Source organism: Rhodobacter sp. SGA-6-6 (assembly GCF_011043545.1).
Classification (GTDB): Bacteria; Pseudomonadota; Alphaproteobacteria; order Rhodobacterales; family Rhodobacteraceae; genus Pseudogemmobacter.
This window is the reverse complement of sequence record NZ_JAAKGP010000002.1, coordinates 1-111,858: the sequence shown is the minus strand read 5'-3', so window position 1 is coordinate 111,858 and position 111,858 is coordinate 1. Positions and strand designations below refer to the sequence as shown.

Here is a 111,858-nt window from a genome sequence, read left to right as displayed (position 1 = left end):
GCCGCCGTTCTTCTTCCAGAAGAACCCCGATTCCGTCCTGCTTCCGGGCCGGGACCTGCCTTACCCGCCCGGCACCGCGAGCCTGCACCATGAGGTCGAACTGGTGGTCGCCTTGGCGTCGGGCGGCCGCGACATTCCCGAGGCCGGGGCGTTGGAGCGTGTGTTCGGATATGCGGTCGGGCTGGACATGACGCGCCGCGATCTGCAAGCCGAGGCGAAGAAGGCGGCCCGCCCCTGGGAGATCGGCAAGAGCTTCGAGCATTCCGCGCCGGTCGGGGAAATCGTGCCGGCGGCGGTGTCGGGCCATCCGATGCGCGGCGGCATCCGGGCGCTGGTGAACGGCAGCCAAAGGCAGGAAGGCGATCTGGCCCAGATGATCTGGAAGGTGCCCGAAATCATCGCCCATCTGTCGCGCTATTTCGAGCTGGCGGCGGGGGACCTGATCTTCGCGGGCACCCCGGCCGGGGTGGGCGATGTCCGGCGCGGCGACCGCATCCGGGCCGAGGTGGACGGCCTGCCCGCGCTTGAGGTCACTGTGGTCTGACCGGCCCGCCGACAGGCAGGGCAGCCTTTCCGCGCGCCGGTAGATCTGCGCGCGGTCCGCATTTCTGTCACGGCGATCCGGCTGCGCGCCGATTCGCGGCGAGGGGCGCGCTCCCGGCCCGCATCGCGCAGCAGGGCCGATGGCGACGGCCGAATACCTGAGCTTCGGATGGATAATTTGCGATTTCACCAGTGACCCGACGCCGCCGGAGACTTGGGGCTTGACAGGTTTCCGTTCTGGTATACCGTTGGGATGTGTTCGGTGGTCCAATGATGTATCTTACTCGGAGCGGCGTGCCGATCACGCATCGCCTGTAGCCGGAAGCCGGAATTCCGCCGCGGCGACAGCTGCGGAAAGACGGGCGCAGCGTGAACTTCTTCTTTGACGGAAAGGAAAAATCATGGCGGAACTGGTCCTCGCTATCGCCACGTCCCACAGCCCCACGCTCCTGATGGAGCCGGGCGCGTGGCTGGCCCGTGGCAAGAGCGACGATGTCAGTGTGCACGCGCTTTACGATTTCGACGGCAAGCGGGTCACCTACGACGAGCTGCTGGCGAAGACCCCCGCCAGCATGGCCGACGAGATCAGCGCGGACGTCCTGGCCGAGCGCCATGCCCGCAACCAGGCCGGCATCGCCGAGACCAAGCGCCTGCTGCAGGAGGCCAGGCCCGATCTGGTCGTCATGATCGCCGACGATCACTGGGAAGTGTTCAAGGACGACAACATGCCCATGATCTCGGTCCACTGGGGCGAGAAGCTGCCCTATGTCCCCGAGGGGATCATGGTCTGGAAATATGACGAGACCCTGCGTCAGGCCGACTGGTATCCGCAGGAGGAAAAGGAATATCCGGTCGATTCCGCGCGGGCCAAGCGTCTGCTCGGCGACCTGATCGCCCGCAAGTTCGACGTGTCGCACACCAAGTATTATCGGGAAGGGCAGGGCATGACCCATGCCTTCGCCTATGTCTACACGCGGGTGATGGACGATGTGGTCTATCCGGTCATTCCGGTTTCCATCAACACCTACTTCCCGCCGAACCAGATTCCTGCCCGCCGGGCCTTCGAACTGGGCGCCGCCATCCGCGAGGCGATCGAAAGCTGGGACGAGCCGCTGCGCGTCGCCGTCATCGCCACCGGCGGGCTGAGCCATTTCGTGGTGGACGAGAAATTCGACCGCGAATTCCTCGACCTGATGGAAAAGGACGATGTGGAACTGCACGCCGCCCTGCCGGAAGCCAAGCTGCAATCCGGCAATTCCGAATTCCGCTGCTGGTCTGCACTGGCCGGGGTGGTCTCGGGGATGAAGATGAACCTCATCGACTACATCCCCTGCTATCGCAGCCCGGCCGGAACCGGCTGCGGCATGGCCTTCGCCACCTGGGAAAAGAAATAACAACCCGCCCGGGTCCCAACAAACCACCGATGAACAGGGAGTTCACGATGTCCTACCAGACCCTCAGCTGGGGGCGGCTCGCCGCCTGCGCCATGCTGGCGCTCGGCGGCGCCCCCGGCGCCGTCCTCGCCCAGGACCTGACCGCCGTCACGCTGCAGCTCGATGCCGGCTATTCCGGCGCCAATGCCGGCTTCATCGTCGCCAAGGAAAAGGGCTTCTTCGAGGAAGCCGGCCTGGACGTGTCGATCACCCAGGGCAAGGGATCGGGATCGACGGCCCAGATCGTCGGCGCCAAGCAGGCCGACTTCGGCTTCTCCGACGGGTTCGTCGTGGCGAATTCGGTCTCGCAGGGGGTCGACATCCGCATGGTGGGGGCGATCTACCGCCGCAACCCGACCGCGATCATCACCATCGAAGGCTCGGGCATCGAAAGCCCCAAGGATCTTGAAGGCCGCACCCTGGCGCTGCCGACCGGCGTCGCGGCCTACCAGCAGTTCCCGGCCTATACCCGCAACTGCGGCATCGACGCCGAAAAGGTGCGCAACGTCAACGTCGACCAGGTCTCGGAAGAGGCGGCGCTGCTGGCCGGACAGGTGGATTCCATCGCGGCCTTTGCCCAGTCCTCGCTGCCGGCGCTGGAGCTGAACACCGACAAGAAGCTGGTCACCCTGTGGTTCGCCGATTGCGGCATATCGACCGTGGGGGCGGGCATCATCGTCCACAACGACACCATCGCCGAAAGGGCCGACCTGATTGCCCCCTTCGTCGAGGCCGCGGTGAAGGGCTTCGTCTACGCCCGGGCCAATCCCGACGAGACCGTCGACATCGTGATGAAGCACCAGCCCGCGACCGACCCGGCCATCGTCCGGCGCGAGCAGGAACTGTCTTGGATCAGCTGGGGGACCGAGGCCTCGATGGGCTTGCCGCTCGGCCGGATGGACGAGGGCGACTGGAAGATCACCGTCGACATCGTGAACGAGAACACGACCGGCGAGCAGATCGAGACCGCACAGGTCTACACCAACGACTTCGCGCCCACTGCGGAAGACTACATCCCGCAGAAGCCCGAATGACCTGATCCGACACCAAGAACCGCTTTCCGAGGGTAGACCGCAAATGTCCGAAACGAACACGACCCCCTATTTCGAAGTGCGGGATCTGACAAAGATCTATGCCAGCGCGGACGGCCCGGTGCGTGCGCTCGACCGCGTCTCCTTCGCCCAGAACAAGGGAGAGTTCGTCTCGCTGGTCGGGCCCTCGGGATGCGGCAAGAGCACGATGATGATGATCGCCGCGGGGCTGCTGGAGCATTCCAACGGCCAGGTCGAGGTGGAGGGGCGGCCCGTCACCTCGGCCCGCAGCGACATCGGCATCGTCTTCCAGAGCCATGTCCTTCTGGACTGGCGCACGGTGCTGGGCAATGTCCTGCTGCAGGCGGAAGCCCGCGGCATGGACATGGCCCAGGCCGAGCGCCGCGCCCGGGCGCTGCTGAAATCCGTCGGGCTGGAGGGTTTCGAGAAGAAATATCCCGGTCAGCTGTCCGGCGGGATGCGCCAGCGGGTGTCGATCTGCCGGGCGCTGCTGCACGAGCCGCCGCATCTGCTGATGGACGAACCCTTCGGGGCGCTGGATGCCCTGACGCGCGACCAGCTGACGCTGGACCTGCAGCGCATGGTCGCCGAGCGGGACATGACCGTGACCTTCATCACCCATTCCATCCCCGAGGCGGTGTTCCTGTCCGACCGCGTGGTGGTGATGACCCCGCGTCCCGGCAAGATCGACAAGGTGATCGACATCGACATCCCGCGCCCGCGCCGGCTTGCAGCGCGCGGAACCGCGGAATTCGCAGAATACTGCCGCCAGATTCTCGAGGTCTTCCTGGAAAGCGGCGTGATCCGCGAGGAAGACCAGCGACTGGCAAGCTGAGGGAGACAGAAGAGACAATGACAAGCATGCCCATACCCTCGCATTCGCGCGCGCCCTCGCTGGAGGAGGTGGAGGCCCGCGTCCAAGCCGAGAACCGCGCCCGGAAGAGCAGCCAGAAACGCAACCAGATTCTGGCGCCGATCCTGCTTCTGGTCGCCATCCTGGTGATCTGGGAGGCGGCGGCGGCGATCCTCTCGATTCCGCGCTACCTGCTTCCCGCCCCGACCGAGATCGCCCGCACCATGGTGAACCGGATCGAACTGATCCTGCAGCAGAGCTGGGTCACCTCCATCGAGGTGATGCTGGGCTTCGGCATGAGCGTGGTGGTCGGCGTGCCGCTGGCCATGGGGATCGTGCGCTGGAAGGCCTTCTCGACGGCGGTCTATCCGCTGCTCGTCTCGGCCCAGACCATTCCCAAGGTCGCGGTCGCCCCGCTGTTCATCGTCTGGTTCGGCTTCGGCCTTGCCCCCAAGGTGCTGATCGCCTTCCTGATCGCCTTCTTCCCCATCGTCATCAACACGGTGATGGGCCTGCGCGCCATCGAGAAGGAAAAGATCTACCTGGCCCGCTCGCTCGGCCTCTCGGGGGTCGAGACCTTCCGGCTGATCCGCATCCCCGATGCCTTGCCCTCGATCTTCGCCGGCATGAAGATCTCGGTCACGCTGGCCGTGGTCGGCGCGGTGGTCGGCGAATTCGTCGGCGGCGATGCCGGGCTCGGCTACATGCTGCTGATCGCCAATGGCGCGCTCGATACCCCGCTGCTGTTCTGCGGCATCATCGCGCTGACCTGTCTCGGCTTCATCTTCTACTACCTGATCGAGCTTATCGAGCGCCTGGCCCTGCCGCATCTCTATTCCAAGGGCGGCGACAGTTCGGGCCACTGACCCGGCCGTATCCCGCGGCACGACTCCGGAGGTGGCGCGTCCTGCGCCATCTTCCTGCGAAATCCGGAAGAATGACATGAAGATAGAATGGAATGACCTGCCCGGCGCCGGCGGCCTGCGTGCAGGCCAGACCCGCAAGGGAATCTGCGGCGGCCTGATCTCGGCGGTGCGGATGACGGCCGCCCCCGACGTGCAGTTCGACGGCAAGACCCACTGGCACGAACAGGAGCAGATCGTCGTGGTGACCGAAGGCAATATGCGCTTCGTCATCGACGGCAGGGAATGCAGCGCAGGGCCGGGGGAGATGGTGTTCTTCCCGGCGCGCTCGCGCCATGCAGCCGTCGGCACCGGCCCGGAGGGTGCGGTCTACTACGAGATCTTCGCCCCGGCCCGCCCGGATCTCCTGCCGGGCTGGACAGGCCCCTCGCCGCTGCACTTCGACTGAGAGGGATGGCGAAGGACCTTGGCGGCGGCGGGTCGCGGGCGGCGCAGATGCCCCAGGCCAGCTTCGGCTACGCGCTGACCCGCACCGTGCCGATATGGTCCCGCATCAGCTGAACCGCGCGGTCTTCGTCGCGGTCGAGAACGGCGTCCATCAGGCGGGTGTGATGCTCGATGGCGGATGCCGCATGAAGAGTTGCCAGCAGCGCCGCATCGGTTCGCGGGTCGGAGAGCGCCGCCCGGCCCAGAACGATCAGGCGCTGGTGGCGGCGGACCTGCGCATAGAGCTGGTCGAGGAACCGGGCCAGCCAGAGACTGTTGCCGCCGCCGACAAGGGCCAGGTGGAACGCCTGATGCGCGGCCTCGAAGGTCTCGTAGTCGGCCTCGGACATGCCGGTGTGCAGGGCCGGCGCGCGCGACAGGGTGCGGTGGGCCAGAAGCACGCGCTTTTGCCAGTCGTCATCCCCCAGCCGGATCGAATCCCGCAGAAGCTGGGTCTCGATCGCCAGCCGCGTGTGCTGGATGTCCAGCAGTTCGGCATAGCTGGCACCGACCACCCGATAGCCGCGGTTGCGCGCCAGCGTGACCAGGTTCTCGCCTTCGAGCCGTGACAGCGAATCGCGCAGCGGCGTCCAGCCGAAGCCATATCGCGCGGTCAGGGTGGCGACGGTCAGCGGCTCGTCCGGGGCCAGCGCCCCCGACAGGATGTCCCGCTTCAACGTCTCATAGGCTTGATCTGTCTTGGACATTTGTCCGTGCTTTCCTGAACGGCCGCCAGTCTGGCGCGTCCTCACCAGCCGGTCAACGTGGAGCCTTCCGGATTATATAAAATATAATCTTGACGAATATCCAATGTTTATATTTTATCTATCACGCCGGGGAGACATTCGGCCGCCGACGCCCGTCGGCAGGAGCACCTGAACCCAACAGCGAGACCTCATGATGAAACACACCCTTGGACCGCTTCTTCTGGGAACGTCTCTTCTGGCTCTGCCGGCCTCGGCCGAAGAGCTGAAGATCGGCATCCTTTTCGGCTTCACCGGCCCGATCGAATCCCTGACCCCGCCGATGGCGGATGGGGCGGAGTTGGCGATGAAGGAGGTTTCGGACAGCGGATTGCTGCTGGACGGGGCGACGGTATCCTCCGTCCGGGGCGACAGCACCTGCGTGGACGCTTCGGCAGCCACCGCAGCGGCCGAGCGGCTGGTGACGGTGGACAGGATCGTGGCGCTGATCGGGGCGGATTGCTCGGGCGTGGCGACGGCGGTGCTGAACAACGTGGCGGTGCCGAACAACATCCTGATGATCTCGCCCTCGGCCACCACCCCGGCGCTGTCGTCGGACAGCGACAAGGGCCTGTTCTTCCGCACCGCGCCCTCGGATGCGCGGCAGGGCGAGCTTCTGGCCAGGGTGCTGATCGACCGCGGCATCAAGGCGGTGGCGGTGACTTATACCAACAACGATTACGGCAAGGGCTTCGCCGACAGCTTCGATGCGGCCTACAAGGCGGCGGGCGGCACGGTGACGCTGGTCGCGCCGCATGACGACGGCAAGGCGGATTACTCGGCTGAGGTCTCCGCCCTGTCGGTGGCGGGCGGCGAGGCGCTGGTGGTTCTGGGCTATTCGGACCAGGGCGGCAACGGCATCATCCGGGCCTCGCTGGACAGCGGTTCCTTCGACCGTTTCGCCGTGGGCGACGGGATGCATTCCGAGAAGCTGATGTCGGATTTCGGGCCAGACCTGCAGATCTTCGGCACCGTGCCCTGGACGGTGGGCGACGGGTCCGAGAAGTTCACGGCCTATGCCGCGGCGGCCGGAAAGAATGCCGACAGTTCCTTCGTGCGGGAATCCTATGATGCGGCGGCGCTGATCCTGCTGGCGATCCAGCAGGCGGGCGATCCGGGCAAGGCCCATGAGCATGTGATGGAGGTCGCCAACGCGCCGGGCGAGAAGATCTATCCGGGCGAGTTGGCCAAGGGCCTGCAGATCCTGAAGGACGGCGGCGATGTCGATTATGTCGGCGGCTCCGATGTCGAGATGATCGGCAACGGCGAAAGCGCGGGCAGCTACCGCGAGTTCGAGAACAAGGGCGGCAAGTTCGAGACCGTCCGGATGCTCGGCGCCGAGTGAGCAAAGCGCCGGGCCGCCCCGTGCGGCCCGGCCTTTCCCGGAGATTTCGCCATGACCCAAGTTCCGAAGCCACCGGACCTGCTGGTGGTGCAGAACCTCTGCATCTCGTTCGGCGGGCTCAAGGCTGTCGACGACATGTCGCTGACCATCCGCCGCGGCGGCATTGCCGGGCTGATCGGCCCGAACGGGGCGGGGAAATCCACGCTGTTCAACCTGATCGCCGGCTACCACCGGCCCACCTCGGGCAGGGTGTTGCTGGACGGCGAGGACATCACCGGCGAGGCGCCGCATATCCTCTTCGGCAAGGGATTGCTGCGCACCTTCCAGATCGCCCGCGAATTCTCGAAGCTGACGGTGCGCGAGAACCTGATGATGGTGCCCGCCCGGCAGACGGGCGAGACCTACATCGGCGCGCTTCTGCGCCCCGGCCGCGTGCGGGCCGAGGAGCGGGCCCTGCGCGAAAAGGCCGATGAGATTCTGGAGTTCCTGGAAATCACTCATGTCGCAGACCTGCCCGCGGGCAGCCTGTCGGGCGGGCAGAAGAAGCTCCTGGAACTGGGCCGCACGATGATGGCGGAGCCGAAGATCGTCTTCCTCGACGAGGTCGGCGCGGGGGTGAACCGCACCCTTCTCTACACCATCGCCGACGCCATCCGCCGCCTGAACCGCGAGCGCGGCTACACCTTCTGTCTGGTCGAGCATGACATGCAGTTCATTGCCGAGCTTTGCGACGACGTGACCTGCATGGCCGAGGGCCGGTTGCTGGCGCGGGGCAGCGTCGAGGACATCCTCTCGGACGAGGCGGTGATCGCCGCCTATCTGGGCAAGGGCCGGGCGGCCAAGGGCACGGGCTTGGCCGGCACCGAGGTGGAGGCGGTCACATGAGCTTCCTCCGCGCCGAAAACCTGACCGGCGGTTACGGCGGGCCGCCGATCCTGAACGGCTGCACCATCGAGGTGGACCGCGGCCGGATCGCCGTCATCGTCGGGCCGAACGGCGCGGGCAAGTCCACCGCGATGAAGGCGGTGCTGGGGATGCTGCGGCTGACTTCGGGCCGCGTGATGCTGGACGGGCGCGACATCACGGCGCTGCCCCCGCAGGCGCGGATCAGGGCGGGCATGGGCTTCGTGCCCCAGACCGAGAACGTCTTTCCCACCCTGACCGTGTTCGAGAACCTTCAGATGGGCGCCCTTCTGCGCAAGGACGCCATCGGCGACACCCTGGACGAGATCTTCGCGCTGTTCCCGATCCTGGCCGACAAGCGCCACCAGCCGGCGGGGCAGCTGTCCGGCGGGCAGCGCCAGCAGCTTGCGGTGGGACGGGCGCTGATGACCAGACCCTCGGTCCTGCTTCTGGACGAGCCTACGGCCGGCGTCAGCCCCAATGTGATGGATGAGCTGTTCGACAAGATCACCCGCATCGCCGCGCAGGGCCTTGCCGTGCTGATGGTCGAGCAGAACGCCGCCGGGGCGCTGGAGATCGCCGATACCGGCTTCGTGCTGGTGCAAGGGGCGAACCGCTTCACCGGCACCGGGAGAGAGCTTCTGGCCGATCCCGATACCCGCCGCAGTTTCCTCGGGGGGCGCGCATGACCGATATCCTGAACGGGCTGGTCCACCTGACCAGTATGCTGATCCTCCCCGGCCTCGCCTATGGCAGCCAGCTGGCGCTTGGGGCTCTTGGCGTCACGCTGATCTTCGGTGTCCTGCGCTTTTCCAGCTTTGCCCATGCCGAGGGCCTGTCGCTGGGCACCGCGCTGACCATCCTCATCACGCTCTGGCTGCAGGGCATGGGCGTCTCGCTGGGGGTCCTGCCGACCGCGCTTTTGGGAATGCTGCTCGCCATGCCGCTGCTGGCGCTGGTGTTCATCGGAACGGACCGCGCGCTTTACCGCCACTTCCGCCGCATCAATGCCCGGCCCGAGGTCTTCATGATCGTCTCGGCGGGTGTCATGCTGATCATGAACGGGGTGATCCGGCTGGTGATCGGCACGGATGGCCGGGATTTCGAGGATGGCGAGCGGTTCATCGTCACCGCCCGGGGCTTCCGCGACTGGTCGGGGCTGGCCGAGCCGCTGGTGCTGAAGACCTCGCAGATGCTGACCATCGGTCTGGCGGTGCTGGCGATGGCCTGCCTCTTCCGGTTCCTGAACCGCACCCGGGCGGGCCGGTCGATGCGCGCCTATGCCGACAACCGCAATCTGGCGCTCTTGTCCGGCGTGGACCCCGACCGGATCGTGCGGCTGACCTGGGTGCTGGTCGCGGTGCTGTCGGTGCTGGCGGGGGTGCTGTTCGGTCTCGACAAGGGCTATCGCCCCTTCGTCTACCAGCAGCTCCTGCTGCCGATGTTCGCCGCCGCCGTGGTGGGGGGCCTGGGCAGCCCGGTCGGGGCGGTCGTCGGCTCGATGATCGTGGCCTTTTCCGAACTGGCGCTGACCTTCGCCTGGAAGAAGGCCCTGACTTATCTGCTGCCGGCCGGGCTGGCTCCGGATGGAATGATGCAGCTCCTGTCCACCGAATACAAATTCGCGGTGTCCTTCCTGATCCTCGTCATCGTCCTGCTGGTGCGCCCGGCGGGCCTTTACGGAAAGGCCGCAAGATGAACCGCACCGCCCTGCTCTATGCCGCGATGGCGGCGGTTCTGCTGGCCGTCGGGCTGTTGCAAAGCTGGCAACTGGCGCTGACGATCTTCAACCTCTGCGTGATTTCCGCGGTGATGTCCCTGGGCGTCAACGTGCAGTGGGGCGTCGCCGGCATGTTCAATGTCGGCACGATGGGGTCGGCTGCGGTGGGAGGTCTTGCCGTCGTTCTGGTCTCGGCCCCGCCGGTCGGCGCTGCGTGGGAGGCGGGCGGCACAGGATTGCTCGCCGCCGGCGCGGTTCTTCTGGGAACGGCGGTAGCCGTGTCGGTGCTGTGGCGCAGGCTGTCGGGCCTGCCGGTCACCCGCGGCCTTGCCGTCACGGTGACGGCGATCGCCGGCATCCTTGTGGCGCAAGGCTGGTTCCTGCCCGCCACCGCCGCGATCGAGGCGGTGGATGCCGCCAGCGCGGGCTATCTCGGCGGCCTCGGCCTGCCGGTGGCGCTGTCCTGGGGCGTGGGCGGCCTGCTGGCCGCACTTGTGGCCTGGCCCATCGGGCGGCTGACGGCGGGCTTGCGCTCGGACTATCTGGCGGTGGCGACCTTCGGGATTTCCGAGATCATCCTCGCGGTCCTGCGCAACGAGGAATGGCTGGCCCGGGGGGTGAAGAACGTCACCGGCCTGCCGCGCCCGGTGCCCTATGAGGCCGATCTGCAATCCGCACCCTGGGCGCAGCAGATCGCCGACTGGCTGGGCTGGCCCCTGCGCGACACCGCCTCGGTTCTGGTCAAGCTGGCCTATGCCGCCTGGTTCCTCGCCGTGCTTCTGGCGATCTGGTGGGCGCTGGAGCGGCTGGCCCGCGCGCCCTGGGGCCGGATGATGCGCGCCATCCGCGACAACGAGGAAGCCGCCCGCGCCATGGGCAAGGACGTGGCGCGCCGCCATCTGCAGGCTTTCGTGCTGGGTTCGGCCATCGTCGGCATCGGTGGCGCGATGCTGGTGACGCTGGACGGCCAGTTCACCGCCGGCAGCTATCAGCCGCTGCGCTTCACTTTCCTGATCTGGGTGATGGTCATCATCGGCGGGTCGGGCAACCACAGGGGCGCCATCTTCGGCGGCTTCCTGATCTGGTTCGTCTGGGTGCAGGCCGAGACCGCGGGCCTGTGGCTGGCCGCGACCGGCGCCGCGCTGCTTTCCCCCGAGAACCCCCTCCGGCTGGCGCTGGAACAGGGCCCCGCCCAGCTGCGCTATGTGGTGATGGGGCTGATCCTTGTCCTTGTCATGCGGTTTGCCCCCCGGGGGCTGATCCCCGAAGCAACCCCCGAGGCCCCGAAATGAGCGCCGATCTGCTTGCCCCTCTCGATCTGACCGGCCGCGTGGCCCTTGTGACCGGCGGCACCGGCGGTATCGGCCGCGCAACGGTGGAGCGGCTGGCCGCCTATGGGGCCACCATGGCGCTGACCTGCGTCGAAGGCGTCGAAGACCCCGCCACCGTGGCGGCGGGTTTCGGCGGGCTGGCCGTCACGGTGCACCCCCTGGACCTGCGCGATCCGGTCTCGATCCGGCGCTGCATGGCATCGGTAACGGCGGCGCATGGCCGGATCGACATTCTGGTGAACAACGCCGCCGTCGGTTCGGCAACGGTCGCGGCTTTCTCCGACGACCCGGACATCCAGGACAGCTTGATGCTGGCGATCAACGCCGACGGCACCCTGAAGATGTGCCAGCAGTTCATGGCGCTGCCCGGCGGTCCCGGACGAAAGCTGATCAACATCAGCTCGGTCGGCGGCGGGATCACCGCCTTTCCCGGGTTCCGTCTGTCGGATGGCATGAGCAAGGCCGCCGTCGCCTTTCTGACCCGGCAACTCGCGGCCGAGGCGGTGCATGGCGAGGTCGATGTCTTCGCCATCTGCCCGGGCGCGACCAACACCCCGATGTTCCAGGCCAGCACCCTGTCGAAGCTCACGCCCGAAGCCTTGGCCGCCTTTCTCGCCCGCCTGCCGAAGGGCCGGCTGATCGAGCCGTCCGAGATCGCGGCGCTGGTGCATTTCCTGTCCGGCCCCGCCTCGCGCGCGCTGCATGGGGCGGTGCTGGACGCCTCGATGGGCCTGGGCTCGCGTCCGGGCCTGATGTCGGAATACGCCTGAGGGACGCCGCCATGACCACGGATTTCGAAGCCACCCGCCGCGCCTTCGATCTGCCCGAAGGCATCGTCTATCTGGATGGAAATTCCCTCGGTCCGCTGCCGCGCGGCGTCGCCGAAAGGCTGGGCCGGGCGGTCACCGACGAATGGGGCCGGATGCTGATCACCGGCTGGAACAAGGCAGACTGGATCAACCTGCCCCGCCGTGTCGGCGGCCGCATCGGAAAACTGGTGGGGGCGGAGCCCGGGTCCATCGTCGTCGGCGACACCCTGTCGATCAAGGTCTATCAGGCGCTGGCCTCGGCCCTGGAGATGAACCCGGGCCGCCGGGTCATCCTGTCGGACACGGGGAATTTCCCCTCCGATCTCTATATCGCCGAAGGACTGGCCCGCACGGTCGGCCGCGACGTCCGGCTGAAACTGGTTGCCCCCGAGGATCTGGCCGAAGCGCTGGACGAAACCGTCGCGGTGCTGCTGGTGACCGAGGTCGACTACCGCACCGGCCGCCGCCACGACATGCAGGCGATGATCGCGAAAGCCCAGTCGCTTGGCATCCTGACGGTCTGGGACCTGGCCCATTCCGCCGGGGCCTTCCCGGTGCATCTGGCCGCCTGCAACGCCGACTTTGCCGTGGGTTGCACCTACAAATACCTGAACTCCGGGCCCGGCGGCCCCGCCTTCATCTATGTCGCCCCCCGTCATCAGGACCGCGCGGTCCCCGCCCTGTCGGGGTGGATGGGGCATGAAGCGCCCTTTGCCTTCGATCTCGACTATCGCCCGGCACATGGCGTGGAGCGTATGCGCGTCGGCACGCCGCCGATCCTGCATCTGACCGCGCTGGATGCGGCGCTCGATGTCTGGGACAGCGTCGATCTCGACGACCTGCGCGCCCGGTCGCTGGACCTGGGCGACCTGTTCGTCGAACGGGTCGAGACGGAGTGCCCCGAGCTTGTCCTGGCGACGCCGCGCGCCCCCGGCCAGCGGGGCAGCCAGATCTCGTTCCGCCACCCCGAGGGTTACGCCATCATGCAGGCCCTGATCGCCGAGGGCGTGATCGGCGACTTCCGCGCGCCCGACATCCTCCGCTTCGGCTTCACCCCGCTCTATACAGGCCTGGAAGACGTGCGGAGGGCCGCCGATGTCCTCTGCAAGGTCATGGCGGAAAGGCTCTGGGACAGGCCGGAGTTCCGAAAACCGCAGGGCAGGATCGTGACCTGAACCGTTTCCAAGGGCATCGCGCAGCCGGATTCCATGGGTGACGAACCGTGGGGCCTGCCCGCCGCGCCTCACCCCACCCTCTCCACCGTCGTGGCCAGGCGGTAGCCGTCGCCCCATTCCGTCACGATCAGCTTCTCCGACCTCTCGCCGTCGCCGATCTTGCGGCGGAGGCGGCTGACGAGGTTGTCGGCGGCGCGGTCGTAGGCCCGCGGCTCGCGACCGCGCACGAGGTCGAGCAGGCGGGCGCGGGACAGCACCTCCCCCGGATGGCCGAGCAGCGCGGTCAGCAGGCGGTTCTCGCCGGTGGTCAGCGGCAGATCGCGCCCGTCGGCCAGGGTCAGGCGCTGCCGGTCGGCGTCGTGCACCATGCCGGCGAAGCGGCGGGCGCCGGTGGTGGCGGGGGCGGCCGGCGGGGCGCGGCGCAGCACCGCGCGGATGCGCGCCAGCAGTTCCCGCGGGCTGAAGGGCTTCGCCAGATAGTCGTCGGCGCCGCTGTCCAGCCCGGCGATCCGGTCCTCCTCATCGGTGCGGGCGGAAAGCAGGATCACCGGCATCCGCCGCCGCACCAGCGCCCGGAAGAGGGCGGGGCCCTCCTCTCCGGGCAGGGCGGGGTCCAGGAGGACGAGATGGACCGCCGTCCGGGCCGGCGCCCGCTGCGCCTCGGCGGCGGTGGCGGCCAGCCGGACGCGCAGCCCCTGCCGGCGCAGGAACAGCCCCAGCGGCTCGCGGATGTCGCGGGCGCCGTCGACGACAAGGATCTGCGGGAAGGGCGGGGGCATCGGCCGGACAACGGATCGGGAGCCGGCACATGCCGGTCCGGGGTGGCGGTTCTGCCTGGCGGTCCGTCGCTCGGTCCTGTCGCCCGCGGGCAACAGGGCGATGCTAAATCATCGCCGGCAGGGACGGAACACCGCTTCGCGACAAATTGCGACAAAAAACCTAAGGCATCCGCATTGCAATCCGTGCCGGATCGCAGTTGACCGCCCGAGACGCCAGCCCTGCGCCCGCCGAAGTCCCATCGCTTCAGCAGGAGTATCCCGGATGCTGCGCCCCGCCTCTCGCCTTGCCTCGGGCACGGCCCTGTCGTTCCTGATGTCCTTCGGCCTTCTGTCCGTGCCGGCCCTGGCGCAGACCGCCGAGGAGGAGGACGGAACCTTCCTCGGCACCATCGTCATTTCCGCCGAGGAGCAGATCAAGCAGGCGCTGGGCGTGTCGCAGATCAGCGAAGAGGACATGAAGAAGACCCCGGTGGTCAACGACGTGGCCGAGATCATCCGCAAGATGCCGGGCGTCAACCTGACCGGCACCACCTCGACCGGCCAGCGCGGCAACAACCGCCAGATCGACATCCGCGGCATGGGGCCGGAGAACACGCTGATCCTGATCGACGGCAAGCCGGTGGCCTCGCGCAACTCGGTCAAGATGGGCCGGGGCGGCGAGCGCGACACCCGCGGCGATTCCAACTGGGTCCCGGCCGAGATGATCGAGCGGATCGAGGTCATCCGCGGGCCGGCGGCGGCGCGCTACGGCTCGGGTGCGGCGGGCGGCGTGGTCAACATCATCACCAAGCGGCCCGAGACGATGACGGGCCAGGTCGGCCTGTCGTGGAACATTCCCGACGGCGACGACGAGGGCGGCACCAAGCGGGCGAACTTCATGTTCGCCACGCCGCTGACCGAAAGGCTCAGCTTCCGCATCTACGGCAACTACAACAAGTCCGAGCCCGACGCGCTGGACATCAACGACGAGGCCGAGGCCGGGACGGGCGGCACCACCCCGCTGGCCGGGCGCGAGGGGGTGGAGAACAAGGACATCAATGCGCTCCTGTCGTGGCGGATCGCCGAGAATCACGAGCTGGACTTCGAGCTGGGCTTCTCGCGGCAGGGCAACATCTACGCCGGCGACACCCAGCTGGGCGGCATCGGCACGATCCCGGCCTCGCTCTGGGGCGAGGAAACCAACCGGCTGTATCGCCGCACCTTCGCGCTGACCCACCGCGGCGAATACGGCTTCGGCGAATCCTACAGCTACCTGCAGTTCGAGCAGACCGACAACACCAGGCTGTGCGAGGGCGCCGCCGGCGGCGGCGAGGGCGCGATCACCAACTGCGTCGACACCGACGGCGACGGCACCAACGATGCGCCGGGGTTCAAGACCATCGAGCTGCTGAACGTCAGCGCCAAGACCGAATGGATCCTGCCGCTGATGCTGGGCGGCAAGAACTCGGCCCTGACGCTGGGCGCCGAATACCGCGGCGAGTTCATGGACGACCCGGTGTCGATCGGCACCACGGTTCCCCCGGTGATCTCCGACCCCGACATCGTCAACGATCCCAGCCTGCGCGATCCGAAGACCGACCAGCAGATGCTGGGCCTCTATGCCGAGGCGAACATCGAATGGTCCGAGGCGCTGACCCTGACCCCGGGGCTGCGCTACGACTACAGCGACGACTTCGGCTCCAACCTGTCGCCCAGCCTGAACGCGGAATACGTCTTCAACGAGAACTGGACGATGAAGGCCGGGGTGGCGCGGGCCTTCAAGGCGCCGAACCTGTTCCAGCTGAACCCGGGCTACGTCTACACCACCCGGGGCAACGGCTGCCCCGTGGTGGACGGCGTGCGGCTTTCCGGGCCCTGCTTCGTGATCGGCAACCCCGACCTCGACGCCGAGATCAGCGTCAACACCGAGATCGGCATCGCCTATCGTGACGACGAGGACCTGAACGTCTCGTTCACCTGGTTCCACAACGACTACAAGAACAAGATCCAGTCGGGCCAGATCCAGGAGAACCCCGGCGCCACCGCCAACCGCCTGTTCCGCTGGGAGAACACCGGCCCCGCGGTGATCGAGGGGATCGAGGGCAACTTCAGCCGGCCCCTGGGCGAGCAGTTCGCGCTGAACGCCAACTTCACCTACATGCTGGAGTCCGAGATCAAGGCCACCCGCCAGCCGCTCAGCCTGGTGCCGGACTACACCATCAACGCCTCGCTGGACTGGCAGGCGCGCGACGACCTGCTGTTCACCCTGTCGGCCACCCATTACGGCCCGATCCCGGTGAACATGGTCAGCAGCATCACCAACGACGACCTGACCGACGGCGGCACCGTCACGCTGAACGAGCGCGGCTCCTACACGCTGTTCAACGTCAACATGAAATGGGACGTGAACGACAGCGTCTATGTCACCGCGGGGGTCAGCAACCTGTTCGACAAGCAGCTGTTCCGCACCGACACCAGCGGCGGCGGCAACACCTACAACGAACCGGGCCGGGCCATCTATGTCGGCGTGAACACGACGTTCTGACCGGGCCGCCTGCCCGCCGCCGCCCGTGTCCCCCTCGGACCGGGCGGCGTCCTTCCTTCACGCGGGACAGACCCCCGCCCAGGATGCACCGATGACACCGATACACCGCCGCACCCTGCTTTCCGCCCTGCCGGCCTTCTGCCTGACCCCTGCCTTCGCGCAGGAGACCTCGCGCCGGCGCGGCGGCAAGGTGCCGGACTACCGCATCTTCGAGGCGCCGCCGGCGACCCATGCGCTTTCCCGCCACGACATCGCGGTCGAGGGGCAGGGCTACCGCCTGTTCCTCGCCGTCCCGACCGCCGATCCGCCGGCCGGGGGCTGGCCGTCGCTGTGGATGCTGGACGGCAACGCGGCCTTCGACCGGCTTGCCGCCGGGGATCTGGCCGCGCACAGCGGGCTTGCCGTCATCGGCATCGGCTATCCGGTGGAGCAGTCCTTCGACACCACCGCCCGGGCGCTGGACTATACCCCGACCAGCCTGACGCCCGACCCCGAGGGGGGCAGGGGCCGCAAGACCGGCGGCGCCGACGCCTTCCGCGCCCGGCTGACCGGCCCCCTGCGCGAGGCGGTGGCCGGGCGGGTCCGGCTCGACCCGGCGCGGCGGGTGCTCTGGGGCCATTCCTACGGCGGGCTGTTCACCCTGCACTGCCTGCTGTCCGACCCCGGGGCCTTCGCCGGCTGGGTGGCCGCCAGTCCCTCCAGCGGCTTCGGCGGCGGCGCCCTGCGCAACATGCTGGCCGGGGCGCCGCAGCTGCCGCCGGGCCGCATCGCCCCGCTGCGGATCCTGCTGGGCGACAGCGAGCACCGCCGGGGAACCGAAGCGCCGAAGGCGCCGCGGCCCTCGCCGGAAACCCTTGCGCTGGCGGACCTGCTCGGCCAGCGCGCGGACCTGGATGTCCGGGTGACGGTGCTGGAAGGACTGGGCCACGGCCAGACCTTCACCGCCTCCTTCGCGCAGGCCCTGGACCTGGCCGCCGGGCTCCGGGCCTGACGCCCGCCGGCGCTTTGCCGCCGCTGCGGCGCCTGCGTCTTGTGCCGGGCGGTGCAGGCGCATACCTCGGGGCCGCGACCTGACGGCAGCAAGAACAAGACCAAAGGCAGGCCATGCGTTATCTTCTGATCTTCTACGCCGAACATATCGGGCAATGGCGGTTCCTCGACACCGCGCAGCTGGGCCGCGCCCGCCTGCATTGCCCGGAGGACCTGCCGGAGGTGCTCAACCAGACGCCGGAGGTGACGCTGGGCTGGATGCTGGGGCAGCGCGACTTCGGCGGGTTCCAGCGGCAGGCCGGCACGGAAGGGGCGGAATGGGTCCGGGTTTATCGGCTCGGGGCCGACCGGACGGTTCTCGGCCAGGACCGGGACTACCAAGGCGCCTGGTTGGAGATGTTCATGCAGGAAAACGCGCCCATCGGCTGGATTCCGGCGCGCCGATCCGCCCAAGCCGCCGGAAGCGCCGCGCAGGACCTGCTGCGGTCGCGCGCCGAGGATCCGCTGCGCGCCGAGGCCGAGGCCTGCCGGCAGACCATGGGCCAGATGCGCGCGCGCCAGCAGGCGCAACGCGGCCCGCGCCGGCAGGACCCGCCGATGGCGCGGCCGCGCGAGAAGGCGTGACGCCCGGTTGCGGGCAGTCCGCCCGCCTCACATCTTCCGCAGATAGGCGCTGGAGACATATCCCTTCAGCGCCCGCGCCTGCTTCAGCGACACCTTGCACCAGCTGGTGCTGCCCGCGCGTTCGCAGCTCTGGACCCAGAGGACGGTGCCGTTCGGCAGGCCGACGATGACGCGGTAGCCGACGCCGGGGCCGGCGCGCATCTTCAGCATGTCGTCAGCCTCGACGCCGCTCACCTCGTAATAGCCCCGGGGCTCGGCCTGCGCGGGGGACACCGCCGAAAGCGGGCCGAGCGCCAGGGCGGCGCATGTGGAGAAGATGGTCTTGCGCATCGGTTCATCCGCTTTTCTGCTTTCGCCTCGGCCGGCAATTTAGGCCGGTCGGGGCGCCGCAAGCAACCTCAACCCCGCGTCCCCTCCAGCCGGACCTTCAGCACCAGCACCACCAGCGCGATCAGCGTCAGGGTGCTGGCGGCGGCGAAGGCGCCGGTGACGTTCAGGTCGTGGAACAGCAGCTCGATCTGCAGGGGCAGGGTGTTGGTCTGGCCGCGGATGTTGCCCGAGACCACGGTGACCCCGCCGAATTCGCCGATGGCGCGGGCGCCGCAGAGGACGGCGCCGTAAAGCAGCGCCCAGCGGATGTTGGGCAGCGTCACCCGGCGGAACACCTGCCAGCCGCTGGCCCCCAGCGTCAGCGCGGCCTGCTCCTGCTCGGACCCCTGCGCCTGCATCAGCGGCAACACCTCGCGCATCACGAAGGGAGAGGTCACGAACATGGTGACCAGCACGATGCCGGGCAGCGCGAACAGGATCTTGATGTCATGCGCGATCAGCCAGGGTCCCAGCAGGCCCTGCCTTCCGTAGAGCAGCAGGTAGCAGATGCCGGCGATGATCGGAGAGATCGAGAAGGGAATCTCGATCAGCACCAGCAGCGCCTTGCGGCCGGGGAAGCTGAAGCGCGCGATCAGCCAGGCGGCAGCGATGCCGAAGGCGATGTTGACCGGCACCACGATCACCGCCACCACCGCGGTCAGCCAGACCGCGTGCAGGGTGTCCGGCTGCAGGATGTTGGCGGCATAGAGCCGCCAGCCCTCGGCCAGGGCGCGGTGGAAGATGTAGATCATCGGCACCACGATGAAGACCGCGGTCAGCGCCAGCGCCGCGCCGATCAGCAGCCGCGGCACCAGCCGGCTTTCCTTGGGGGCCAGCGCGCCCGGGGTCTGGTCCGGGGTCATGGCGCCCGCCCCCGGTGCCGCGTCGCCAGCGCCTGCAGCAGGCCCGACACCGCCAAGAGCGCCAGCGCGATCAGCAGAAGCACCAGTGCGATCACCGCGGCGCCGTTGTAGTCGTATTCCTCCAGCCGGATCACCGCCAGTAGCGAGGCGATCTCGGTCTTCATCGGCAGGTTGCCGGCGATGAAGACGATGGCGCCGAACTCGCCCAGGCAGCGGGCCAGCGACAGGGTGGTGCCCACCACCAGCGCCGGCAGGATCGCCGGCAGCACCACGCGGACGAAGCAGGTGAAGGGCCCGGCGCCCAGCGTGCGGGCCGCCTGCTCGTATTGCGGGTCCAGGTCCTCCAGCACCGGCTGCACGGTGCGGATCACGAAGGGGATCGAGGTGAAGGACATGGCGATGGCCACGCCCCAGATGGTGAAGACCACCGGCAGGCCCATCGGCTCCAGCACCGCGCCATACCAGCCGTTGGCCGAGAACAGCGCCGAAAGCGTCAGCCCCGCCACCGCGGTCGGCAGGGCGAAGGGGATGTCGACCAGCGCGTCCAGGAGCCGCCGGCCGGGAAAGTCGTAGCGCACCAGCACCCAGGCCATCAGCAGGCCGTAAAGCGCGTTGAAGATGGTCGCCATCGTGGCGGCCAGCAGGGTCAGCTTCAGCGCCGCGAAGGTGCGGGGCGCGGTGGCGATGGCCCAGAACCGGGCCGGGCCGATCTCGGCCCCCTTCAGCACCAACGCCACGGTCGGCAGCAGCACGACGATGCCGAGGAAGGCCAGCGTCACGCCCATGGTCAGGCCGAAGCCGGGCAGGACCCGCTTCGGGCGGACACCCCAAGCGGGAAGGGGCAGGGTGGTCATTGGTTGACGAAGACGGTGTCGAGGATGCCGCCCTCGGCGAAATGCTCGGCCTTGATCTTGTCCCAGCCGCCGAACACCTCGTCGACGTTCACCAGCTTCACCTCGGGGAAATTGGCGGCGAACTCGGCCTGCGCGGCCTCGTCATGCACCCGGTAGAAATGCGCGGCCAGGATCTTCTGGCCCTCGGGCGCGTAGAGGAAGTCGAGATAGGCCTTCGACACTTCCTCGGTGCCCTTCTGCGCGGCATTGCCGGTGACGATGGCCACCGGGAATTCCGAGTAGAGCGACAGCGAGGGCGTCACCCGCACGAAGCCCTTGTCGGCATATTCCCTGGCGATGCCGCCGGTTTCCGCCTCGAAGGTGATCAGCACGTCGCCGATCTCCTTCTCGGCGAAGGTGACGGTGGCGGCGCGGCCGCCCTGGTCGAAGACCGGGACGTTGGCGAAGAGCTTGCGCACGAAGTCCTGCGCCGCGGCCTGGTCGCCGCCGTTCTGGTCCAGCGCATAGGCATAGGCGGCCAGATAAGTGTAGCGCGCATTGCCGCTGGTCTTCGGATTCGGGAAGATGACCTGCACGCCTTCCTTCACCAGATCGTCCCAGTCCTCGATCCCCTTCGGGTTGTCCTTGCGGACCAGGAAGGCGGGCAGCGAGTAATAGGGCGAGGCGGCGTTGGGGAAGGCGTCGCGCCAGTCGGCATCGACCAGCCCGCCTTCGGCCAGCACGTCGATGTCGGTCACCTGGTTGAAGGTCACCACATCGGCGGGCAGCCCTTCCAGGATGGCGCGGGCCTGTTTCGACGATCCGCCATGCGACTGGTCGATGGTCACGTCTCGGCCGGTCTCGACCTTCCACTTCTCGGCGAAGACCGGGTTGATGGCCTCGAACAGCTCGCGCGCCACGTCGTAGGAGACGTTGAGGATGCTGTCCTGCGCCAATGCTGGGGTGGTCAGGCCGAAGGCCAGCGCGACGGCGGCCAGGAGATTGCGTTTCACGGGGTCGACTCCTTGAATCTGGGATTGTCGGCGGCTGCGGGAAGGGTTTGTGCCCCCGGGCCGCCGGGGAAGATCTGCCCCGCTTCGGGGCGCAGGCGAAGGGTCTGGCCGACCGTCAGCGCAGCGGCGCTGCGGCGGGCGACCTCGGCCTCGGGCCGACAGTCGGCGGGGCCTTCCATCACCAGCCGGTGGGTGGCGCCGGTGGTGGTCAGCGCGGTCAGCCGGAAGGGGCTGGCCGGGTCGGGGATCGGGGTGATGTCGGCGGGGCGCAGGAACAGCGTCGCCGGCCCGTCCGCCATCGCCCGCCGGGGCAGGGCACTGGTGTCCAGCCCCGGCGCCTCGGCCCGGCCCTGGCGCAGGGTGACGGGGATCTCCACCGTCAGGCCCAGGAAGCGCGCCACGAAGGGGGTGGCGGGGTGGTCGTAGATCTCGTCCGGCCGCCCGGTCTGCTCGATCCGGCCGGCGCCCATGACGACCACGCGGTCGGCCAGCTCGAAGGCCTCTTCCTGGTCGTGGGTGACGAAGATCGTCGTGGTGCCGGTGGCGTCGTGCACCCCGCGCAGCCAGCGCCGCAGATCGCGCCGCACCTGCGCGTCCAGCGCGCCGAAGGGTTCGTCCAAGAGCAGCACCGGCGGCGAGATCGCCAGCGCCCGGCCGAGCGCCACCCGCTGCCGCTGGCCGCCGGACAACTCGGCCGGGTAGCGGTCGGCCAGCGCCGGGATCTGCAGGAAATGCAGCAGTTCCTCCACCCGCGCGGCGATCTGCGCCTTGCCGGGCCGCTGCGCGCGGGGCATCACCGTCAGGCCGAAGGCGATGTTGTCGCGCACCTTCAGATGCGGGAACAGCGCGTAATGCTGGAAGACGAAGCCGGTCCGCCGCTCCTGCGCGGTCTTCGGCAGCCAGTCCTCGCCCTGCACCGACAGGCCGCCGGCATCGGGCCAGTCCAGCCCGGCGATGATCTTTAGCAGCGTGGTCTTGCCGCTGCCCGAGGGGCCGAGAAGGGCGATCAGCTCTCCCTCGCCGATGGTCAGGTCGATGCCCCGCAGGACGTCGACGGGGCCGAAGCGGCGGGTCATGTTCGAGATCTGGAGTGTCATGCCGTCCCCTTCCGCGCCGGGGGACCCTATCGGCAGCGCTCCTCCGGCCGCAAGGAAAGGGGATGGGCGTTTTTCGGGCGAACGGGAGAATAATATTCTCCTGTCGGGCCGGAATTTCGCGGCGTTCTGCTATGTGCAGGCCGCGCCGCGCCGAAGGGCTGCCGGGCCGGAGCGAATCCGGCCCATGCGACGGTGGCCTTAGAAGCTGTCTCGACGCCTTGTCTGGGCCGTCACTCCCCGGCGATCTGCCTGGCCTTTTCCACCAGCACCTCGGCCTGGCGGATCGAGGCGTAGTCGATCAGCCGCCCGTCCAGCGACACCGCGCCCTTGCCCTGCGCGGCGGCCTCGGCCATCGCCTCCAGGATGCGCTTCGCGCGGGTGACTTCCTTCTCGGACGGGCTCATCACCTCGTTGGCCAGCGCGATCTGGCTGGGGTGGATCGCCCATTTGCCCTCGCAGCCCAGAACCGCGGCGCGGCGGGCGGCGGCGCGGTAGCCGTCGGCATCCTGGAAGTCGCCGAAGGGGCCGTCGACCGGGCGCAGCCCGTTCGCCCGCGCCGCCACCACCATCCGCGCCAGCGCGTAATGCCACATGTCGCCCCAATGCACCGCGCGCGAGCCGTCTTCCAGCGGATCGGTCAGCACGGCGTAATCCGGATTCACCCCGCCGATGATCGTGGTGCGGGCGCGGGTGGAGGCGGCATAATCCGCCACGCCGAAATGCAGGCTTTCGTTCCGTTTCGACGCCGCGGCAATGTCCGAGACATTCTGCATTCCAAGCGCAGTTTCGATGATATGCTCGAATCCGATGCGCTTCTTATATCCTTTCGCATCCTCGATCTGGGTCACCATCATATCCACCGCATAGACATCCGCGGCGGTGCCGACTTTCGGAATCATGATCAGGTCCAGCCGTTCGCCGGCCTGTTCGACCACGTCCACCACGTCGCGATACATGTAGTGGGTGTCCAGCCCGTTGATCCGCACCGACATGGTCTTCTTGCCCCAGTCGATCTCGTTCAGCGCCTTGATGATGTTCTTGCGCGCCTGCGCCTTGTCGTCCGGGGCGACGGCATCCTCCAGGTCGAGGAAGATCACGTCCGCTTCGGATTTCGCTGCTTTTTCAAACATCTGGACCGATGTTCCCGGAACGGCAAGTTCCGAGCGGTTCAGACGGGCGGGGGCCTGTTCGACGGTGTGGAAGCTCATGGGGCGAATCCTTCGCGGCTGGGGTGCATCGACGGGCAGCAGAGAAGGACGATCCGGCGGGGGTCTGTCAAGTAATAAAATTTCACCGTCAGGGGCTGTCGCGGAAGATCGTTAGGCGCCCCTCAGCCCTTGGGCTGCGCCTCCAGCGCCAGCCGCGAGGAGAAATAGAAGGAAATCGCCTGGGCGCGATTCCGGACCCCGAGTTTCTCGTAGAGATTGGACAGGTGGAACTTCACCGTATTGTCGGAGATTTCGAAATCCCGCGCCAGTTCCTTGTTGGAATGCCCCTTGGACAATGCCTCCAGCAAGGCCCGCTCCCGCCGGGTCAATTGCGAGATCGGATCGGATTGCAAATCCCGCAGGTCGAGAAACGGGAATACCATCTGCCCCCCCGCCACGGCGAGACAGGTTTCCAGCAATTGCTCGGTCGGCGTGGTGCGGGCGACGAAGCCCGCCGCCCCGGCCAGCATCGCCAGCCGCGCCACCTCGCCGCCCGCATCGTCGCCGTAGACCACGATCCGCGGCGCGCCGGGCTGGTCGCGCAGCACCTCGATCAGCTTCTGCCCGCCGAGCAGCGGCAGCCGCCAGTCGATCACCGCCACCTTGACCGGCACCCGGATCACCGCGCCCAGGAACCCCTCGGCGGTGGAGGAGGTGGCAACCAGAGAGAATCGGGGATCGCGGTCGAACAGTTCGGACAGGGCCTGCAAGACCAGCGGATTGCTGTCTGCCAGCGACAGGTCGATGGGGCGGTTCGGCTGCGCAAGTTTTTGATCCGACATGATTTTCTCCAAAAACCTACCCATTCGGGTTGGGTATCCCGGTGTATACCACCGTATCCCAACCTGATTGGGTAGGAAAATACCCATACTTATGGAAACCCGAAAGCAGGAGTAACGCAGGTTGTGCCCTCGGAGCAATCGGATTTTCCTGCGATGAAACCAAAGCGCAGGCGAACCGATGACCAAGATTTTCCCGGCCCTCTCCATCCCCGAAACCTTGGCCGCCGGCCCCGGCCCCGGCAATACCGACGCAAGGGTGCTGGCCGCCTTCGCCCGTGCCGGCACCGCCGACCACATGCAGGCCGACGTGCTGCGCGGGATGATCGAATGCAAGGAGATGCTGCGGACGCTGTTCGGCACCGCCAACATCCACACCTTCGGCGTCGGCGGCACCGGCTTTTCCGGTCTCGATTGCATGTTGAGTGCGATCCTCCCGGGCGACAAGGTGGTGGTCTTCGTCAACGGCACCTTCTCGGGGATCGACGGGCTGACCGTGCGGATGAAGGCGGCGACCCGCGAGGAACTGGCGGCCAACCCGCTGGACCCGCAGGCGGCCTCGGCCACCATCGTCGCCGTGCCGCATGGCCAGTCGGTCACCGAGGCGGTGGTCGAGCAGGCGCTGGCGCAGCACAAGCCGAAATGGGCGCTGATGGCGCATTGGGAAACCGGCTCGGGCCGGGTGAACGACCTGCAGGGCTTCTCCGATGCCTGCCGGCGCCATGGCGTGCTTGGGCTGGTGGATGCGGTCTCCTCGCTGGGGATCGCCGATTTCTCCATCGACGATTACCCGGGCGTCCACGGCTGGGCCTCCTGCCCGCAGAAGGGCGTGCTCTGCCTGCCGCTGACCTATGCGCCGGTGTCCTTCTCGGACCGCTACATCGCCGAAGTGCGGGCCAACGGCGCCGCGACCTACGTCCACCATCCGGTGCTGGAGGCCCGCCACTGGGGCGTGATCGACGGCAAGGACGTGCCGACGCCGGCCTATCACCGCACCCATTCCGGCTATGCCGTCGCCGCCTTCCACGAGGCGCTGCGGCTGACGCTGGAACATGGCCGGGCGCAGAAGGCCCGCGACTATGCCTTCCATGAATCCGCCCTCCGCTGGGCGGTGGAGGAGATGGGCTGCACCGTCACCTCGAACATGACCTCGCTGGTGGTGCTGAACCTGCCCCCCGCCCTTGCGGGCCGCGAGAAGGAACTGGTGCAGAAGTGCCGCGCCGACGGCTTCGGCATCTGGCCGACGCTGTCGGAGCCGGTGCAGGTGCGGATCGGCATCCTGAACCAGCTGGGCGAGGCACAGATCACCGATATCGTCACCCGCTTCGCCGACGCGCTGATCGCCTTGGGAGGGGCGGTCGACAAGGGCGCGGTGCTGGACGGGCTGGCGCGGCGCTACCGCACGGCGCTGGCGGCGGAATAGGCGGAACAGGACAGAGGGAGGCGAGGATGGACATCCACGAATATCAGGCCAAGGAAATATTGAAGAGCTTCGGCGTCGGCATCCCCGATGGCGCGCTGGCCTACAGCCCCGAACAGGCCGCCTACCGGGCCCGCGAACTGGGCGGCGAACGCTGGGTGGTCAAGGCGCAGGTCCATGCTGGCGGCCGCGGCAAGGCGGGCGGCGTCAGGATGTGCGCCTCGGACAGCGAGATCCAGGATGCCGCAGCCGACATGTTCGGCATGAAGCTGGTCACCCACCAGACCGGCCCGGCCGGCAAGGGCGTCTACCGCGTCTATGTCGAGGCGGCGACGCCCTTCACCCGGGAAATCTACCTCGGCTTCGTGCTGGACCGCACCTCGCAACGGGTGATGATCGTCGCCTCCGCCGAGGGCGGGATGGAGATCGAGGACATCTCGGCCCAGAAGCCCGAGTCCATCGTGCGCTCCACCGTCGAGCCCGCCGTCGGCCTGCGCGACTTCCAGGCCCGCGAGATCGCCTTCGCGCTCGGCATCCCGCCGACGCTGACCCAGCAGATGGTGCGCACGCTGCAGGGCTGCTACCGCGCCTTCACCGAGCTGGACGCGACCATGGTCGAGATCAACCCGCTGGTGATCACCGCCGACAACCGCATCCTGGCGCTGGACGCCAAGATGACCTTCGATGGCAACGCGCTGTTCCGCCATCCGCATATCGCGGAACTGCGCGACAAAAGCCAGGAAGACCCGCGCGAAAGCCGGGCCGCCGACCGGGGCCTGTCCTACATCGGCCTGACCGGCAGCATCGGCTGTATCGTCAACGGCGCCGGTCTGGCGATGGCGACGATGGACACGATCAAGCTGGCCGGGGGCGAGCCCGCCAACTTCCTGGACATCGGCGGCGGCGCCACGCCGGAACGGGTGGCCAAGGCCTTCCGGCTGGTGACCTCGGACAAGAACGTGCAGGCGGTGCTGGTCAACATCTTCGCCGGCATCAACCGCTGCGACTGGGTGGCCGAGGGCGTGGTGCAGGCGCTGAAGGCGGAACCCGTGGAGGTGCCGGTGATCGTCCGCCTGGCCGGCACCAATGTCGAGGAGGGGCTGAAGATCCTGGCCAAGTCCGGCCTGCCGATCATCCGCGCCACCACGCTGATGGAGGCCGCGCAGCGCGCCGTCATGGCCTGGCAGAACGACAAGACGCAGAACACCAAGGTGAGGGCCGTGCAATGACCATCTTCATCGACCGCGATACCCGCGTCATCGTCCAGGGCATCTCGGGCCGCATCGCCCAGTTCCACACCCAGGAGATGCTGGACTACGGCACCAATGTCGTCGGCGGCGTCGTCCCCGGCCGCGGCGGCGAGACGGTCCACGGCGTCCCCGTCTTCAACACGGTGAAGGAGGCCGTCGCGGCCACCGGCGCCGATGCCTCCATCGTCTTCGTGCCGCCGCCCTTCGCGGCCGACAGCATCATGGAGGCCGCGGACGGCGGCATCCGCTACTGCGTCTGCGTCACCGACGGCATCCCGGCGCAGGACATGATCCGGGTGAAGCGCTACATGATGCGCTACCCGCGCGAGAAGCGCATGGTGCTGACCGGGCCGAACTGCGCCGGCACCATCTCGCCCGGCAAGTCGCTTCTGGGGATCATGCCGGGCCACATCTACCTGCAGGGCAGCGTCGGCATCGTCGGTCGCTCCGGCACGCTGGGGTATGAGGCCGCGCAGCAGCTGAAGGACCTCGGCATCGGCGTCTCGACCTCGGTCGGCATCGGCGGCGACCCGATCAACGGCTCCAGTTTCCGCGACATCCTGGAGGCGTTCGAGGCCGACCCGGAAACCGAAGTGGTCTGCATGATCGGCGAGATCGGCGGCCCGCAGGAGGCCGAGGCGGCGGAATACATCCAGAACCACATGACCAAGCCGGTGGTCGCCTATATCGCCGGCCTGACCGCGCCCAAGGGCCGCACCATGGGCCATGCCGGGGCGATCATCTCGGCCTTCGGCGAAAGCGCGTCGGAAAAGGTGGAGATCCTCTCCGCCGCCGGCGTGACCGTGGCCGAGAACCCTTCGGTCATCGGCGAGACCGTGGCGCGCGTCCTGCGCCGCCGCGCCGCCTGATGCCCTCCGGCCCGGCCGTGAGCCGCCGGGCCGGAGCCCTTCATCCGGGATCACCACGATGACCAAACCCAAGGTCCTGCTGACACGGCGCTGGCCCGATGCGGTGGAACGCGCGATGGCCGAACGCTTCGACCTGACGCCGAACGCCTCGGACCGTCCGCTGGGCGTGTCGGACTTCCGCGACGCCTTCGCCCGCTTCGATGCGGTTTGCCCGACGGTGTCGGACAAGCTCGGGCCGGAGGTCTTCGACCTGGCCGACACCCGCACCCGCATCCTGGGGAACTACGGCGTCGGGGTCAGCCATATCGATCTCGACCGCGCCCGGGCGCTGCGGATGACGGTCTCCAACACCCCCGACGTGCTGTCGGAATGCACCGCCGACCTGGCGATGACGCTGCTGCTGATGGCCGCCCGAAGGGTGGGCGAGGGCGAACGGCAGCTGCGGGCGGGCGGCTGGAAGGGCTGGCACCCGACCCACATGATCGGCACCAAGGTCTCCGGCGCCACCCTGGGCATCATCGGCTTCGGCCGCATCGGCCAGGCGATGGCGCAGCGGGCGCATTTCGGCTTCGGCATGAAGATCCTGGTCCAGAACCGCTCTCCGGTCGCGCCCGAGGTGCTGGTCCGCTACAAGGCGGAACAGGTCGCCAGCGTGGACGAGTTGCTGCCGCAGTGCGATTTCGTCTCGCTGCATTGTCCCGGGGGCCGCGCCAATGCCCGGCTGATCGACGGCCGCCGGCTGGACCTGATGCGGCCGGGCGCCTTCCTGATCAACACCGCCCGCGGCGAGTTGATCGACGAACAGGCGCTGGCGCAGGCGCTGTGGTTCGGCACCATCGCCGGCGCGGGCCTCGATGTCTACGAACGCGAGCCGGCGATCCCCGGGGAACTGCTGGGCGCCGACAATCTGGTGATGCTGCCGCATCTGGGGTCGGCGACGGACCGGACGCGCGAGGCGATGGGCTTCAAGGTGATGGAGAACCTGACCGCCTTCTTCGACGGCAAGGCGCTGCCGGACCGCGTGGTCTGACGGCAAGGCAACCGTCCGGCGGGTCTGGGCCAAACTTCCGACGGACGGGAAAGGCGCCGCGCAAGCTCCGGCGCCTTTCGCCTTTGGTGGGGGAGGCCGTTGGCTTGGCGAAGGCGCGTGCCTTCGCCACAGCGCAACGGTTCAACCGGGACCGGCCGGGCCTCAAAGTCCCGGCCAGCGCCCGCCCCGCCCTCGGCGGGCGCTTCTCGCCCGCCGGGTCGGGCGCTGGCCTCTCGTGGTTTAGCGCTGCCACCGTCTCCGGGTGATATATCACGCACGGGCGGGGGCGAGGCAGTGCCTCGCCTGCTCCCGCCCGAGGAAAGCGGGGCGGGGAGGTGCCTAACCGCCTCTACGCCTGTTCCTCGTCGATGCTCCGCGTCTCGCCGGTCGCGGCGCTGGTCCGGGTCGCATCCGGCCGCGCGTAGGTCCAGAGGATGCGCATCTCCTCGCTCTCCGAGGCGTTGAGGAACCGATGCGGCACTCCGGCCGGGACCCAGGTGGTGTCGCCCGGCTGCATCTCGTGCTTTGCGCCGTCGATCTCCACCGTTGCCCGCCCTTCCAGCACCATCACGCTTTCCTCGCAATTGTGCCAGTGCAGGGCGATCGACCCGCCCGGCGGGAAGATGGTGATGCCGTTGATCAACCCGGTGGAGCCGCAGGCGCGGGTCACCAGCGGGATGGTCGTCACCCCGCCGCCGCGCTGCACCACCGGCCGCTCGGAAGGGCGCAGGATCACCGGGGGGAAGCTCCGGCCCATCGTCAATACCCCAAGGCCCGGTCGACCAGATGCAGCAGCGGCTCCCCGGCCTCGCCGCGCCGCACGTTCTCGGCGATGACGCGGGAGGAGGAAGAGGGCCGTGTATCGGCGGCGACATGGGGGGTCACGGTCACGCGGGGATGCGCCCAGAAGGGATGGTCCTGCGGCAGCGGCTCCTGCCGGAACACGTCCAGCGTGGCATGGCCGACCTGGCCCGCGTCCAGCGCCGCCAGCAGGGCCTCGTCGTCGATCAGCGGCCCGCGGCCGGGGTTCAGCACCGCCGCCCCCGGGGCCAGCAGCGCCAGGGTGCGGGCGTTCAGGATGTTCTCGGTCTCCGCCGTCTTCGGCAGCAGCGTCACCACGATCTCCGCCCCCGCCAGCGCCCGGTCCAGCCCCTCCGGCCCGTGCTCGGCGGGCAGGCCGTCGATCTCTTTCGGCGTCCGGCTCCAGCCCGTCACCGGGAAGTTCAGCGCCTGCAGGGCCCGCGCGCAGGCCAGCCCGAGCGCCCCCAGACCCAGCATCGCCACCTTGCGTTCCCGCGCCAGCGGCGGGCAGGTCTGATCCCAGATCCGGTCCGGGTTCAGGATATGCCGGTCCATCCCCAGATGGTGGCGCAGCACATGGCCCGTCACCCATTCCACCATGCCCTCGGTCAGCCCGGGGTCGACCATCCGGCACAGCGGCTGGGTCAGCGTCGGGTTGCCGACGATCCGCTCCACCCCCGCCCAGAGGTTCAGCACCGCCTTGGTGCGGGTGAAGGGGGTGAAGTCCTGCAGCGGGGAGGTGGGCGCATATACTATATAGTCCACCGCCGCGGGGTTCTTCGCCTCGGTCACCACCTCGGCCGCGAGCCCCGCCTCGGCCAGGGCGGCGGAAAGGGGATCGCGGTAATCTTCCCAGAGCGAGGGCGTGGCGAAGAGGATCAGCGGCATGGGCAGGCCTTTCTTGCGATGGCCCCAGTCCTAGGACGGATCGCCGGGCCCTGCAACCGGAGGGCAGGGGGGTATTCCGCCGCGCCCGCCCCGGCAGAAGGGACCCGGCACGCGGCGGCAAAGCGGGAGCGCCCGATCACACCACCGTGCCCTGCTTCCGCGTGACAATCCCCCTCTCCGCCCCCATATTTCCCTCAAGCAAAGGAGCCGTGCGATGTTCTTCCTCGACCGCAAGAAGATGGAAATGGTCCGCCCCGAAGATGCCCTTCCCGGCCGCCCCGATCCGATCCCCACCGCCGAGACGCATTTCATCTTCCACCGCCCGCTGAAATCCCCGGTCCCGCCCGGCATGGAAGAGGCGATGTTCGGCATGGGCTGCTTCTGGGGCGTCGAGCGCAAGTTCTGGCAGCTGCCCGGGGTCTGGCTGACCATGGTCGGCTACGCCGGCGGCTATACGCCGAACCCGACCTACCGGGAGACCTGCACCCAGATGACCGGCCACAACGAGGTGGTGCGGGTGATCTACGATCCGGCGAAGGTCTCCTACCAGCAACTGCTGAAACTGTTCTGGGAAAACCACGACCCGACGCAGGGGATGCGGCAGGGCAACGACATCGGATCGACCTACCGCAGCGGCATCTATACCTATAGCCCGGAGCAGGAAGCGGCGGCGAGGGCCTCGCTGCAGGTCTACCAGCAGGCGCTGGCCGCGGCGGGCCGGGGCCGGATCACCACCGAGATCCTGCCCGCGCCGACGTTCTATTATGCCGAGGATTATCACCAGCAGTATCTGGAGAAGAACCCCGACGGCTATTGCGGCGTCGGCGGCACCGGCGTGACCTGCCCGATCGGCACCGGCGTCGCGGCGGGCTGACCGCGCTGTTTCGCGGGCCCTTCGCCGGGCACAACCGGCGAGGACGGCACGAAGAGCATGGACGATCCCGCCCGCAGCGCGTAAGCCGGCCCGAAAAAAGGAGCCCGCCGATGCCCAGCTGGACCGCCCTGACCACCCTCGACGGCGAGGATGCCGCCCGCGCCCTCGGCGAGGCGCTGGAGCGCATGGTTCCCGAACCCTATGGCGTCGGCATCTTCGACATCGAGGACGGCTCCGGCCGCTGGGAAGTCGGCGGCTATTTCCACGAGGAGCCCGACGGGGTGATCCTGGAAATCCTTGCCGCCGCCTTCGGCGCCAACAGCTTCGCGGTGTCGGAAGTGCCCGAGGCCGACTGGGTGGCCCATGTCCAGCGCGAGCTGCATCCGGTGGAGGCTGGCCGCTTCTTCGTCTACGGCAGCCACGACCGCGACCGGGTGCCGGAAGGCCGCGTCGCGCTGGAGATCGAGGCGGCGATGGCCTTCGGCACCGGCCACCACAACACCACCCTGGGCTGCTTGCTGGCCTTCGACCGCCTGTTCGGCGAAGGCTTCCGTCCCGGCAACATCGCCGACATCGGCGCCGGCACCGCGGTGCTGGCGATGGCCGCCGCCAAGGTCCTGCCCGAGGCGCGGGTGCTGGCCTCCGACATCGACCCGGTGGCGGTGGAGGTGGCGCGGGCGAACCTTGCCGTCAACGGCCTGACCTCCCGCATCGCCTGCGTCGAGGCCGCGGGTTTCGACCATGTGACCATCCGCAAGGCCGCGCCCTTCGATCTGGTCTTCGCCAATATCCTGAAGGGCCCGCTGATCGAGCTGGCCCCCGAGATGGCCCGCCACACCGCCCCCGGCGGTCTGGTGATTCTGTCCGGCCTGCTGATGGTGCAGGCCGAGGCGGTGATCGCCCGTTACGTGGCGTCACAGTTCCGTCTCCGATCCCGCGACGATCTGGGGGAATGGAGCGCATTGGTGCTGGAGCGGCTGTAAATCACTGGCATAAAAGGATAAAATAGGAAAAGCATTTGCCTTCCCGGGCCGATTGCCCAAATCTCGCCACATTTCGACCGCATCAAAACCTCAAGGCGGGGGCCTGGCTGATGGTGAAGCAAATGTGGGCTGACCCGAATCTGAACGAGTTCTACGGCCGCGTCGCCCGGATCGAGAAGGCCCATGCCAAGGGCTACGGCTTCGAGGCGGCGGGCACGCTCGGCCGGTCTTCCACCTGGAAACGCGACAAATCCGGCTGGCGCTTCCTGAAGCCGCTGGTCGTGGTGCTGGCGATGGGTCTCGGCCTGAAGGGCGTGATCCATTATTACGTTGGCGCCGAGCTGTATCAGGAGCGGGTCGCCGGTCTGCAGGCGGGCGAGGGCTTCGACCGTGTCGGCGGGATGCTGATGCAGGCCGATGCGGCGACGCTGGCGATCTCTGCCACGCTGGCCGAGGTCTTCCTGAAGTAATCGCGCTGCCAAGGAACGACGAAAGGGCCCCTCGGGGCCCTTCTTGCATTCCGGCATGTGTTGCCCCCGGAAAGGGAAAAGCCGCCCCCGAGGATCTCGGAGGGCGGCTAACCTCTGTCCGGCGACCTTCTGCTTGCGCAGCCGGTCATCACTGGCGTTCGAGCGGGCTCAGCGGCCCATCATCTCGATGTCGCCCCGGCACAGGCCGATGTCGTCCAACTCGCGATCCGAGAGCTTGGACAGGGCCTTGCGGGTGACGCGGGCGTCATTCCAGGCCCCGAGCATGGCGAAGATGCTGGTCAGGGCGGTGACGGCGCGATACGTCGTGATGGCGCCGAACGGTGCCGGGCGGCTCGTTTCGATGGCGGCCATGGTGCGTTCCTTTTCATTCTGCTCAAAACCGAAGCTCCGTGCTTCGATGACAGCCAGATAAACTTGCTGCAGGTGCAAAGCAAGCTGGGTCCAAGCAAGGCGGCCTTGCAGCGCCTGCATGACTGGAGTCACAAATCCGCCACGATTTTTAGGGGGATTTCAACGGTTCTTCGGGTCGGCAGCCCCCGTTGGTCGCTTTCGCATCGCGCCCCGTCGCTTTTCTGCACCTGCATAGCCGCCGGGCCTTAGGCCTGCAACCGCAAACTTGCCATTGGCGGATGTTCCCTTTTCGTGCTAACCCCCACAGCATCTGTGCTTTTGCACAGCAGAGTTGCTTTTAAAGGGGGCAGGATGCGGGTGATCGGGATCGACCCTGGCTTGCGCAACCTCGGCTGGGGGGTGATCGACGTGGCGGGCGCCCGGATCGCCCATGTCGCCAATGGCATCTGCCATTCCGACGGCGCCACCGACGACCTGGCCCGCCGGTTGTGCAGCCTCCATGCCCAACTGACCGAGGTCTTCCGCCAGCACTCCCCGGAAACGGCGGCGGTGGAGCATACTTTCGTCAACAAGGATGCCGTGGCGACGCTGAAGCTGGGGCAGGCCCGCGGCATCGCGCTGCTGGTGCCGGCGCAGTTCGGGCTGGAGGTCGGGGAATATGCGCCGAACGCGGTGAAGAAGACCGTGGTCGGCGTCGGCCATGCCGCCAAGCAGCAGGTCGACCATATGGTGCGGCTGCATCTGCCGGGGGTCAGCATCGCCGGGCCGGATGCCGCCGATGCGCTGGCCATCGCCATCTGCCACGCCCATCACAGCCAGTCCGCCGGCCGGTTGCAGGCCGCGCTGCAAAGGGCCGCGGGATGATCGGGAAGATTGCCGGACGGCTGGACTGGAAGGGCCTGGGCGAGGTGCTGATCGACTGCCGCGGCGTCGGCTACATCGTCCATGTCAGCGACCGCACCCTTGCCGCCCTGCCGCCCGAGGGCGAGTTCTGCGCCCTCTACACCGACCTGCTGGTGCGCGAGGACCTGCTGCAGCTGTTCGGCTTCCCGACCATGATCGAGAAGGAATGGCACAAGTTGCTGATGACGGTGCAGGGGGTCGGGGCCAAGGCCTCGATGGCGATCCTCGGCACCCTGGGGGCCGAGGGGGTGGCGCGGGCGATCAGCCTGGGCGACGCCCGCGCGGTGCAATCCGCCCCCGGGGTGGGGCCGAAGCTGGCGCAAAGGGTGATTCTGGAGCTGAAGGCCAAGGCTCCCGGGCTGATGGCCGCCGGCGCCCGGCTTTCGGCCAAGGCCGGGGCCGACGACATGGTGATCGAGCCCGCCGCCTCGGCCCCGGCGCCCAAGCGCGCTGCGAAGGACGACGGTGCCGTGCGCCGCGCGACCTTTACCGCCGATGCGCTGTCGGCACTGGTCAACCTCGGCTATTCGCAGGGCGATGCCGCGCAGGCCGTCGCCACCGCCGCCGGAGAGGCGCCGGAGGCCGACACCGCCGCCCTGATCCGCGCCGGGCTGAAGCTGCTGCAGCCGAGGTAAGCGATGACATCCGATCCCGCCCTCCGCCCCGAGAAGCTGCCCGAGGACAGCGACCGCGCCCTGCGGCCGCAAGCCCTGGAGGAGTTCATCGGCCAGCACGAGGCCCGCGCCAACCTGCGGGTGTTCATCGATTCCGCCCGGATGCGCGGCGAGGCGATGGACCACACCCTGTTCCACGGTCCCCCCGGCCTGGGCAAGACCACGCTGGCGCAGATCATGGCGCGCGAGCTTGGCGTCGGCTTCCGCATGACCTCCGGCCCGGTGCTGGCGCGGCCGGGCGACCTGGCGGCGATCCTGACCAATCTGGAGCCGCGCGATGTCCTCTTCATCGACGAGATCCACCGGCTGTCCCCGGTGGTGGAAGAGGTGCTCTACCCGGCGATGGAAGATTTCGCGCTGGACCTGGTGATCGGCGAGGGGCCGGCGGCGCGGACGGTGCGGATCGACCTGCAACCCTTCACTCTGGTGGGGGCGACCACGCGCCTGGGCCTTCTGACGACGCCCTTGCGCGACCGCTTCGGCATTCCGACAAGGCTGCAATTCTACACCGAGGACGAGTTGAACGAAATCGTCACCCGCGGCGCCCGCCTGCTGGGGGTGGAAGCCGATGCCGAGGGCTGCCGCGAGATCGCCCGCCGCGCCCGCGGCACCCCGCGCATCGCCGGGCGGCTGCTGCGCCGGGTGGTGGATTTCGCATTGGTCGAGGCCGGGGGGCGGATTTCCCGCGCGCTGGCCGACCGGGCGCTGACCCGGCTGGGGGTGGACAACCTCGGCCTCGACGGGGCGGACCGGCGCTATCTGGTGCTGCTGGCCGAGAATTACGGCGGCGGCCCGGTGGGGGTGGAGACCATCGCCGCGGCCTTGTCCGAGCCGCGCGACGCCATCGAGGAGGTGATCGAACCCTACCTGTTGCAGCAGGGCCTGATCCAGCGCACCCCGCGCGGGCGGATGCTGGGGATGAAGGCCTGGCGGCATCTGGGGCTGGAAGCGCCGAGGCCGCCGGGGCAGGGCGATTTCTTCGACGCTTAGGCCCAGTGGATAACGCCGGGGGCCAGCCCCCGGACCCCCGGAGTATTTGGGCCAAGATGAAGGGCAGGGAAGGGACTTGACCCTCCGCTCGCAAGGCGGGAAGAGGCGCCCGTGGCAAGCAGGACCCGCCGATGACGCCGACCGAGATCGAAGCCCTTTTCACCCGCGCCGACGGCTCCTTCCTCTGCGCCCGCTGGGGCCGGCCCATCGTGCCGGTGGTCTTCGGGGTGGAGGAGGCGACGCTGGCCACGGTCAAGGGCGCCATCGAGGCGGTGGTGGCCCATGCCGGCCACCGCATGGCCGAGACCGACCCGGAACTGGGCGCCAACCTGATGGTCTTCTTCTTCCGCGACTGGTCGGAACTGCCGCAGGTGCCGAACCTCGACCGGATGATCCCCGGCCTCGGGCCGCTCTGCGAGAGGCTGAAGGCGGCGGGGGCCAACCAGTATCGCGCCTTCCGCTACGACCCGGCCGGCGCCATCCGTGCCGCCTTCGTCTTCCTGCGGATGGATGCGCATCTGTCGGCCCTGCCCGCCGCCGACCTGGCGCTGGCGCAGGCGGCGCAGGCGATGCTCAGTTGGGGCGAGGGCGCCTTCGCCGCAGCCTCTCCGCTGGCGCGGGACGGCGACCGGGTGCTGCTGCGGCCGGAAATCGCCGCGCTGATCCGCGCCGCCTACGACCCGGTGCTGCCGCCGGTCTCGCAGGACCCGTCCCACGCGCTGCGGCTGGCGGCGCGGATGGGCTGATCTTCAGGATTCGTTCACGGGTCCGCAGCTAGGCTCTCCCCGCGGACAGGAGGGAGGCGCGGATGCTGGACCGGACGGAACGGGAGGCGGTCGAGGAGGCGATGCACAGCATCATCGGGCGGATGGAGGGCTTCCTCTACCGCTGCCGCAACGACCGCGACTACAGCATGATCTTCATGGCCGGCGACGTGGCCCGGCTGACCGGCCACCCGGCGCAGGCCTTCACCGGGGCGGAACACCGCTCCTATTCGGCGCAGACCCACCCGGAGGACCTCGAACGGGTCTATGCCGCGGTGGATGCGGCGCTGGCGGCGCAGGGGAACTGGAACGTCGACTACCGGATCCTGCGGCCGGACGGCAGCGACGTATGGGTGCGCGAGATCGGCGGCGGGGTGTTCCGGGGCGACGAATTGCTCTACCTTGAGGGTGTCGTGGTCGACAGCGACCTGAGCCGCCGGGCCGAACTGCGCAATGTCGAGATGCTGGAGGCGATTTCCGAGAAGTCGCGGCTGTTGCTGAAAAGCACGGTGCCCATCGTCAACGTGCTGCGGACATTGCGGATTCTGGCGATCAACGCGCGGCTGGAGGCCGGGCGGGCGGGGCCGATGGGGGCAAGCTTCGGCTTCGTCGCCAACGAGGTCTCGCGCCTGGCCGAGGAGACGGCGACGCTGGCCGAGGCCATCGCGACGATCACCGGACAGCTGAACCGGCTGGTCGAAAGCGGATGAGGGTTTCGGCCTTGGCAGCGCGCGCGGCGGCACATAGGCTGCGGCCATGTCCAGCCTGTCGCACAGCCTGCCCGTCCGGGTCTATTACGAGGACACCGATCTCGCGGGCATCGTCTATTACGCCAACTATCTGAAATTCATCGAGCGCGGGCGCAGCGAGTGGATCGCCGCGCTGGGGATCGACCAGATGGAGCTGCGCGCCCGGCAAGGCGTGGTCTTCGCCGTCCGCCGGGTCGAGGCGGATTACCTGCGGCCGGCCCGTTTCGGCGAGGACCTCGTGGTGGAGACCCGGCTCTCCGCCATCGGCGGGGCGCGGATCGTGCTGGAGCAGGCGGTGCTGCGCGGGGGCGAGCGGATATTCCAGGCCGAGGTGACGCTGGTCTGCCTGTCCGAGGACGGCCACGCCCATCGGCTGCCGGCCGAGGTGCGGGCGCGGCTGTCGGGGCAGTTGCATTAGGGGCAGCGGCTCCGGAGGGCTTCTGCCTGCTGGGCGCATGGCTTGAATGCCGATACCGGCGTTGCGCCAGGCATCGGCTCCGAAGGGTGTTTCCCTCCTTCCACCGTCTCGGGCGGGGGCGAGGCACTGCCTCGCCCCCGCCCGTGTGGATGGGTTCCCCCGGCAACGGCAGTCGCTCCAAACCCCGAGAGGCCAGCGCCCGACCCGGCGGGCGAGAAGCGCCCGCCGGGGGCGGGGCGGGCGCTGGCCGGGCCTTTGGGGCCCGGCCGGTCCCGGTTGACATGGTGCGCCGTGGCGAGGGCACCTGCCTTCGCCATGGCAAGCGGGAGGAGCGGCGGGGTGAACCCCGCCCTACGGTTTCTGCCGGGCGGATGGGTCGATCCGGCGGTCGTCCCACCCTCCTGTCCTCCCCGCGCAAGCGGGGACCCAAGGGCGGTAATGGCGCGGGCGGCGTGCCGAGCCAGTCTTCCCCGCAAAGGCGGGGATGACAGACAACATTGGCGGGGGCGCCGCCGCACGGGGCCTTCCCGTCCCGCCCGCGCGGCCTCCCGCTTGGTTTCCTTTCCGCGGACGGAAAAACCCGCCATCCGCACCGAAAACCCTCGGCGACGCCCCGCCGCTCGCCAACATGTGTTGGCTTTCCCCCTGTAACCTTGCTAGAATCACCGCTAACGGAGCCACCAAGGCCCGACCCAAAACGAGCAGGCGTAATGGAAACGGAAACCCTCGCACTGGCGCAGGAGATCGACTTCTCCTTGCTTGCGCTTTTCGCACGCGCAACCTTCACGGTGAAGATCGTCATGCTGATGCTGATGGTCATGTCCTTCTGGTCATGGGCGATCATCATCCAGAAACACATCATGTTCCGCGCCGCGCGGAAGGAGGCGGCGATCTTCGACCGCGCCTTCTGGTCGGGCGAGCCCTTGGACGAGCTTTACGAGAAGATCGGGCCGGAGCCGCAGGGCGCGTCGGAGAAGGTGTTCTCTGCCGGGATGCTGGAATGGCGGCGCAGCCACAAGCAGGACGGCGCGCTGATCGCCGGCGCCCAGGCCCGGATCGACCGGGCGATGGATGTCGCCATCGCGCGGGAATCCGAACGGTTGAACAAGGGGCTCTCGTTCCTGGCGACCACCGGATCGACCGCGCCCTTCATCGGCCTTTTCGGCACGGTCTGGGGCATCAAGCACAGCTTCGAGCAGATCGCCATCAGCCAGAACACCAACCTCGCCGTCGTCGCCCCCGGCATCGCCGAGGCGCTGCTGGCGACCGCGGTCGGCCTGGTCGCGGCCATCCCGGCGGTGGTGTTCTACAACAAGCTGAACTCGGATTCCGAGCATATCCAGGGCAATTACGAAAGCTTCGCCGACGAATTCGCGACGATCCTGTCGCGCCAGCTGGATTCCTGAGCCATGGGCGCGGGCGTCGTCAAGAAAGGCGCGGGCGGGCATCGTCGCCGCCGCCGCGGCACCGCCGCGGCGATGAGCGAGATCAACGTCACCCCCTTCGTGGACGTGATGCTGGTGCTCTTGATCATCTTCATGGTGGCGGCGCCGATGCTGCAGGTCGGCGTGCCGGTGAAGCTGCCGGAGACGGCGGCCAATGCCATGCCGACCGAGCAGGAAGAGCCGCTGACCATCACCATCACCGCCGAGGGCGATCTGATGATCATGACCACCGCGGTGGCGGATGGCGAACTGATCCCGCGGCTGCAGGCCATCGCCTCGGAGCGGACCTCGAAGAAGGTCTTCCTGCGGGCCGACGGGCGCATCCCCTACGAGCGGGTGGCCCAGGTGATGGGGGCGCTGAACGCGGGCGGCTTCAACGAGATCGGGCTGGTGACGGATGGCCAGGGCCCGTCGATGAACGAGGGCTGAGGCGCGGTGACGGACTGGGGCCAGGATACGGGCCTTTCCAAGGGCACGATCTACTCGGGGGCGGGCCATATCGGCCTGATCCTCTGGGTGGTCGTGGGCGACTGGCTGTTCCCGCATTCCGAGCCCGAGACGATCGAGGTCGCCACCGTCTCGATGATGACCGAGGCCGAGTTCCAGGCAATGCAATCCTCGGCCCCGGCGCCGTCGGAGACGCCGGCGCCCGAACAGGCGGCCACGGCCGAGCCGGAGGAAGCGCCCGCCGCGCCGGCGGCGGAGCCGGAGGTGCAGCCGGAGCCGCAACCCGCGCCGCAGCCCGAACCCGAGCCGGTGGCCGAGACCCCGCCCGAGCCCGAGGCGGTGCCACAGCCGCCGGAACCCGTCCCCGATCCGGTCCCCGCCGAGCCGGTGGCGGAGCCGGCGCCGGATGACGTTGTGCTGGCGCCGGAGGAACAGCCGATCCCCACCATGTCCTCCAGCATGAGGCCGAAGCCCAAGCCCGCCCCCATCGTGGCGCCGGACCCGGTGTCGGTGCCCGAGGACACGGTGACCGCCGAGACCCCGACCGAGGCCACCAGCGAGGAGCCGGCCGAGACACCGCCCGAGGTGGTCGAGGAGCCGCAGCCCGAGGCCGTGCCGGAGGAGACCGGCGACATCGTCGAGACCGAGGCGACCGAGGAGCAGGAAGAGTCGCTCGGCATGGCCAGCTCGCCGCGGCCGAAGGGCAAGCCCAGCCGTCCGGCGCCGACCGAGACCCCGGCGACGGAGACCCCGACCAATACCGGCACCGCGACCGAGGACAGCTCGGACGCCGCGGCCGAGGCCGCGATTGCCGCCGCCCTGGCCGAAGCCGCCGCCGAGGAGGAGACCGCCCCCGCCGGCGGATCGGCCGCCCCCGCGCCCAGCGGGCCGCCGCTCAACGCCGGCGAGATCGGCGACGTGCAGGCGGCCATCGGCTCGAAATGGAGCCTCGGCGCGGTGTCGACCGACACGATGCGCACCACCATCGTGGTGCGGGTCAGCTTCGACCCGACCGGCAAGCCGACCGACATCCAGCTGATCGAAAGCGACGGCCCCAGTCAGGCGGCGACCGATACCGCCTACATGGCGGCCAAGAGTGCCATCGTCCGCGCCGCGCGGGAGGGTGGCATCCCCTTCCCGCCCGACAAATACGAGACCTGGAAGGTGGTGGATTTCGTCTTCGACCCGAACGGGATGCGATTCAGATGAGGCGCATTCTTTCGGCAAGGGGCCGCTCGGCGGCCGGATTTCCCCGCAACTCCGCGGCCCGATGGGCTAGGATCGGGCGGGATAAGGCATCAAGAAACGGAGCACGAGGCAGATGAAACCGTCCTTCCGCATCCTTCCCGCGCTGCTGGCGCTGGCGCTTGGCAGCGTGACCGCCCTGCCCGCCGCGGCGCAGGAGCCGTTGCGCATCAACATCACCCAGGGGGTGATCGACCCGATGCCCTTCGCGGTGCCGACCTTCATCGACGAGGGCGGAGCCGGGGAACTGGCGCGCAACCTCAGCCGCGTCGTCGCCTCCGATCTCGGCGGCACCGGCCTGTTCCGGGAAATCCCGGAGGATGCCCATATCAGCCGGATCGGCAGCTTCGACGGCGGCGTCGCCTTCGAGGACTGGCGCGCGGTCAATGCCCGGGTGCTGATCACCGGCGCGGTCTCGGCCTCGGGCGGGCGGGTGACGGTGAAGTTCCGCGCCTATGACGTGGTGAACGGCTCGGTCATCGAGGGCGCCGCGCTGCAATTCGCCGGCACTACCGATGGCTGGCGGCGGATGGCGCACAAGGTGGCCGACGTGGTCTATTCCAAGATCACCGGCGAGGGCGGCTATTTCGACAGCCGCGTGGTCTTCGTCAGCGAGTCCGGGCCGAAGAACGCCCGCGCCAAGCGGCTGGCGGTGATGGATTACGACGGCGCCAATGTCCAGTATCTGACCGACAGCAGCGCCATTGTGCTGGCGCCGCGCTTCTCGCCGGCCGGGGACCGCATCCTGTATACCAGCTACGAGACCGGCTTCCCGCGCATCACCCTGATGGACGTGGGCAGCCTCAGCCGGCAGACCCTGGGCGAACAGCCCGGCACGATGACCTTCGCGCCGCGCTTCTCGCCCGATGGCGGCACGGTGGTGTTCAGCCTGGAACGCGGCGGCAATACCGACATCTATTCGATGGACCTGCGCGGCGGCTCGGTGAAACAGCTGACCAACGCGCCCTCGATCGAGACCGCGCCCTCGTTCAGCCCGGACGGCAGCCAGATCGTGTTCGAGAGCGACCGCTCCGGCGCGCCGCAGATCTATGTCATGCCGGCCTCGGGCGGCGAGGGGCGGCGGATTTCCGGCGGCGAGGGGCGCTACGGCACCCCGGTCTGGTCGCCCCGCGGCGACCTGATCGCCTTCACCAAGCAGAACAAGGGCCGCTTCCACATCGGCGTCATGCGCACCGACGGCAGCGAGGAGCGGTTGCTCACGGCCTCGTTCCTTGACGAGGGCCCGACCTGGGCGCCGAATGGCCGCGTGATCATGTTCACCCGCGAAACCAGCGGAGGCGGCGGGCAGGCCGGGCTGTGGTCGGTCGACATCTCGGGCCGCAACCTGAAGCAGATCCCCAGCGAGGGCCCGGCCAGCGATCCGGCCTGGTCGCCGCTGCTGCCGTAATCCTGCGCAGGGGCCGAGGGGGCCGATTCCCAAAGCCGCGCGAACCTGATAGAAACGGGGAAATGCCCGTTCGAGCCAACGAGAAGGACAGAACAAGATGACGCTTTTCCCCAAGGCCCTGCTGCTCCTGGCCGTGCTGACGCTGGCCGCCTGCCAGAACCCCAACCGCTATGGCGCGGGCGGAGCCGGGGGGGCAGGCGCGGGTGCCGGCGGCTATGTCGACACCACCGGCCTGGGCGACCCGAACGACCCGCGCTCCATCGCCTATTTCAACCAGACGGTGGGCGACCGGGTGCTGTTCGCGGTGGACCAGTCGACGCTGTCGCCCGAGGCGCGGACGGTGCTGACCGGCCAGGCCAACTGGCTGAACCAGAACCCGGCCTATGCCATCATCATCGAGGGCCATGCCGACGAACAGGGCACCCGGGAATACAACCTCGCCCTCGGCGCCCGCCGCGCAGCGGCGGTGCAGCAGTTCCTGATCAGCCAGGGCGTCGGGGCCGGGCGGATGAAGACCATCTCCTACGGCAAGGAGCGGCCCATCGAGGTCTGCTCGGACGAATCCTGCTATTCCCGCAACCGCCGCGCCGTGACGGTGCTGTCGGCCGGCATGGGGGTGTAAGGATGATGCGGCGGCTGCGCCTTCTGCTGCCCTTGCTGGCGCTGCCCCTGGCGGCGCCGGCGGGGGCCGAGACCCTGGCCGACATCCGGGTCGAACTGGGCCAGCTGGCCGCCGATTTCAACACGCTGAAGGCCGAGTTGACCACCACGGGCAGCATGGCCTCGGTCGGCGGCGGCGATGCGCTGCAGCGGATGGACGCCATCGAGGCGGAACTCGCCCGGCTGACCGCCCGGGCCGAGGAGATCGAGCTGCGGCTGAACCGGGTGGTGACCGACGGCACCAACCGCATCGGCGACATCGAGTTCCGGCTCTGCGAGGCGACGCCGGGCTGCGATCCGCTGAACATGCCCGCCACCGTGCCGCTGGGGGGCGCCGCCCCGGCAGCGACCCCGGCGCCTGCGGCGACCGACACCCCTTCCGCCTCCTCCGGCGGGCCCGAGCTTGCGATGGGCGAACAGGCGGATTTCGACCGGGCCAAGGAGGTGCTCGGTCAGGGTGACTTTCGCGGTGCTGCAACGCTCTTTGCGACCTTTACCGAATCCTATCCTGGCGGGCCGCTGACGCAGGAGGCCCACTACCTGCGCGGCGAGGCGCTGTCGCAGCTGGGCGAGACGGCGAATGCCGCGCGCGCCTATCTGGAGGCCTATTCCGGCGACCCGCAGGGCGGCTTCGCCGCCGATGCGCTGCTGAAGCTGGGCCAGGCGCTGGGCACCCTGGGCCAGACGCCCGAGGCCTGCGTGACGCTGGCCGAGGTGACTGCGCAATACCCCGGCACCATGGCGGCGACCCAGGCGCCGATCGCCATGCAGGGGCTGGGGTGTCCGTAAGCCTGACGGATCGGCTGGTTCTGCCGGCTGAGAAGAGAATCGGGGTGGCCTTGTCGGGCGGCGGAGATTCCGTCGCCCTTCTGCATCTGCTGCGGCAGGCGGGGCATGAGGTGCTGGCCGTCACCGTGGACCACGGCCTGCGCCCCGAAAGTGCCGTGGAGGCGCAGCTTGTGGCGGGCCGGTGCCGGGGCTGGGGTATTTCCCATCACGTCCTGCGGTGGGAGCGGAGCGACATCCGCGGCAACCTGATGGATGCGGCGCGGCGGGCGCGGGCCGGGCTGATCGCGGACTGGGCGGCGGGGCAGGGGCTGTCCGCCGTGGCGCTGGGCCATACCGCCGACGACCAGGCCGAGACGCTGCTGATGGGCCTCTCGCGTGCCGCCGGGATCGACGGGCTCTGCGGGCTGCGGCCGGAGTGGCGGCAGGGTGGAGTGACATGGCTGCGGCCGATGCTGCGGATCGGCCGGGCGGAGCTGCGCGGCTGGCTGGCGGCGCAGGGCCTGCCCTGGGTGGAGGACCCCACCAATGCCGACGACCGCTACCTGCGCGCCCGCACCCGCAAGGCACTGGCCGCGCTGGCGCCCTTGGGGCTGACGGCAGAGCGGCTTGCCGAAAGTGCGGCGCATCTGGCGCAGGCCCGGGCGGCGCTGGATGCCGCGGTGGCCGAAGCCGTGCCGGGCGTGATGACGGAGTCTGCCGGTGCCCTGCGCGTCGATGCCGCCCGCTTCGCCGCCCTGCCGGCCGAGATCGCCCGGCGGCTGGCGCAGGCGGCGGTGCTCTGGCTCTCCGGCGCCGATTACCCGCCGCGCGCCGCCGATCTGGCGCGGTTCGTCGCCGCCATTGCCGGGGGAAAGGCCGCCACCCTGGCCGGTTGCCGGCTCAAGGACGGCTGGCTGGCTGCGGAACCCCGCGCCGTAGACATGCGCCGCTGGCGGGTGGAGGGGCAGGGGCAGGTCGCGCCGCTGGGGCCGGAGGGCCCGCGCCAGTGCCCGGACTGGCGCGCCACGGGCCTGCCGCGGCATGTGCTGGAGGTCACGCCGGGCCTGTGGCAGGGCGAGACCCTGATCGCCGCCCCCTGCGCGGGTTTCGGCGCGGCGACGGCGATCTGCGTGCCTTCCTTCGCCCAGGCTCTGTTATCGCATTGAACCCCGGCCGCAGATGACTATCTTGGGATCAAAGCCGCGCCGCACCCGGCGGGCCGTGGCCGTTACGGGAGTCTCTTCGTGAACAACGCACGAAACATCGCCTTCTGGGCCGTCCTGCTTCTTCTCATCGTGATGCTGTTCCAGCTGTTCTCGGGCGGGCAGTCGACCATGTCCTCGCGCAACCTCAGCTATTCGGACTTCATCGCCATGGCCGAGGGCGACAAGATCCAGTCCGTCACCCTGGACGGCGAGCGGGTGGAGATCCGGGGCAAGGACGGCACCTCCTATGTGGCGATCAAGCCGGATGGCGAGGAGATCACCGACCGGCTGATCGCCAAGGGCATCGAGGTCAAGGCGGTGCCGCAGGAAGAATCGGGCTTCATGTCGATGCTGTCCTTGTGGCTGCCCTTCCTGGTGCTGATCGGCATCTGGATCTTCTTCATGAACCGGATGCAGGGCGGCGGCCGCGGCGGCGCGATGGGCTTCGGCAAGTCGCGCGCCAAGCTGCTGACGGAAAAGCAGGGCCGGGTGACCTTCGACGACGTGGCCGGGATCGACGAGGCCAAGGAAGAGCTGGAAGAGATCGTCGAATTCCTGCGCAACCCGCAGAAATTCTCCCGTCTCGGCGGGAAAATTCCCAAGGGCGCGCTGCTGGTCGGCCCCCCGGGCACGGGTAAGACCCTCTTGGCTCGGGCCATCGCCGGTGAGGCCGGGGTGCCGTTCTTCACCATCTCCGGCTCCGACTTCGTGGAGATGTTCGTGGGCGTCGGCGCCAGCCGCGTGCGCGACATGTTCGAGCAGGCGAAGAAGAACGCGCCCTGCATCGTCTTCATCGACGAGATCGACGCGGTGGGCCGCGCCCGCGGCGTCGGCATCGGCGGCGGCAACGACGAGCGCGAGCAGACGCTGAACCAGCTTCTGGTGGAAATGGATGGGTTCGAGGCCAACGAGGGCGTGATCATCATCGCCGCCACCAACCGCAAGGACGTGCTGGACCCGGCGCTCTTGCGCCCCGGCCGGTTCGACCGCCAGATCCATGTCCCGAACCCCGACATCAAGGGGCGCGAGAAGATCCTGTCGGTCCACGCCCGCAAGGTGCCGCTTGGTCCCGATGTCGATCTGCGCACCATCGCGCGCGGCTCTCCGGGCTTCTCGGGTGCCGATCTGATGAACCTTGTCAACGAGGCGGCGCTGATGGCCGCCCGGGCGGGGCGCCGCTTCGTCACCATGGTGGATTTCGAGAACGCCAAGGACAAGGTGATGATGGGGGCCGAGCGCCGGTCGATGGTGCTGACGCCCGAGCAGAAGGAGATGACCGCCTATCACGAGGCCGGCCACGCCATCGTCGGCATGTCGCTGCCGAAATGCGATCCGGTCTACAAGGCGACGATCATCCCGCGCGGCGGCGCGCTCGGCATGGTGATGAGCCTGCCGGAGATGGACCGGCTGAACTGGCACAAGGACCAGTGCGAGCAGCGCATCGCCATGACCATGGCCGGCAAGGCCGCCGAGATTCTGAAATACGGCGACGAGGCGGTGTCGAACGGACCTTCGGGCGATATCCAGCAGGCCTCGGCGCTGGCCCGCGCCATGGTGCTGCGCTGGGGCATGTCCGAGGTGGTCGGCAACATCGACTATGCCGAGGCGCATGAAGGTTATTCCGGCAACGCCGGCGGCTTCTCGGTCTCGGCCGAGACCAAGCGGCTGATCGAGCAGGAGGTGAAGCGCCTGATCGACGAGGGCTACGAGACCGCCCGCCGCATCCTGACCGAGCGGCAAGAGGATTGGGAACGGTTAGCCAAGGGTCTCCTGGAATACGAGACGCTGACCGGCGACGAGATCCGCAAGGTGATCGCCGGCGAGAAACTGGGCGACGATGCCGATGCCGGCACCCCGCCGGCGCCTTCGGGCGGCGGCACGGCCTCGGTGGTGTCGATCCCGAAGACCCGCAAACCGCGGGCGGCGAAGCCGAAGCCCGACCCGGAACCCTCGCCGCTGTGACGGTGGAGAAGGCCCCGCGAGAGCGGGGCCTTCTGGTTTTGGGGGAGACGCAGGCGGCCAAGGGCTTCCTTGGCGAAGGCGCGTGCCTTCGCCATCGCGCAACGGGTCCCCTTGTCCCGGCCGGGCCTCAAAGGCCCGGCCAGCGCCCGCCCGCCCCTTGGCGGGCGCTTCTCGCCCGCCCGGGCGGACGCTGGCCTCTCGGGGTCTCGTGCCACAGCCGTTTCCGGTTGCAGCCGCCGCGCACGGGCGGGGCGAGGCAGTGCCTCGCCTTCTCCCGCCCGGGCCGGTCGGGGATGGTGGGGCGGAGCCCCACCCTACCTCAGGCCCGGCGGGTTCCCCGCGCGTCCCGCCGCCCCCCGTTGCCCGGCCCCCCCGATCCGGCCTAGGTTGGCGGCGAAGCCGCGGGCGGGGGTGGGATGATCACGGTCTATCGGGAAGCCGGAGGGCGGCTGGCGGCCTCGGGCGCGGCGCTGGAGCCGCTGGCGGGCGTGGTCTGGATCGACCTGCACGCCCCTTCCGCCGCCGAGGAAAAGGCGGTGGAGGCGGCGCTCGGCCTGAACATCCCCACCCGCGAGGACATGGAGGAGATCGAATCCTCCTCCCGCGCCTATGCCGAGGACGGCGCGCTTTACCTGACCGCGCAGGTCGTGGCCTCGCCCGAGGGGCGCGAGCCGGAACTGGCGCCGGTGACCTTCGTCGTCGCCGGGCCGCGGCTGGTGACGGTGCGCTACCACGCCCCCGGCTCCATCGCCTATTTCGCCAAGCGGGCCGAGGCGCATCCCCTGGGCTGCACCTCCGGCATGACCACGCTGATGGCGCTGATGGAGACCATCGTCGACCGGCTGGCCGACATCCTGGAGGGCGAGGGCCGCAAGCTGGACGCCACCACCCGCGCGATCTTCGAGGCGCACCGGCCCTCGGGCCGGATGCAGGTGCTTTCGGCGCTGATGCAGCGGATCGGCCGGGCCGAGGACCTGAACGGCAAGGTGGACGAAAGCCTGACCACGCTGGCGCGGCTGGGGACCTATCTGGCGCTGGCGGGCGGCGAGGCGAAGGCCGACAAGGCCGACAAGGGCCGGCTGAAGGTGCTGGGGCGCGACATCCGCTCGCTGCTGGAGGCGGCGGAGAAGCACGAGCGCAAGATCACCTTCCAGCTGGACGCCACGCTGGGGGTGATCAACATCCGTCAGGCCGACGTGATCAAGATCTTCTCGGTGGTGGCCTTCGTCTTCCTGCCGCCGACGCTGATCGCCAGCATCTACGGGATGAACTTCGACGTGATGCCGGAACTGCACTGGCCCTGGGGCTATCCGCTGGCGCTGCTGGCGATGGCGGTCTCGGCGCTGGTGCCCTTCCTGATCTTCCGGTGGAAGAAATGGCTGTAGACTGGAATCCGGCGGCCTATGCCGCCTTCCGCGGCTTGCGGCTGCGGCCGGCGCTGGACCTGCTGGCGCAGGTGCCCGATCTGCCTCCGGGCGATGCGGTCGATCTCGGCTGCGGCGACGGCGCGGCGGCGGGGCCGCTGGCGGCGCGCTTTCCCGGGCGGCGGCTGGTGGGGGTGGATGCCTCGCCCGCGATGCTGGAGCAGGCGGCGGGCTATGCGGCGAAGACGCTGGCCGACATTGCGGACTGGCGGCCGGGGGCGCCGCCGGCGCTGGTCTTCTCCAACGCCGCGCTGCACTGGTTGCCGGACCATGATGCGCTGCTGCCGCGGCTGGCCGGGCTGCTGGCGCCGGGCGGCACGCTGGCGGTGCAGATGCCGGTCAACCACATGGCGCCCTCGCACCGCTTCCTGCGCGACATCGCCCAAGCGATGTTCCCCGACCGCTTCGACTTCGCCGGCTACCGCCCGCCGGTCGCCACGCCCTCGGAATACTGGGCGCTGCTGGCGCCCCTCGGCGCGCTGTCGGTCTGGGAGACGGAATATCTGCAACCGCTCGGCCCCGCGGCCGAGGGCCACCCGGTCCGCGCCTTCACCGCCTCCACCGCCATGCGCCCCTTCCTCGACCGGCTGACCGCCGAGGAGGCGGCGCGGTTCACCGCCCGCTACGACGAGGCGCTGGACAGCGCCTATCCGCGGCTGGAGGATGGCGGGGCGCTGTTCCCCTTCCGCCGCCTGTTCCTGATCCTGACGAGGCCCTGACATGCCGATCGCCCTGAAACCCACCGATTTCACCGCCCGCGTGGTCTGGATGGGCACGCAGGAGGTGCCGGTCGAGAACCTGGTGATCACCTCGGTGCCCGTCACCGAGATGCCGCTGACCTTCGCCGGCTATGCCCGCGAAAGCCACGGCGGCGAGACCCGGCCCTCCTGCTCGCGCGTGCTGGCGCAGCATCCGCGCGGCACCCCCATCCGCAACACCCGCCAGTTGTGCCTCGTCAGCGCCGAGGAGATGGCCGAGGTCGCCGCCGACTTGGGGTTGGCGGCCGAGTGGAACCACGCCTGGGTCGGCGCCTCGCTGGTGCTGGAGGGGATACCGGATTTCACCCATGTCCCGCCCTCCAGCCGGTTGCAGGGGCCGGACGGGGTGACGCTGGTGGTGGACATGATCAACCATCCCTGCCAGGAGCCTGCGGTGACGATCGCCAAGGCCACCGGCGGCCGGGGCAAGACCTTCAAGACCGCGGCCATGGGCAAGCGCGGGGTGACGGCCTGGGTGGAACGCGAGGGCCTGCTGCGGCTGGGCGACGTGCTGCGGCTGCATGTCCCGGACCAGCGCCCCTGGGTCTGTCTGGACGACGCCCGCGGGCTGGCGGCGGAGTGACGGCGGGGGAAAGTTTTCCCCTGAAATCCCCCAATTCCGGGCCGGACACAGCGGCTGGCGAATTTTGCGGCTTTCATGTCGCAAACCGGCCGTTGCATACCGATGTCCACCGCTATCACGTCGCTAATGGAATATCCGGCACGCCAGCCGCCCGTGGGAGACGCACATGGCCTTCAAGACCGACATCGAGATTGCGCGCGAAGCGAAGAAGAAGCCGATCATGGAGATCGGCGCCAAGCTGGGCATCCCGGCCGAACACCTGCTGCCCTACGGCCATGACAAGGCCAAGGTCAGCCAGGAGTTCATCAAGTCGCTGGAAGGCAAGCCCGACGGCAAGCTGATCCTCGTCACCGCGATCAACCCGACGCCGGCGGGCGAAGGCAAGACCACCACCACCGTGGGCCTGGGCGACGGGCTGAACCGCATCGGCAAGAAGGCGGTGATCTGCATCCGCGAGGCCTCGCTCGGCCCGAACTTCGGCATGAAGGGCGGCGCCGCGGGCGGCGGCATGGCCCAGGTCGTGCCGATGGAGGAGATGAACCTCCACTTCACCGGCGACTTCCATGCGATCACCTCGGCCCACAACCTGCTGTCGGCGATGATCGACAACCACATCTACTGGGGCAACGACCTGAACATCGACGCCCGCCGCGTGGTGTGGCGCCGGGTGATGGACATGAACGACCGCGCGCTCCGCGACATCGTGGTGAACCTGGGCGGCGTCTCGAACGGCTTCCCGCGCCAGACCGGCTTCGACATCACCGTGGCTTCGGAAGTCATGGCGATCCTCTGCCTGTCGAAGGACCTGGAAGACCTGCAGAAGCGGCTGGGCGACATCGTGGTCGCCTATACCCGCGACAAGAAGCCGGTCTACTGCCGCGACATCAAGGCTGACGGCGCGATGACCGTGCTGTTGAAGGACGCGATGCAGCCGAACCTGGTGCAGACGCTGGAAAACAACCCGGCCTTCGTCCACGGCGGCCCCTTCGCCAACATCGCCCACGGCTGCAATAGCGTCATCGCCACCAAGACCGCGCTGAAGCTGGGCGAATACGTGGTGACCGAGGCCGGCTTCGGTGCCGACCTGGGCGCCGAGAAGTTCTTCGACATCAAGTGCCGCAAGGCCGGGCTGAAGCCGGCGGCGGCGGTGATCGTGGCCACCGTCCGCGCGATGAAGATGAACGGCGGCGTCGCCAAGGCCGACCTGGGCACCGAGAACGTGGAAGCCGTGAAGAAGGGCTGCCCGAACCTCGGCCGCCACATCGCCAACGTGAAGGGCTTCGGCGTGCCGGTGGTGGTTGCGATCAACCACTTCTACAGCGACACCGATGCCGAAGTGGCGGCGGTCAAGGCCTATGTCGCCGAACAGGGCGCCGAGGCGGTGCTGTGCAAGCACTGGGCCAACGGCTCGGCCGGGGTCGAGGACCTCGCCCATACCGTGGTCAAGCTGGCCGAGGGCGGCACCGCCAACTTCGCGCCGCTCTACCCCGACGAGATGGGCCTGTTCCAGAAGGTCGAGACCATCGCCAAGCGCATCTACCATGCCGACGAGGTGATCGCCGACAAGTCGGTGCGCGACCAGTTGAAGGCTTGGGAGGCCGCGGGCTACGGCAACCTGCCGGTCTGCATGGCGAAGACCCAGTATTCCTTCTCGACCGACCCGAACCTGCGCGGCGCGCCGACCGGCCACACCATCCCGATCCGCGAAGTGCGGCTTTCGGCCGGTGCCGGCTTCATCGTGGTGATCTGCGGCGAGATCATGACCATGCCGGGCCTGCCCAAGGTGCCGAGCGCGGAAGTGATCCGGCTGAACGACGCCGGCCAGGTCGAGGGCCTGTTCTAAGGCGCCGCATTGTCCTTCCCGGGCCGCCGCCTTATCTGGGGGCGGCCCGGACAGGAGAACGACAGATGCGCAAGCCCGAGGATTGCACGACCATGGCCCATATCCGGGCCGAGATCGACCGGCTGGACGAGGATCTCGTCCGGCTTTTCGCCGAAAGGGCGGGCTATATCGACCGGGCGGCCGAGATCAAGGCGGAGGTGGACCTGCCGGCCAGGATCGACGACCGGGTGGAGCAGGTGGTGCAGAACGTCCGCCGCCATGCCGAGACCTACGGCCTGCCGCCCGATCTGGTGGAAAAGCTGTGGCGGCGGCTGATCGACTGGTCCATCGCCCGCGAGGAAAGCCGGCTGGGGCCGGATTCGCTGCGGCGGGGCTGAGGAAGGGACGAAGCGGCAGATGAGTGCCACGCTGATCGACGGCAAGGCCATCGCGGCCCGGATGCGCGCGGAGACCCGCGCCGAGGCCGAAAGGCTGGCCGAGGCCGGATGGGCGCCGCGGCTGGTGTCGATCTCGGTCGGCGACGTGGCGGCGGCGGAATTGTATGTCCGCAACCAGCAGCGCTCGGCCGAGGCCGCGGGTGTGGCCTTCGAGGCCCGCAACTACCCCGAGGCGATTTCGCTGGAGCAGCTGACCGGCGTCATCCAGGGCCTGAACGCCGACCCGCGGGTGAACGGCGTCATCATCCAGCGCCCCTTGCCTTCGCATATCCCGGTGAAATCGCTGCAGAAGGCGGTGCATCCGCTGAAGGATGTCGAGGGGATGCATCCCTCGTCCATCGGCAACATCGTCTACAACGACCTGACCCTCGGCCCCTGCACCGCAGTAGCGGCGGTGGAGATCCTGAAGACGCTGCCCCTGAAGATGGAAGGGCTGGATGTCTGCGTGATCGGCCATTCCGAGATCGTCGGCAAGCCGATCGCCTTCCTGATGATGGGCCTGGGCGCCACCGTCACCGTCTGCCACCACATGACCCGGCAGGTGGCGGTGCACAGCCGCGCCGCCGATGCGGTCTTCGTCGCCGTCGGCAAGCCCGGGCTGGTGCGGGGCGAGATGCTGAAACCCGGGGCGGCGCTGATCGACATCGGCATCAACCGGGTCGACGGCAAGACCGTAGGCGACGCCGATTTCGCCAGCTGCGCCGAGGTGGCGGGCTGGATCACCCCGGTGCCCGGCGGGGTCGGCCCGGTCACGGTGGCGATCCTGATGAACAACGCCGTTCTGGCGACACGGATGCAGATGGACCATTACCGCGCCGCCTTTGCGGCCGCGGTCTGAAGGAGGATCGGATGACGGCCAAGGTGATCGACGGCAAGGCCTTTGCGGCCAATGTGCGGGCGCAGGTGGCGGCCCATGTGACGAAGCTGAAGGACGAGAAGGGCATCCAGCCGGGTCTCGCCGTGGTGCTGGTGGGCGAGGACCCGGCCAGCCAGGTCTATGTGCGCAACAAGCACGCCTCGACCGTCGAGGTCGGAATGGCCTCTTTCGAACATCGTCTGCCGGCCACGACGTCCGAGGCCGAGCTGCTGGCGCTGATCGACCAGCTGAACGCCGATCCGAAAGTCCACGGGATTCTGGTGCAGTTGCCGCTGCCTGCTCACCTGAACTCGGAACTGGTGATCAACCGGATCGAGCCGGCGAAGGATGTGGACGGATTCCACATCTCGAACGTGGGGCTGTTGGGGACCGGGCAGAAGTCGATGGTGCCCTGCACGCCGCTCGGCTGCCTGATGATGCTGCGCGACCATCACGGCTCGCTCTCGGGGCTGAATGCCGTGGTGGTGGGGCGGTCGAACATCGTCGGCAAGCCGATGGCGCAACTGCTGCTGGGCGACAGCTGCACCGTGACCATCGCGCATTCGCGCACGAAGGACCTGGCCGAGGTCTGCAAGCGGGCCGACATCCTGGTCGCCGCCGTGGGCCGGCCGGAGATGATCACCGGCGAGATGGTGCGGCCGGGGGCCACCGTGATCGACGTGGGCATCAACCGGATCGAGCGCGACGGCAAGGCCAAGCTGGTCGGCGACGTGCATTACGAAAGCGCGGCCAAGGTGGCCGGGGCGATCACCCCGGTGCCGGGCGGGGTGGGGCCGATGACCATCGCCTGCCTGCTGGCCAATACCCTGACCGCCTGCTGCCGCGCCAACGGGCTGGAAGAACCGAAGGGGCTGACGGCCTAACGCGGCATCGGGATCGCCCGCGCCCTTGCTCCGGTCAGGATCGCAAGGGCGCCGGGCTGCATCAGGCCGGAAAGGGTGGGGTCCTCGCACCAAAGCCCGCCGGTATAGGCGCCGTAGGCCGGCAGGATCAGCCGCCGCGCATCGGCCAGGAAACAGGGTTTTCCCTGTCCGGCCAGCCGGGCCTTCGGGTGGTAATGGCCTGAAATCTCGAACATTTCCGCCGGGTCGGCGATGTGCCGGAAGGTCAGCGCGCCGAAGCCGACTTCGGCCCGGTGGCTGCCGCCCAGCGACAGCGGGCCGGGATCGTGGTTGCCTTCGACCCAGATCCACTCCCGCCCGGCCATCAGCCGGGTCAGCCACAAGGCGTCCCCCTCGTCCAGACTGTCGGCGGCGGCGAGGTCGTCGAAACTGTCGCCGAGGCAGATCACCGTCGCGGGGGCGGTGGCGGCGATGTCGGCATCCAGTCGCTCCAAAGTGGCGCGGGTTTCGTAGGGCGGCAGCAGCGCCCCGGCGCGGCGGGCGAGACGGGCGGATTTGCCGAGATGCAGGTCGCTGACCGCCAGCAGGCGGCGGGCGGGCCAGTGCAGCGCGCCGGAGGGCAGGGCGTGCAGGGTCTCGGGGCCGAGGGTCAGGGCGAAATGCATGATTCAGACAAGTCCTGCCGCCTGCATAAGCGCTTTCGCCGCCGCATCTGCAAGCTTTTCGCGGGCCTGCCCCTCGATCGGCACCTTGCTGGGCTCCAGGAACAGCGGCGCGGAAAGCGGCGTCACCCGGTCCAGGCGGCGCAGGTCGATGCGGCCTTCGGTGCGGGCCAGCAGGCCCTCGATCCGCGAGAAGTCGATCAGGCCGCGCATCGCCTCGTCCCTGGTGATCTGCAGCAGCAGGTGGCCGGGGTCGTAGCGGCGCAGGGTGTCGTAGAGGATGTCGGAGGAAAACGTGGCCTGCCGCCCGGTCTTGCGGCGGCCGTGGTGGCTGCGCTCGATCAGGCCGGCGACGATGGCGACGTTGCGGAAGGTGCGCTTCATCAGGGCGTTGGAGGAAAGCCAGGTCTCCAGCCCCTGCCGCAGGGTTTCCACCTCGAACAGCGGGGCAGGGTCGGTGACGGGGGAAAGGCCCCAGATCAGCGTGGCGTAGTCGGTGGCGACGAAGCCGAGCGGGTCGAGCCCCTGTTCCTCCATCTGTTTCGTCACCAGCAGGCCGAGGGTCTGCTGGGCGTTGCGCCCGGCGAAGCCGTAGATGCAGAGATGCTCGCGCCCTTCGTGCGGGAAGCTTTCCAGCAAGAGCGAATCGCGGTCGGGCAGGCGGGAGACCTGCCGTTGCAGCGCCAGCCAGCCGGCGGTGTGGGCGGGCAGGCCAGGCCAGTCCTCCTGCTGGAAGATCTGCAGGATACGGTCGGCCAGCAGGGTGGAGGTGGCGAATTTGGTGCCCGAATAGACGGCGACGCGCGGATCCTTCGCGGCGGAGCGGGTGACCTCGACGGTCAGTTCGTTCAGCCCCTCGTAGCGGACGATCTGGCCGGCCATCAGGAAGGTGTCGCCGGGGGTCAGCGAGGAGGCGAAGGATTCCTCGACCTCGCCGAGCGGCTGGCCGCGGCCGCGCAGGCGGACCTTCATCATCTCGCTGTCGACGATGGTGCCGAGGTTCTGGCGGATCACCGCCGCCGTGCGCGGATCGCGCAGGTGCCAGAGCGGGCCGGTCTGCTTCAGCCTTTGCCAGCGGTCGTAGGCGCGGAGCGCGTAGCCGCCGGTCGCCACGAAATCCAGCGTGCGGTCGAAGTCCAGCCGCGAGATGTCGTGGTAGGGGCCGGCGGTGGCGATCTCCCGGTAGAGCGCATCGGGATCGAAGGGGCCGGCGCAGGCGGTCATCAGGATGTGCAGGCACAGCACGTCGCGGGAGCCGGGGCCGCGCGGTTCGCCGTCCAGCGTGCGGTCGCGGACGGCATCGAGAGCGGCCCGGCATTCCACCACCTCGAAGCGGTTGGCGGGGACCAGCAGCGCCTTCGACGGCGCGTTGTAGCGGTGGTTGGCGCGGCCGATCCGCTGCACCAGTCGCTTGACGTTCTTCGGCGCGCCGACCTGGATCACCAGATCGACATCGCCCCAGTCGATGCCGAGGTCCAGCGAGCCGGTGCAGACCACGGCGCGCAGCCGGCCCTCGGCCATCGCGGCCTCCACCTTCTCGCGCTGTTCGCGGGCGAGCGAGCCGTGGTGGATGCCGATGGGCAGGCCCTCGTCGTTCGACAGCCAGAGGTCGTGGAAGAACAGCTCGGCCTGGGCGCGGGTGTTGTGGAAGATCAATGTGGTCCGGTGGGCCTTGATCTGCTTCAGGATTTCCGGGATCGCATGGCGGCCGCCACCGCCGGACCAGGGCGGCGCCTGCGGGGTCTCCAGCATGGAAATGTCGGGATCGGGGCCGGGATCGGCCAGAAGCACCTGCGTGCCGGGGGCGAGGAAGCGGGCCAGCGCGGGCGGGTCCTCGACCGTGGCGGAGAGGCCGGCGCGGCGGAGGCCGGGGGAAAGGCTCTGTAGCCGGGCGAGCAGCAGGGTCAACTGGTCGCCGCGCTTCGACTCGGCCAGCGCATGGAGTTCGTCGACGATCACCCGTTGCAGGCCGCCGAAGACTTTCCCTGCGTCCTCGTAGCTGAGCAGCAGCGCCAGGCTTTCCGGCGTGGTCAGCAGGATATGCGGCGGATCGGCGCGCTGGCGCTTGCGGGCGGTGGCGGAGGTGTCGCCGGTGCGGTCCTCGACCCTTATCGCCAGGCCCGCGCCTTCGATCGGGCGGCGCAGGTTGCGGCGGATGTCGGCGGTCAGGGCTTTCAGCGGCGAAATGTAGAGCGTGTGCAAGCCGGGGGCGGGATTCTGCGCCAGTTCGGCAAGCGTCGGCAGGAATCCTGCAAGCGTCTTGCCGCCGCCGGTGGGCGCGATCAGCAGGGTGGAGGCGGCGGAGGCGCGCTCCAGCATCGCCTGTTGGTGGGGATGCAGCGCCCAGGCTTGCGCGGCGAACCAGCGGGAGAGGGGGGCGGGAAGCGGGACCATGGCGGGAAGGTAGGGCCCAGGCGGGGCGATTGCAAAGGGCGGCGGGGGATTTCCGGCGCGGCCCCGGTGGCCCGAGGGGGGCGGGGAGAATATTCATCTCCGGCGGAGGGCCCGAATGGTCCGCGCCTTCTGTCGGGGCTTGCGGGAACCGGGCCGGGGGCCTAATCGGAGCGCATGAGGCTATTGTTCCTGGGCGATGTGATGGGCAAGACCGGCCGCCGTGCGGTGGCCGAGCGGCTGCCTGCGCTGCGCACGGCCTGGGGGCTGGATTTCGTCGTGGTCAACGGCGAGAACGCCACCGGCGGCATGGGGCTTTCGGCGGAACATGCGCGCGGCCTGCTGGCGGCGGGGGCGGACGTGGTGACGCTGGGCGACCATGCCTTCGACCAGAAGGACATCGTGCCGCTGCTGGAGGAAGAGCCGCGGATCCTGCGGCCGGTGAATTACTCGAAACTGGCGCCGGGCAAGGGCGCGCGGGTCTATGACGCGCCCGGCGGCCGCAAGGTGCTGGTGGCGCAGGTGCTGGGGCGGGTGTTCATGAAGCAGCCTTTCGACGACCCGTTTTCCGCCATCGAGCCGGTGCTGAAGGCGCATAGGCTGGGCGCCGCGGTGCAGGCGGCCATCGTCGATGTCCATGCAGAGGCCACCTCCGAGAAAATGGGGATGGCGCATTGGTGCGACGGGCAGGCGAGCCTTGTCGTCGGCACTCATACCCATGTGCCCACCGGCGATGCGCAGATCCTGAAGGGCGGCACCGCTTATCTGACCGACGCCGGCATGTGCGGCGACTACGACTCGGTCATCGGGATGGAGAAGCTGGAGCCGATGCGCCGCTTCGTCACCGGCATGTCGAAGGCGCGGTTCGAGCCGGCGGGCGGTGAGGCCACGCTCTGCGGTGTCTTCGTCGAGACCGACGACCGCACCGGCTTGGCCACCCGCGTCGCCATGGTGCGGCAGGGCGGGCGGCTGATGGAGGCCGCACCTTGAGCGGCACCTTGACCGGCAGCCGCTGGGTGTTCCTGCCGGTCCTGCTGTGGCTGGGCATCGGCTGGGGCTCGACCCAGCCCTTGGGCAAGATCGCCACCAGCGGCGGGCACGGGCCGTTCGGGCTGATCCTCTGGCAGCAGGTGGTCTGCGTGATCGTGCTGGGTCTTGTCGCGCTGGTGCGGCGCAAGGGGCTGAAGCTCAGCCGCGAGGCGCTGCGCTTCTATGTCATCGTCGCGGTGCTGGGCACGGTGATCCCCAATGCGACCTTCTACATCTCGGTGGCGCGGCTGCCGGCGGGGATCATGTCGCTGCTGATCTCCACCGTGCCGATGATCGCCTTTCCGCTGGCGCTGGCACTGGGGATGGACCGCTTCTCGCTGCGGCGGCTGGCGGGGCTGCTGCTCGGCCTTTGCGGCGTCCTGCTGATCGCCGCGCCGGGGGCCGGGCTGCCGGAGGCGGCGATGCTGGCCTTCCTGCCGGTCGCAATGATCGGGCCGCTGTTCTACGCGCTGGAGGCGACCTATGTCGCCCGCACCGGCACAAGGGGGATGGACGGGTTGCAGGCGATGTTCGGGGCCTGCCTGGCCGGGCTGGTGCTGGTGCTGCCGATCACGCTGGCCACGGGGCAGTTCTACTGGCCCACGCCCTTCGGCCGGGACGATGCGGCGCTGGCGATGTCCTCGGCGCTCCATGCGCTGCTTTACGCCACCTATGTCTGGCTGGCGGCCTCGGCCGGGTCGGTCTTCGCCTCGCAGTCCAGCTACCTGACCACGGCGGCGGGGATGGTCTGGGCGATGCTGCTGCTGGGAGAGCGGTTCTCGCCCCTGGTCTGGCTGGCGATGGCGGCGATGCTGGCCGGGGTGGCGCTGGTGCAGCCGCGGCGGCGGGCGGCGGCCGTGCCGGTCGCCGCAGCAGGAGCGGGGGAAACATGTTCGGCCTGATCCTTCCGGCAGAGGCGATGCCCTGGGTGTCGCTGGCCCTTCTGGCGGCGATGTTCGCCCTGTTCATGCTGGAGCTTATGCCCGTCGAGGTCACCGCCATCGGCGGGGCGGCGGTGATGATGTTTCTGGGCATCCTGCCGCTGCAGGACGCCACCGCGGTGCTGTCGAACTCGGCCCCCTGGACCATCGCGCTGATGTTCCTGGTGATGGGCGGGCTGGTGCGGACCGGGGCGGTGGAGATGATCATCGCCGCGGCCGAGCGGCATGTCGGCGAAAGGCCGAAGCTGACCATCGTGGTGCTGTTCGTCTTCGTCTCGGTCGCCTCGGCCTTCATGAACAACACGCCGCTGGTGGCGGTGATGATCCCGGTCGTCATTCAGATCGCGGTCAGGATCGGCTCGGCGCCCTCGAAGCTGTTGATCCCGCTCAGCTACATGACGATCCTCGGGGGGATGATCACGCTGATCGGCACCTCGACCAACATCCTGGTGGACGGCGTGGCGGCCAAGCAGGGGCTGGAGCATTTCGGCCTGTTCGAGATCGCGCCGCTCGGCATCGCGGTGGCGCTGGCGGGCGGGGCCTATCTGGCGCTGTTCGGCGGCAGGCTGCTGCCGGTGCGGCAGTCGATGGGGGTGCTGCTGTCGGACCGCAAGAAGATGAAATACTTCACCGAGGTGGCGATCCCCGAAGGCAGCCCGCTGATCGGCCAGTCGCCCACGGAGGTGGACCTGTTCCGCCGCGACGGGGTGCGGCTGATCGACGTGCTGCGCGGCGATGCCTCGCTGCGGCGCGACCTCGCCCCGGTGCGGCTGGAACCGGGCGACCGGGTGGTCCTGCGGGCCGAGATGCAGGACCTGCTGGAATTCGACCGCCGCAGCGAGGTGCATCTGGTCGACAAGCTCTACTCGGTCAAGACCGAGACGGTGGAGGTGCTGATCGGCCCCGGCTGCCGGATGGAGGGGCAGCGGCTGGGCGACCTGCGGCTGCGCCGGCGCTACGGCGTCTATGTGCTGGCGGCGCACCGCAGGAACCAGAACATCGGCCGGCAGCTGGACGACCTGACGGTGCGGGTGGGCGACACCCTGCTGCTGGAAGGCAATATCGAGGACATCCAGAAGCTGGCCGCCGACATGGACCTGGTGGACATCTCGCGCCCCTCGGTCAAGCCGTTCCGCCGCGCCAAGGCTCCGATCGCCATCGCCGCGCTGGTCTTCATCGTGGTGCTGTCGGCCTTCGACCTGGCGCCGATCCAGGCGCTGGCCTTCCTGGCGGTGGCGGTGATCCTGTTCACCCGCTGCGTCGACAGCGACGAGGCTTTCGAGTTCATCGACGGCCGCCTGCTGGCGATGATCTTCGCCATGCTGGCGGTGGGCGAGGGGCTGGACCGCTCCGGCGCGGTGGGGATGATCGTCGATGCGGTGGCGCCCTTCCTGGCCGGGCTGCCGCCCTTCCTGCTGATCCTCGGGGTCTATTTCATCGGGCTGGTGCTGACCGAGTTCCTGTCGAACAATGCGGTGGCGGTGATCTTCACCCCCATCGCCATCCACCTGGGCGAGCAGCTGGGATACGATCCGCGGCCCTTCGCGGTGGCGGTGATGTTCTCGGCCACGCTGGCCTTCGCCACCCCCATCGGCTACCAGACCAACATGATGGTCTACGGGCCGGGGGGATACAGGTTCTCGGACTTCACCCGGGTGGGGCTGCCGCTGAACCTGCTGACCATGCTGGTGGCAAGCGCGCTGATCCCGCTGATCTGGCCGCTGTGAGGAGGATGCGATGAGGAAGGTCCTGCCGTTCGTGGTGGCGCTGGCGGCCTGCGCCGCGCCCGTCGCGGAGCCTGGGGTGCAGAGGGTGCGGCTGACGGACACCAGGCTGACGCTGGTGCTGACCGACGGCACCCGCTGCTCGGTCGACTGGCGGGCGGCGCCGGCCGGGCGGATGGAAAACTGCGGGCCGGGCTACGGCTATGCGGTGACGGTGGAGGACAATCCCAACATCCTGCGCCAGCTGGTCGAGGGCGTGGTGCTGGCGCTCGGCGGCGAGGGCGTGCTGGCACCGATGGCCGAGGTGGTGGTCACCGGCCCGGGCGGCACCGATCAGGTCTTCGTCTCGCCGCCGGAGCGGTGAGACGCTTCCTGTTGCGTGCCCGGGGGCGGGGGTTGCCCTTGGCCGGGGCGGCGGTGTAGAGGACGGCCACACCGAAGATAACCGGCAGAGGTAGGCCCATGGCAGGCCATTCCAAATGGGCGAACATCCAGCACCGCAAGGGCAAGCAGGATGCCATCCGCTCGAAGATGTTCTCGAAGCTTTCCAAGGAAATCACCGTGGCCGCCAAGATGGGCGACCCGGACCCCGACAAGAACCCGCGGCTGCGGCTGGCGGTGAAGGCGGCCAAGGCGCAGTCGATGCCGAAGGACGTGATCGACCGGGCGATCAAGAAATCCCAGATGGGCGACGCGGCGGATTATTCGGAAATCCGCTATGAAGGCTACGGCGCCGGCGGCATCGCCATCATCGTCGAGGCGCTGACCGACAACCTGAACCGCACGGCATCGAACGTGCGCAGCTATTTCACCAAGGCGGGCGGCAACCTGGGCCAGACCGGCTCGGTGTCCCACGGTTTCGACCGGCTGGGCGAGATTTCCTATCCCGTCGGCGCCGGCTCGGCCGACGAGGTGATGATGGCGGCGATCGAGGCCGGGGCGGAGGATGTGGAGTCCGACGAGGACGGCCACTGGATCTATTGCCGGGTCGAGGACCTGTCGGCAGTCTCGGAGGCGCTGGAGGCGTCGCTCGGGGAATCCACCGAAAGCAAGCTGGTCTGGCGGCCGCAGTCGCGCACCGAGGTGGATCTGGACACGGCGACCAAGCTGATGAAGCTGATCGACCTGCTGGAAGAGGACGACGACGTGCAGACCGTCACCCACAACTTCGACGTGCCGGAAGAGGTCGCGGCGCAGCTGTAAAGCTGATTTTCGACGAAAATCAGGGGGGCGGGACGAGGGTCCGTGCCGCCTCGGTACTTATGGCGCGGGTCAGCGGCGCCAGCGTGGGGGCGGCGAGGCGGGTGAACTGCCAGTGCAGCGCCACGTCCAGCGGGCTGTCGGGGGCGAGGTCGATGAGGCGGCCTTCGGCGATGTGCCGGGCGACCAGCGGCTCGGGGTTCATCGCCCAGCCGAGGCCGGCGAGGGCGGCATCGACGAAGCCCTGCGACGAGGCCAGCATATGCGCCGGGAAGGCGGGGGTGCGGCCGGTCAGCCTGTGCACCCAGCGGTGTTGCAGCGGGTCTCCGGGCGAGTAGACCAGTGCCGGGGCATGGGCCAAGGCTTCGGCGGTAGGCCCCTCGGGGAACCAGCGGGCCCTGAAGCCGGGGCTGGCGGTGGCGCGGTAGCGCAGGCTGCCCAGCGGGATCGTGTCGCAGCCCTGCAGCGGGCCGGGATGGGCGGTGATCGCCGCCACCACCTCGCCCCGCTTCAGCCAGTGCTGGCTGACCTCTTGATCGTCGATGACGAGGTGGAAGAGCAGGTCTTCCGTTGCGGCCAGCGCCGGGATCACCCAGGTGGCCAGGCTGTCGGCGTTGACGGCGATGCGCAGCGTGGCCGGGCCGGGGGCCAGGCCGGGCAGGTCCTCGGCCAGTTGCCGGGTCAGCAGGGCGATCTCGTCATGGTGGCGGACCAGCCGCAGGCCCGCCTGCGTGGCGGTGCAGGGCTGGCCGCGGGTCAGGAGCAGGGTGCCCGCCGCCTCTTCCAGCGCCTTGATCCGTTGCGAGATGGCGGAGGGGGTGACGTGGAGGTCGGCCGCGGCGGCCTCGAAGGAGCCGCGGCGGTGGATGGCGGCGAGGGCGGCGAGCTGGGCGGGATCGAACATGACGGGCTTTCGCTTGTGGCTGGCCGCCGGGGGCGCTTCGCCCCGGACCCCCCGAGGATATTTGGGCCAAGATGAAGATTAGAAGAACTTAATCAGGGCGCAAAGGATTAACTGGAATGCCAGCCTTCCTGCCGGTAGCAGGGCCGCGGGCACAAGGGAGTGCGGCGGATGGTCGAGGCGGCGGCGGCGGGGTTCCTGACCGGGTTGAGCCTGATCCTGGCGATCGGGGCACAGAATGCCTTCGTGCTGCGGCAGGGGCTGCGGCGCGAGCATGTGGGCGCCGTGGTTGCGGTCTGCGCCGGGTCGGATGCCTTGCTGATCGCCGCCGGGGTGGCGGGCTTCGGCGCGGTGTCGCAGGCGGTGCCCTGGCTGGCCGGGGCAATGCGTTGGGCGGGCGTGGCCTTCCTGCTGGTCTATGGCGCCTTGCGTTTCCTCGCGGCGCTGAAGGGCGGCGAGGCGCTGCGGCCGGCCGAGGGCAGGGCGGCCAGCCTGAAGGCGGTGCTGGCGACCTGCCTGCTGCTGACCTGGGCCAATCCGCATGTCTGGCTGGACACGGTGGTCCTGCTCGGCTCGATCTCGGCGCAATATCCGGGGCGCGGCCTGGCCTTCGCCCTGGGGGCGATGACGGCCTCGGCGGTGTTCTTCTCGACGCTCGGCTTCGGGGCGCGGCTGTTGGCGCCGGTCTTCGCCCGGCCGGGGGCCTGGGTCTGGCTGGAGGTCGGCGTCGGGCTGGTGATGTGGGCGATTGCGGCGGGGCTTGCCTTTTCCTGAGCCGGCGGCTCTGGTCGCCGGATGGAATCGGGTCGGGGAAAACGGCGGGCGCTGGCGGGCATCCTGTGGATGCTGCTGTCGGGCCTGTGTTTCGTCGGCGTGAACGGGGTGGTCAAATACCTCGGCACCGACCTGCCCGCGGCGCAGTCGGCCTTCATCCGCTTCGCCTTCGGCGCGGTCTTCTTCCTGCCGGTGGTGCCACGGGTGCTGCGGATGGGCCTGCCCGCGCCGGTCTGGCGGCTGTTCGGCTGGCGCGGCCTCTTGCATGTGGCGGCGGTGGTGTTCTGGTTCCACGCCATGGCGCGGGTGCCGGTGGCCGAGATGTCGGCCATCGCCTTCCTGAACCCGGTGCTGGTGCTGGTGATCGCCGGGCTGATGCTGGGAGAGCGCTTCGGGCCGCGGCGGGTGATGGTGGTCGTCGCGGCGCTGGCGGGGGCGATGCTGGTGCTGCGCCCGGGCTTCCGCGAGGTGACCGAGGGGCATCTGGCCCAGATCGCCGCCACCCTGTGCTTCGCCGCCAGCTACATCGTCGCCAAGCGGCTGGCGGCGGCGGCCCCGGCCTCGGTGGTGGTGGCGGTGATGTCGGTCTCGGTGACGCTGGGGCTTCTGCCGCTGGCGCTGTGGGTCTGGCAACCGGTCAGCCCGGCGCAACTGGCCTGGCTGGGGCTGGTCGCCGCGCTGGCGACCGGCGGGCATTACGCGATGACGCGGGCCTTCTCGGCCGCGCCGCTGGCGGTGACGCAGCCGGTCAGCTTCCTGCAGATCGTCTGGTCGACCGCGCTCGGCGCCCTCGCCTTTTCCGAGGCGGTGGACCCTTGGGTGCTGGCCGGCGGGGCGCTGATCATCGGAGCGATCAGCCTGAACACCTGGGCCGAGGCCCGGGCCGAGGCGCGCGGCGCGCGGCTGCCCGCCGGGGTGGTGGAGACCTGAAGGGCGTTGCGCCCGCCGGCCGGGCAGCGTGCGGCCGGGTTACCCGGTGTTGAGATGCCTCTTCCTAGGGTCGCGCCGTCCAAGGCCTTCCCGCGGAGATGCATATGCCCGACGATACCGACATCCTGGGGCTTCCCCTGATCCTGCCCAGCCAGGCGCAGAAGCACGTCACCCACAACGAGGCGCTGGCGGCGCTGGATGTCCTCGTCCAGCTGGCGGTGATCGACCGCAGCCAGACCATGCCTCCCGGCGCTGGCGGTGCCGGGGGACCGGCATATCGTGCCGGCGGGGGCGACGCTGGACTGGTCGGGCAGGGCGGGGCAGGTGGCGGTGATGACGGCGGCGGGCTGGCAGTTCCACCAGCCCCGCCCGGGCTGGCAGGCGCAGGTGCTGGCGGAGGGGCAGGTGGCGGTCTTCGACGGGCTGACCTGGAAGACGCCCTCTGAGGGGCCGCTGACGGCGCGGCTGGGGGTCTCGGCCACGCCGGATGCGGTCAACCGGCTGGCCGTCAGCGCTCCGGCGACGCTGCTGAACCATGCCGGGGCGGGGCATCAGCTGAAGCTGAACAAGGCGGCGGCGGGGGATACCGCCAGCCTCCTGTTCCAGACCGGCTTTTCCGGCCGGGCCGAGATGGGCGCCACCGGCGGCGACGAATTCCAGATCAGGACCAGCGCCGATGGTGCCGGCCTCCAGAGCGGCTGCATCGCCATCCCTAATAGGCGCACCGGACAATCTGGGAGGTGTTCGAGGAAGAGTGCCAACACCTCTTGCCCTGTGCCGGCTCCTGCGATGACTTCCACAGCGTTCCGGGTTCCCGTGCCGCTGACTGGACGTGCATCGTTCCTCCATGGTTCCGCCGGCCGACTGCCACATATCACAAAGCGTAGATCGCATCCCCTTCGCCTCTCCCTGCTCTCTTTTATCTTTTCTCCGATCTCCTTTCTCTTATCTCCGGTTTCCGACCTTCAACCCCGAATCTTCCCCGACGCTCTTCTCCGGTCTTTATCTGATCGCCGAAATCCTTTCTCTTATCTTTGGCATTGTCTGTGAATGAATCGAGCCCTGGATGCTGATTCCGTGCAGGAGAAATCTTAAATCACATCTCGTTACTCTGAGTGGGGCGTTGCGAAGAGCACCGATCGAATGGGTATAAAGTGTATTTTTATCAGCATGTTGTATGAATTCCTCACTTCGTTCGTCGGGATGGGTTCTTCCGTTGCGAAAGCTGATCTCGCTGCCTGCCTTGTGATCGAAGATATATGAGGTCTTGTTGGGGCGCGTTTCCGTAGTCTGTATGGAGTTTTCTTTAAAAGAAAAAATCTCCCTATGGTTGTTGAGATTTCCGTGCCTGTCTGTAATAAGTGAAGGTGATGGGGTGTGGAACATATATATGAGCGGGTGCCACGATCATGAAGAAGCTCCACGGAATCGCTAAAGAGGGGTGCGTAATTGCCGATAGCGCGCCGGCTGTTTCAAGTTCGACCGCCTCCAGGAAGGCATGTGTCGAGCTAGGGACGGCCTCGGCCGGGGGTATGATCTCCTGCCGGCTGACGGGGGAGGAACTGACAGCGTACGATGGTCTCTGCTCGGAACTCCGCGCTCGATCCCGGTCGGACGGGGTGCGCTTGGTGATCCGAATGGCGTCTGGTTTCCTAGAGTTCTCCCAAACGGATACTGGGCATCTCAGTGCTTTGCAGCAGGATCTGCACCGGATCGGCACCGGCGTGAACCAGCTCGCGCTGGCCGCCAAGCGTGGCCGGATCGACTTGGCGCGGGATCAATGGGAAGCCGTAAATGAGTTGCGGCACGAGTTGCCCGGCATGCGCAGCCTCCTGGGTCAGGTCGTTGCCGAGCGGCGGCGGCAGGGCAGGGCGCTGTTCCGAGCCTTCCTTGCCGGGGAGGAGGGGTGCAATGGTTAAGCTTGGCGCACGTCCTGTCGGGATGGCCGAGGCCGTCCTTGGCGAGATCGATCTCCTGCGGCCGCAGCGCGGCCGGGGCAGGGGCGGGCTGCAGGTCCGGCAGGGCTTCAGCTTCTCTCCCAGAGCCGGGCAGTTCTGGCGCTTCGCGCTCGGCTCCAATGCGGCGGTCCTGAAGAGGATCGGCAAGGGCGGCACCGCGAATGCGAAGGAACTCTCCGGGCAGTTGAGCTATCTTTTCTCGAAGTCCACCGCGATCTTCGGCAATGCCGTCACCCATGATCCGAACGCCAGCGGGCTGGCGCCGGAGGAGCGCCGCGAGATCGTGGAGACCTGGGTCGATGGCTGGCGCGGCACGCCTAAGAACGGCCATACCAGTCATCTGCTGATGAGTTTTCCGGCCCATGTCCGGCCGGAAAAGGCGCAGCTGATCGCCGAGGCCTGGGCCTTCGAGATGTTCCAGTCGGGCGAGCACCAGGATGATGAATGGGCCTATGTCGCGGCGCTGCACACCGACCGGCCGCATCCCCATGTCCATATCGTGCCCAACAACCGGGGATTGGCAAACGACAGTTGGTTCTACATGGCCAGGAATCATGTCTTCAACCTCGCCATGATGAAGGAGCGCATGGTGGCGATCGCGGCCGAGGAGGGGGTGTGCCTCGACGCGACCTCGCGCGCCGAGCGGGGCATCCTGACCTATGGCCCGAACCGGGCGGAGATCGAGCGGGCGCGGCGGGAGGGCAGGGCGCCCGAGGAGCGGATGCGCGAGGGCCGGGCGTTGGAGGATGCGCTGGCGACATTCGCGCGTTCGGCCGAGGTCATGCGTGGGCTGTTATATGTTGCGGCGCTGACGGAGCTCCCGGAAATCTCGCCACGGATCACCGAGGCCCAGGCCGTATTGCGGCGGGGCGGGGTGATCCGCCCCTTCCCGGTCCTCGAGGCGGATGCCGAGCGCGCCGATCTGGAGCGGCACTTCAATGGCTGGATGGCCGCGACGGAGCAGAAGATCCGCCAGATGTCGGCGGCGGAGCGCAAGACGCTGCGGGAAGAACTCCACGGCTATGCAGAGGACATTGCACGAGCCTTAGGCGATGCCCGCGGTGCAGAGCTGCTGCGCCAGCGTCCGCAATCGGAGATCTATGGCATTGCCCTCGAGGAGGAGAACCTTCGCCGGGGTGGCGAGATGGTTCGGCTGCGTCCGGGCGCCGCCGGCGAGCTGCGTGATGGCATATTGGCTGCGGCCTCTGGGGCCGGGCTGAACCCGGAGACCATTGCCAGGCGGCTGGAGACCGGGGCGGCCAATGCCTGGGAAGAGCGCGACTGGATCCGGACCGATCTCTTCGTCATCGCCGGCCGGTGGCGGCTCGATCTACGCGATCCCGAGCAGGCCGGGAAGGTCTCCGGGCAGCTGGACGGGTTCTACGCCAAAGCCGAGGCCCTGATCGACCATGCAAGGGAGCAGGAGCGGCTGGAGTCGAATGATCGCCTGGTCCGGACCCTGCACGCGATAGCGGGAATCATGGAAACGGAGGGCAGGATCGAATTCCGGGGGGATGCCCATGCCGAGCGCTTCGCCGAAGAACTGCGACGGCGCTACGGCGCGGGGATCATGGCCGAGCTCGCCGGTGGACGCACCGAGGCGCTTGCCGCGGATGTCTCCGATCCGGAGCGACGGCGCTGGATCGCGCGGGCCGTCGTCTCTGCGGCCAAGTCGTATGTGACTGTCGGCTTGACCCTGCGGGAGACGGAGAACGCGGAGCGCAGGTTGATGGATCGGCAGGAGCATGATCGAGCGCTGGATCGGGAGTAGTGAACGCCTCATATTGCAGTCTTCCGCTGCCGTCAGCAGTGCCGGATCCAGCTTGATGATACTGATGCTGTTAATTTCCGCTGAGACTTGGACTTGCCCGGAACATGTGGAGAGCACCAACTGAGGAACCATGAGGTGTTCTATGAGAAACGGGAACAGACCGAAGCCGGAATTTCGGCGTGAAGCGGTGCGGCTGGCGCTGACCAGCGGTCGGCCGGGGCGGGAGATCGCGGAGGATCTGGGCATTGGCTTGTCGACGCTGACGCGCTGGCTCGGGCAGGAACGCGATGCCAGTGAGCCAAGCGAGGCACCGGTTGATCTGCATGCCGAGCTGAAGCGTCTGCGGCGGGAGAATGCGGTTCTGAAGCAGGAGCGCGATATCCTAAAAAAGCCGCGGTGGGTTCAACCGGTCAGGGCAACATGATGGGTTTCATGATGCGCTGAGGGAGCGAACAATGGCACGGACGGGACGGCCGGGAATGTCGAGGAAACAGAAGGTCGAACTGTGGCAGCGGTGGAAGGCTGGCGAGACGCTCAGCGATATCGGGCGCGCGCTTGGCAAGCATGCCGGATCGGTCTTCGGAGTTCTGATCGCCAAGGGTGGCATCGCCCCAGCGGCTCGGCTTCGGCGGGCTGGTGCGCTCGACATCGCCGAGCGGGAGGAGATCGCACGCGGCATGGCGGTCGGCATCTCGTTCCGCCAGCTGGCGCGTGATCTGGGTCGGGCACCATCGACGATCAGCCGCGAAGTTGCCCGGAACGGGGGGCGCCGCCGGTATCGGCCCTCGCGGGCGGAGGAGCGCGCGAGCCGACAGGCCCTGCGCCCCAAGCCCTGTCGGCTCGCGACCGATCCCGATCTCTGTGCCGTCGTGGCGGAGAGGCTCGAGAGCCGCTGGTCTCCGCAGCAGGTTTCGGGCTGGCTGAAGGCGACCTATCCCGGCAGGAGCGAGATGCAGCTGTCCCACGAGACCATCTATCGAAGTCTCTTCGTCCAAGCCCGCGGCGTGTTGAAGAGGGAGCTTCTTGCGCATCTGCGCAGCCGCCGGATCATGCGCAGAGGCAAGACCGCGAGCACCACGGGGCAGACCCGAGGTCAGATCATCGGTGCCGTGTCGATCCGGGACCGACCGGCCGAGATCGAAGACCGTGCCGTGCCGGGCCATTGGAAGGGCGACCTGCTGAGCGGCGCGCGCAACAGCCACATCGCCACGCTGGTCGAACGCCGATCCCGCTTTGTCATGCTGGTGCGCGTTGGCGGCAAGGACTCGGGCAGCGTCGTGGAAGCCTTCGTGCGACAGGTCGGTCGCTTGCCGCAGGGATTGATGGCGTCCTTGACCTGGGACCGCGGAACCGAGCTGGCATTCCACCGCCGCCTCACTCTGGCCACCGAGGTCGCGGTCTATTTCTGCGACCCACAAAGTCCTTGGCAGCGCGGTAGCAATGAGAACACCAACGGGTTGCTGCGCCAATACTTCCCGCGGGGCATGGACCTCTCGGGCCTGTCCCAGGACGATCTGGATGCCGTCGCCCTCAGCCTGAACACACGACCCCGAAAGACCCTTGGCTACAGGACCCCGGCTGATACTCTGAACGAAGCCGTTGCCCTGACCGGTTGAACCCACCGCGGCCTTCTTCGCGAAAGAGGGAAATCGGGGAAGTTCGCCTTCATCGATGCAGAGAAGGCCAGCTTCCCGATCAGCCGGATGTGCCATGTTCTGGGTGTCAGCCAGAGCGGCTTCTTCGCCTGGCAGGAACGTCCGGCCTGTCGCCGCCAGCAGCAGGACATGGTCTATCTGGCTCATATCCGCACGGCCTTCGCGCTGTCGAACGGCACCTATGGTAGTCCGCGCATGCACCGTGATCTCGTCGATGAGGGCCATGAGATCGGACGGCATCGCACGGCGAGGCTGATGCGAGAGAACCGGTTGATCGCGCGGCAGAAGCGGCGCTTCAAGCGCACGACGGACAGCGAACATGCCTGGCCCGTCGCGCCCAATCTGGTGGCGCAGGACTTCACAGCGGACGGCCCGGACAGGAAGTGGGGGGCGGACATCTCCTACATCTGGACGGCAGAGGGCTGGCTCTATCTCGCCATCGTACTGGACCTCTTCTCGCGGCGCGTCGTCGGTTGGGCCACGAGTGACCGCCTGAAACGCGATCTTGCGGTCGAAGCCCTGCGCCGTGCTCTGGTAGCTCGCGACCCTGGGTCGGGGCTGGTTCACCATTCCGACCGCGGGTTGCAATACTGCTCGGTGGACTATCAGGCGCTGCTGCGCAAACGTGGCATCCTGATCTCGATGAGCGGGCGCGGGAACTGCTACGACAACTCGATAGTGGAAACGTTCTTCAAGACCATCAAGTCGGAGCTGATCTGGCCGGTTGCATGGCAATCTCGCCAGCAGGCAGAAAACGCCGTCGCCAGATACATCGACGGCCTCTCATAACCCCGTCAGGCGGCATTCATCGCTCGGCTTCCAGAGCCCAGTCGCCTTCGAGCGAAAGGCCCGGGAAGTGAGCTAAACGCTCTCCACAAAAGTCGGGCAAGTCCACGCTGATCACATTCGCATCATGATGCGGGAGCGCCATGCAGAAGTCGCGATATGGGCATTTCTAAAAAGTAAGGAAGCTCGACAATCGCTTAACCAGGTCTTGCTTCAGCAGACATGAACATTCGTTCGCGTAGCTTTCAGTACGGGCAGCGCAAAGTTGATTATTGAGATTGAAGGAGGGTAGATTATATCCAATGATATATTTTATTGAGCCTTCCCGCTAAACATAATAGAAAGAGCACTGCTGAGAGATCCTTCTGGATCCCGATATGCGGAAAGCTGCTCGTCAAGTGCAGCTATAATTCCTTCGGAGTCTTTTGCGCCACGTAGTACATCGATCATACCCTCGATTGACGTGCATACTTGATCGATAGAAATGGTTCCCCTTTCGACCAAGCTGGCGGTCACAATCTGACCTATAGCATATTGGGCAGTAGCCTGACTGGTCATGCGCAACATGATACGACTTAGATTATCCAGTTGCGCATTCAAGCGTTTGATTTCCGATCGTAATTCGGCAATAGTGGATTCATCCGTCAATCGCATTGATATCCGAGCTCCCGCTGATGAGTCAGCATCTTACATACTGTCGCTATGAAAGAAAGGCTGAACTATGGTCGTGGTCTTTCTGGATATCCTTGCCCCTTGTGCGAAAGCCGCTATCGCAAGGCCGCAGGCGAGCCAAAGGGGGCTTGTTGGCACGATGAAAGAGCCAAGCGGGTATGGAGGCCGTCAGGGAGCTTTCGACAAGCGATCGAGGTTGTCTGCTGCCTTGCCTGCAACGGGTGATCCTTTCTCGGGGCTGGTGAATGTGAGGCGCACAATTGCTCTCTCCACGTCAAAAGGGGCCAATTGCGGGGCTATCGAGGGTAGAGACGATGCAGCCGGAGGATGCTCGGACAATGATCATCCGGGTGAGGGGCATCGATCTTAGCATATGGGGACGAGGCTCAAATTCTTCGGAGGCAATGCTGTCCGTCGATAGCGACGCGGCTGATTAAGGCGCTGAAGTCGGAGTGGAGGAATCAAGCTCTCCCCTCGTCCACCATCGTCATCAGGGCACGCAAGGCCCGCTCTTGACGGACGGGGCCACCGGCTATGGCATTTCCGATTGATCCTCTGGCCCAATCCAGCCGAGCGGCTGCCGCACGATAGGTCATCTCGTTGCGGATCATCCAGTCGCGCAGCACTTCACAGAATGGACGAGGGTCATCTATTGGAGCTACTGCTGTCATTTGTCTATGGGCGAGCGATGAAGATCCAGTCGCCGCTGCAAACACAAAATGCGTGGCGAGGATTTCCCACTCTTGTGATTGAGACAGCCAATTTCCGAATTCGAGATCCGTTCATGCCTTGTTCGCTTTTCGATGGGCCTGTGTCAATGACTCAGCTGAACCATTTCAGAAGTTCTGCACGGCCAACTGATCGCGCATTCGAATCGGTGGCACTGGCCCGACTATTACTTGAAGCTGCATCTTTCCTATGATCTGATCCCCAACCTTGGACCGCCCGAAGGCCGAGTTTTCCGGCTTCGCTCAGGGTGACGGGCTGGTGACGCCCCCCGATTTCGTCAGCATGATCGGGACCTTGTTGCCGATCGCGCCGTGTGGCCGTTCCTCGTTGTAGTATCTACGCCAAGCCTCCAGCTTTTCTTCCGCATCCGCAAGGGTCAGGAACCAGTGCTGGTTCAGGCATTCCGTTCGGAAGCGGCCGTTGAACGCTTCGATGAAGGCATTGTCGGTCGGTTTGCCCGGGCGTGAGAAGTCCAGGACCACCCCGCGCTGGTAGGCCCAGAGATCCATGTCACGGGACACGAACTCGGTGCCCTGATCGACCCTGATCGTCTTCGGATAGCCGACCTTCCGACAGACCCGGTCGAGCGTCGCGACCACGTCCTCGCCGCGGTAGCTGTAGCGAACATCGAGCACCGGAACATAGCGCGAGAAGGTGTCAACGACGGTCAGAACCCGCAGCTTCTTTCCCGTCGCCAACTGGTTATGCACGAAGTCCATCGCCCAGACCTCGTTCGGGCCGCCAGCGTCGACACGATTATCCCGCAGCTTGGCTTTCACGCGCCGCTTCGGCGTCTTGTTCCGCAGTTGCATGCCCAACTCCTTGTAGATGCGATAAACTTTCTTGATGTTGATGCCCCAACCTTCGCGCTCCAGAAGGACGTGGACGCGTCGATAGCCATACCGGACACGCGTCTCGCAAATCTCCCGGATCCGCTTTGCCACGGCAGCCTGATCGATGCGGCAGGACTTGTAGTGGAACGTGGACCGGTCGAACCCGATGGCCCCACAGGCCGTCCGGATCGACACCGCCCAATCGCTGCACATCCCGCGAACCAGCTCGCGCATGCGACCAGGCTTCAGAGCTTTCGCCGGATCACATCCTGCAACATCTCCCTTCATGGCGGACTACAACTTCGCATGCAGGCTAAAGATGCTCGGCGGCCTCACGCCTTACGAATACATCTGCAAGATCTGGACATCAGAGCCCGACAGATTCATCCTGAACCCGATCCACCAGATGCCGGGACTGAACACCTAGATAGCTTCACCGCGGGTTATGCCAATGCGCTTGCAGATCAGGGATGTTGTGATCCTACTATGGCTAGTGAGTTCACCAATCGTTCCCATAGCCAGTTGATGGCCATTCCGCCGATCTCGCCGAATTTTAGCATGACGAAGGCCCAAGCGAAGCAGCCAAGAATATTCCAAAAGGCAAAGCGAAAAAGTGTCATGCCGCTCATGCCGGCCATGAGGAAGACCACCGGTCGTAGCGCTGTGGTGAAGTGGCCGGCTAACAGCGTGACCGGTCCCCAGCGGGTAAAGGCTTGATCCGCCTTTGCTATCCACTCCAGATGGTCTCTCAGCGGCCGCACGGTCAGGATGGTGCTGCCATAATGCCTTCCCAGCCAAAAGGAGAAGAATGATCCGATTACTGCTCCCGCTGAGGCTCCGAGCCAAAGCGCGGTGAAGCTGAGCAGGCCATTGGCAGCGAAGGCCCCCACCGCCACCATGATTGCCGTTGAGGGGATCAGGATCGAAAGAAAAGCCGTGGTCTCGGCCGCCGCGAAGAGGAGCATGATCCAAGGTGCAACCATGTGATGGCGCCCGATGAAGGCGATGATCTGGTCGATCCAGTCCGACATATGCGCTCCCTGTTCACGCGTGCTTCCGGCTCCAGACCCCTCGATTTGGATGAGAAGCAGGCTAAGGACAAGGCGAAAGCCGGGGCGGGTTTCCCCAGCTTGTATGTTGCGCGCGGCGATCACCCACCGCTTGCGACTTGCTAGATGCATGATGACCACAAATGTGGCGCTCTACGCTGGCGGCGGCGACATGATCCCGCCGAAACTGGCCTCCTGCCTCGGGCCGGGCTTCTGACGGCGGGCGGGGACCGGCATAGGATGGTCGTGCAGGGAAGCCGAGGGGTGCAGAACAGGATGAACCGCCGGATCAGCAGCCTGGCCGCCGTATCCGCCGCCGCCGTTCTGGCCGGCTCCGCGCCCGCGCTGGCCGAGATGCGCCCCAGCCTGTCCTTCTACGGCGTGCCCGGCATTATCGACATGCCCTCGGGCGAGGCGATGAAGGATGGGTCCATCGGCGTGACGCTGGCCTATTTCGGCTCGCAGCTGCGCACGACGCTGACCTTCCAGATCACCCCGCGGATCTCCGGCAGCTAACGCTTCAGTTCCACCCGCAACTGGAGCGATGCGCTGGCGCCCGGCGATCCGCTGAACGACGGTTACGACACCTACAACGACCGCGCCTTCGACCTGCGCCTGCTGCTGCTGGAAGAGACCGATTATCTGCCCGCGGTCACGCTGGGGCTGCAGGATTTCGTCGGCACCGGCAAGAATTCCGCCGAATACATCGTGGCGACCAAGTCCTTCGGCGACCGGCTGAAGCTGACGGCCGGCCTGGGCTGGGGGCGGCTGGGGTCCTACAACGACATCGGCTCCTTCGGCGACCGGCCGAGGATCGACACCGGTCTCGGCGGCAAGCCCTCGATCGACCAGTGGTTCCGCGGCCCGGTGGCGCCCTTCGCGGGGGTGGAATGGCAGATCAACGACAACTGGAAGGCGAAGGCCGAATATTCCTCGGACGGTTATGACGAGGTGTCCGGGGATCGCAAGATCTTCGAGCGCCGCAGCCCGTTCAACTTCGGCGTGGAATACGAATATGCCGAGGCGGTGCGGGTCGGCCTCTACTCGCTTTACGGCACCGAGATCGGCTTCAACGTGCAGCTGACCATGGACCCCAAGCGCCGCCCGGCCGGCGGCATCCTCGGCCCGGCGCCGGGGCAGGTGGGCACCCGCCCCTCGCGCAGCGCCGATCCCGCGGCCTGGAGCGGCGGCTGGACCACCCAGCCCGGCGCGGCCGAGAGCCTGCGCGGCAAGCTGTCGAAGGAACTGGCCCCCGACGGGCTGATCGTCGAGGATTTCTCCTACACCGCCACCACCGTCCACCTGCGCGTCCGCAACACCCAGATCGATTCGGGCCCGCAGGCCATCGGCCGCACCGCCCGGGCGCTGAGCCGGGTGATGCCCGCCTCGGTCGAGGTGTTCGAGATCGTGCCGCTGGTGCGCGGCATGGGGGCCGGCGCAGCTATTTCTACACCTGGGAGAACGACGCCGGCCAGCGCCGCGACTATGCCTGCACCTCGGCGACCGAGGGGCAGGAGGCGGTGGCGGTCTACGGCCGCCAGCATTCCACCCGCCACGTGGTCGAGACCTGCCTGCGCGAAGGCGGACGGCTGACCAACGAGTTCTGGTTCGAGGGCGGCGCCATCCGCCAGTCCCGCCAGTGGATCAGCCCCCTCGCCGGCTCGGGCCGCTTCGTGCTGGTGACCGGCTGACGCAAGCCTCCTCGCATCGGCGTGATTTCGCCACCCGGACGGGATCATCGTCGGGGGCCATCCCCGTCACTTCGGCCGCGACCGGACAATCTACAATCCTTGGCACTATGCGCCTGTCCTGTTTCGCAAACCCAGGGCGCTGAGCAATGGCGCACCGTTCAAGGACTGAGTTCTGCCCGGTGCCCTCGAGCAGATCCGCCGCAAGTTGCTGGGGTCGTCGGATGGCGACCGCGAGATGGTGAAGATCCTCGGCGCCGTGGCGACGGAGGGGGTTCCCGCCGTGCAGAAGGCCTGTGCCGAAGCGCTCGATCAGGGCGTCCACTCCGCCCCGGTGATCCTCAATATCCCGTCCCGCAGACGCGACCCGGAGCCGCCACCCTTGCCGCTCATCTCTCCGGCCCTGCAGCTGACCCATGAACCGAAGGCCGACTGTGCCCGCTATGACCTGCTGCGGAGGGCTGGCTGATGGATCGTACTGAGATCATGGCAGCGATGGGTGAACTGAAGCTCTACGGCGTGCGCGCCGCCTACGACGAACTCATGGCAGTTGCCGTGCGCCGTCAGCGTGAACCCCGTCAGATTGTGGGCGAGTTGCTGGCAGCCGAGATCAACGAGAAGAAGGCGCGATCGGTCAAATATCAGATCACCACTGCCAAGCTGCCCTATGCCCGGGAGATCGAGGAGTTCGCTTGCGATGATACGCCGATCAACGAGATGCTGGTGCGCGATCTGGCAGGGAGTTCCTTCGCTAGCAGCGCAATGTCGTGCTGGTCGGCGGTACTGGGGCCGGCAAGACCCATATCTCCGTGGCGATCGCGCGAGCCGCCATCGGCAACGGCGCCAGCGGAAGATTTTCAATATTGTGGACCGCGTGAACAGGTTCGAGGCCGAGGCCCGTGCAGGGCGGGTGGGTCGCCTGGCCGGGCATCGGCTCGACTTCGTCATCCTCGACGAACTCGGATTTCTCGATCAGGATCGCTTCACCTCGGCGACCACGGAAGACAAAGAGATGGCCTGCAAAGGGGCCCTGCTTTAACATCGCCTCGGCCTGCGCCGCCAAGGCTGCAAAGCCCTTATGTCGGTGATCCCCGCCGCCAGCCAGACCCGCGTGTTCGCCGGAACCGAGATCAAATCGTCAGCCCTGGGATCAGCCGCGCCAAGACGTCGGGATCATAGCCACCGTTGATGCGCATCCAGTGACCGCTATCCAGCTCGATCTCGATGTGGCTCTCGGCCGCTGCTGCCGGGGCAGACCTGGTCTCAGCGACAATCTCTACAGGCAGAAAGCGTGCCTCCTCTGGTGGGGGCAGGGCCGAGGCGGGGCCTGGCGCGAACCGGGAAAGAGCAATCACTGGAAGATCAGGTTCGCGTTGACATCACTACGGGCGAGCCTCTGTGGCCAGGTCTGCCCGGGCCATGTCGCGCCTCGACACATACGATCACCATGTCAGTATACTTAGAGCGACTTCTTCAGAAAGTTTGGCTTTGAGATTTGGAAGCAGCCCCAGTGTCGGAGGTGCTGATCGTAGGAGCCCACGTTCTGTGCGGCCAGCCGCCGATGGTCACGTTGGTCGCAAATTCTTGAACCTCGGTCTGAACCGCTACGGTGGCACCTGAAAGTCCGTAGCAGCCTCGCGTGGCGGAGCGGGGCGACGGCAACTGCCCGCAGGCTGTTCCACTGTCTCCCGGGTACGACGACAGCAGGGTCTGGATAGGCGAAACCCCGCGATCTGCCAATGCCGGATTCCGCGACCTACCCGGAACATTCTGCAACCGCAAGCAGTTTCCCGCCGCCGGCAGATGACAAATGCCGCCACGCGACTCTCGGCCCGTTGTCGATCTTCGCTGCATGCGCTAACGTCCGGCCCGATCCTCTTGTCTTTCTGATTGTCCTCCGATTGTCCCGAGTCCCCGACAACATTTCTGCTCGCCTGCCTCTCTGGAGGGAATCGTGGCTTTTGCGCTCGCATCCGTCTTCGCGCTGACCTCTAGCCTGCTAACCGCCCTGGGCATCCTGTCGACTAGCCCCTTTCCATGGCTGCTTCTCGATGGACAGCCACGCCGGGGTGCAGAAGCTGTACCACCTGTCGCACCTCTCCGGCATTGCGCGGAAGTGCTACCGCCGACAGCCTGAAGACCGACCCGCGGGGGTCAGCGAAGCGCAAACGCAGGCATATGCAGCAATGACAGATAGTTCCCCTTCCACCACCCAACCCCGCTGGCTTGTAACCGGGACCAGCGGGCGTGTCGGCCGGATGCTCCGGCGGCACTGGCAGGCCGAGCCGCCGCCGTGCGTGCTGATTGTGCAGAGCCGCAGGCCAGGGGAGGGTCTCGAGTGGGATCTGCTCACCGGCCCCCTGCCCGACGGGGCTGGCCCGCTGGATTGCCTCATCGCCTTTGCGGGGGTAACGCCCGGACCGGGGGCAGACCTCAGCGTCAATATCGCGCTGGCCGAAGCTACGTTGTCCGCCGCCCATGCGGCCGGGATTCCCCGTGTGCTTGTGACCTCCTCCTCCGCCGTCTATGGCGCGCCGGCTGGCGATGGCCCGCTCGACGAGGATAGCCCCCTCCGTCCCGTCAATGCCTATGGCCATGCCAAGCTGGCCATGGAGGCAGCCTGCGCCCCCTGGCGCGACCGCGGCCTCGAGGTTTGCTGCCTGCGCATAGGCAATGTCGCCGGGGCGGACGTGCTGCTGCTGAATGGCCGGACGGCAAGCCCCGAAGCGCCTCTGCGGATCGACCGCTTTGCCGACGGCGCGGGCCCCTTGCGCACCTATATCGGACCTGAAACCCTCGCCGGTGTGACCGTAGCCCTGGCAAGGCACCCGAACCCCCTGCCGGATGTCGTCAACATCGGCACGCCTCGGCCGGTCGCCATGGCCAATCTCGCAACTGCCGCGGGAATGAGCTGGTGCTGGCAAGAGGCGCCGCCCACCGCGATCCAGCGCATCACGCTGGATCTGTCCCGGCTCGAATCCTTGTATTCCTTCGCCCCCGCCGATAGCGAGCCCGCCGAGATGATCCGCCAATGGCACGACACGAGGGATCCCGCATGACGCCGGCCAAGCGGCTTTTCGATATCGCGGTCGCGCTGGTGCTGGGGATTCTCCTTGCCATCCCAATCGCGCTGACGGCGCTGCTGATCCTGATCCGGGACGGCCGCCCGGTCTTCTACATCTCTGAGCGGATGGAAACCCCGACCCGCGGCTTTCCGCTGGTCAAGTTCCGCACGATGAAAACGGTGGCCCAGGACAGCGGCGTCTCGGGCGGCGACAAGGCGGCGCGCATCACCAGGACAGGCCGCTTCCTGCGCCGCGCCCGGCTGGACGAGGTGCCGCAGCTGTGGAATGTGCTGAAGGGCGACATCAGCTTTGTCGGGCCGCGCCCGCCCCTTCGGCAATACGTCGAGCGTTTCCCCGCGATCTATCGCGAGGTGTTGAAGTCCCGCCCCGGCATTACCGGCCTCGCCTCGGTCTATTTTCACGAGCACGAGGAAAGGCTCCTGGCCCGAGCCCGCACCTCGGCCGAAACGGACGAAATCTATTCCCGCGCCTGCGTGCCCAGGAAAGCGCGGATCGACCTGATCTACCAGCGACACCGAAACATCTGCATGGACGCCATGATCATGCTCAAAACCGTGTTCAAGGGGCTGCGGTAGCGCGGCCGGGGGCTCTCATGAACTATTTGATGAACGGCGACAGTGGCTTCATCGTGTCCGGGGGGTGTTGGATGTTTTCGCACGACCTGTGGACCGCTCGGACCTCCGGTTCACCAGACATGAGTCGCCAGGTCGCTTCCGGGAAAACAACGGGGGCCGGGACGCTGCGGCCGGCACCTGCGCGCAGCGCGCCGACGGCACCGCTGCGGGGCACCGGCCGCCTCTTCCGGCGTGGCCCGGGGATGTTCCGGGCGGTGGTTTCGAACCTTAAACGGCGTTCCAGAGCCTGTTCCCGTCTTTCGTTTTTTACGGAGTTGGAGTAGGGAGCGGCTCACCTCACCAAGGTTCCCCGATAAGGCGCGAAAGGTTCGAAGGACGATGAAAGACATCTTGCTTGATCGGCTCAATACCAGGACAGCCGTGATCGGCATTATCGGCCTCGGGTATGTCGGACAGCCGCTCGCGCTCCGCTATTCGCAAATCGGGTTCAAGGTTCTCGGCTTCGATATCGATGCCGAGAAGGTCGCGCAGCTGAACGCCGGCCATTCGGGGATCGAGCATATCGCAGACGCGGATATTGCGGCCGCCAATGCCGGGGGCATGTCCTGCACAACCGATTTCACCCGGATCCCGGAGGCGGATGCGATCATCATCTGCGTGCCGACGCCGCTGAACAAGTATCGCGAACCCGACCTGACCTTCGTCACCAGCACCTGCGACTCGATCGCGCCACATCTGCGCGCGGGGCAGGTCGTTTCGCTGGAAAGCACCACCTATCCCGGCACGACCGAGGAAGAAGTCAATCCGCGCATCTCGTCGGGCGGCCTCGTGATCGGCCAGACGATCTTTTCGGTCTACTCTCCTGAACGCGAGGATCCGGGCAACGAGAGTTTCACCACCCGCACCATCCCCAAGGTCGTCGGCGGCCATACGCCGGATTGTCTCGAGGTCGGGATCGCGCTTTATTCGCAGGCCATCGAGAAGGTGGTCCCCGTCAGCTCCACCAAGGCGGCAGAGATGACCAAGCTACTGGAAAACATTCATCGCGCGGTGAATATCGGCCTTGTCAACGAGATGAAGATCGTCGCGGACCGCATGGGCATCGATATCTTCGAGGTGATCGACGCGGCAGCGACCAAGCCTTTCGGCTTCACCCCCTATTATCCCGGTCCGGGGCTCGGCGGACACTGCATCCCGATCGATCCCTTCTATCTGACCTGGAAGGCTCGCGAATATGGCCTGCACACCCGCTTTATCGAACTTTCGGGAGAAGTGAACCAGGCTATGCCTGCCTATGTGCTGGGCAAGCTGGTTTCCGGCCTGAACGATCGAGGCCGGGCGCTGAAGGATGCGAAGATTCTGGTTCTGGGCATCGCCTACAAGAAAAATGTCGACGACATGCGCGAATCGCCCGCGGTCCAAGTGATGGAACTGATCCGCAACAACGGCGGGATCGTGCATTACTCGGATCCGCATGTCCCGGTCTTTCCGAAGATGCGCGAACATCGCTTCGATCTGAGTTCCGTCCAGCTGACGCCCGAAAGCCTTGCCGGATATGATGCCGTGGTGCTGACCACCAATCACGACGGCTTCGACTACGAGATGATCCGCACCCATTCGCGACTTATCATCGACAGCCGCGGCATCTATCGCGAACCGCAAGAGAACATCGTAAAGGCCTGAGGAATTCGCATGAAACGCTTTGCGCTGATCGGTGCGGCCGGCTATATCGCACCCCGTCACATGAAGGCCGTCAAGGATACCGGCAACGATCTTGTCGCCGCGATGGATGTCAACGACTCGGTCGGCATTCTCGACAGCAATTTCCCCGACGCGCAGTTCTTCACCCAGTTCGAGCAGTTCGACGCCCATGTCGATGCCGAACGCCGGGCTGGCCGCCCGCTCGACTATATCGCCATCGCCTCGCCGAACTATCTTCACGATGCCCATATGCGATATGCGCTGCGGGCCGGTGCCGATGCGATCTGCGAGAAGCCCCTGGTGCTGAATCCGGAGGATATCGACGGACTCAAGGCTCTGGAGCGCGATACCGGCCGCAGAATCAACACCATTCTCCAGCTGCGTCTGCATCCGGCCATCATCGCATTGCGCGACCGGGTTGCCGCCATGCCGAAGGATCGGAAGGTCGATGTCGATCTGACCTACATCACCTCGCGCGGGAACTGGTATCTCAAGAGCTGGAAGGGATTTACCGAGAAATCGGGCGGCATCGCCACGAATATCGGCGTGCATTTCTATGACATGCTGCATTTCGTCTATGGCGCGTTGCAGGAAAACATCGTCCACCTGAACACGCCCACCAAAGCCGCCGGTTATCTGGAATACGAACGCGCCCGTGTGCGCTGGTTCCTGTCCATAGACGTGAACGATGTCCCGGAAACCGAACGCGCGAAAGGCAAGCGCACCTTCCGTGCCGTCACGGCGGACGGCGAGAACATCGAATTCTCCGAAGGCTTCACCGAACTCCATACCCGCATCTACGAGGAGGTCCTCGCCGGTCGCGGCTTCGGCGTCGAGGAGAACCGGGTCGCGATCGAGACGGTGGCCACGATCCGCAATGCCTCGATCGCGGCGAAGTCCGGCCTGACGCATCCCTTTGCGGTGGTGTGACCATGGCTTATACCGCCCATCCCAGCGCCATCATCGACAAAGGTGCGGAAATTGGCGAGGGCAGCCGGGTCTGGCATTTCGTTCATGTCTGTGCAGGTGCGCGTATCGGCAAGGGTGTCTCGCTGGGCCAGAACGTCTTCGTCGGCAACAAGGTCAGCATCGGCGACCGCTGCAAGATCCAGAACAACGTTTCGGTTTATGACAATGTGGTCCTGGAGGAAGGCGTGTTCTGCGGCCCCTCCATGGTCTTCACCAATGTCCATAATCCGCGCGCGCTGGTGGAGCGCAAGAACGAGTATCGCGACACGCTGATCCGGCACGGCGCGACATTGGGCGCAAACTGCACCATCGTCTGTGGTGTAACCGTCGGTGCCTTCGCTTTCGTCGGCGCGGGCACGGTGGTTACCCGAGACGTGCCTGATTTCGCGCTGATGGTCGGCGTGCCCGCGAAGCAGATCGGCTGGATGAGCGCATTTGGCGAAAAGCTCGATCTGCCGCTTTCGGGAGAGGGAGAGGCGATCTGCCCTCATACCGGCGACAGTTATCGTCTGAAAAGGGACCGCGTCACCCGCCGGGAGGCCGAAGCATGATCCCCTTCATCGACCTAGCCGCGCAGCAGGATCGGCTGCGTGCGGAGATAGAGCAGGGCATTGCCCGTGTCCTCGCCCATGGCCAGTATGTCCTCGGCCCGGAGGTGGCTCAACTCGAGGAGAGGCTGGCCGCCTATACCGGCGCCGCGCATTGCATCACGGTGGCCAATGGCACCGATGCATTGCAGATTGCGCTGATGGCGCTTGGCGTGGGTCCCGGCGATGAGATCGTCACACCCGGGTTCAGCTACATCGCCACCGCCGAGGCGGCGTTGGTGCTGGGGGCGAAGGTCGTTTATGTCGATGTCGATCCGGTCAGCTTCAACCTCGACCCTGCGTTGCTGGAAGCCGCGATCAGCCCGCGCACCAAAGCGATCATTCCCGTTTCGCTTTACGGGCAATGCGCCGATCTCGACCCGATCAACGCCATCGCGGCGCGTTACGGGATTCCGGTGATCGAGGATGCCGCGCAGAGCTTCGGCGCCAGCTATCACGGGCGAAAATCCTGTAACCTTTCGACCATCGCCTGCACCAGTTTCTTCCCGTCGAAGCCGCTGGGCTGCTATGGCGACGGCGGCGCGATCTTCACCTCCGACCCGGAACTAGCCAGGGCGCTGCGCCAGATCGCGCGCCACGGTCAGGAAAAGCGATACTACCATGTCCGAATCGGCGTGAACTCGCGCCTCGACACGCTTCAGGCCGCGATCCTGCTACCGAAGCTGGCGATCCTCGACGAGGAGACCGCCGCACGCCAGCAGGTTGCCGCAACCTATCGCGACGCCTTTGCCGGAACCTCGGTAATCGCCCCGGCGGTGACCGGGGGGCTGGTGAGCGTCTGGGCGCAATACACGGTGCGTGTGCAGGATCGCACCCGCGTCGCCGCGGCGCTGAAGGATGCCGGCATCCCCACCGCGATCCACTATCCGCTGCCGCTGAACCGCCAGCCGGCCGCCGCCGATCCCACGGCCCGCCTGCCGGTCGGCGACCGGGCCGCCGATGAGGTCCTGAGCCTGCCGATGCATCCCTATCTCGCCCTGGCCGAGGTGGAGCGGATCGCGGCCGCGGTCTGCCGGGTCGTCTCATGATCGAAAGGCTCCGCAGGCATCTTCCTCGCGGCGGTTTGATGCATCATGCGGCGGTCCTGACGATGGGCACGCTTCTCGGACGCGGCATCGCGGTCCTTGCGATGCCGTTCCTGACGCGGATCTACACGCCCGACGATTTCTCGGCGCTGGCCTCGTATTCCGCAGTGCTCGGGATCCTGGCGGTCATCGCCTGCCTGCGCTTCGAGGTCGCCATTCCCCTGCCCGAGAGCGACGGCACCGCGGTCTCGCTTCTGGTGGCCGCGCTGCTGGGGCCGATCGTCATCGCGGCGGTGGCGGCGCTCGTCATCCTGCTTGCCGGCCATCAGCTCGCGGCGCTGTTTCCACGGATGGCCAGCCCGGCGATCCTGTGGCTGCTGCCGCCCGGCGTCCTGCTGGTCGGGATGTTCCAGGCGATGCAGTTCTGGGCGACGCGCAAGAAGCAGTTCGCCGATGTCGCGCGCACCCGCGTCACGCAGGCCGTCGCCGGCGTCTCCGCCATGCTGGCGCTGGGTCTGGGCGGTATCGGGGCGGCCGGCCTGACCTTCGGCCACATGGTGATGCAGGGGGCGGGGGCGCTCGGCCTGGGCATCCGCACCTTGCGCGCCGACCCCCACCTGCTGCGGGGCGTCACGAGGCAGGGCATGTTCGCCGCCGCGCGCGAGTATCGCCGCTTTCCCCTGTGGTCCATGCCCGAGGCGCTGGCCAATGTCGCCGGCCTGCAGATCCCGATCCTGCTGATCGCCGCCTTCGCCGATACGGACGAGGCGGGGCAGTTGATGCTGGCGATGCAGGTCATGGTGATGCCGATGGCCCTGGTCGGCAGCTCGCTCGGCCAGGTCTACCTGTCCCGCGCCCCCACGGAACACCGCGAGGGCCGCCTGGCCGCCTTCACCCTGTCCATCGTCAGGCGCCTGGCGCTGTTCGGCGCGCCCCCCATCGCGGTGCTGGGCCTGACGGCACCCTGGACCTTTCCGCTGGTGTTCGGCGAGAACTGGGCCCGGGCCGGCGTCATCGCCGCGATGATGGTGCCGTGGATCGTCGCGCAGTTCAGTTGGAGTCCAATATCCACCGTTGTGCTTATCACAAACCAGGCGAAGAAATTCTTTTTCGTGGCCATTGTTACGCTCGCATTGCGCGCGGGCGTAGTGGCATTTTTTTTGCTCACATTGGGATCCGAAAACGGTACATTTGCGCTATGCTTGGTGAATGTTTGCTTCTACCTTCTCCTTCTGATCGTATTTACAATTATCCCTCAGCGTCGACCAGCAAGTTCAAGCGCGCAGGACTTCTGATATGGTTATGCCAATTGTCGCTTACATCGCAAAAGGAATACTCGGTATCTTCTTTGATAAGAAGTATCTGAGCGGGAAGTATTTTCATGAATATAAGTCCGGCTACGTCTGGGCCGCCAAAGCGATATTTCATCGGAACGTTCTGCGACTTGCCCCCCCTTTGCCATTCCCCGCAGCCTACGGGTGCAACATATCAAATCCGAAGAATATAGATTTTCATGTTGACGATCTGCATAATTTCCAAGGAAATGGTATCTACTACCAAAACTTTGCGGCAAAAATCACGCTGGGCCGAAACGTCTTTATTGCTCAGAATACCGCATTAATCACGGCGAATCACGATCTAACGGATCCCTCAAAGCATGCTGCAGGCGAAGAGATTATCATCGAAGATAACTGCTGGATCGGCTTTGGGGTAGTGATTCTACCGGGTGTTCGTCTTGGACAAGGAACCACCGTCGCTGCAGGTGCGGTAGTGACGCGCTCATTTCCGGAAGGAAATTGTATTCTAGGTGGCATCCCTGCTGTCGAAATCCGCAAAAAAACCGAAGATCAAAAGAAGCCGGGAAAGATCCTGTGACTACGGACCCCAAGATTCAGACGGCAACGCTGGTGACTTCGCATGTATGGCAATCCAGCCGCCGGGCCGGATTCCACTGGATAGCGGATTCGCTGCTTCGCCGCGGCTGGCACGTGAATTTTGTGACCGGCTATTCGATGTATGATCACTTGAAGTCCGATTATCGGAGAAATTTCATCGGAATGAACCTTCGTAACAGACCTGTCACGCATTCGGAAAGACTGACGCTTCTCGTGAACTGGCCGATCCTCCGGCCCGCAGGTCTTCCCTCGGAACTGCTCAACCGGATTACCTATCCCGCCGCCTCGCTTTATCGCTTCGCGGCAAGTCGTGCATTAAAGAAGATGGTTGCCGAAAGCACGCTGGTGGTGATGGAGTCGACCTATGAGATCATGCTCGCGGCAGCTCTGCGCAGGTGCGCACCACAAGCGCGCTTCGTCTATCGCGTATCTGACGACCTCGCCACGCGCAACACTCATCCCGCGGCCATTGACGCAGAGATCGCGGCACTTCATCTTTTCGATCTGGTCAGTTTGCCGGGGCCGGTCCTGTTGCCACGCTTTGGTCACTACCATGGAACGAAGGTGCAATTGCACGGCATTCCGACCCGGCTCTATGAGCGCGATCTGGCAAACCCATATGAACGGGGCGGAACCAACGCCATCTTCTCGGGTAACAACCTGCTGGACCAGAATGTGCTCGCAAGGCTTGCCGCGCAATTTCCGCAAGTGCATTTCCACATCATCGGCCCCTTCGAACACAAGACGAACCAAGACAACGTGACCTACTACGGTGAGGTTCCCTACGAAAGGACCATTCCCTTCGTCGTGCATGCGGATATTGGGTTGAACATCCTGACCGTGGCGGGCTTTGAAGAAAGCAACAAGATGCAGCAATATAGATTTTGCGGTCTTCCGGTCGTTGTCAACGGAGAGCGGAGCCAGATAGTCGGGGATCGGCATTTCTACAGGAACGGTGATGCGCAGGAGGCAATCGCCGCTTTTGAGGCAGCACTGCGATCCGGAAAGGATCCCAAGAGGGGGGGACAGGTCAGGAGCTGGGACAATCTCGTCGACGACCTGCTGAGGGACATGGGAAATTCCGATCCATGATCCACTACGATGGCATAATCACCGCATTACAGCGCTCGGGCGGCATCAGCGTCTGTTTCGAAGAACTGCTCAGTCGTCTTGTGCGGGACGGGATTAAATTCTCCTTCGATTACTATGGCATAAGCCTTGCCTTCGGCGCGCGCGAATTGTCCCCCTTCATGGCTGAGGTCGCACCAAGACGCTTCGAACGGTATCGGTCATCCAGAACGATCCCGGAGGCAGAACTTTTTCACTCCACGTATTATCGGCTGCCTCGGAATAGGAAGCAGCCGACGGTGACGACCGTCCATGACTTCACCTATGAGCGGAAGTTGGGTGGATTGCGGACGCTGGTCCATAGCTGTCAGAAGCGCAGGTCCATCCTGCATGCCGATGCGGTCATTTGCGTTTCCGAGGCAACGCGCACCGATCTGCTGGAACTTGTTCCAGCCTGCGACCCGGGAAAGGTTCATGTCGTGCACAACGGCGTCAGCGATCACTACTATCCGCTGGACAGGACCGAATTTGGGCGGGGGGGAGAAAAACCCTTCGTGCTTTTCGTGGGCGCGCGCGGAGGCTACAAGAACTTCGAACTCGCCGTGCGGATCGCCGCTCGCTTGCCCGGCTTCGATCTCCTGGCCGCCGGGGGAGGGGCATTGACGCCGGAGGAACGGCTCCTTGTAGGCAGACTTCTGCCGGAGCGGTTCAGACATGTTGGGTTTGCGTCGTCGGAACAATTGAATCTTCTCTACAATCAAGCGCATTGCCTGCTATATCCTTCATCCTACGAAGGATTCGGGATTCCCGTCCTTGAAGCAATGCGGGCGGGCTGCCCTGTTGTCGCTGTCGGAACGTCGTCCATTCCAGAAGTCGGTGGCTCTGCGGCCCTTCTTGCGGCAACGGCGGATGAGGAAGAGCTCCTTGCGCAAATCGGTCGTCTGGAAGAGGAGGCCGAGCGCGTGCGTAGGATTGCAGATGGAATCGAATGGTCCACGCAGTTCTCTTGGGAGGCAACTTATCGGAATACGCTTCGAATATACAGATCTATTGTAGATATTTGAAATGGACATGGTTTCGGCCAAGCAAGGGAGAAGGAGGGAGATTATGGAGCAAGCCATCGGGCGAAGAGAATTTTTCCTTGCCTCTCCGGTAATCTGGATTGCCGGAGTTCTCCTGTTCCAGTTTTGTTTCTGGCTGATAGCCTTTCCGGACAGCCCCACGATGATCGACGGCGAGCCGCGCGAATATAACCCGTTCGCATTTCTCACGCTATTTCTGATTTTCGTGTGGATGGTGCTGGGGCTCGTGCTTGGCTATTTTGGAAAGCCGAAACTGGTTGCGCGGAATTACATGGGCTGGAGATCGGCGCGCAATATCGCAATATTCCTGCATGCGGTATCATTCCTGGCGATGGTAATCCAGCTACTTCCGGTGCTGTCCAACCCTGCAAGCCTTGCTCAAATTCTTGAACCGGCAGGTATCAACCGTCAGGCGAGCGATCTGCGGGAGACCTCCTTCGGCGTTCCTACACTGGTCGTGCTCTGGATCCCGGCCTTTGCGATTTACGTAGCGGCCCTAAATTTTCGTTACTCACGCCAATTGTTGATCTGCACTGTCATACTGTTTGTTTCGGTTGTATTCTATGGCATAATGATGATGTCGCGGACGCACATAATGACCGCAATTCTGATATTGGTTGCAACGAATACAATCTACGGCGTCAGGCGTTTCGGAATCCGGAAAGTTTTGATTATCGCCATACCAACCTTCCTTGTAATATGGGGAAACTCGCTAATCCGCACGGGCGTGTTGTATTCTTCCACCAACGACCTGCCTCTCTTCGCGCCCGAGGTGCAGTATTACCTGTTACAGGAATTTGTTGAGAAGTATCTTGCAGGCGAGTTCAATAACTCGCTGATTATTGCCACCTACAGCAGCTCGCCGAGTGATAACTTCCTCTATGGAACCATGTTTGCCAGATTTGGCGACACCTACAGGCCACCCCGCTTCCTGAACACGATGAATATCCTCGGGTATTACTATTGGCAGTTCGGTTTTCTAGGGGCGCAGATCTTTGCGCTTCTGTGGGGATATATGGCTGGCCTTGTCAGCAAGGCAGGCGTGATTGCCGCCAAGCGGGGGATCAATCTTTATACGCTCATCTATCTTGTGAGCTTTCCGGGTTTCCTTCAGATATCCCGGATCAATTACTTTTTCTTGCAATACATGATCGTCCCTGCCGCGACTTTCATAGTTGCATTCGCCTTGATGACGGCGATGAGTAGAAATGGCGGTCGGCGTCCGGCCTTCCTTCAAAATGGTATGCACCGTGCCGAATACAAGGACAGGATAACTCGCGCATGAAAATCTCCGTCGTCATGGCTGCGTGGAATTCGCAGGCGACCATCGCCACGGCGATCGGGTCCTTTCTTGAACAGGATCACCCGGACAAGGAGCTGATCGTCGTCGACGGGGCCTCCCGGGATGCGACATGCGAGATCGTCCGCGGCTTCGGCAGCCCGCTCATCACGCTGCACAGCGAACCCGACAAGGGCATCTACGATGCCATGAACAAGGGCCTCGCCCGCGTTTCGGGTGATGCCTTCGGCTGCCTCAATTCGGATGACCGATATGCGCGCAAGGACAGTCTGGGCCTGATCGCGGCCGCGCTCGAAACCGCCGATCTGGTTTCCGGGGTGTTGCATTTCGTGCGGGAACACGATGGAAGCCCGCCGGTCCGCAGATGGGTTCCCGTGGTGCACAGGAAAGGCGCCTATGCAAGGGGCTACACGCTGCCGCATCCGACTACCTATGCGCGCCGGCGGGTGCTCGATCGGGTGGGGAAATTCAGCACCGATTATCGCAGCGCCAGCGACTACGACTGGCTGATGCGCGCGCTGGAGATCGAGGGCTTCTCGCATGCGATCATCAACGAGGTGCTGGTGGACATGCGTCTGGGCGGCGAGAGCACCGGGGGTCTGCGTTCCGTGGTCAACAACGCGCGGGAAATGCTCGCCATCCGCCGCAATCGCCTCGGCAGCGGCATGATCGACATGGCGCTGTTCCTCAACCTGGCGAAAAAGCTGAAACAACTGGGTGCGTGACATGGTCACGCAGGACGATAGGATTTGACGATGAAACGCGCGCTCATTACCGGGATCACCGGCCAGGACGGCAGCTATCTGGCGGAGTTTCTTCTGGAGAAGGGCTATGAGGTCCATGGCATCAAGCGGCGGGCATCGCTGTTCAACACCCAGCGGATCGACCACATCTACCAGGACCCGCATGTCGAGAGCCCGAATCTGACGCTGCACTACGGCGATCTGGCGGACAGTTCGAACCTGACGCGGATCCTGTCCGAGGTGAAGCCGGACGAGGTCTACAATCTCGGGGCGCAGTCCCATGTCGCGGTCAGCTTCGAGTCCCCGGAATACACGGCGGATGTGGACGCGATCGGCACGCTCCGCCTGCTGGAGGCGATCCGCTTCCTCGGCCTCAAGGACACGCGCTTCTATCAGGCATCGACCTCCGAGCTCTACGGCCTAGTGCAGGAGATCCCGCAGCGCGAGACCACGCCCTTCCATCCGCGCTCGCCCTATGCGGTGGCCAAGCTCTATGCCTACTGGATCACGGTGAACTATCGCGAGGCCTATGGCATGTATGCCTGCAACGGCATCCTGTTCAACCACGAGAGCCCGCGGCGCGGCGAGACCTTCGTGACCCGCAAGATCACGCGGGGCCTGGCCAATATCGCCCAGGGCCTCGAAACCTGCCTCTATATGGGCAATATCGACAGCCTGCGCGACTGGGGCCATGCGAAGGACTATGTCCGCATGCAATGGATGATGCTGCAGCAGGCCGTTGCCGAGGATTTCGTCATCGCGACCGGGGTGCAGTATTCGGTGCGCGAGTTCATCTCCTGGTCGGCACGTGAACTGGGCATCGAACTCGCCTTCGAAGGCACGGATGTCGAGGAAGTTGCGCGCGTCGTTGGCGTTGTGGGGGATCGCGCCCCTGCGGTGAAGCCGGGCGACGTCGTGATGCGCATCGATCCACGCTATTTCCGTCCCGCCGAGGTGGAGACGCTGCTCGGGGATCCGACGAAGGCGAAGGAAAAGCTGGGCTGGGTGCCGGAAATCTCAGTCCAGGACATGTGCGCCGAGATGGTCGCGGAAGATCTGCGGACCGCGCAGCGCCACGCCCTGCTCAAGACGCACGGATTCGCGATGCCGGTCGCTTTGGAGGCCTGAGGGATGGTGACGACGGTCTATGTTGCCGGGCATCGCGGGATGGTGGGTTCGGCCATCCTGCGCCGGTTGGAAGCGCGCCGCGAGGGCGGCGAGGATCTGCGGCTTCTGACCCGCACCCATGCCGAACTCGATCTGACCGACCAGGCCGCGGTGCGCGCGTTCATGCAGGCAGAGCGGCCCGATGTGGTGATCCTGGCGGCAGCCAAGGTCGGCGGCATCCATGCCAACAACACCTATCCGGCCGATTTCATCTACGAAAACCTGATGATCGAATGCAATGTCATCCATCAGGCCTTCGCCGCGGGTGTCCGGCGGCTGCTTCAGCTCGGCTCGTCCTGCATCTATCCCCGCGCGGTGCCGCAGCCGATGCGCGAGGATGCGCTGCTGACCGGCATTCTGGAACCGACGAACGAGCCCTATGCGGTTGCCAAGATCGCCGGGATCAAGCTCTGCGAGAGCTACAATCGCCAGCACGGCACCGATTACCGCAGTGTCATGCCGACGAACCTCTATGGCCCGGGGGACAATTTCCACCCGGAGAACAGTCATGTCCTTCCCGCGCTGATCCGTCGCTTCCACGAGGCCGCACGCGACGGGCGCGAAGAAGTCACGATCTGGGGCACGGGCAGGCCACGCCGCGAATTCCTGCATATCGACGACATGGCGGCCGCCAGCCTTTTCGTGCTGGACCTGCCGCGCGAGACCTATGAGGCACATACCCAACCGATGCTCAGCCATATCAACGTGGGCTGTGGCGAGGATATCTCCATCCTCGAACTGGCGCGGATGGTGGCGGATGTGACCGGCTACAAGGGATGGATCGCGACCGATCCGAGCAAGCCAGATGGCACCCTGCGCAAGCTGATGGATGTCAGCCGACTGGACGGCATGGGTTGGCGGGCCTCGATCCCGCTGGAGCAAGGGCTGGCGGAAACCTATCGCTGGTTCTTGGCCAATGCCGGAAACCTGCGTCTCTGACGCTACGCCCTGCTGCGAGGGGTGCCCCGCCCTCAAACCGAGGCGAGGCGTTCCCGCAGGGCGGCCAGCCCCGTCTCCAACATTTCAGCCGCGGCTTCCGGTGTTTCGGCCTCGGCGTAGAAGCGCAGCTCGGGTGCGTTCCCGGACGGGCGCAGATGCAGGATCCGCCCGGTATCGAGGGTGAGGCGCAGCCCGTCGGTCAGATCTCGCGCCACGGCCCTGCCGCCGAAGGCCGACACGAACGCATCGAACACGGCCTCATCGTCGCGCAGGCTTGCCACCAGGGCGAGCGAAGCCTCGACGGGGATCTCCTGAAGCCTGTCCGCGGCAGTAAACCGCGCCGGTTGCCCGGCAACCAGCGCCTTCAAGCCGGCCGCTCCGGCAGCGACAAGCGGGGCGACGATGGGCAGGTGGCTGTCGCGGGTCATGAGTTTCGGCAACGTTCCGGCCGGACCCGAGGCCGCGAAGCCGAGAAGGAAGCCGCCGTTGGCCTCATAGCCGACGACGCGGGCCGCCGGACGCTCGGCCAGCACGGCCTCGATCCCGGCGATGACATAGGGCGAGCCGATCTTCGTGCGGATCACACGAAGCCCCAGGGCCTCGGCGCCGGTGTTGGAGGAGACGGGCGTCACCACGGCCTCGGCGCCCAGGAACCGCGCGGTGATCTGGCCAAGGATATCCCCGCCGATGACCTCGCCGGTCTCGTCCACGACGAGCGGCCGGTCGCCATCGCCATCGGTCGAGACGATGGCCGCAAGGCCGTGCCGGGCCGCCTCGGCGCGCAGGAACCGCCGCCCCCCGGCATCGACGGCTTCGGTATCGACCGGAATGAAACTGGCGGAACGCGCAAGCTCGACCACTTCGGCTCCGAGGACCCGCAGCGTTTCGCCAAGCAGGTCGCGGCCGACCGCGCTATGGGACCAGACGCCGATGCGGCGCCCGACAAGGGCCGCTCTGCCGAAGGCGTCAAGATATCTGGCGATAAAGGCCGCACCCGGGGCCGCAACCGTAAGCCTGCCTTCATTGGGAAGTGGAGCCGCCGGTACCTGCGCTTCCGTAACCACGGCGGCCAGGATCGCCGCCTCCTCGGCCTTGGTGATCTCGCCTGCGGGGGTGTAGAATTTCAGCCCGTTGCGATCCGCCGGGATATGGCTGCCGGTGACCATGATCGCGCCGGCACCCGCCGCCATTGCCGCCAATGCAAGCGCCGGCGTGGGCACCTCGCCGCAATCGGTGACATGGATGCCCCGGCCTCGGGCGGCGGCGATCACCGCAGCCGCAATCGCGGCCGAACTGTCGCGCAAATCGCGCGCGACGAAAAGGCCGGAACCGACAGGGCAACTCGCCAGGAAGGCCCGCACATGGCTGCCGATCAGCGCGGGCGTCAGTTCCGTCACCAGGCCGCGCAGGCCGCTTGTGCCGAATTTCGGTGCCATGCGCCTTCAGCCTTTCGCGCCCTGGCCGCGCGAATAGACATCCTCGTAGCGGATGATGTCGTCCTCGCCCAGATAGGTCCCCGTCTGGACCTCGATCAGCACCATCGGCATCTTGCCGGGATTCTCCATGCGATGGATCGCGCCGAGCGGGACATAAACCGACTGGTTCTCGGTCACCAGCCGCTCCTCGGTGCCGATGGTCACCTTCGCCGTGCCCTCGACCACGATCCAGTGTTCAGAACGGTGGTGGTGCGATTGCAGGCTGAGGGCCGCCCCGGGCTTCACCACGATGCGCTTCACCTGGAAACGCGGCCCGGTCACCAGGCTTTCGAACATGCCCCAGGGCCGGTGATCGGTGGGGAACTGGATGGCCTGGATGCGCCCCCGGGACTTCAGAGCCGCGACCGCATCCTTGACCTGTTGCGCCTTCGACTTGTGCGCCACCAGCACCGCATCGGTCGTGGCCACGGCCACGATGTCGGTCAGGCCGATCCCGACCAGCTCGACCCGTTCGGAGTCCGAGCGCAGCAGCGAACCTTCGCATTCGATCGCCATCGCATGCGGCGAGATCACGTTCCCCGCGCCGTCCGGTCCTGCCTCCGCCCAGACCGCATCCCAGCCGCCCAGATCCGACCAGCCGGCCGAGAAGGGCATGACCGAAATGTTAGTCGACCGCTCCATGATCGCGTAGTCGATCGAGATGTCGGGCACCGTGTTCCATGCCACGGGATCCAGCCGCAGGAAGCCGAGATCGGGCTTGGCTCCGGCGACGGCGGCGCGCACCGGTGCAAGGACATCGGGCGCATGCTCTTCGAAGGCGGCAATCAGCATCTCGACAGAAAAGAGAAATATCCCGGCATTCCACAGGTGGGTGTCCGAAGCCACCATCTCTTCGGCGTGGGCCGCCTGGGGTTTCTCCACGAACCGGGTGATAGCGAGGGGTCCGCCCCCGGCTGCCGCCGCGCCGGTTGCGACTTCAAGATAGCCATATCCGGTTTCAGCCCGCGTGGGGATAATGCCGAAAGTGATGAGATCACCTGCCAGGGCGCGGGGCGCGGCCGCAGCCACGGCGGCCCGGAACGCCGCCGCATCGGGGATCACATGGTCGGAGGGTGTGACAAGCATCAGCGCGCTAGGGGATTTCGCGGCCAGCACCAGTGCGGAGGCCAGGATGGCCGGCGCAGTATTGCGCCCCTCGGGTTCGATCAGGATGGCGGCGGGCTGGATCTCGCAGGCCGCCAGCTGCTCGGTCACGATGAAACGGAAATCGTTGCCGGTGATGACAATCGGGGCGGCGAACCCCTCGCCGCACAGACGCAGTGCGGCGGCCTGGAACAGGCTCTGCGCGCCCGTCACCCGTCCGAACTGCTTGGGAAAGCTCTTGCGCGATACCGGCCAGAGACGTGTTCCGGAGCCACCGCTGAGGAGAAGGGGATGAATGATGGGGGTCATGGCAGGGGTCCGGTTCTGCGTGTGGGTTCGCGTATCTGTATCATGCCGATGCGACAGGATCGTTGTCCTTGCGGTGCACTCGGTCCATGGGAACGCCATACCACCGCCGACCCCGAAGGCAAGTCGTGGCCGTATAGCACGGTGCCGGCGTCCGAAGCCAGGATCGGCCCGCAGCCTGTGTGGCAGGCTACCGGAGGAATGCCATGCGTATCGGCCGCATGCCGGCATCGGCGGGTTCCGCCACATGAACGGATGTGTCACTCGACACCCGCGCCGGACTTGGGCAGAAGGCGGGTGCGCAACAGCGGCTCCGGGCACAAGGGCCGCGGCTCGGAAGGGGCGTTGACCGGCCGTTTCCATCGCAGTGTCAATCGGCCCTTTAATTGCGTGGTTTGGTCAAGCCCGTTTTCTGTCCTTGCCGGGGTCATGGTCCTTTTCGAGGTCATGGCCTCATGATGAAGTTCGGACCGGGCGCCTCAACGTGCGCAGCGCGGTTCTTCAGACCGCAGCCGATTGAACGAGGTCACCACAACCACCGTCCCGGCGGGACATCACAGGCTTGGCGTCAGGCCCGCGATCTCGAGGTCGTGTTGAGGATCAGGCCGGCTCTTTCCCCCATTCGAACGAGGTGCCATCGACCCAGATGCAGTGCAGGATGACGGCGAGCTTCCGCGCCACCGCAACCTGCGCCTTCTTCATCCCATTCCGCTTGGCCAGCCGGAGCCCCCAAGCCTTCAGTGCGCACCAGCGCTTCGTCCGATGCAGCAGCACACTGGCAGCCTCGAAGAGATAAGTGCGCAGCAGGCGGTCACCCCATCGCGAGACGTGGCCGATGGTGTCCATATCGCCCGACTGCCTTCGCCTCGGTGTAAGGCCGAGATAGGCCCCGACCGAAGCCGCACTTCGAAATCGCGAGGGATCATCGATCGTGTGCCGGAAAGTCAGCGCCGTCACTACCCCAATGCCGGGCACGGTCATCAACCGCCGTGTCGTCTCGTCCGTTCTCGCCATCTCCCTTATCTGACGATCCAGCTCCTCAAGCTTGCAGCAGACATGATCATGCACCGAGAGCAGCGGCAATAGGACATGCCAGAGGACGTGCTCATCGCCGGCCAGTTCAATGACGCGGCGCCGGAACTGACCGGCAATCGCACGTGGAAAGATCAGCCCGTATTCCTTCAGCATGGAGCGGACCTGGTTCTCCAAATCCCTACGGATCGCCACCAGCCGCGACCTTGCGACCAGCAGGGCGCGGACCTGCTGACTGGCCTCGCTCTTGACCGCCACTTCCCGATACCAACCAATCCGCACCAGTTCGGCCAGGCCACGGGCGTCGTTCTCGTCGCTCTTGTTCATTCGGACGGACAGAACGGCGTGCGCATGTCGGGCATCGATGCAGACCACCGGCAGACCGATCCGTTTCAGTTCATGCCACAGCCAACTCGACATGGCGCCGGTCTCGAAGCCAACTCTTTCTGCCAGCGGCGCCTTTTTTGCCAGAATCCTAGCCAGAGCTCCGGGGTCCGACCTGGCCCGACCCTCGAAGATCAGGCGGCCATGCTCGTCGACAACGCAGACCGCCGTTTCCTTCTGCGAGACATCCAACCCCACATACTGCTTCATTGTCATGTCCTCCTATGATCAGCAGGACGAGTGTGCCACCATCGACGGATCGGGGAGATGCGGGCAGCAATTACGTCATCGTGCGCAAAGTTGACCCCCTATCGGCGTGCAAGATTGACCCCCGTTGTGCTGCGGCGATCAGGGCCTGAGCCGACGGAACTGATCATGGAGTGCAGGCGGGTCGACCGCCGTCTTCCGCTCGCCATGGCCTTGAACCAGTGGCGGCTCATGGCTCGATGTCGTAGATCCCACGCGTACAGGTGCCGCGGAAGAAGGCGAAGGCGCGATCATGTGCGTCGAACATCGAAGCCATCGTGGCGCCATTGGTCCGAGCCCTATGGCGAGGCTCCTGGCTCTCGCGCGGATAGGCCCGAACGAACACCATCTGGCTGTGGCAGAGCCGGACATGGGCCACCTTCATACAGATCAATGAAGCTGAAGCCGGCCAAATCTGGAACCCGGGGCTATCGGCAAGTTCTTGCGCAAGGACGATCCGGTTTGCCTGCTGTTGTGTCTGGCCACCAAATTTTGTGTGGATACTAAGCGGCCCGGCATTGGCAGTATGACTTTCATCACCTATTGAGACCAAGCTGCTGAAGTTTGGCGGGAGCGGGGGGCTGCTACCTCGGGCTGCTGCTTGGGTGATCGTTAGATTTGGGGGCGCCATGCGGCTTTGCACATTGGCTTTGATGATGACTGCACTGCTTGCCGGTTGCAACGTGGCCAAGACGGATTTTCCAGTCCGCGCGGCTGCCATTCAGACCGAGGTGGAGGAGATGGCCACCAATGTCACCATCGTCAAGCTGACGGCCGACAATGTGAGCGCCTTCAGTACGCCACGAAATTTGAGCGGTTCGCGAACGACCATGGCCTCGCCGAGTTGGGACTACCGGGTTGGAGTCGGGGATATCCTCGACATCGTGGTCTGGGACCACCCGGAGTTGACCATGCCGGCCGGGGAGCGCCGGACCCCAGAGGAATCGGGGCTGCGAGTCCAGTCGGACGGTACCTTCTTCTATCCCTATGTCGGACAGATTACCGCGAAGGGGCGGACGCCCGAACAGATCCGCGCCGACCTGACCGAACGCCTGGTCGAATTCATCCCCGACCCGCAGGTCGAGGTCCGGGTGGTCGGCTACCGATCGCAGGCGGTCTCGGTGACGGGCGAGGTCAAGAACCCCAGCCGGCAGCCGTTGACCGACGTGCCGCTGACCCTGCTTGATGCGATCGACGCCGCGGGGGGCCTGTCGGAAGAGGCCGATCCGCGCAGTGTTATTGTTCGACGGGGCGGGCGCAGCTTCACCATCGACCTGCAGGCATTCCTGGAACAGGGCGTTGGGGCGAACAACCCGGTCCTCCAATCGGGCGATGTGGTCAGCGTTCCGAAGCTGGAAGTGGAGGAGGCCTATCTACTGGGCCAGATCGTGCGGCCCTCCACCATCGACCTGACTCGCGAGAACGTCACCTTGACTCAGGCCCTGACCCGCGTTGGCGGGCTGAAGGAAGATAGTGCCGATGCACGAGGGATTTTTGTCTTCCGAAAGACATCGACGGGGATCACGGTCTATCAGTTGGATGCCTCGAACGCGACGGCCTACTTGGTTGGCACCAGCTTCGTGCTGCTGCCGCGGGACTTGGTCTATGTGACCTCCTCGCCGATGCATCGCTGGAACAGTCTGATCTCCAACTTGCTGCCGACCCTGACCACTGCCCGGGTGGCAGACGACATCTCGGCGAACTGAGCCGTGGTGGTCGATTCGGTCCTTGTGGTCTGTGTGGGCAACATTTGCCGTTCGCCTATGGGCGAGCGGATGCTGAAGGCCCGCCTGTCGGGGCTTGCGGTGTCTTCGGCCGGGCTGGGGGCGTTGGTCGGACACGAGGCCGACGCCGATGCGTTGAAAGCCGCGGAAGAACTCGGGGTTGATCTGGGCGGGCATTCCGCCCGCCAGCTTACGGCCGAGATCGGTGCTGCCCATGGCCTGATCCTCGCGATGGAGCCCGGTCATCGGGCCGAGATCTCGCGGCGCTGGCCGCAGCTGTCCGGGCGGACGCTGCTGTTTGACCAGTGGACAGGCGGCAAGGGAATCGCCGATCCCTATCGGAAACCGCTAGAGTTCCACCGGCAGGTGCGGGATCAAATATTTGCAGCGGCGGCGGCCTGGGCGGGCCGACTGTCACGTTGAAATCGGTATGTGCGAGAAGAGCCAATGGTAACGGATGATGCGCGGCTTCAGGGTAGAGACGGCGATGAGATCGATCTTCTGGCTCTGATCGGCCATCTCTGGGCAGGCAAGGCCTGGATTGTCTCGGCAATGCTTCTTGCCGTTCTGGCAGGCGCCTTCTTCGCCCTGAGCCGGACGCCGATCTACAAGGCGGATGCGCTGATGCAGTTGGAGACCCGGTCGGGGGCATTGGCGCTTCCCGAAGGGATGCAGGATCTGCTGGGCTCCGACGCATCGGGAACTGCGGCGATCGAGACTGAGATAGAGATCATCAAGTCGCGTATGGTGATCGGCGAGGCGGTTCGCGAGTTGGACCTGCAGCTGCGCGCCGATCCGCTGCCCCTGCCGGTCATCGGCGCGCTGCCCAAGCGGCTGGGACTGCCGGAAGCGCCTTTCGCCTTTCTCCGGCCCTATGAATGGGGCGGCGAGCAGATTGTGGTCGGCCAGCTGGAGGTGCCGGACGACTGGCTCGATGAGGAGATCCATCTGACCAAGACCGGCGCGGACAGTTTCCGGGTGCGCCTGCCGGATGGCAGTGAACACGATGGCCGAATGGGGGAAACCCTGGCGCTACCGGCGCAGGGCGTCTCGGTGCACGTGGACTGGCTCAAGGGAGCGGACGGCCGGATGTTCGTGCTGGAACGGCTGGCCTTCGAGGCCGCGGTCCGCGATGTCCAGCAGGACTTCTCCGTCAGCGCGGCCTCGCGCAACTCCTCGATCCTGCGGCTCGGCTACCAGCATCCCGACCCCCGACAGGCGGAGCGGGTGCTGGATGCGATTTCCCGGGCCTATGTCACCCAGAATATCTCGCGCTCTGCCGCCGAAGCTGAGAACAGCCTGAAATTCATCGAGGAGCAGCTTCCCATCGCGGAAGAGGCTTTGACTGAGGCACAGCAGAAGCTGAACGACTATCGCAAGGCCAACCAGTCGGTCGACCTAGACTACGAGACGCAAAGTCTGCTGCAGGAAGCCACGCAGATCGAAGCCGACCTGAATGCCCTGGCCATGCAGGAAGACGAGCTGAAGAAGCGCTATACGGTCAACCACCCGACCTATCAGGCGCTGCTGGAGAATCGCGACACGCTGGAACGACGGCTGGAGCGGATCAGGCAGGAAACCACCGGGTTGCCCGAGACCCAGAAGGAAATCTTCAATCTCTCACGCGACCTGGAAGTGGCGCAGCAGGTCTATATCCAACTGCTCAACCGCGCGCAGGAACTACGTGTGGTGCGTGCTTCGACAGTCGGTTCGGTGCGGATTATCGATACTGCCTATTCCAACGGCATCCGCATCTATCCGCGGACCAGCATGATTCTAGCGCTATCGCTGGTCCTGGGAGCCATGGCGGGCATTGGCATCGTCGGCCTCCGCCGCTTGCTGCACCGGGGCATTCGCGGTGCTGAAGAGATCGAACGCCTGGGGCTGCCAGTCTTTGGCACGGTGACCTTCTCGACAGAGGCTGCAAACCACCGGAAGCGCCACAGTGCCCTGCCAATCCTGGCACTGGACAAGCCCGATGACCTGGTGGTCGAGGCGATGCGATCGATGCGAACGGCGCTGCATTTTGGGATGATCGACGCGAAGACCAACTCGGTTCTCTTCACCTCGGCGGCGCCCGGCGCGGGCAAGAGCTTCACCGCGGTAAACCTTGCGGTGGTCGCGGCGCAGGCCGGGCAGCGGGTCTGCCTGATCGACGCCGACCTGCGGCGTGGCTATCTGCGGCGCTATTTCGGCCAGGAGAAGAATACACCGGGCCTTGCCGAATACCTAGCGGCGGAGAAAATGCTGGACGAGGTACTGCACTCTAGTCCGGTTCCCGGCATGTCGGTGATCACCAGCGGCAGGTTCCCACCCAATCCCTCCGAACTGCTGATGCGGGCAGAATTCACGGCACTTCTCAAGACCCTGAACGATCGCTTCGACCTGATCCTGATCGATGCTCCGCCCGCCCTGGCCGTAACCGACCCGGTGGTGATCGGACGGTCCGCCGACGCTACCATCGTGGTTGTGCGGCATCTGCAAACCATGCTGGGCGAGGTCGATGCCGTGAAGCACACCTTCGAGATGGCGGGCGTCAAGGTGACGGGCGCGGTACTGAATGGTTATAAGCAGGAGGAAGGTCGCCGATACGGCAGCTATAGTTACCGGTATAGCTACAAAACTGGTCAGAGGTAGGGTGTTGTAGAGGATTGATCGGCTCAGGGCCTGAACCTCACTCAGGCCGTCGCGGGTGACGCTCAGGGCGACATAGACGGCCTTGTTTTTCACCGTCCGGCTGTCGGCATCGCGGATCTTCACCCGCAGGGCATCGAAGATCACGATCGGATACATCCGATCCAGCGCTCGGCTCTGCCATTCCCGGACCTCGTCCATCTCGTCAGACCGCAGGATCTTGCGCACGATGTTTCGCGACACGTGCAGTTCCCGCACGATCTTCTTCACCGACCAGCCCTGAACGTAGAAGGCCCGTCGGACCCGCGCAATCGTATCCACCCGCCTCAACTCCCCCTCCGTCCGCTGACCCGCAGCAAACGGTCCGACGAAATATCAGGGGGGTCAAAATTGGGGTCTGACTCAAGTTGGTGCACTTTCTGGTTTACGCCGGGGCGAGAAGCCGTGCCCTGAGCAGATCGATGTTGGCGCGGCCATACATCTGGCGTTTGAGAGTCTTCAGCCGATTGATCTGCCCCTCTGTCTGCACGTTCGACCAAGGTTCGCGCAGGGCGGCGGCAACGGCGGCGCAGTCGCTGCGGAGGCCACGGGCAAAGGAAGCGATCATGCTGTCTGCCGCCTCATCGAGCCAACTGGCCAAGACATCCTCACGCCCGTTTCGAACCATATCCGTGAACCTGTCTGAGCTGCTCCCCGAAAATCGGACAGTGACGGAAGCTACGATCTGACGTCTGCTGGTCTCCAAGAACGAGGAGATCAGGACATGAATGATGCCTTAAAGGATGTCCGGGGTACTTCTATTGAAGTGATTTTGTATATTTTTTATTCGAACAGTTGAGATTGTGCAAAATATTTTGTTCAAAGGGGGATTGGTGGGGCGGTTATAGCGTGTCGCGCGGACTGTATCCGGTCTGGGCTTCAATCAAGATCTGCCGAATTCCGTCGATGTCATAGTGCAGGCAATGGTACATCAATCGCTCGAGCAAGTTGTCGAGTATATCCGGAGTCAGCGCGATTTCTGTCGCTGTCATTATGCGGGGATGTTCAGTCGGCAAGGCCGTATCGTCTATAAGGAGCTCCTCGTAGAGTTTCTCTCCTGGGCGGAGACCGGTAAATCGAATTTCGATATCGTTAGGATTAATTGTTCGCGTACGCAGCGCGTCTTCATTGTGTTGTTCTATAATTACTGGATTGAGACCTGAGAGTCGAGCCATCCGAGCGGCAAGTTCGGCGATCTGGATCGGCTCGCCCATATCCAGGACGAAGACATCGCCCCCCCGTGCCATGGCCCCTGCTTGAATGACGAGCTGCGCAGCCTCAGGAATCGTCATGAAATAGCGGGTAATCTCGGGATCGGTAACGGTGATCGGCCCTCCGGCAGCGATCTGCTTACGGAAAATCGGGATCACTGAGCCCGACGAGCCGAGTACGTTCCCAAAACGCACCATGGAAAACCGCGTACCTTGCTGCCGAGCAGCCAACGCTTGGCACACCAACTCCGCCAATCGCTTTGACGCACCCATAATGTTGGTCGGCCTGACTGCTTTGTCTGTCGAGATCAGAATGAATGCTGATACGCCGGCTTCAATAGCTGCCTCAGCCAGAGTGCGCGTACCAAATACATTATTGCGAATCCCTTCTACAACATTTCCTTCAACGAGCGGAACATGCTTATAGGCAGCGGCGTGATAGATTGTCTTGACCTCATGATCACGTAATGCGGAAATTACTCGGCCGCGGTCCTGGACTGAGCCAATTAGTGGAACAATTTCGATAGGTGGGCTAAGCCTGCTATTCAGAGCTTGCAACTCTTGGTCGACAGCATAAAGATTGTATTCCGATATTTCGAGAAGAACGAGTCGCCTTGGCCGATGGGCGAGAATCTGTCTGCAAAGTTCAGAGCCGATGGAGCCGCCAGCCCCAGTGACCATTACCACCCGGTCGTGCAGGTCGCGGCTCATCAGATCCTGGCGTGGTGGTACCGGATCCCGGCCGAGCAGGTCTTCGATCGGAACATCGGTAATCTCATTAATCTGGGTTTTTCCTGAAACGAGATCGGCCATGCCGGGAATGGTCTGAATATGGATAGGTAGATGATCCAGCCGGCGCAGGAGCGCGGCACGTTCAGACCGCGGTAGGCTTGGCATCGCCAGAAGTAGGCTTTTTGCGTTAAGGGTATCGATTAGTTGCGGCAAGGCTTCAGGGGTATGGACAAGGCAGCCACCGATCATCCGACCTTGGAGCGCGGGATCGTCATCGACAAAAGCGACGGGTAGGTATTCCGGACCACTGTTCAAGGAGAGCTGTAGTTGCCGGCCAGAGACACCGGCCCCGTAGATGATGACCCGGCTACGCCGTCGCGCCTGAGCGCCGGCCAGAACCCCGCGCATCAGAAAGCGTAGCCCTCCGATAAGGATAAAGGCGATCAGCGCGTAGATTGCCGGAACCGAACGCGGAATCGCGGCATCGGTTAGCCAGCGGGTGAGGGCGAGTGTCAGCGCCGAAAGCAGGACACCCAGCAGTATCGTGCGGGCAGCACGGGAAGAGATGTAGCGCACGACTGCCCGATAGAAACCCAACCGAACGAAGATCAGCAGGCTCACCGGGATCAGGATCACCAGCACTTCAAGAAGCTCGCGCCAGATACCCGTCCGGCCCAGGAAGGCCAGACCGTCGAGTCTGAGCGCCATGGCGAGGATCAGGCTCAGGATGATCAGCGTTGTGTCGGTGAGAAGCTGGATCAGCCTCTTGTGGCCGCGGCGCAACCCGATAAGCCGGTGGGGAATGGAGGCAATCATTGAGCTACCTTGCTGTCGAAAAATACCGCTCGAAAATCGGGACGAAATCTTGCTGCGGAGTAGCTGGGGCAGCTTGAGGTTGAGTTGATCGCGGCAAGATGCTTCAATATCCGACTATTTTTCTAAAGAAAAGAGCCAATCAATCTTGCTCCACTATGCTGCGTGCCGAACTCAACCAACAGAAGATGATCTGCTGCCCTTAACTATCCTAAGATCTGGAGCCAGGCTTCATGGCCGAGGAGCGCGGCTCGGCTTTGGTTTCGACACCTCGATCACCTCACATCGTGGAGCCCAATTCCCATCAAACGTTGCGTCGAGTAGCCTCGACGCCGTCTCGATCCGAGTCGACAATACCACACACGAACTCGCCTCGAAAGTGACCCGATCAGGAGATCAGTACCGCGCTTCCAATCGATTCCTCTCAGGAAGTCAACAGAAGGTCTTTCGCCGTAGTTCGACCCGGGCAAAATTCCGCTCCTGTCTCCTAGCGCCCCACCCCCAGGTAATGGGTGAAGCCCGCGGCCAGCACCTCGTCGCGGTCGTAGATGTTGCGCAGGTCCGCCATGCGCGGCGTCGCCATCTTGCGGGCCAGCTTGGCCAAGTCCAGCGCCCGGAATTCGTTCCATTCCGTCAGAAGCACCACCAGATCGGCGCCGTTCACCGCCTGGTAGGGGTTCTCCGTCCACTTCACCCCGGGCAGCAGCGCCTCGCCCTCGTGCCGTCCCTGCGGATCGCAGACGCGGACCTTGGCGCCGGCGCCCACCAGGAAGGGCACGATGGTCAGGCTGGGGGCGTCGCGCATGTCGTCGGTGTTCGGCTTGAAGGTGACGCCGAGGATGGCGATGGTCCTGTCGCGCAGGACGCCTTCGCAGAGGTCCTCGATCCGGGCGATCATCCGGCGCTTCACCTCGTCGTTGACCTTGATCACGGTCTCGACGATCTGCATCGGCACCGCATGGTCCTGGCCGATCCGCGCCAGCGCCTTGGTGTCCTTGGGGAAGCAGGACCCGCCATAGCCCGGACCGGCGTGCAGGAACTTGTTGCCGATGCGGCCGTCCATGCCGATGCCCCGCGATACCGCCTTGATGTCGGCCCCCACCCGCTCGCACAGCGCGGCGATCTCGTTGATGAAGGTGATCTTGGTGGCCAGGAAGGCGTTGGCGGCATATTTGATCATCTCGGCGCTTTCCAGCCCGGTGTAGACCACCGGAAACTCGCGCAGGAACAGCGGGCGGTAGATTTCCGCCATCGCCTTCTTCGCCCGCTCGCTCTCCACCCCCACGACCACCCGGTCGGGCCGCATGAAATCGTCGATCGCAGCGCCCTCGCGCAGGAATTCCGGGTTGGAGGCGACATCGAAGTCCGCGGCGGGATTGGCCGCGCGGATCGCCTCGGCCACCTTGCGGTTGGTGCCCACCGGCACGGTGGATTTCGTCACCACCACGGCATAGCCGGTCAGCGCCCGGCCGATCTCGGCCGCGGCGGCCATCACATAGGTCAGGTCGGCATGGCCGTCGCCCCGGCGCGTCGGCGTGCCGACCGCGATGAAGACCGCCCCCGCGCCTTCTAAAGCGGTATCCAGGTCGGTGGTGAAGCTCAGCCGCCCGGCGGCTACGTTCTTCGCCATCAGCGCGTCCAGCCCCGGCTCGTAGATCGGCACCTCGCCGCGGTTCAGTCGCTCGATCTTGGCCGGGTCCTTGTCGACGCAGACCACCTCATGTCCGAAATCCGAGAAACACACGCCCGACACCAGCCCGACATAGCCGGTGCCCACCATCACGATCTTCATTGTCCCTGTCCCGTATGGCTTTCTGCCCGCAGCAGCATAAGCATCAGGGGCGGCGCCAAGTCAAACGCCGCCCCGAAGGAGGCCCGCCGTCGACAAGCCGGGGTCGAGCGGGTATGGCAGGCGGCGGGTTCGGTAACAGGGGTGCAGCAGGTCATGGCAAGGATTCTCGTCACCGGCGGGGCGGGCTATATCGGCAGCCACGCTTGCAAGGCCCTGGCGCGGGCGGGTTTTACCCCGGTGGCCTTCGACAACCTTTCGACCGGCTGGGAAGAGGCAGTGAAATACGGCCCCTTCTTCCGCGGCGACCTGATGGACCGCGCCTCGGTCGATGCCGCGATGGCGGAGCACCGGCCGGTCGCGGTGATGCATTTCGCGGCGCTGTCGCTGGTGGGCGAGTCGATGAAGGACCCCGGGCTCTACTGGAGGGTCAACGTCGGCGGGGCGCTGAACCTGATCGAATCCTGCGTGGCGCATGGGGTGGGGAATTTCGTCTTCTCCTCGACCTGCGCCACCTATGGCGACCAGGACGGCGTGGTGCTGGACGAGGACACGCCGCAGCGGCCGATCAACGCCTATGGCAGCTCGAAGCGGGCCATCGAGGACATCCTGAAGGATTTTGGCGCCGCCCACGGGCTGCGGCGGGTGATCTTCCGCTATTTCAACGTCGCCGGCGCCGATCCCGAGGGCGAGCTGGGCGAGCAGCACCGGCCCGAGACCCATCTGATCCCGCTGATGCTGGAGGCGGTGGCGGGCCGGCGCCCGGCGCTGACCGTCTTCGGCGACGACTATCCCACCCGCGACGGCACCTGCGTCCGCGATTACGTCCATGTCGCCGACCTGGCCGAGGCCCATGTCCTGGGCCTGCGCTGGCTGCTGGACGGGCGAGAAGACCGGGTGTTCTGCCTCGGCTCCGGCACCGGCTTCACGGTGCGCGAGGTGATCGACGCCTCCCGCGCCGTCACCAACCGCGAGGTGCCGGTGGTGCAGGGCGCCCGCCGGGCCGGGGATGCGGCGGCGCTGGTCTCCGGCTCGCGCCGCGCGGTCGAGGAACTGGGGTGGGAGCCCCGGCACTCCACCCTGCGCCAGATGATCGGCGACGCCTGGTCCTGGGCGCAGAAGCCGGGCTTCCGCCGATAGGGCATTCGGAGGCGCAACCGGGCGCCTGTCCGCGCGTTGTCCTCTGCGGGGCCTTCCCGGCCCCGGCCCGGAAGGAGGACATCCCATGCCGAAATTCCTGACCATCGGATACGGCGACCAGTCGGGCTATGACCGCACTCCCGCGTTGCTGCGCGATGCGGCCCATGCCCATGACGAAAGACTGCGCGAAGACGGCGCGGTGATCGGCATCGTCGGCGCGCCGGTGCAGGTGCGCAACACCGAATGCGCCGGGGTGGAGACCACGCAAGGCCCGTTCCTGACCGCCGCCCTGCCTGTGGCCGGCTTCGCCCTGATCGAGGCCGACGACCTGGAGGTGGCCATCGCCAAGGTCGCCCAGACTCCTTGCGTGGTGGCGCATGGCGTGGTGGAGGTCTGGCCGCTGGAGTGAGGGGGAATGGTGTGCATTTGCTCTAATGCAACGGTGCCGCTGAACTGGCCGGAAGCATCAGAGAAGCAAGGCGGGCGGCGTGCTCTTGGACTGAACTTATCCGCGTTCTCGCTGTCAATGTCTCCGGGGAGTCGTCTCCGGTGGTGGTCCCGAGACGACTTAAGCCCTCTCACCTTGCCACCGAACTGCATGATCCGAGTCAAGATTTTTGCTGAAGCGGTGTTTCTTCCCGTAAGGACGGGGTGGCAGCGGATTTACGCCACCACCCCGCCGAGGAGAAAAGACCTGCTCCAAAAGACCTGCGCCGCAAATACCACCGCGACTCAGATTTTTTACCTCGGCCCTGCCGGCCGCACATACCCTGTTTAGGGTAGGCGCCCGATGAAAATGACCCGAACCGCCTGGGCGTCCGGCAAAACAGGCAAGATCAAGCCGGTCTGCGCCCCCGAGGTTGCGCTCGCTGATGGCGCGTTCCGTCAGCGCAGCGCTGTCATCTGCATATGTCCGGCTCTCGCGGTCTATCCTGGCATCCATACAAGCAATGTGCACCTCGTAGATAATGTTCGAGCTTGCCGCCTTCCGATACCAGGTGCAGCGCTCTTCAGAACCGCAGCCAGCCGCCCCGGAACGGCACCTTCCGCTCCGCCCCCCAGTCGCCGGTTACTGTCAGCTCGTCCCCCTCCAGCCGCACCCCCGCCACCGCCTGGCCCGAGGGCCAGCGCAGCGCGCCGATGGCATGGCGGACCTCCACCGTCCCCTCCGGCTCCAGCGCCACCAGCCCGGGCTGGCCGGCGGCGGCCAGCGGGTCGGGCGTCTCGGCCGCGGACAGCCCCAGCACCGGCAGCGCCGCGCCTTCCTCCACCCCGAGGCAGCCGCAGTGCCGGCCGTTCCAGGGCGCGTAGTCCCGGCCGCCGTTGGAGTGCCACAGCATCGTCATCGGCAGCGCCTTGGGGTTCTTCAGCGACAGGAACACGTCGCCCTGGTCGGGCCGCACCACCGCGGTCCAGCCGAGCGGGGAGGAGGGCTCCTCCACCGCCGCCACGAAATCCTCGTGCGCCGGCCCCCAGGGGTAGCGGTGCAGGTTCAGCGGCCCCTCCGCCCCGGGGAACTCCGCCGGGTCCTCGTGCCGCCGGGGATAGTCCAGCGCCGAGCGGCCGCGGGAAGGGTCCGGCTCCAGCGGCGCGGGCAAGGTCTCGAACCAGCGCTTGCGCGAGAAGGAGAGCTTCGCGCCGAAGGGCACCGAGACCATGGCGTGGTTGGCCAGCGGCAGGGCGCCCCGGCCGCCGATGAACAGGTGGCGCTGGTAAAGGAACGGGTGGCCGTCGCTGACCGACAGTTCCTTCACCACCGTCGCCCCCAGGATCTGCCCCTGCAGCAGCGCCCGCAGCGTGCCGGGGGCTGCGGGCAGCGGCACCCAGTCGCCGTTCGCCGCCAGCCCGTGCAGCCCCTCCGGTCCCGCCCCCATCGGCGCGGCCAGGAAATCCCCCCGTAGCCAGCACTGGTGCGGTGGCGTCCCGGCCGGGACCTCCGCCTCCGTCCAGGGCGCGGCGTGGAGCGGCGAGACCTCCGCCCCCTCGTCGGTGACGGTCAGCGGATGCACCACCCCGCCGCGGGGCGAGAAGGTCAGCGCGATGCCTTCGGCGGCAAGGGTGAGAGGTGCGGTCATCGGCGGTCTCCGGCAGATGCGGGGCAGGGTGGCATGGGGTCGGGGCAGGAGACAAGGCCGACCCCGCTGGCCCCCCGCCGCCGCCCGCGCTAGGGTGGGCCCGGAATTGCAGGGAGAAGACGGCATGGCGGGGCGGTTGCAGGGCAAGGTTTGCGTGGTCACGGCGGCGGGGCAGGGGATCGGGCGGGCTTCGGCCCTGGCGATGCAGGTCGAAGGCGCGCGGGTGATCGCCACCGACATCAACTCGCGCACGCTGGGGGAACTGGCCGCGCAGGGGATCGAGACCCGGCTCCTGAACGTGCGCGACGCCCTGGCAGTGGCGCAGATCGCCGCTGACCTGCCCGAGACCGACGTGCTGTTCAACTGCGCCGGCTTCGTGGCCAACGGTTCGATTCTGGACTGTTCCGATGAGGACTGGGCCTTCTCGCTGGACCTGAACGTCACCGCGATGTTCCGGATGTGCAAAGCCTTTCTGCCTGGGATGATCGCTCGCGGCGGCGGATCCATCGTCAACATGGCCAGCGCCGTGGGGTCGATCATCGCCGCGCCCGACCGTTTCGTCTATGGCGTCACCAAGGCCGGGGTGATCGGCCTGACCAAGGCGCTGGCGGCGGATTTCGTCACCCGGGGTATCCGCTGCAACGCCATCTGCCCCGGCACGGTGGAAAGCCCCAGCCTGGAAGAGCGGCTGCGGGCGACCGGCGACTACGAGGCCGCCCGCAAGGCCTTCGTCGCGCGGCAGCCGATGGGGCGGATCGCCTCGCCCGAGGAGATCGCGCAGCTGGTGGTCTATCTGGCCTCGGACGAATCCTCCTACACCACCGGCCATGCCCATGTGATCGACGGCGGCTGGTCCAATGTCTGAAACGCTGCGCCGGGGGGCGCGGCAGGGAAAGGAGGCGCTCATGCGTGTGGGGATCATTGGCGGAACCGGCTGGCTGGGCGGCGCGCTCGGCCGGGCGCTGGTCGACAAGGGCTTGGCCGAGGTGGCGCTGCTGAACCGCAGCGGCCCGCAGGACTATGGCGGGCGCAAGGTCCGCTGGGCGGCGGACCTGGCCGACCTGGTGGCGCTGTCCGACGTGATCGTGGTCTCGGTCCGGCCCGGGGACTGGCCCGGGCTGGACCTGAAGGCCGGCGGGCGGCTGGTGATCTCGTTCATGGCCGGGGTGGGGCTGGAGACGCTGGCCTCCTGCGGCGGGCGGATCGTCCGCGCCATGCCCAATGCCGCGGCCGAGATCGGCGCCAGCTATTCCCCTTGGGTCGCCGGCCCGGGCGTGACCGAGGCCGACCGGGCGGCGGTGGCGCAGGTGCTGGGCGCCATCGGCACCGGCGAGGAACTGCCCGAGGAGGGCCAGATCGAACTGATGACGGCGCTGTCCGGCTCCGGCCCCGCCTATCCGGCGCTGCTGGCGCAGGCGATGCTGGGCTTCCTGGCCGAGCGCGGCGTCGCCCCGGACGTGGCGGCGCGGGCGGTGGAGGCGGTGGTCTGCGCCTCGGCCCGGCTGCTGGAAGGGCAGGTGGCCGGCGCCCCGGCGCTGGTGCAGACCTTCATCGCCTACCGCGGCACCACCTGTGCCGGGCTAGAGGCGGCCGAGGCCGCGGGCTTCACCGCCGCGGTCAAGGCCGGGCTGGCGGCGGCGACCGCGAAGGCGGCGGCGATGCGCGAGGCCGCCCGGCAGGGCTGACCCGTTTCGGGGCTTGCGGGCGGTTCGGTGCTGCGCCGATGGCTCGCCTTGAAAACGCCTGACGTGCGCTCCAGTGGAAAGCCGTTCTGGGGCGAGTGTGTGCACTAGGTGGGAAAGAAAATCCTGCAGAAACATGGGAATATAAGTGGAAACTGGGAGCAGCCGAGCCGCGCGGGAGGCCCAGGCTGTAGCAGTTGACCAGCGATAGCGCCCGAGCAGGGACATGGAAGTAGCGTCAGTTCCCTCGAACACGGAGAGCCTCGGAACATGCCGGTTGGCGAACCTCAAACTGCCTGATCGTGTGGGTAGCAAACTGGTTCTGCAGACAGCACCGTGCCTATGCCAAGCCGAACACACAAAAACAGTCGGGTTGGCGTCAGTCCTCAGCTTCTTTCTTGGGATCGTAGAGCTCTATGGATGGATAGCCGGGGACCAGCTAATCCAAGTCCTCCTTCGGCATCACAGCCGCCAAGACCGCCATCGCCTCCCTGACCATGTCGTGCCACAGCGGAGCACCGCCGAACCTTATATCTTCGGGTAGGTTGCGTGCCCTGCAGAGGGCACGTGCCGCCAACTCGATGGGAGGTTTCTCTCGGGTTGAGGTCACGTCGGTCAGGCTCCGTTTATGACGCCTGACGGCAGGGCTGTAGGCAACCAAACAGCATGCTCTTCCACCCAGTTGCTCTCAGAATAATCTGTGTCCACCATACATGTTGCGAAAAGCGGCTTGGTGCAAGTCTGGTTGGCCGCAGTTCACACAAGGACACCAGCGCTACCCCAGGAGATCACCCATTGGCCTACCTGACACTGAAAATTCATGACGGTAGCCACAGTCTCCTGGAAAGGCCAGGAACGGTCACCATCCCGGGCTGGAGCGGCTGAAGCCCGCAGTCAAGACCTCTCGCATTTGGTCCGGGCGTTCTACATCAGACCCAATGCACGAAGTCTGTCCTCGTTTGGCTGGGGCTTGTCTGTCACCTTGTACCTGCGGTAAGGGCGGTTTGCCATGTGGCTTCATCCCAACCTTTCCTGCTTCAGAATATGTTGCCCAATATGATCCGGTCTCAGCATTTGCCCCCCGAGTGTTCCTCCAAAACCCTCAGGCAGAAGGCTTGATCCCATGTGCGGCATCGTCGGCGTCCTCGGCCACCATGAAGTGGCCCCGCTTCTGGTCGACGCCCTGAAACGGCTGGAATACCGCGGCTACGACTCGGCCGGCATCGCCACCGTCAACCGCGGCCGGCTGGACCGCCGCCGCGCGGTCGGCAAGCTGGTCAACCTGTCGGACCTGCTGGTGCACGAGCCCCTGGCCGGCAAGTCCGGCATCGGCCACACCCGCTGGGCCACCCATGGCGGGCCGGAAGTGCGCAATGCCCATCCCCACCGCGCCGGGCCGGTGGCGGTGGTCCACAACGGAATCATCGAGAACTTCCGCGCCCTGCGCGAGGACCTCGCCGCCGACGGCTATGCCCAGGAGTCGGAGACCGACACCGAGACCGTGGCCCTGCTGGCGAAGCGCGAGATCGACCGCGGCGCCACCCCTGTCGAAGCCGCCCGCGCCACGCTGAAGCGCCTGCACGGCGCCTTCGCGCTGTGCTTCCTGTTCGACGGCGAGCAGGACCTGCTGATCGCCGCCCGCAAGGGCAGCCCGCTGGCCATCGGCTGGGGATCGGGCGAGATGTTCGTCGGATCGGACGCCATCGCGCTGGCGCCGATGACCGACCGCATCACCTATCTGGAAGAGGGCGACTGGGCGGTGATCACCCGCAAGGGCGCCGAGATCTTCGACGCCGCCGACCGCCGCGCCAACCGCCCCGAGACCCGGGTGCAGCTGGACGCGGCGCGGATCGAGAAGGCGGGCTACCGGCATTTCATGGCCAAGGAGATCGCCGAGCAGCCGGTGGTGATGGCCGATGCGCTGAAG

Annotated in this window: 99 protein-coding genes and 14 pseudogenes (1 of these 113 only partly in view); 85 read left to right on the top strand and 28 right to left on the bottom strand. The window is 66.3% G+C overall.

The window, feature by feature from the left end:
* The 6 genes from G5B31_RS03810 to G5B31_RS03785 form a co-directional block, all read left to right on the top strand.
* Positions 1 to 544, top strand: partial view of a fumarylacetoacetate hydrolase family protein gene (locus G5B31_RS03810; protein ID WP_165014783.1) — the 3' portion only. Its footprint begins 98 nt before the window's first position; only the last 544 of its 642 coding nucleotides appear in the window; the start codon falls outside the window, past its left edge; its stop codon occupies positions 542 to 544.
* A 400-nt stretch (positions 545 to 944) separates the two neighbouring features.
* Complete coding sequence (locus G5B31_RS03805) at positions 945 to 1,937, top strand: hypothetical protein (RefSeq protein ID WP_165013968.1); 993 nt, start codon at positions 945 to 947, stop codon at positions 1,935 to 1,937.
* A gap of 47 nt (positions 1,938 to 1,984) precedes the next feature.
* A complete protein-coding gene (locus tag G5B31_RS03800) occupies positions 1,985 to 3,010 on the top strand; it encodes an ABC transporter substrate-binding protein (RefSeq protein WP_165013966.1) in 1,026 nt (341 codons plus the stop codon).
* A 43-nt stretch (positions 3,011 to 3,053) separates the two neighbouring features.
* Positions 3,054 to 3,863: an ABC transporter ATP-binding protein gene (locus tag G5B31_RS03795; protein ID WP_165013964.1), complete on the top strand. Its 810-nt coding sequence runs from the start codon at positions 3,054 to 3,056 to the stop codon at positions 3,861 to 3,863.
* Positions 3,864 to 3,889: 26 nt separating this feature from the next.
* The gene (locus G5B31_RS03790; RefSeq protein ID WP_165013962.1) at positions 3,890 to 4,747 is read left to right on the top strand and encodes an ABC transporter permease; all 858 of its coding nucleotides are present in this window, start codon (positions 3,890 to 3,892) and stop codon (positions 4,745 to 4,747) included.
* A gap of 76 nt (positions 4,748 to 4,823) precedes the next feature.
* A complete protein-coding gene (locus G5B31_RS03785; protein WP_165013960.1) occupies positions 4,824 to 5,192 on the top strand; it encodes a cupin domain-containing protein in 369 nt (122 codons plus the stop codon).
* 67 nt (positions 5,193 to 5,259) lie between these two features.
* Here the strand turns inward: G5B31_RS03785 and G5B31_RS03780 are convergent, their stop codons facing one another.
* A complete protein-coding gene (locus G5B31_RS03780; protein WP_165013958.1) occupies positions 5,260 to 5,937 on the bottom strand; it encodes a GntR family transcriptional regulator in 678 nt (225 codons plus the stop codon).
* A 193-nt stretch (positions 5,938 to 6,130) separates the two neighbouring features.
* Here G5B31_RS03780 and G5B31_RS03775 point away from each other — a divergent pair, with 193 nt between their 5' ends.
* The 7 genes from G5B31_RS03775 to kynU all read left to right on the top strand — a co-directional run bounded on the left by G5B31_RS03775 (position 6,131) and on the right by kynU (position 13,256).
* The gene (locus tag G5B31_RS03775; RefSeq protein WP_165013956.1) at positions 6,131 to 7,318 is read left to right on the top strand and encodes an ABC transporter substrate-binding protein; all 1,188 of its coding nucleotides are present in this window, start codon (positions 6,131 to 6,133) and stop codon (positions 7,316 to 7,318) included.
* A 78-nt stretch (positions 7,319 to 7,396) separates the two neighbouring features.
* The gene (locus G5B31_RS03770) at positions 7,397 to 8,203 is read left to right on the top strand and encodes an ABC transporter ATP-binding protein (protein WP_165014780.1); all 807 of its coding nucleotides are present in this window, start codon (positions 7,397 to 7,399) and stop codon (positions 8,201 to 8,203) included.
* The gene (locus G5B31_RS03765) at positions 8,200 to 8,910 is read left to right on the top strand and encodes an ABC transporter ATP-binding protein (RefSeq protein ID WP_165013954.1); all 711 of its coding nucleotides are present in this window, start codon (positions 8,200 to 8,202) and stop codon (positions 8,908 to 8,910) included. Before G5B31_RS03770 ends, G5B31_RS03765 begins: the two co-directional genes overlap by 4 nt.
* Positions 8,907 to 9,920, top strand: coding sequence for a branched-chain amino acid ABC transporter permease (locus G5B31_RS03760; protein WP_165013952.1), 1,014 nt, complete (start codon positions 8,907 to 8,909; stop codon positions 9,918 to 9,920). The genes G5B31_RS03765 and G5B31_RS03760 overlap by 4 nt, the downstream gene beginning before the upstream one ends.
* Positions 9,917 to 11,233, top strand: coding sequence for a branched-chain amino acid ABC transporter permease (locus G5B31_RS03755; protein WP_165013950.1), 1,317 nt, complete (start codon positions 9,917 to 9,919; stop codon positions 11,231 to 11,233). The genes G5B31_RS03760 and G5B31_RS03755 overlap by 4 nt, the downstream gene beginning before the upstream one ends.
* The gene (locus G5B31_RS03750) at positions 11,230 to 12,042 is read left to right on the top strand and encodes an SDR family NAD(P)-dependent oxidoreductase (RefSeq protein ID WP_165013948.1); all 813 of its coding nucleotides are present in this window, start codon (positions 11,230 to 11,232) and stop codon (positions 12,040 to 12,042) included. Before G5B31_RS03755 ends, G5B31_RS03750 begins: the two co-directional genes overlap by 4 nt.
* Before the next feature lie 11 nt (positions 12,043 to 12,053).
* Positions 12,054 to 13,256: a kynureninase gene (kynU, locus tag G5B31_RS03745; RefSeq protein ID WP_165013946.1), complete on the top strand. Its 1,203-nt coding sequence runs from the start codon at positions 12,054 to 12,056 to the stop codon at positions 13,254 to 13,256.
* 68 nt (positions 13,257 to 13,324) lie between these two features.
* On the opposite strand, the gene G5B31_RS03740 is transcribed toward kynU, so the two are convergent.
* A complete protein-coding gene (locus G5B31_RS03740) occupies positions 13,325 to 14,035 on the bottom strand; it encodes a response regulator (RefSeq protein WP_165013944.1) in 711 nt (236 codons plus the stop codon).
* Between the two features lie 262 nt (positions 14,036 to 14,297).
* On the opposite strand from G5B31_RS03740, the gene G5B31_RS03735 reads away from it, so the two are divergent.
* The 3 genes from G5B31_RS03735 (at position 14,298) to G5B31_RS03725 (ending at position 18,173) form a co-directional block, all read left to right on the top strand.
* Entirely contained in the window at positions 14,298 to 16,559 is a 2,262-nt protein-coding gene (locus G5B31_RS03735; protein WP_165013942.1) for a FepA family TonB-dependent siderophore receptor, read from the top strand.
* A gap of 91 nt (positions 16,560 to 16,650) precedes the next feature.
* Positions 16,651 to 17,550 (top strand): alpha/beta hydrolase, encoded by a 900-nt coding sequence (locus G5B31_RS03730; RefSeq protein WP_165013940.1) that lies wholly within the window; start codon positions 16,651 to 16,653, stop codon positions 17,548 to 17,550.
* 113 nt (positions 17,551 to 17,663) lie between these two features.
* A complete protein-coding gene (locus G5B31_RS03725) occupies positions 17,664 to 18,173 on the top strand; it encodes a hypothetical protein (protein WP_165013938.1) in 510 nt (169 codons plus the stop codon).
* A 27-nt stretch (positions 18,174 to 18,200) separates the two neighbouring features.
* On the opposite strand, the gene G5B31_RS03720 is transcribed toward G5B31_RS03725, so the two are convergent.
* The 7 genes from G5B31_RS03720 to G5B31_RS03690 all read right to left on the bottom strand — a co-directional run bounded on the left by G5B31_RS03720 (position 18,201) and on the right by G5B31_RS03690 (position 24,338).
* Positions 18,201 to 18,503 (bottom strand): SH3 domain-containing protein, encoded by a 303-nt coding sequence (locus G5B31_RS03720; protein WP_165013936.1) that lies wholly within the window; start codon positions 18,501 to 18,503, stop codon positions 18,201 to 18,203.
* A 68-nt stretch (positions 18,504 to 18,571) separates the two neighbouring features.
* A complete protein-coding gene (gene cysW, locus G5B31_RS03715) occupies positions 18,572 to 19,405 on the bottom strand; it encodes a sulfate ABC transporter permease subunit CysW (RefSeq protein ID WP_165013934.1) in 834 nt (277 codons plus the stop codon).
* Complete coding sequence (gene cysT / locus G5B31_RS03710; RefSeq protein ID WP_165013932.1) at positions 19,402 to 20,259, bottom strand: sulfate ABC transporter permease subunit CysT; 858 nt, start codon at positions 20,257 to 20,259, stop codon at positions 19,402 to 19,404. The genes cysW and cysT overlap by 4 nt, the downstream gene beginning before the upstream one ends.
* A complete protein-coding gene (locus tag G5B31_RS03705; RefSeq protein ID WP_165013930.1) occupies positions 20,256 to 21,251 on the bottom strand; it encodes a sulfate ABC transporter substrate-binding protein in 996 nt (331 codons plus the stop codon). Before G5B31_RS03705 ends, cysT begins: the two co-directional genes overlap by 4 nt.
* Positions 21,248 to 22,348: a sulfate/molybdate ABC transporter ATP-binding protein gene (locus G5B31_RS03700; RefSeq protein WP_165013928.1), complete on the bottom strand. Its 1,101-nt coding sequence runs from the start codon at positions 22,346 to 22,348 to the stop codon at positions 21,248 to 21,250. Before G5B31_RS03700 ends, G5B31_RS03705 begins: the two co-directional genes overlap by 4 nt.
* Positions 22,349 to 22,578: 230 nt before the next feature.
* Positions 22,579 to 23,556 (bottom strand): CoA ester lyase, encoded by a 978-nt coding sequence (locus tag G5B31_RS03695; RefSeq protein ID WP_165013926.1) that lies wholly within the window; start codon positions 23,554 to 23,556, stop codon positions 22,579 to 22,581.
* A gap of 122 nt (positions 23,557 to 23,678) precedes the next feature.
* Entirely contained in the window at positions 23,679 to 24,338 is a 660-nt protein-coding gene (locus G5B31_RS03690) for a response regulator transcription factor (protein ID WP_165013924.1), read from the bottom strand.
* A 178-nt stretch (positions 24,339 to 24,516) separates the two neighbouring features.
* Here G5B31_RS03690 and G5B31_RS03685 point away from each other — a divergent pair, with 178 nt between their 5' ends.
* From G5B31_RS03685 to G5B31_RS03670, 4 genes are read left to right on the top strand one after another with little or no spacing between them, the layout of a single operon-like run.
* A complete protein-coding gene (locus G5B31_RS03685; RefSeq protein WP_165013922.1) occupies positions 24,517 to 25,758 on the top strand; it encodes an aminotransferase class V-fold PLP-dependent enzyme in 1,242 nt (413 codons plus the stop codon).
* A gap of 26 nt (positions 25,759 to 25,784) precedes the next feature.
* Positions 25,785 to 26,984 carry a malate--CoA ligase subunit beta gene (locus G5B31_RS03680; protein ID WP_165013921.1) on the top strand — a complete coding sequence of 400 codons (1,200 nt, stop codon included), beginning with the start codon at positions 25,785 to 25,787 and terminating at the stop codon, positions 26,982 to 26,984.
* The gene (sucD, locus tag G5B31_RS03675; RefSeq protein WP_165013919.1) at positions 26,981 to 27,874 is read left to right on the top strand and encodes a succinate--CoA ligase subunit alpha; all 894 of its coding nucleotides are present in this window, start codon (positions 26,981 to 26,983) and stop codon (positions 27,872 to 27,874) included. Before G5B31_RS03680 ends, sucD begins: the two co-directional genes overlap by 4 nt.
* Before the next feature lie 58 nt (positions 27,875 to 27,932).
* Positions 27,933 to 28,904, top strand: coding sequence for a D-glycerate dehydrogenase (locus G5B31_RS03670; protein WP_165013918.1), 972 nt, complete (start codon positions 27,933 to 27,935; stop codon positions 28,902 to 28,904).
* A gap of 349 nt (positions 28,905 to 29,253) precedes the next feature.
* Here the strand turns inward: G5B31_RS03670 and G5B31_RS03665 are convergent, their stop codons facing one another.
* The gene (locus tag G5B31_RS03665) at positions 29,254 to 29,661 is read right to left on the bottom strand and encodes a cupin domain-containing protein (RefSeq protein WP_165013917.1); all 408 of its coding nucleotides are present in this window, start codon (positions 29,659 to 29,661) and stop codon (positions 29,254 to 29,256) included.
* 2 nt (positions 29,662 to 29,663) lie between these two features.
* Positions 29,664 to 30,593 (bottom strand): glyoxylate/hydroxypyruvate reductase A, encoded by a 930-nt coding sequence (locus G5B31_RS03660; protein ID WP_165013915.1) that lies wholly within the window; start codon positions 30,591 to 30,593, stop codon positions 29,664 to 29,666.
* Positions 30,594 to 30,807: 214 nt separating this feature from the next.
* Between G5B31_RS03660 and msrA the strand changes: the two genes are divergently transcribed.
* The 3 genes from msrA to G5B31_RS03645 all read left to right on the top strand — a co-directional run bounded on the left by msrA (position 30,808) and on the right by G5B31_RS03645 (position 32,920).
* Positions 30,808 to 31,467 carry a peptide-methionine (S)-S-oxide reductase MsrA gene (msrA, locus tag G5B31_RS03655; RefSeq protein ID WP_165013913.1) on the top strand — a complete coding sequence of 220 codons (660 nt, stop codon included), beginning with the start codon at positions 30,808 to 30,810 and terminating at the stop codon, positions 31,465 to 31,467.
* Positions 31,468 to 31,577: 110 nt separating this feature from the next.
* Positions 31,578 to 32,450 carry a 50S ribosomal protein L11 methyltransferase gene (locus G5B31_RS03650; RefSeq protein WP_165013911.1) on the top strand — a complete coding sequence of 291 codons (873 nt, stop codon included), beginning with the start codon at positions 31,578 to 31,580 and terminating at the stop codon, positions 32,448 to 32,450.
* 122 nt (positions 32,451 to 32,572) lie between these two features.
* Positions 32,573 to 32,920: a hypothetical protein gene (locus tag G5B31_RS03645; RefSeq protein ID WP_165013909.1), complete on the top strand. Its 348-nt coding sequence runs from the start codon at positions 32,573 to 32,575 to the stop codon at positions 32,918 to 32,920.
* A gap of 168 nt (positions 32,921 to 33,088) precedes the next feature.
* Here the strand turns inward: G5B31_RS03645 and G5B31_RS03640 are convergent, their stop codons facing one another.
* Complete coding sequence (locus G5B31_RS03640) at positions 33,089 to 33,292, bottom strand: DUF1127 domain-containing protein (protein ID WP_165014777.1); 204 nt, start codon at positions 33,290 to 33,292, stop codon at positions 33,089 to 33,091.
* Positions 33,293 to 33,643: 351 nt separating this feature from the next.
* Here G5B31_RS03640 and ruvC point away from each other — a divergent pair, with 351 nt between their 5' ends.
* The 21 genes from ruvC to folD all read left to right on the top strand — a co-directional run bounded on the left by ruvC (position 33,644) and on the right by folD (position 53,715).
* Positions 33,644 to 34,156 carry a crossover junction endodeoxyribonuclease RuvC gene (ruvC, locus tag G5B31_RS03635; protein ID WP_165013907.1) on the top strand — a complete coding sequence of 171 codons (513 nt, stop codon included), beginning with the start codon at positions 33,644 to 33,646 and terminating at the stop codon, positions 34,154 to 34,156.
* A complete protein-coding gene (ruvA, locus tag G5B31_RS03630) occupies positions 34,153 to 34,830 on the top strand; it encodes a Holliday junction branch migration protein RuvA (protein ID WP_165013905.1) in 678 nt (225 codons plus the stop codon). Before ruvC ends, ruvA begins: the two co-directional genes overlap by 4 nt.
* Positions 34,831 to 34,833: 3 nt before the next feature.
* The gene (ruvB, locus tag G5B31_RS03625; RefSeq protein WP_165013903.1) at positions 34,834 to 35,859 is read left to right on the top strand and encodes a Holliday junction branch migration DNA helicase RuvB; all 1,026 of its coding nucleotides are present in this window, start codon (positions 34,834 to 34,836) and stop codon (positions 35,857 to 35,859) included.
* A 131-nt stretch (positions 35,860 to 35,990) separates the two neighbouring features.
* On the top strand, positions 35,991 to 36,605 hold the full coding sequence (locus tag G5B31_RS03620; RefSeq protein WP_165013901.1) for a hypothetical protein: 615 nt from the start codon (positions 35,991 to 35,993) through the stop codon (positions 36,603 to 36,605).
* Positions 36,606 to 36,667: 62 nt separating this feature from the next.
* Positions 36,668 to 37,333 (top strand): PAS domain-containing protein, encoded by a 666-nt coding sequence (locus tag G5B31_RS03615; protein WP_165013899.1) that lies wholly within the window; start codon positions 36,668 to 36,670, stop codon positions 37,331 to 37,333.
* Between the two features lie 46 nt (positions 37,334 to 37,379).
* Positions 37,380 to 37,790 carry a tol-pal system-associated acyl-CoA thioesterase gene (ybgC, locus tag G5B31_RS03610; RefSeq protein WP_394352110.1) on the top strand — a complete coding sequence of 137 codons (411 nt, stop codon included), beginning with the start codon at positions 37,380 to 37,382 and terminating at the stop codon, positions 37,788 to 37,790.
* A 710-nt stretch (positions 37,791 to 38,500) separates the two neighbouring features.
* On the top strand, positions 38,501 to 39,196 hold the full coding sequence (tolQ, locus tag G5B31_RS03605; RefSeq protein WP_165013897.1) for a protein TolQ: 696 nt from the start codon (positions 38,501 to 38,503) through the stop codon (positions 39,194 to 39,196).
* Positions 39,197 to 39,199: 3 nt separating this feature from the next.
* Positions 39,200 to 39,664, top strand: a complete 465-nt coding sequence (gene tolR / locus G5B31_RS03600; RefSeq protein WP_165013895.1) for a protein TolR — start codon at positions 39,200 to 39,202, stop codon at positions 39,662 to 39,664.
* Between the two features lie 6 nt (positions 39,665 to 39,670).
* Positions 39,671 to 40,891, top strand: coding sequence for a cell envelope biogenesis protein TolA (locus tag G5B31_RS03595; protein WP_165013893.1), 1,221 nt, complete (start codon positions 39,671 to 39,673; stop codon positions 40,889 to 40,891).
* A 112-nt stretch (positions 40,892 to 41,003) separates the two neighbouring features.
* The gene (tolB, locus tag G5B31_RS03590) at positions 41,004 to 42,335 is read left to right on the top strand and encodes a Tol-Pal system beta propeller repeat protein TolB (RefSeq protein ID WP_165013891.1); all 1,332 of its coding nucleotides are present in this window, start codon (positions 41,004 to 41,006) and stop codon (positions 42,333 to 42,335) included.
* Positions 42,336 to 42,432: 97 nt separating this feature from the next.
* Positions 42,433 to 42,957, top strand: a complete 525-nt coding sequence (gene pal / locus G5B31_RS03585; protein ID WP_165013889.1) for a peptidoglycan-associated lipoprotein Pal — start codon at positions 42,433 to 42,435, stop codon at positions 42,955 to 42,957.
* A 5-nt stretch (positions 42,958 to 42,962) separates the two neighbouring features.
* Positions 42,963 to 43,784, top strand: a complete 822-nt coding sequence (gene ybgF / locus G5B31_RS03580; RefSeq protein WP_394352115.1) for a tol-pal system protein YbgF — start codon at positions 42,963 to 42,965, stop codon at positions 43,782 to 43,784.
* A 44-nt stretch (positions 43,785 to 43,828) separates the two neighbouring features.
* Positions 43,829 to 44,929: a tRNA lysidine(34) synthetase TilS gene (gene tilS / locus G5B31_RS03575; RefSeq protein WP_165013885.1), complete on the top strand. Its 1,101-nt coding sequence runs from the start codon at positions 43,829 to 43,831 to the stop codon at positions 44,927 to 44,929.
* Positions 44,930 to 45,007: 78 nt separating this feature from the next.
* On the top strand, positions 45,008 to 46,930 hold the full coding sequence (gene ftsH / locus G5B31_RS03570; RefSeq protein ID WP_165013883.1) for an ATP-dependent zinc metalloprotease FtsH: 1,923 nt from the start codon (positions 45,008 to 45,010) through the stop codon (positions 46,928 to 46,930).
* 416 nt (positions 46,931 to 47,346) lie between these two features.
* Positions 47,347 to 48,315: a magnesium transporter CorA family protein gene (locus G5B31_RS03565; RefSeq protein WP_165013881.1), complete on the top strand. Its 969-nt coding sequence runs from the start codon at positions 47,347 to 47,349 to the stop codon at positions 48,313 to 48,315.
* Positions 48,306 to 49,073, top strand: a complete 768-nt coding sequence (locus G5B31_RS03560; RefSeq protein WP_165013879.1) for a methyltransferase — start codon at positions 48,306 to 48,308, stop codon at positions 49,071 to 49,073. The genes G5B31_RS03565 and G5B31_RS03560 overlap by 10 nt, the downstream gene beginning before the upstream one ends.
* A 1-nt stretch (position 49,074) precedes the next feature.
* The gene (locus G5B31_RS03555) at positions 49,075 to 49,695 is read left to right on the top strand and encodes an MOSC domain-containing protein (RefSeq protein WP_165013877.1); all 621 of its coding nucleotides are present in this window, start codon (positions 49,075 to 49,077) and stop codon (positions 49,693 to 49,695) included.
* 166 nt (positions 49,696 to 49,861) lie between these two features.
* On the top strand, positions 49,862 to 51,538 hold the full coding sequence (locus G5B31_RS03550) for a formate--tetrahydrofolate ligase (RefSeq protein WP_165013875.1): 1,677 nt from the start codon (positions 49,862 to 49,864) through the stop codon (positions 51,536 to 51,538).
* 65 nt (positions 51,539 to 51,603) lie between these two features.
* Positions 51,604 to 51,915, top strand: a complete 312-nt coding sequence (locus G5B31_RS03545; RefSeq protein ID WP_165013872.1) for a chorismate mutase — start codon at positions 51,604 to 51,606, stop codon at positions 51,913 to 51,915.
* A 19-nt stretch (positions 51,916 to 51,934) separates the two neighbouring features.
* Entirely contained in the window at positions 51,935 to 52,813 is an 879-nt protein-coding gene (locus tag G5B31_RS03540; RefSeq protein WP_165013870.1) for a bifunctional 5,10-methylenetetrahydrofolate dehydrogenase/5,10-methenyltetrahydrofolate cyclohydrolase, read from the top strand.
* Positions 52,814 to 52,824: 11 nt separating this feature from the next.
* Positions 52,825 to 53,715, top strand: a complete 891-nt coding sequence (gene folD, locus G5B31_RS03535) for a bifunctional methylenetetrahydrofolate dehydrogenase/methenyltetrahydrofolate cyclohydrolase FolD (RefSeq protein ID WP_165013868.1) — start codon at positions 52,825 to 52,827, stop codon at positions 53,713 to 53,715.
* Here the strand turns inward: folD and pdeM are convergent.
* Positions 53,712 to 54,359 carry a ligase-associated DNA damage response endonuclease PdeM gene (gene pdeM / locus G5B31_RS03530; protein ID WP_165013866.1) on the bottom strand — a complete coding sequence of 216 codons (648 nt, stop codon included), beginning with the start codon at positions 54,357 to 54,359 and terminating at the stop codon, positions 53,712 to 53,714. The two genes, folD and pdeM, sit on opposite strands and share 4 nt — an antisense overlap.
* Before the next feature lie 3 nt (positions 54,360 to 54,362).
* The gene (locus tag G5B31_RS03525; RefSeq protein WP_165013864.1) at positions 54,363 to 56,750 is read right to left on the bottom strand and encodes a ligase-associated DNA damage response DEXH box helicase; all 2,388 of its coding nucleotides are present in this window, start codon (positions 56,748 to 56,750) and stop codon (positions 54,363 to 54,365) included.
* Positions 56,751 to 56,924: 174 nt separating this feature from the next.
* Here G5B31_RS03525 and G5B31_RS03520 point away from each other — a divergent pair, with 174 nt between their 5' ends.
* The 5 genes from G5B31_RS03520 (at position 56,925) to G5B31_RS03500 (ending at position 61,644) form a co-directional block, all read left to right on the top strand.
* Positions 56,925 to 57,737, top strand: a complete 813-nt coding sequence (locus G5B31_RS03520) for a TIGR00282 family metallophosphoesterase (protein WP_165013861.1) — start codon at positions 56,925 to 56,927, stop codon at positions 57,735 to 57,737.
* Complete coding sequence (locus G5B31_RS03515) at positions 57,734 to 58,678, top strand: DMT family transporter (protein WP_240904281.1); 945 nt, start codon at positions 57,734 to 57,736, stop codon at positions 58,676 to 58,678. Before G5B31_RS03520 ends, G5B31_RS03515 begins: the two co-directional genes overlap by 4 nt.
* On the top strand, positions 58,666 to 60,444 hold the full coding sequence (locus G5B31_RS03510; protein WP_165013859.1) for an SLC13 family permease: 1,779 nt from the start codon (positions 58,666 to 58,668) through the stop codon (positions 60,442 to 60,444). The genes G5B31_RS03515 and G5B31_RS03510 overlap by 13 nt, the downstream gene beginning before the upstream one ends.
* A 10-nt stretch (positions 60,445 to 60,454) precedes the next feature.
* Positions 60,455 to 60,805 (top strand): hypothetical protein, encoded by a 351-nt coding sequence (locus G5B31_RS03505; protein WP_165013857.1) that lies wholly within the window; start codon positions 60,455 to 60,457, stop codon positions 60,803 to 60,805.
* Between the two features lie 98 nt (positions 60,806 to 60,903).
* A complete protein-coding gene (locus G5B31_RS03500; RefSeq protein ID WP_165013855.1) occupies positions 60,904 to 61,644 on the top strand; it encodes a YebC/PmpR family DNA-binding transcriptional regulator in 741 nt (246 codons plus the stop codon).
* Positions 61,645 to 61,663: 19 nt separating this feature from the next.
* On the opposite strand, the gene G5B31_RS03495 is transcribed toward G5B31_RS03500, so the two are convergent.
* Positions 61,664 to 62,545: a LysR family transcriptional regulator ArgP gene (locus tag G5B31_RS03495; RefSeq protein WP_165013853.1), complete on the bottom strand. Its 882-nt coding sequence runs from the start codon at positions 62,543 to 62,545 to the stop codon at positions 61,664 to 61,666.
* Between the two features lie 168 nt (positions 62,546 to 62,713).
* On the opposite strand from G5B31_RS03495, the gene G5B31_RS03490 reads away from it, so the two are divergent.
* The 9 genes and pseudogenes from G5B31_RS03490 to G5B31_RS03455 all read left to right on the top strand — a co-directional run.
* Positions 62,714 to 63,316: a LysE/ArgO family amino acid transporter gene (locus tag G5B31_RS03490; protein ID WP_165013851.1), complete on the top strand. Its 603-nt coding sequence runs from the start codon at positions 62,714 to 62,716 to the stop codon at positions 63,314 to 63,316.
* 21 nt (positions 63,317 to 63,337) lie between these two features.
* Positions 63,338 to 64,246 (top strand): DMT family transporter, encoded by a 909-nt coding sequence (locus G5B31_RS03485; protein WP_240904280.1) that lies wholly within the window; start codon positions 63,338 to 63,340, stop codon positions 64,244 to 64,246.
* Between the two features lie 98 nt (positions 64,247 to 64,344).
* Positions 64,345 to 64,500 (top strand): annotated as a pseudogene (locus G5B31_RS21490) (DUF2793 domain-containing protein); the annotation flags it as partial.
* Positions 64,501 to 64,504: 4 nt separating this feature from the next.
* On the top strand, positions 64,505 to 65,296 hold the full coding sequence (locus tag G5B31_RS03480) for a DUF2793 domain-containing protein (RefSeq protein WP_346763874.1): 792 nt from the start codon (positions 64,505 to 64,507) through the stop codon (positions 65,294 to 65,296).
* Between the two features lie 587 nt (positions 65,297 to 65,883).
* Complete coding sequence (locus G5B31_RS03475) at positions 65,884 to 66,165, top strand: hypothetical protein (protein ID WP_165013849.1); 282 nt, start codon at positions 65,884 to 65,886, stop codon at positions 66,163 to 66,165.
* A complete protein-coding gene (locus G5B31_RS03470; RefSeq protein ID WP_165013847.1) occupies positions 66,158 to 67,975 on the top strand; it encodes a relaxase/mobilization nuclease domain-containing protein in 1,818 nt (605 codons plus the stop codon). The genes G5B31_RS03475 and G5B31_RS03470 overlap by 8 nt, the downstream gene beginning before the upstream one ends.
* Positions 67,976 to 68,117: 142 nt before the next feature.
* Positions 68,118 to 68,366 (top strand): annotated as a pseudogene (locus G5B31_RS03465) (transposase); the annotation flags it as partial.
* A 64-nt stretch (positions 68,367 to 68,430) separates the two neighbouring features.
* Positions 68,431 to 69,591: an IS30 family transposase gene (locus G5B31_RS03460; protein WP_165013843.1), complete on the top strand. Its 1,161-nt coding sequence runs from the start codon at positions 68,431 to 68,433 to the stop codon at positions 69,589 to 69,591.
* Between the two features lie 18 nt (positions 69,592 to 69,609).
* Positions 69,610 to 70,530: pseudogene (locus G5B31_RS03455) on the top strand (IS3 family transposase); the annotation flags it as partial.
* A 198-nt stretch (positions 70,531 to 70,728) separates the two neighbouring features.
* On the opposite strand, the gene G5B31_RS03450 reads toward G5B31_RS03455, so the two are convergent.
* Together G5B31_RS03450 and G5B31_RS03445 are read right to left on the bottom strand one after the other, a co-directional pair.
* On the bottom strand, positions 70,729 to 71,064 hold the full coding sequence (locus G5B31_RS03450; protein WP_165013841.1) for a hypothetical protein: 336 nt from the start codon (positions 71,062 to 71,064) through the stop codon (positions 70,729 to 70,731).
* A 995-nt stretch (positions 71,065 to 72,059) separates the two neighbouring features.
* Positions 72,060 to 72,934: pseudogene (locus G5B31_RS03445) on the bottom strand (IS3 family transposase); the annotation flags it as partial.
* Here G5B31_RS03445 and G5B31_RS03440 point away from each other — a divergent pair.
* Positions 72,934 to 73,077 (top strand): annotated as a pseudogene (locus G5B31_RS03440) (IS481 family transposase); the annotation flags it as partial. The pseudogenes G5B31_RS03445 and G5B31_RS03440 overlap by 1 nt on opposite strands.
* A gap of 37 nt (positions 73,078 to 73,114) precedes the next feature.
* Here the strand turns inward: G5B31_RS03440 and G5B31_RS03435 are convergent.
* Positions 73,115 to 73,681, bottom strand: coding sequence for a DedA family protein (locus tag G5B31_RS03435; RefSeq protein WP_165013839.1), 567 nt, complete (start codon positions 73,679 to 73,681; stop codon positions 73,115 to 73,117).
* A 144-nt stretch (positions 73,682 to 73,825) separates the two neighbouring features.
* On the opposite strand from G5B31_RS03435, the pseudogene G5B31_RS03425 reads away from it, so the two are divergent.
* From G5B31_RS03425 to G5B31_RS21010, 4 pseudogenes are all read left to right on the top strand, one after another.
* Positions 73,826 to 75,292, top strand: a pseudogene (locus G5B31_RS03425) (YjbH domain-containing protein).
* Positions 75,202 to 75,390: pseudogene (locus tag G5B31_RS03420) on the top strand (YjbF family lipoprotein); the annotation flags it as partial. The pseudogenes G5B31_RS03425 and G5B31_RS03420, both read left to right, overlap by 91 nt.
* Positions 75,391 to 75,427: 37 nt before the next feature.
* A pseudogene (locus tag G5B31_RS21135) lies at positions 75,428 to 75,856 on the top strand (IS21 family transposase); the annotation flags it as partial.
* A pseudogene (locus G5B31_RS21010) lies at positions 75,856 to 76,357 on the top strand (ATP-binding protein); the annotation flags it as partial. The pseudogenes G5B31_RS21135 and G5B31_RS21010, both read left to right, overlap by 1 nt.
* On the opposite strand, the pseudogene tnpB reads toward G5B31_RS21010, so the two are convergent.
* Positions 76,358 to 76,521 (bottom strand): annotated as a pseudogene (gene tnpB, locus G5B31_RS03405) (IS66 family insertion sequence element accessory protein TnpB); the annotation flags it as partial.
* Positions 76,522 to 77,438: 917 nt separating this feature from the next.
* Here tnpB and G5B31_RS03400 point away from each other — a divergent pair.
* The 14 genes from G5B31_RS03400 (at position 77,439) to G5B31_RS03335 (ending at position 91,545) form a co-directional block, all read left to right on the top strand.
* On the top strand, positions 77,439 to 78,446 hold the full coding sequence (locus tag G5B31_RS03400) for an NAD(P)-dependent oxidoreductase (protein ID WP_165013833.1): 1,008 nt from the start codon (positions 77,439 to 77,441) through the stop codon (positions 78,444 to 78,446).
* Positions 78,443 to 79,048, top strand: coding sequence for a sugar transferase (locus G5B31_RS03395; protein WP_165013831.1), 606 nt, complete (start codon positions 78,443 to 78,445; stop codon positions 79,046 to 79,048). The genes G5B31_RS03400 and G5B31_RS03395 overlap by 4 nt, the downstream gene beginning before the upstream one ends.
* A 378-nt stretch (positions 79,049 to 79,426) precedes the next feature.
* Positions 79,427 to 80,731 carry a nucleotide sugar dehydrogenase gene (locus G5B31_RS03390; RefSeq protein WP_165013829.1) on the top strand — a complete coding sequence of 435 codons (1,305 nt, stop codon included), beginning with the start codon at positions 79,427 to 79,429 and terminating at the stop codon, positions 80,729 to 80,731.
* Positions 80,732 to 80,740: 9 nt separating this feature from the next.
* A complete protein-coding gene (locus G5B31_RS03385) occupies positions 80,741 to 81,679 on the top strand; it encodes a Gfo/Idh/MocA family protein (RefSeq protein WP_165013827.1) in 939 nt (312 codons plus the stop codon).
* A gap of 2 nt (positions 81,680 to 81,681) precedes the next feature.
* Positions 81,682 to 82,269 (top strand): acyltransferase, encoded by a 588-nt coding sequence (locus tag G5B31_RS03380; RefSeq protein WP_165013825.1) that lies wholly within the window; start codon positions 81,682 to 81,684, stop codon positions 82,267 to 82,269.
* Complete coding sequence (locus G5B31_RS03375) at positions 82,266 to 83,354, top strand: DegT/DnrJ/EryC1/StrS aminotransferase family protein (protein WP_165013823.1); 1,089 nt, start codon at positions 82,266 to 82,268, stop codon at positions 83,352 to 83,354. The genes G5B31_RS03380 and G5B31_RS03375 overlap by 4 nt, the downstream gene beginning before the upstream one ends.
* Entirely contained in the window at positions 83,351 to 84,646 is a 1,296-nt protein-coding gene (locus G5B31_RS03370; protein WP_165013821.1) for a lipopolysaccharide biosynthesis protein, read from the top strand. Before G5B31_RS03375 ends, G5B31_RS03370 begins: the two co-directional genes overlap by 4 nt.
* Before the next feature lies 1 nt (position 84,647).
* Positions 84,648 to 85,226 carry a DapH/DapD/GlmU-related protein gene (locus G5B31_RS03365; RefSeq protein WP_165013819.1) on the top strand — a complete coding sequence of 193 codons (579 nt, stop codon included), beginning with the start codon at positions 84,648 to 84,650 and terminating at the stop codon, positions 85,224 to 85,226.
* Entirely contained in the window at positions 85,223 to 86,338 is a 1,116-nt protein-coding gene (locus G5B31_RS03360; protein WP_165013817.1) for a glycosyltransferase family 4 protein, read from the top strand. Before G5B31_RS03365 ends, G5B31_RS03360 begins: the two co-directional genes overlap by 4 nt.
* Complete coding sequence (locus G5B31_RS03355; RefSeq protein WP_165013815.1) at positions 86,335 to 87,378, top strand: glycosyltransferase family 1 protein; 1,044 nt, start codon at positions 86,335 to 86,337, stop codon at positions 87,376 to 87,378. The genes G5B31_RS03360 and G5B31_RS03355 overlap by 4 nt, the downstream gene beginning before the upstream one ends.
* Positions 87,379 to 87,421: 43 nt before the next feature.
* The gene (locus G5B31_RS03350; protein ID WP_165013813.1) at positions 87,422 to 88,681 is read left to right on the top strand and encodes an O-antigen polymerase; all 1,260 of its coding nucleotides are present in this window, start codon (positions 87,422 to 87,424) and stop codon (positions 88,679 to 88,681) included.
* Positions 88,678 to 89,421, top strand: a complete 744-nt coding sequence (locus tag G5B31_RS03345) for a glycosyltransferase family 2 protein (protein ID WP_165013811.1) — start codon at positions 88,678 to 88,680, stop codon at positions 89,419 to 89,421. Before G5B31_RS03350 ends, G5B31_RS03345 begins: the two co-directional genes overlap by 4 nt.
* Before the next feature lie 30 nt (positions 89,422 to 89,451).
* Positions 89,452 to 90,567, top strand: coding sequence for a GDP-mannose 4,6-dehydratase (gene gmd / locus G5B31_RS03340; protein ID WP_165013809.1), 1,116 nt, complete (start codon positions 89,452 to 89,454; stop codon positions 90,565 to 90,567).
* 3 nt (positions 90,568 to 90,570) lie between these two features.
* Complete coding sequence (locus G5B31_RS03335; protein WP_165013807.1) at positions 90,571 to 91,545, top strand: GDP-L-fucose synthase; 975 nt, start codon at positions 90,571 to 90,573, stop codon at positions 91,543 to 91,545.
* 32 nt (positions 91,546 to 91,577) lie between these two features.
* Here G5B31_RS03335 and G5B31_RS03330 read toward each other — a convergent pair whose 3' ends face one another.
* From G5B31_RS03330 to G5B31_RS03315, 4 genes and pseudogenes are all read right to left on the bottom strand, one after another.
* Positions 91,578 to 92,981, bottom strand: a complete 1,404-nt coding sequence (locus G5B31_RS03330; protein ID WP_165013805.1) for a phosphomannomutase — start codon at positions 92,979 to 92,981, stop codon at positions 91,578 to 91,580.
* A 6-nt stretch (positions 92,982 to 92,987) separates the two neighbouring features.
* Positions 92,988 to 94,424, bottom strand: a complete 1,437-nt coding sequence (locus G5B31_RS03325) for a mannose-1-phosphate guanylyltransferase/mannose-6-phosphate isomerase (protein WP_165014759.1) — start codon at positions 94,422 to 94,424, stop codon at positions 92,988 to 92,990.
* A 606-nt stretch (positions 94,425 to 95,030) separates the two neighbouring features.
* Positions 95,031 to 96,056, bottom strand: a complete 1,026-nt coding sequence (locus G5B31_RS03320) for an IS110 family transposase (RefSeq protein WP_165013803.1) — start codon at positions 96,054 to 96,056, stop codon at positions 95,031 to 95,033.
* A 238-nt stretch (positions 96,057 to 96,294) separates the two neighbouring features.
* A pseudogene (locus tag G5B31_RS03315) lies at positions 96,295 to 96,477 on the bottom strand (hypothetical protein); the annotation flags it as partial.
* A gap of 271 nt (positions 96,478 to 96,748) precedes the next feature.
* Here G5B31_RS03315 and G5B31_RS03310 point away from each other — a divergent pair.
* The 3 genes from G5B31_RS03310 to G5B31_RS03300 are packed head-to-tail and all read left to right on the top strand — an operon-like array spanning position 96,749 to position 100,453.
* Positions 96,749 to 97,798, top strand: a complete 1,050-nt coding sequence (locus G5B31_RS03310; RefSeq protein ID WP_240904279.1) for a polysaccharide export protein — start codon at positions 96,749 to 96,751, stop codon at positions 97,796 to 97,798.
* 6 nt (positions 97,799 to 97,804) lie between these two features.
* Entirely contained in the window at positions 97,805 to 98,239 is a 435-nt protein-coding gene (locus tag G5B31_RS03305; RefSeq protein WP_165013799.1) for a low molecular weight phosphotyrosine protein phosphatase, read from the top strand.
* A 24-nt stretch (positions 98,240 to 98,263) separates the two neighbouring features.
* Complete coding sequence (locus G5B31_RS03300; protein ID WP_165013797.1) at positions 98,264 to 100,453, top strand: polysaccharide biosynthesis tyrosine autokinase; 2,190 nt, start codon at positions 98,264 to 98,266, stop codon at positions 100,451 to 100,453.
* Between the two features lie 45 nt (positions 100,454 to 100,498).
* Here the strand turns inward: G5B31_RS03300 and G5B31_RS21130 are convergent.
* The 4 genes and pseudogenes from G5B31_RS21130 to G5B31_RS03280 all read right to left on the bottom strand — a co-directional run.
* A pseudogene (locus tag G5B31_RS21130) lies at positions 100,499 to 100,771 on the bottom strand (transposase); the annotation flags it as partial.
* 103 nt (positions 100,772 to 100,874) lie between these two features.
* Positions 100,875 to 101,135 (bottom strand): annotated as a pseudogene (locus tag G5B31_RS03290) (transposase); the annotation flags it as partial.
* A gap of 196 nt (positions 101,136 to 101,331) precedes the next feature.
* Positions 101,332 to 103,248: a nucleoside-diphosphate sugar epimerase/dehydratase gene (locus tag G5B31_RS03285; RefSeq protein WP_165013795.1), complete on the bottom strand. Its 1,917-nt coding sequence runs from the start codon at positions 103,246 to 103,248 to the stop codon at positions 101,332 to 101,334.
* A 484-nt stretch (positions 103,249 to 103,732) separates the two neighbouring features.
* Positions 103,733 to 105,037, bottom strand: a complete 1,305-nt coding sequence (locus G5B31_RS03280) for a UDP-glucose/GDP-mannose dehydrogenase family protein (RefSeq protein ID WP_165013793.1) — start codon at positions 105,035 to 105,037, stop codon at positions 103,733 to 103,735.
* 153 nt (positions 105,038 to 105,190) lie between these two features.
* On the opposite strand from G5B31_RS03280, the gene galE reads away from it, so the two are divergent.
* Positions 105,191 to 106,174 (top strand): UDP-glucose 4-epimerase GalE, encoded by a 984-nt coding sequence (gene galE / locus G5B31_RS03275; RefSeq protein WP_165013791.1) that lies wholly within the window; start codon positions 105,191 to 105,193, stop codon positions 106,172 to 106,174.
* An 85-nt stretch (positions 106,175 to 106,259) separates the two neighbouring features.
* Positions 106,260 to 106,583, top strand: a complete 324-nt coding sequence (locus G5B31_RS03270) for a YciI family protein (RefSeq protein WP_165013789.1) — start codon at positions 106,260 to 106,262, stop codon at positions 106,581 to 106,583.
* A 601-nt stretch (positions 106,584 to 107,184) separates the two neighbouring features.
* On the opposite strand, the gene G5B31_RS21350 is transcribed toward G5B31_RS03270, so the two are convergent.
* Complete coding sequence (locus tag G5B31_RS21350; RefSeq protein ID WP_165013787.1) at positions 107,185 to 108,249, bottom strand: hypothetical protein; 1,065 nt, start codon at positions 108,247 to 108,249, stop codon at positions 107,185 to 107,187.
* A gap of 124 nt (positions 108,250 to 108,373) precedes the next feature.
* On the opposite strand from G5B31_RS21350, the gene G5B31_RS03260 reads away from it, so the two are divergent.
* The 3 genes and pseudogenes from G5B31_RS03260 to G5B31_RS03250 form a co-directional block, all read left to right on the top strand.
* Entirely contained in the window at positions 108,374 to 109,114 is a 741-nt protein-coding gene (locus tag G5B31_RS03260; RefSeq protein ID WP_165013785.1) for an SDR family oxidoreductase, read from the top strand.
* 40 nt (positions 109,115 to 109,154) lie between these two features.
* Entirely contained in the window at positions 109,155 to 109,934 is a 780-nt protein-coding gene (locus tag G5B31_RS03255) for a pyrroline-5-carboxylate reductase (RefSeq protein WP_165013783.1), read from the top strand.
* 1,120 nt (positions 109,935 to 111,054) lie between these two features.
* A pseudogene (locus tag G5B31_RS03250) lies at positions 111,055 to 111,858 on the top strand (glutamine--fructose-6-phosphate aminotransferase); the annotation flags it as partial.

What these genes read in the sequence shown, in the direction of transcription:
- G5B31_RS03545 (WP_165013872.1), top strand. Translation starts at nt 51,604, where the DNA reads ATGCGCAAGCCCGAGGATTGCACGACCATGGCCCATATCCGGGCCGAG.
- G5B31_RS03680 (WP_165013921.1), top strand. Translation starts at nt 25,785, where the DNA reads ATGGACATCCACGAATATCAGGCCAAGGAAATATTGAAGAGCTTCGGC.
- G5B31_RS03660 (WP_165013915.1), bottom strand. Translation starts at nt 30,593, where the DNA reads ATGCCGCTGATCCTCTTCGCCACGCCCTCGCTCTGGGAAGATTACCGC.
- G5B31_RS03560 (WP_165013879.1), top strand. Translation starts at nt 48,306, where the DNA reads ATGGCTGTAGACTGGAATCCGGCGGCCTATGCCGCCTTCCGCGGCTTG.
- tolB (WP_165013891.1), top strand. Translation starts at nt 41,004, where the DNA reads ATGAAACCGTCCTTCCGCATCCTTCCCGCGCTGCTGGCGCTGGCGCTT.
- G5B31_RS03320 (WP_165013803.1), bottom strand. Translation starts at nt 96,056, where the DNA reads ATGAAGCAGTATGTGGGGTTGGATGTCTCGCAGAAGGAAACGGCGGTC.
- G5B31_RS03805 (WP_165013968.1), top strand. Translation starts at nt 945, where the DNA reads ATGGCGGAACTGGTCCTCGCTATCGCCACGTCCCACAGCCCCACGCTC.
- pdeM (WP_165013866.1), bottom strand. Translation starts at nt 54,359, where the DNA reads ATGCATTTCGCCCTGACCCTCGGCCCCGAGACCCTGCACGCCCTGCCC.
- G5B31_RS03565 (WP_165013881.1), top strand. Translation starts at nt 47,347, where the DNA reads ATGATCACGGTCTATCGGGAAGCCGGAGGGCGGCTGGCGGCCTCGGGC.
- G5B31_RS03505 (WP_165013857.1), top strand. Translation starts at nt 60,455, where the DNA reads ATGAGGAAGGTCCTGCCGTTCGTGGTGGCGCTGGCGGCCTGCGCCGCG.
- G5B31_RS03510 (WP_165013859.1), top strand. Translation starts at nt 58,666, where the DNA reads ATGTTCGGCCTGATCCTTCCGGCAGAGGCGATGCCCTGGGTGTCGCTG.
- G5B31_RS03785 (WP_165013960.1), top strand. Translation starts at nt 4,824, where the DNA reads ATGAAGATAGAATGGAATGACCTGCCCGGCGCCGGCGGCCTGCGTGCA.
- G5B31_RS03435 (WP_165013839.1), bottom strand. Translation starts at nt 73,681, where the DNA reads ATGTCGGACTGGATCGACCAGATCATCGCCTTCATCGGGCGCCATCAC.
- G5B31_RS03740 (WP_165013944.1), bottom strand. Translation starts at nt 14,035, where the DNA reads ATGCCCCCGCCCTTCCCGCAGATCCTTGTCGTCGACGGCGCCCGCGAC.
- G5B31_RS03795 (WP_165013964.1), top strand. Translation starts at nt 3,054, where the DNA reads ATGTCCGAAACGAACACGACCCCCTATTTCGAAGTGCGGGATCTGACA.
- G5B31_RS03525 (WP_165013864.1), bottom strand. Translation starts at nt 56,750, where the DNA reads ATGGTCCCGCTTCCCGCCCCCCTCTCCCGCTGGTTCGCCGCGCAAGCC.
- G5B31_RS03550 (WP_165013875.1), top strand. Translation starts at nt 49,862, where the DNA reads ATGGCCTTCAAGACCGACATCGAGATTGCGCGCGAAGCGAAGAAGAAG.
- folD (WP_165013868.1), top strand. Translation starts at nt 52,825, where the DNA reads ATGACGGCCAAGGTGATCGACGGCAAGGCCTTTGCGGCCAATGTGCGG.
- cysT (WP_165013932.1), bottom strand. Translation starts at nt 20,259, where the DNA reads ATGACCACCCTGCCCCTTCCCGCTTGGGGTGTCCGCCCGAAGCGGGTC.
- G5B31_RS03500 (WP_165013855.1), top strand. Translation starts at nt 60,904, where the DNA reads ATGGCAGGCCATTCCAAATGGGCGAACATCCAGCACCGCAAGGGCAAG.
- G5B31_RS03760 (WP_165013952.1), top strand. Translation starts at nt 8,907, where the DNA reads ATGACCGATATCCTGAACGGGCTGGTCCACCTGACCAGTATGCTGATC.
- G5B31_RS03780 (WP_165013958.1), bottom strand. Translation starts at nt 5,937, where the DNA reads ATGTCCAAGACAGATCAAGCCTATGAGACGTTGAAGCGGGACATCCTG.
- G5B31_RS03335 (WP_165013807.1), top strand. Translation starts at nt 90,571, where the DNA reads ATGGTGACGACGGTCTATGTTGCCGGGCATCGCGGGATGGTGGGTTCG.
- G5B31_RS03285 (WP_165013795.1), bottom strand. Translation starts at nt 103,248, where the DNA reads ATGATTGCCTCCATTCCCCACCGGCTTATCGGGTTGCGCCGCGGCCAC.
- G5B31_RS03775 (WP_165013956.1), top strand. Translation starts at nt 6,131, where the DNA reads ATGAAACACACCCTTGGACCGCTTCTTCTGGGAACGTCTCTTCTGGCT.
- pal (WP_165013889.1), top strand. Translation starts at nt 42,433, where the DNA reads ATGACGCTTTTCCCCAAGGCCCTGCTGCTCCTGGCCGTGCTGACGCTG.
- G5B31_RS03385 (WP_165013827.1), top strand. Translation starts at nt 80,741, where the DNA reads ATGAAACGCTTTGCGCTGATCGGTGCGGCCGGCTATATCGCACCCCGT.
- G5B31_RS03400 (WP_165013833.1), top strand. Translation starts at nt 77,439, where the DNA reads ATGGACAGCCACGCCGGGGTGCAGAAGCTGTACCACCTGTCGCACCTC.
- G5B31_RS03375 (WP_165013823.1), top strand. Translation starts at nt 82,266, where the DNA reads ATGATCCCCTTCATCGACCTAGCCGCGCAGCAGGATCGGCTGCGTGCG.
- ruvC (WP_165013907.1), top strand. Translation starts at nt 33,644, where the DNA reads ATGCGGGTGATCGGGATCGACCCTGGCTTGCGCAACCTCGGCTGGGGG.
- G5B31_RS03735 (WP_165013942.1), top strand. Translation starts at nt 14,298, where the DNA reads ATGCTGCGCCCCGCCTCTCGCCTTGCCTCGGGCACGGCCCTGTCGTTC.
- cysW (WP_165013934.1), bottom strand. Translation starts at nt 19,405, where the DNA reads ATGACCCCGGACCAGACCCCGGGCGCGCTGGCCCCCAAGGAAAGCCGG.
- G5B31_RS03670 (WP_165013918.1), top strand. Translation starts at nt 27,933, where the DNA reads ATGACCAAACCCAAGGTCCTGCTGACACGGCGCTGGCCCGATGCGGTG.
- G5B31_RS21350 (WP_165013787.1), bottom strand. Translation starts at nt 108,249, where the DNA reads ATGACCGCACCTCTCACCCTTGCCGCCGAAGGCATCGCGCTGACCTTC.
- G5B31_RS03460 (WP_165013843.1), top strand. Translation starts at nt 68,431, where the DNA reads ATGGCACGGACGGGACGGCCGGGAATGTCGAGGAAACAGAAGGTCGAA.
- G5B31_RS03800 (WP_165013966.1), top strand. Translation starts at nt 1,985, where the DNA reads ATGTCCTACCAGACCCTCAGCTGGGGGCGGCTCGCCGCCTGCGCCATG.
- G5B31_RS03350 (WP_165013813.1), top strand. Translation starts at nt 87,422, where the DNA reads ATGGAGCAAGCCATCGGGCGAAGAGAATTTTTCCTTGCCTCTCCGGTA.
- sucD (WP_165013919.1), top strand. Translation starts at nt 26,981, where the DNA reads ATGACCATCTTCATCGACCGCGATACCCGCGTCATCGTCCAGGGCATC.
- G5B31_RS03695 (WP_165013926.1), bottom strand. Translation starts at nt 23,556, where the DNA reads ATGAGCTTCCACACCGTCGAACAGGCCCCCGCCCGTCTGAACCGCTCG.
- G5B31_RS03720 (WP_165013936.1), bottom strand. Translation starts at nt 18,503, where the DNA reads ATGCGCAAGACCATCTTCTCCACATGCGCCGCCCTGGCGCTCGGCCCG.
- G5B31_RS03690 (WP_165013924.1), bottom strand. Translation starts at nt 24,338, where the DNA reads ATGTCGGATCAAAAACTTGCGCAGCCGAACCGCCCCATCGACCTGTCG.
- galE (WP_165013791.1), top strand. Translation starts at nt 105,191, where the DNA reads ATGGCAAGGATTCTCGTCACCGGCGGGGCGGGCTATATCGGCAGCCAC.
- G5B31_RS03520 (WP_165013861.1), top strand. Translation starts at nt 56,925, where the DNA reads ATGAGGCTATTGTTCCTGGGCGATGTGATGGGCAAGACCGGCCGCCGT.
- G5B31_RS03555 (WP_165013877.1), top strand. Translation starts at nt 49,075, where the DNA reads ATGCCGATCGCCCTGAAACCCACCGATTTCACCGCCCGCGTGGTCTGG.
- G5B31_RS03330 (WP_165013805.1), bottom strand. Translation starts at nt 92,981, where the DNA reads ATGGCACCGAAATTCGGCACAAGCGGCCTGCGCGGCCTGGTGACGGAA.
- G5B31_RS03640 (WP_165014777.1), bottom strand. Translation starts at nt 33,292, where the DNA reads ATGGCCGCCATCGAAACGAGCCGCCCGGCACCGTTCGGCGCCATCACG.
- G5B31_RS03475 (WP_165013849.1), top strand. Translation starts at nt 65,884, where the DNA reads ATGGCGTCTGGTTTCCTAGAGTTCTCCCAAACGGATACTGGGCATCTC.
- G5B31_RS03540 (WP_165013870.1), top strand. Translation starts at nt 51,935, where the DNA reads ATGAGTGCCACGCTGATCGACGGCAAGGCCATCGCGGCCCGGATGCGC.
- G5B31_RS03765 (WP_165013954.1), top strand. Translation starts at nt 8,200, where the DNA reads ATGAGCTTCCTCCGCGCCGAAAACCTGACCGGCGGTTACGGCGGGCCG.
- G5B31_RS03490 (WP_165013851.1), top strand. Translation starts at nt 62,714, where the DNA reads ATGGTCGAGGCGGCGGCGGCGGGGTTCCTGACCGGGTTGAGCCTGATC.
- G5B31_RS03310 (WP_240904279.1), top strand. Translation starts at nt 96,749, where the DNA reads ATGACTGCACTGCTTGCCGGTTGCAACGTGGCCAAGACGGATTTTCCA.
- tolR (WP_165013895.1), top strand. Translation starts at nt 39,200, where the DNA reads ATGGGCGCGGGCGTCGTCAAGAAAGGCGCGGGCGGGCATCGTCGCCGC.
- G5B31_RS03300 (WP_165013797.1), top strand. Translation starts at nt 98,264, where the DNA reads ATGGTAACGGATGATGCGCGGCTTCAGGGTAGAGACGGCGATGAGATC.
- G5B31_RS03725 (WP_165013938.1), top strand. Translation starts at nt 17,664, where the DNA reads ATGCGTTATCTTCTGATCTTCTACGCCGAACATATCGGGCAATGGCGG.
- G5B31_RS03495 (WP_165013853.1), bottom strand. Translation starts at nt 62,545, where the DNA reads ATGTTCGATCCCGCCCAGCTCGCCGCCCTCGCCGCCATCCACCGCCGC.
- G5B31_RS03395 (WP_165013831.1), top strand. Translation starts at nt 78,443, where the DNA reads ATGACGCCGGCCAAGCGGCTTTTCGATATCGCGGTCGCGCTGGTGCTG.
- G5B31_RS03485 (WP_240904280.1), top strand. Translation starts at nt 63,338, where the DNA reads ATGGAATCGGGTCGGGGAAAACGGCGGGCGCTGGCGGGCATCCTGTGG.
- G5B31_RS03650 (WP_165013911.1), top strand. Translation starts at nt 31,578, where the DNA reads ATGCCCAGCTGGACCGCCCTGACCACCCTCGACGGCGAGGATGCCGCC.
- ruvB (WP_165013903.1), top strand. Translation starts at nt 34,834, where the DNA reads ATGACATCCGATCCCGCCCTCCGCCCCGAGAAGCTGCCCGAGGACAGC.
- G5B31_RS03355 (WP_165013815.1), top strand. Translation starts at nt 86,335, where the DNA reads ATGATCCACTACGATGGCATAATCACCGCATTACAGCGCTCGGGCGGC.
- G5B31_RS03730 (WP_165013940.1), top strand. Translation starts at nt 16,651, where the DNA reads ATGACACCGATACACCGCCGCACCCTGCTTTCCGCCCTGCCGGCCTTC.
- G5B31_RS03790 (WP_165013962.1), top strand. Translation starts at nt 3,890, where the DNA reads ATGCCCATACCCTCGCATTCGCGCGCGCCCTCGCTGGAGGAGGTGGAG.
- gmd (WP_165013809.1), top strand. Translation starts at nt 89,452, where the DNA reads ATGAAACGCGCGCTCATTACCGGGATCACCGGCCAGGACGGCAGCTAT.
- G5B31_RS03685 (WP_165013922.1), top strand. Translation starts at nt 24,517, where the DNA reads ATGACCAAGATTTTCCCGGCCCTCTCCATCCCCGAAACCTTGGCCGCC.
- G5B31_RS03615 (WP_165013899.1), top strand. Translation starts at nt 36,668, where the DNA reads ATGCTGGACCGGACGGAACGGGAGGCGGTCGAGGAGGCGATGCACAGC.
- G5B31_RS03700 (WP_165013928.1), bottom strand. Translation starts at nt 22,348, where the DNA reads ATGACACTCCAGATCTCGAACATGACCCGCCGCTTCGGCCCCGTCGAC.
- ruvA (WP_165013905.1), top strand. Translation starts at nt 34,153, where the DNA reads ATGATCGGGAAGATTGCCGGACGGCTGGACTGGAAGGGCCTGGGCGAG.
- ybgF (WP_394352115.1), top strand. Translation starts at nt 42,963, where the DNA reads ATGCGGCGGCTGCGCCTTCTGCTGCCCTTGCTGGCGCTGCCCCTGGCG.
- G5B31_RS03620 (WP_165013901.1), top strand. Translation starts at nt 35,991, where the DNA reads ATGACGCCGACCGAGATCGAAGCCCTTTTCACCCGCGCCGACGGCTCC.
- G5B31_RS03470 (WP_165013847.1), top strand. Translation starts at nt 66,158, where the DNA reads ATGGTTAAGCTTGGCGCACGTCCTGTCGGGATGGCCGAGGCCGTCCTT.
- G5B31_RS03750 (WP_165013948.1), top strand. Translation starts at nt 11,230, where the DNA reads ATGAGCGCCGATCTGCTTGCCCCTCTCGATCTGACCGGCCGCGTGGCC.
- ybgC (WP_394352110.1), top strand. Translation starts at nt 37,380, where the DNA reads ATGTCCAGCCTGTCGCACAGCCTGCCCGTCCGGGTCTATTACGAGGAC.
- G5B31_RS03380 (WP_165013825.1), top strand. Translation starts at nt 81,682, where the DNA reads ATGGCTTATACCGCCCATCCCAGCGCCATCATCGACAAAGGTGCGGAA.
- G5B31_RS03270 (WP_165013789.1), top strand. Translation starts at nt 106,260, where the DNA reads ATGCCGAAATTCCTGACCATCGGATACGGCGACCAGTCGGGCTATGAC.
- G5B31_RS03665 (WP_165013917.1), bottom strand. Translation starts at nt 29,661, where the DNA reads ATGGGCCGGAGCTTCCCCCCGGTGATCCTGCGCCCTTCCGAGCGGCCG.
- G5B31_RS03255 (WP_165013783.1), top strand. Translation starts at nt 109,155, where the DNA reads ATGCGTGTGGGGATCATTGGCGGAACCGGCTGGCTGGGCGGCGCGCTC.
- G5B31_RS03365 (WP_165013819.1), top strand. Translation starts at nt 84,648, where the DNA reads ATGGTTATGCCAATTGTCGCTTACATCGCAAAAGGAATACTCGGTATC.
- G5B31_RS03390 (WP_165013829.1), top strand. Translation starts at nt 79,427, where the DNA reads ATGAAAGACATCTTGCTTGATCGGCTCAATACCAGGACAGCCGTGATC.
- G5B31_RS03280 (WP_165013793.1), bottom strand. Translation starts at nt 105,037, where the DNA reads ATGAAGATCGTGATGGTGGGCACCGGCTATGTCGGGCTGGTGTCGGGC.
- G5B31_RS03755 (WP_165013950.1), top strand. Translation starts at nt 9,917, where the DNA reads ATGAACCGCACCGCCCTGCTCTATGCCGCGATGGCGGCGGTTCTGCTG.
- G5B31_RS03645 (WP_165013909.1), top strand. Translation starts at nt 32,573, where the DNA reads ATGTGGGCTGACCCGAATCTGAACGAGTTCTACGGCCGCGTCGCCCGG.
- msrA (WP_165013913.1), top strand. Translation starts at nt 30,808, where the DNA reads ATGTTCTTCCTCGACCGCAAGAAGATGGAAATGGTCCGCCCCGAAGAT.
- G5B31_RS03370 (WP_165013821.1), top strand. Translation starts at nt 83,351, where the DNA reads ATGATCGAAAGGCTCCGCAGGCATCTTCCTCGCGGCGGTTTGATGCAT.
- G5B31_RS03260 (WP_165013785.1), top strand. Translation starts at nt 108,374, where the DNA reads ATGGCGGGGCGGTTGCAGGGCAAGGTTTGCGTGGTCACGGCGGCGGGG.
- G5B31_RS03345 (WP_165013811.1), top strand. Translation starts at nt 88,678, where the DNA reads ATGAAAATCTCCGTCGTCATGGCTGCGTGGAATTCGCAGGCGACCATC.
- tolQ (WP_165013897.1), top strand. Translation starts at nt 38,501, where the DNA reads ATGGAAACGGAAACCCTCGCACTGGCGCAGGAGATCGACTTCTCCTTG.
- kynU (WP_165013946.1), top strand. Translation starts at nt 12,054, where the DNA reads ATGACCACGGATTTCGAAGCCACCCGCCGCGCCTTCGATCTGCCCGAA.